The sequence below is a fragment of the Microbispora sp. NPDC046933 genome (assembly GCF_040644635.1).
Classification (GTDB): Bacteria; Actinomycetota; Actinomycetes; order Streptosporangiales; family Streptosporangiaceae; genus Microbispora.
Genome location: NZ_JBEYWW010000010.1, coordinates 1 through 115343, shown reverse-complemented (window position 1 = coordinate 115343; position 115343 = coordinate 1). Strand labels below are relative to the sequence as shown.

Sequence of the window (115343 nt, the reverse complement as noted above, 5' to 3'; positions counted from 1 at the left end):
TTCAGGGACGGTTACCGTGAGCGCGACTCAATTCGGCGGGCGGCCCGTGCGTTGACCTCCGTTCAGTGGGGAGAATCGGCCCAAGGAAACAGTCGCGGAGGAAGAGAGGGCGAGACGATGGCGGTATTGACGAGCCGCTTCGCCGACGGTCTCGCCGTGGGCGCCAACCTGGTGGAAGCGGCCGAGACGGCCGTACGCCAGGCGTTGGCCGGTCTGTCGGGTCCGCCAGACTTGGTGTGTTTCTTCATCTGCGGGGACGATCCCGACGACGTGGCCAGGGCGGGACGGCGGGCGATGTCCGTCGCGTCCGGAGCCGACGTGATCGGCTGCAGCGCGACCGGCGTGATCGGTCACGGCCAGGGCGTGGAGCTGACCCCGGCCGTGAGCGCGTGGGCGGCGTCCCTCGGCGGCGCCAGGATCGACACCTTCGCCCTGGAGACGCTCCGGACGGAGGACAGGTTCGTGGTCGTGGGGCTGCCCGAGCGGGTCCCCGACGACCGGGTGGCGATCCTGCTCGCCGACCCCTACAGCTTCCCCACCGACGCGTTCATCGAGCACTCGCACGAGGTGCTGGGCAGCCTGCCGATCGTCGGCGGCCTGGCCAACGGGCTCCAGGGCCGTGGTTCCGTACGGCTGTTCGCCAACGGGGAGGTCCACGACTCCGGCGCGATCGGAGTGATCATCGGTGGCCCCGTGAACGTCGGCACCGTCGTGAGCCAGGGCTGCCGGCCGATCGGGCCGTCCATGGTCGTCACCCGGGCCGAGGACAACGTGCTGCTGGAGCTCGCCGGCCAGCCGGCCCTGGCGCGCCTGGAGGACATCGTCAGCGCCCTTGACGAGGAGGACCGCGACCTGGTCGCCGCCGGCTTACAGATCGGCCTCGCCATGGACGAGTACGCCGAGCGCCACGAGCGCGGCGACTTCCTGATCCGGGGGGTCATCGGCATCGACCCCGAACGCGAGGCGGTGGCCGTCGGCGACGTGATCGAGATCGGCAGGACGGTGCGGTTCCAGGTCAGGGATGCCGAGGCCGCCGACGAGGACCTCTACGAACTGCTCGACGCCCACCTGCGGCAGCACTCCGGCCGGGTCGAGGGGGCCCTGCTGTTCTCCTGCAACGGCCGGGGCTCGGGCATGTTCGGCTCGGCCGACCACGACGCGCTCGCCGTACGCGAGACGCTGGGGCCGATCGGGGTGGCGGGGTTCTTCGCCGCGGGCGAGGTCGGGCCGGTGAGCGGGCACAACCACGTCCACGGCTTCACCGCGTCGCTGCTCGTCTTCTCCTCTGGTCCCGTCTCGGGGACGGACGTGTGAGCGACCTGACTTTGGCCGTGGACATCGGCGGCACGAAGTTCGCGGCCGGCCTGGTGGAGCCGGACGGGCAGGTGGTGGCCGCCGAGCGGGTCGCCACCCCGCAGGGCGCCGACGCCGAGACGCTGTGGCGGACGCTGACCGCCCTGCTCGACCGGCTGGACGTGCCCGCCGCCCTCGCCGGCGTGGGCATCGGCTGCGGCGGCCCGATGACCTGGCCGGAGGGGGAGGTCTCGCCGCTCAACATGGGCGGCTGGCGCGGCTTCCCGCTGCGCGGGAGGCTGGCCGCGCGTTTCCCCGGCGTCCCCGTCCGCATCCACAACGACGCGATCTGCCTGGCCGTCGCCGAGCACTGGCGCGGCGCCGGGCGGGGGAGCGCGGCCATGCTGGGGATGGTCGTGTCGACCGGGGTCGGCGGCGGGCTGATCCTCGGCGGCAGGCTCATCGACGGAGGGACGGGCAACGCGGGTCACATCGGCCATGTGGTGGTCGACCCCGAGGGCCCGCCGTGCGGCTGCGGCGGCAACGGCTGCCTGGAGGCGATCGCCCGCGGCCCCGGCCTCGCCGCCTGGGCGCTCGCCCAGGGCTGGTCCCCGGGCGCTGCGGTCGCTTCAGGGGAGCTCTATCGGGAGGAGGGCACGGCCACCGCGCGCCGGCTGGCCGCCGACGCGGCGGCGGGAGACCCGATCGCGCTGGCGGCGATGGCCCGGGCCGGGCGCGCCCTGGGCATCGCGATCGCCTCGGCCGTCAACCTGTGCGACCTCGACCTCGTGACCGTCGGCGGCGGGCTCAGCCAGGCGGGCGGCCTGCTGTTCGGGCCCCTGGAGGAGGCGTTGCGGGAGCACACCCGGATGGGGTTCGCCGGGCGGGTGCGGGTCGTGCCCGCCGCGCTCGGCCAGGACGCCGGTCTCGTCGGCGCCGCCGCCCTCGTGATCGCCGGAGACAGGTACTGGTCGCCCGGGCTCTGAAGGCGTGTCGCTCCCCGGAACCTGTGATGATTGGCACATGGCTGTCCCACAGGTGACGTACGAGGATGTCGTCGCCGCACGCGAGTCGCTGTCGGAAGTGGCGGCGCTGACGCCCGTCCTGCACTCACGGGTGCTGTCCGAGATCGTCGGCGGCCCGGTGTACCTGAAATGCGAGAACCTCCAGCGGGCCGGGTCGTTCAAGGTCCGCGGGGCGTACGTGCGGATCGCGCGCCTCAGCGAGGAGGAGCGGGCCAGGGGCGTCGTCGCGGCCAGCGCGGGCAACCACGCGCAGGGCGTGGCGCTGGGCTCGTCGCTGGTCGGGGCCAAGTCGACCGTCTACATGCCCGAGGGTGCGCCGCTGCCGAAGGTGGAGGCCACCCGGGCGTACGGGGCGGACGTGATCTTCGCGGGCCACACGGTCGACGAGGCCCTGCGGGCGGCCAGGGAGCACGCGGACCGGACCGGCGCGGTGTTCATCCACCCGTTCGACCACCCCGACGTGATCGCCGGGCAGGGCACGGTCGGCCTGGAGATCCTGGAGCAGCTTCCCGGCACGGCCACGATCGTGCTGCCCATCGGTGGCGGCGGTCTCGCGGCGGGGGTCGCGCTCGCGGTGAAGTCCCAGCGTCCGGGGATCAAGGTGGTGGGGGTGCAGGCCGAGCGGGCCGCGGCCTATCCCGACTCGCTGGCCGCGGGCCGTCCGGTCATGGTCGAGCCCACGTCCACGATGGCGGACGGCATCGCGGTCGGGCGGCCGGGCGACCTGCCGTTCGAGCTGATCCACTACCTGGTGGACAGCGTCGTGACGGTCTCGGAGGAGTCGCTGTCGCGGGCCCTGCTGCTGTGCCTCGAACGCTCGAAGCTGCTGGTGGAGCCGGCCGGGGTGGCGGGGGTGGCGGCGCTGCTCGACCAGCCGCACGCGTTCGAGCCGCCGGTGGTCGTCGTGCTGTCGGGCGGCAACATCGACCCGCTGCTGCTGGCCAGGGTGCTGCGGCACGGCCTGGCGGCGGCGGGCCGCTACCTCGCCTTCCGCATCCGGCTGACCGACCGTCCCGGGGCGCTGGCCGCGCTGCTGGCCCGGCTGGCCGACCTCGGGGCCAACGTGCTCGACGTGGTGCACGAGCGGTTCGGCTCGCGGCTGCACCTGGAGGAGGCCGAGGTGCTGCTGCAACTGGAGACCCGCGGCCCCGCGCACTGTGATGAGGTGCTGAGCGCGCTGCGGCGGGACGGCTACAAGCTGCTGTTCTCCTGAGCCTCTCCTGAGCTGATCGGCCTCGGTCAGGTGACCGGAGCGGGACGCTTGGGCTGGAACAGCCAGGCGTCGAACAGCCCCTTGAGGTTCTTGCCCGAGACGCGCTCGGCCAGCGCCATGAACTCCTGCGTCGTGACGTTGCCGTACCTGTGGGCGTCGGTCCACGCCCTGATCAGCGGGAAGAACTTGTCGTCGCCGATCTCCCGGCGCAGCGCGTGCAGCGCCATCGCGCCGCGGGTGTAGACGGCGTCGCTGAACAGGTCGTCGGCGCGGGCCGCGCCCGGAGGGTAGGCCCACATCGCGTCCCCCGCGTTCGCGTAGTAGCGGCGGAACGCCGAGTCGGCCGTGTACTGGCCGGTGTGCTCCGCCCACAGCCATTCGGCGTACGTCGCGAAGCCCTCGTTCAGCCACAGGTCCCGCCAGCGCCCGACGCTCAGGCTGTCGCCGAACCACTGGTGCGCGAGCTCGTGCGCGATGATCGCGGGCTCGGGGGAGAAGCCGCCGTAGATGGGTTTGGTCTGGTTCTCCAGCGCGTACCCGGCCGCGTAGTCGTCGATCACGCCGCCCGTCGAGGAGAAGGGGTACGGCCCGAACACGGTCGACCAGTAGTCGGTGATCTTCCCCGTCTGCGTGAGGAGCTGGTCGAGCGAGCCGCGGAAGGAGTCGGCGACGGCGACGTAGATCGGCAGGCCCTTGTCGCTCGTGCCGGTGCGGACCTGGAACTTCCCGGTCGTCATCGTGGCGAGGTAGCTCGCCATCGGGTGCTTCTCCCGCCAGACGAAGGTCGTCATGCCCCCCTTGGTCTGCGGCGTCCCGGCCATCTCGCCGTTGGCGATCGCGGTCAGCCCCTCGGGAACGGTGAGCTGGAAGTCGTAGGTCGCCTTGTCCGCCGGGTGGTCGTTCGACGGGAACCAGGTCTTCGCGCCGTTCGGCTCACAGGTGACGAACGCGCCGTCGGCTGTGGGGATGAAGCCGTACTGGCCGAGGTTGGCGGAGTCGCGCATCGGTTCGGGCACGCCCGAGTAGTCGACCGTGACCGCGAACCGGTCGCCGTCCGAGATCCGCCGGGCCGGCTCGATCACGAGCTCGTCCTGGCTGCGGCTGAACGAGGCCGCCGCGCCGTCCACCGTCACCCGGCTCACCGTGAGCCCGTGCAGGTCCAGGTCGAACGACGTGAGGTCCTGTACGGCCTTCGCCTGGATCGTGGCGCTGCCCGCGAGCTTCCTGGACGACGGGTCGTACGACAGGCGCAGGTCGTAGTGCTGGACGTCGTAGCCGCCGTTGCCGTCGCCGGGGAAGTCCGGGTCGCCGATCCCCGGGGCGCCCGTGGTGCCCCTCGACGCGCCCGCACCCGGCGACGCCGGGGCGACCGCCGCCCGGGACGGCACGACCGCGCCCTGGGACGGCGCGCAGGCCGTGGTGGCCCCGACGGCCCCGACGGCCAGGGCACAGATCAGGGCGGAGACCGATCTGCCGGCCCGCACGCCGGTCGGCGTCGTGGGCGGCACTGGGGACGAAGGAAGACGGTGCGTGGACATATGTTTGGCAACTCTACGCGAGGCGGGGGTGTGGTCCGGGTAGTGACTCCGGACGTTTTCCCTGCTAGCCGGGGTCGCCGTGCCTCCGCCGGTGCCCGCGAGCGGGTGCTCGCCGGGTGTCCGCGAAGCGTGCGGGGTGCGTGCCGCCGGGTGTCGGCGAAGCGTGCGGGGTGCGTGCCGCCGGGCGGCCGCGATCTCGCGGGCCTCAGGCGTCCACCACGAGCGTCCGGGCCGCCTTGTCGTGCAGGGCCTGCTTCCTGCGGTCGAACAGGATCCACGCGAGGTTCACCAGTCCGAGGCAGAACAGCCAGCCCAGCACGATCTCCACCGCCTGCCGCACCGCGATCGGCCCGGGACCGGCCGGCTCCCCGGTCTCCCGCACGACGCGCATGCCGAAGAGCCTCTTGCCCACCGTCTGGCCGTTCCAGAACGACTGGAGCAGCCAGTAGTAGAGGAATCCGATCACCCCGACGAGGAGGCCGTTGCCGACCGGGATCCGTGCCACCGCCCCCGTCGTGCCGTCGTACACGACCCTCCAGTTGTCCCAGGTGAGCGGCGAGGTGATGAGCCCGACGAGCACGGCGTCCAGGATCCCGGCGAACAGGCGGCGCCAGCGGCCGGCGAGCCGCGGCGCCGTCTGCCCGAAGGGCGGGGGCGTCCAGGGAATCCTCGGTTCCTCGTACGGGCTTCCCGGAGGCGGCGGTGTTCCCATGGCTGAATGGTCACCCCGCCGCCCTTCGGTCAAAGCCGGGCGCGCGCAAAGGCTGGGGAGTGTCTGGCAAATGCTGCCCGTCCCGAGCGTGGATCCGGGTGGACGCGTCGCAAGGCGGTGCTACGGGCGACGAGGCTCCACCGCGGCGAGGCGCCGGCTGGGCCGCGCGCAGCAGGGCTGAGGTCAGAGGGTGCCGCGGCGCGCCTGCTCGCGCTCGATGGCCTCGAAGAGCGCCTTGAAGTTGCCCTTGCCGAAGCCGAGGGACCCGTGACGCTCGATGAGCTCGAAGAAGACGGTCGGGCGGTCCACCACCGGCTTGGTGAAGATCTGCAGAAGGTAGCCGTCCTCGTCGCGGTCCACGAGGATGCGGCGCTTCTTCAGCTCCTCGACCGGCACGCGGACCTCGCCGATGCGGGCGCGCAGCTGCGGGTCGTCGTAGTAGGAGTCGGGCGTGTCGAGGAACTCGACCCCCGCCTCGCGCATCGCGTCGACCGTCGTGACGATGTCGTTGGTGGCCAGCGCGATGTGCTGCACGCCCGGGCCGCCGTAGAACTCCAGGAACTCCTCGATCTGGGACTTCTTCTTGCCCTCGGCGGGCTCGTTCAGCGGGAACTTGACCTTGCGGGTGCCGTCCGCGACGACCTTGGACATGAGCGCCGAGTATTCGGTGGCGATGTCGTCGCCGATGAACTCCGCCATCTTGGTGAAGCCCATGACCTTCTCGTAGAACTCCACCCACTCCTCCATGCGCTCGACGTTGCCGACGCAGTGGTCGATCGCCTGGAAGAGCCGGCCGTTCTTCACCGCGGGCGGCGCGACGATGGGCTCGGCCGCGACGTATCCCGGCAGGTAGGGGCCGGTGTAGTTGGATCTGTCGATCAGCGTGTGCCGGGTCTCGCCGTAGGTCGCGATGGCCGCGACCACGACCTTGCCGTGGTCGTCCTCGACCACGTGCGGCTCCTCCAGCCCCCGGGCACCCTGCTCCAGCGCGTGGCGGTAGGCCGTCTCCACGTCCGGCACGTCCAGCGCGAGGTCGACGACGCCGTCGCCGTGCTCGGCCACGTGGCGCGCGAGCGGCGTGCCCGCCCGTACGGCGCCGCGCAGCTCGAACCGGGCCGAGCCCGACACGAGGACGTACGCCACCTCGTCGCGGCTGCCCGTCTCCGGCCCCCGGTAGGCCACCAGGCGCATCCCGAAGGCGGTCGAGTAGTAGTGGGCGGCCTGCTTCGCGTTGCCGACCGCGAAGACCACCGCGTCCATGCCGTGAACCGGAAAGACATCGCTCATACGCCAACTGTCCGTTGGCGTAGCCAATTTGTGCAACAGTAAGTTGATTCGGTGGACAATATGCTTAATCATCGACGCATACAAGGGGAAATCGTTATGACGATTGACCACCTCGACGCCCGGCTCGTCGCCCTGCTGGCCGCCGAGCCCAGGATCGGCGTGCTCGAGTGCTCCCGCAGGTTGAACGTCGCCCGGGGGACGGTGCAGGCCCGGCTCGACCGGATGGCCGCGAAGGGGGTGATCACCGGCTACGGGCCGGACATCGATCCGGCCGCGCTCGGCTTCGACGTGACGGCGTTCGTGACGTTGCACATCAGGCAGGTCGCGGGGCACGTGCCGGTGGCCGACCAGCTCGCGCTCATCCCCGAGGTCCTGGAGGTCCACACGATCACCGGCGGGGGAGACATGCTCTGCCGCGTGGTCGCCCGCAGCAACGCCGACCTCCAGCGCGTCATCGACCTGATCGTGGACGTGCAGGGCGTCGTGCGGACCGAATCGGTGATCGCGCTCGACACGCCGGTTCCGTACCGGACCCTCCCACTCGTCCGTGCGGCGGGGGCCTGACGCGTTTTCCACAGCCTCCTTCCGAGGGGCAGGCTTTTCCACAGACGTCGCGGGAAGTGCCGGACCATCGATGGCCATCGTTTACCGTGGTTCCATCCGCCCAGCTCAGGGGGCACAAATGGGCGTAGCGGGGGTATCGGACTTATCGGGGGTCGCAGCGTGGACAGCGCCGAGGAGGGCCCGATCGAGGAGGGCGCCGTGGATCCACGGGCGTCACTCGGCGGGCCGGACGGGGGAGGAGGCGGCGGGGACGGCGGCGTGCCGGAGCCTCGCCGGCGAAGACTCCCGCGTGTCCTGCTCGTGAGCCTGGCCACCGGGATCCTCGGGCTCGTCGTGTTCCTCGCCGTGGTGTGGGCGCTGACCCCGATCCCGGACAGCACTCAGGAGCTGGCGACCGCCCAGGGCTCGGTGATCTACTACCGGGACGGCAGGACGGTCCTCGCCACCGAGGGCGTCAACCGCAAGAACGTGCCGCTCACCCAGGTCCCCCAGGTCGTCAGAAGTGCGGTCATCGCGGCGGAGAACCGGACGTTCTATCAGGATCAGGGCGTCTCCCTGTCCGGTACGGCCCGCGCCGTCTGGTCCACCATCACCGGTCGTCAACTCCAGGGCGGCTCGACGATCACCCAGCAGATGGTCCGCAACTACTACAGCGGTCTCGGTCAGGAACGCTCCATCGGGCGCAAGCTCAAGGAGATCATGATCGCGCTGAAAGTAGATCGTTCCAAGCCGAAAGACTGGGTGCTCGAGCGCTATCTCAACACCATCTACTTCGGGCGGGGGGCGTACGGCATCCAGGCCGCCGCGCGGGCCTATTTCGACAAGGACGTGCAGAACCTGACGCCGGCCGAGGGCGCCTACCTCGCCGCCGTGATCCAGCAGCCCACCCGTTTCGCCAACCCGACCGGGGCCGCGCTCGACGCGGTGAAGGCCAGATGGGGTTCGGTGATCCGAGGCATGCGCGAGATCGGCGCGCTCACCCGTGAAGAGGCCGACGCCCAGGTGTTCCCCACACTCGCGCAGCAGCGGGCGCCGCTGTCCCTCGGCGGTCAGAACGGCTACATGCTGGCGCAGGTGCGCGCCGAGCTGAACCGGCTCGGCTACACCGACGAGGACATCAACCACGGTGGCCTGAAGGTCACCACGACGTTCGACAAGAAGCTGATGGCGCAGGCCCAGCAGGCGGTCAAGTCGGTTCTGCCGGACGACACCCCCAAGAAGGTCCGCACCGGTCTGGCGGCCGTCGATCCCGCGACCGGCGAGGTCGTCGCCTTCTACGGCGGTCGTTACGAGACCAACCAGTACGACAACGCCTTCTCCGCCAAGGTCCAGGCCGGCTCGACCTTCAAGCCCTACACGCTGGCCGCCGCGCTCGAAGCCGGATACGGGCTCGACGCGCTGGTCTACGGCAACTCGCCCATCCGCGTCGGCTCCGCCGACATCCCCAACTCCGGCGGCAAGTCGTACGGGCAGGCGATCACGCTGCTCCAGGCGACGCAGTACTCGGTCAACACCGCCTTCGTGGACCTCGGGCAGCGGATCGGCCTCGACAAGGTCGTCGCGGCGGCGCGGGCCGCCGGGATCCCCGCGGCGCAACTCGCCCCACACCAGAGCGCCGCCACGTTGCCCCTCGGCGTGGCGTCGGTGAGCGCCGTGCAGCAGGCCGCCGGGTTCGCCACGTTCGCCGCCGGAGGCATCCACCACGAGCCTCACGTGATCCGGGCGGTCACCGACGGCACCGGGCTCGCCCGCAGATTCGCCCCACCCGGCACCCGGGCCTTCAGCGAGAACACCGCCGCCGACACGACGTACGCGCTGGAGCAGGTGGTGCGCAGCGGCACCGGCACGGCCGCGCGGCTGTGGGACCGCCCGGTGGCGGGCAAGACCGGCACCACCGACGAGTCGGCGGCCGTCTGGTTCTCCGGCTACGTCCCCCAGCTGGCCGTCGCGGTCGACATGTTCCGCGACGACAACAAGCCGGTGACCGTCCCCGGCTACGGCGAGCTGTACGGCGGCACGCTGCCCGCCGAGATCTGGAAGACGTTCATGAGCACCGCCATGGAGGGCAAGCCGGTCAGGGAGTTCCCCGACCCGGTCACGTGGAACCCCTACTACTGGGACACCTACGGCATGGCGATGCCCCAGCAGGGCGGGGCTGCCACGGCCTATCCGTCGGGGCCTCCCGGGTCGCCCATGCCGTACGGGCCGGGTGACGGGGCGACGGTGCCCGGCCAGGACGTGCCCGGCGCGCCCACGGGCGCGGCCGAGGAGCAGCAGGGCGAGCCCGGCCAGGACGGCGAGGCCGACCCGAGAGGCGGAGCGAACGGCACCGGCGTGACAGGCGCCGGCGCGACCGGTCCGACCGGCACCGGCGGCGCGACCGGTCCGAACGGCACGCGCCGTGCCCGTGACGCGGGCGCCGCCGGCGCCGCGGACGCCGCCACCCGGGGCGCCGCCACCCGCGGCGCCACCACCGAGACGGGGACCGCCAGATCCGACGCGGGCGCCACCGGCACGGGCGCCAGGCGAACGGGCCAGGCCGACGCGGGCGCCAGACGGACCGGCCAGACCGGCCAGACCGGCCAGACCGGGCAGACCGGCCAGAACAGTCAGAACGGTCAGAACGGTCAGGCGGGCCCGGTGGCGCAGATCCCCGGCCCTCAGCTCCCGGTCGCCCAGGTTCCCGCCCGCTGAGGGCCCCGGCCGGGCGTTCCCGAGCAGGGACGGCGTGACGTTCAGGCGAGGACGGCGATCTGGTCGGCGGCCACGCCTGACCACGCCCTGCCGCTTCTGCCCTGCCGCTTCTGCCGTGCCGCTTCTATTGGGCCAGTTCGGCCCGCAGCTCGGCGGGGGTGGTGACCGGCGCCCGGCAGGTGAACCGCCGGCACACGTAGGCCGCAGGCGAGCCGTCGACCATGCCCCGCCCCTCAAGCAGCGGCACGTCCACCGGCACGGTGCCTGCTTGTCCTGTGCCTGCTTGTCCTGTGCCTGCTTGTCCCGTGCCTGCTTGTCCTGTGCCCAGCGCGACGACCAGCCCCGGCGTGCCGGACATGAGGGCCGCCCGGTGCAGGGCGCGGGTGCGGGCGTCGTCGGCCGGGCCGACGATCGCCACCTCGGCGGGGCCGCGCAGCGCCGCCTCCGCCACCGCGAGACCCCATCCGGCGAACCGGGCGTACCGCCCCGCCAGCGCGGAGACCGTGCCCAGCGCCGCCTCGGCCGCCTCCCGATGCCGGGCAGACCCGGTGAGCGCGGCGTACGACAGCAGCGCCCCCGCCGCCGCGAACTGGCCCGACGGCGCCGCGTTGTCGGTCGGGTCCTGGGGCCGCTGGAACAGCCGCTCGCCGTCGTCGGGGGCGTCGTAGAACCCCCCGGACCCGTCGGGGAACCGCGTCAGCACGGTCTCCAGCAGGTCTCCGGCGCGGTGGAACCACCGGCTCTCGCCGGTGACGCCGTAGAGGGCGAGGAAGCCCTCGGCCACGTCGGCGTAGTCCTCCAGCATGCCGGCGTTGGCCCCCACCCGGCCGTCGCGGGAAGTGCGCAGCAGCCGGGCCGGGCCGTGGCTCACCGTGTGCAGGTCGTCGAGCAGCACGGCCGCCTCACGTGCGGCGTCGACCAGGTCCGGCCGGTCGAAGAGCGCGCCCGCCTCGGCCAGGGCGGCGATCGCGAGCCCGTTCCAGGAGGCCACCACCTTGTCGTCCCGGCCGGGTCGTGGCCGCCGCTCCCGCGCGGCGCGCAGGGCCGTACGGACCCGGTCGAACCGGGCCGGGTCGTCGGGGTCGGCGAGAAGCTGGAGCACCGACGTGCCGTGCTCGAACGTGCCGGTCACCTCGAACACCGAGGCCGCCCAGGCGGCATCGTCATCACCGAGGACCTCGCGGAGCTGTTCGGGACTCCAGACGTAGAACAGTCCCTCGCCGTGGGTGCCGTCCGGCCCCTCGCTGTCGGCGTCGAGGGCCGAGGCGAACGCGCCCTCGGGCGTGCGCATCTCCCGCAGCAGCCATTCGGCGGTCTCCAGGACCACCCGCCTGGCCAGGACCGAGCCGGTCGCGCGCCACCAGTGGGCGTAGACCCGCAGCAGCAGCGCGTTGTCGTAGAGCATCTTCTCGAAGTGCGGCACGACCCAGCCGGCGTCGACCGAGTAGCGGGCGAAGCCCCCGCCGAGTTGGTCGTACATGCCGCCCCTGGCCATCGCCTCCATGGTCGTCTCCGCCATGGCCACGGCCTCCCGGGTGCCGTGCCGCAGCAGGAACTCCAGGACCATGGACGGCGGGAACTTGGGCGCCCCGCCGAACCCGCCCCGCTGCTCGTCGAAGCTCTCCGCGAGGTTCCGTACGGCGAGGTCGAGGGTCTCGGCGGTGGGCAGCGGGCCCGACGGCGCCCCGGCACGCTCGGCGAGCGCCTCGACCACCTTCTCCCCCTGGGTCAGGACGCCCTCCCGATCCTGCCGCCACGCCTGCGAGACGGCGTGCAGCAGCCGCTGGAAGTGCGACCGGGGGAAGTAGGTGCCGGCGTAGAACGGGTGTCCGCCGGGGGTGGCGAAGACGGTCATGGGCCAGCCGCCCTGCCCGGTCATCGCCTGGACCGCGCCCATGTAGACGGCGTCCACGTCGGGCCGCTCCTCGCGGTCCACCTTGACGTTGACGAACAACTCGTTCATCAGCCGCGCGGTGGCCTCGTCCTCGAACGACTCGTGCGCCATGACGTGGCACCAGTGGCAGGCCGAATAGCCGACGCTGACCAGCAGGGGGACGTCGCGCCTGCGCGCCTCCGCGAACGCCTCCTCGCCCCAGGGGAACCAGTCCACCGGGTTGTCCGCGTGTTGCAGGAGGTAGGGAGAGGTCTCGCCGCCCAGCCGATTCATAGAGCCAGCCTCTCACACCGTCAAAAGAGGACGATTCGGGTGAGGATGACGTGCTGGTCCTGAGGGCTGACGCGGTACTCGGCGATGCCCAACCCCTTGGGGATCAGAATCTCCCGCCAGTCCGGATCCGTACCGACCTGGTCGCTGCCCGACAGCCAGGGATCCTCGCAGATCGCAACGGTCAGCGCGGCCACTGCGGAGAAGACCTCAGCGGGCACGGCGGGATCGGCGAGAGCATCGGCAACGATCTCAGAGGGAAGAACAGGCCATAGATCCTCGTCATCACTGCTCACGAGGTGCCGCGCTCCTGTCTGCGGCGGGCGATGTCGTCCATCGTGGTGCTGGGCAGGGTGCCCGCCTCGGCGGCCGCGCGGACGCGGTCACGATGGGGATCGGTGTCGAGCATCGCTCGCCCCCACCAGGTCGTGAGCACGCCGTCGAGTTCTGGCCCCTGCTGAGCTTCCAGCAACTCCGCGAAGAACTGTGCCCGACGGGCGCCCCGGAGCGCGTTTGAGATACCACCGATGGTCCGAGGCACGCGCGGCTCCTCGTCCGAACGCCGGTGGACCGGCTGAGCACTCATCGACATCGCCTTTCGTCGCTGCCGACCAGGGTACGGGGCAGCGGACAGGCGCCGGGGTCGCTCGCGTGATTCATCGGCACCAGTGGCAGGCCGAACAGCCGACGCTGACCAGCAGGGGGACGTCGCGCCTGCGCGCCTCCGCGAACGCCTCCTCGCCCCAGGGGAACCAGTCCACCGGGTTGTCCGCGTGTTGCAGAAGGTAGGGAGAGGTCTCGCCGCCCAGCCGATTCAAAGGGCCCAGCCTCTCACACCGTCGGAAAAGGACGATCCTTCCGGCTGACGCGGTAGTCGGCGATGCCCAGTAGCCAGGGCCCGCACAGATCGCGACGGTCAGCGCGGCCACCGCGGAGAAGACATCGGGCATGATCTTTTTTCCGGATCTGGCCGCTTGCCGCCCCCGGGAGGAACGCGCGGGAGACCGCGGGGATGTGTTCCGGCGCGACCCGGCGTAGGCTCACAGGACGTGGGCTTGGATCTGGACTTCGCTATCAGGCACTCGGGACGCCCGGCGGCCGCCATGACGCGGCGCGACGTCGCACGGGTGCTGCTGGCCGTGCCGTCCGGACAGGCCCTGGTCGCCCTTCCCGACCTGCGGCGGCAGTTGTTCGCCGCGGGCAACCCGCTGTCGCCCAAGTTCTGGGAGTCGGCCAAGGCCGTGCTGATGAGCATCGAGTCCGGCGTGGCGACGGTCGGCGACGTGCAGCGCTGGCTGGAGTCCAGTGGGACCGAGCCGATCATGCTCACCCGCAGCTACTTCCTGTGGCCCGAGGAGAGCGAGCGCGGCCCGGTGGCCACCGAGATGTACGAGCGGCTGGTCGAGTTCCTGGAGGAGCGGCTGGCGGCCGGGGAGATCGACGCTGACGCGCTGGCCGCCGGGGATCCCGACGCCCGGCACGCCTACGAGGAGCTCCAGGAGCGCTGGCTCGGCACCCCGCTGCCGGACGGCCGGGTGCCCAACGTCGTGGTCAACGACGAGCAGGACCAGGAGCTGTACGCCGCCTGGGACGAGGAGGAGGCGTTCGCGCTGGGCGAGCTGCGGCGGGTGCTCGACGACCTGCCGGAGCCGCCCTTCCCCGAGGCCGATCTCCGGTCGGCCGCCCGGCGGCTGCGCGTGACGCTGACCCGGCCCGGCTACCCGGGCAACGTGCTGCGCGCCTGCGCCGGGCTGGAGGACGGCGAGCTGCCCGAACGGGACGAGGACCTGTGGCTCACCGTCGCCGCCGGGATCGCCGCGCCGATCTCCGACCTTCCGGACGAGGAGGACGCCGCCCGGTTCTTCGACATGGAGGGCGAGCTCAGCCACGAGGACTCGATACTGGCCTCGTTGTGCGCCATCCACCACGCCGACTGGCTCGCGTCCGTGATCGCCCTGGTCCGGTACGGCCCGGGGGTGCTCGCCTCGCCCGAGCGGATCGCCCGGTTCATCGCCGACTCCGAGGACATCGACATGGACCCTGACGAGCCGGAGGACCTGGAGGCGACGGAGATGCTGTTCACGGCGGTGACGCCGCTGTGGGCGCACCTCGGCATCGTTGACCGGGCCGAGGTGCTGACCCCGCTGGGCTGGTGGGGCCTGCCCAAGGCGCTGGAGCGCGCCTGGTCCTCAGGCCCCGCGCTGCCCGACTGAGCACGTCACCCGGGCGCGTCGACCAGGTCCCGGTAGCCGTCGTCCACCAGATCCCGGTATTCCGGATGCTTCTGGATGTACCAGGCCACGAACGAGCACAGCGGCACGACCCGCAGGCCGGCCGCCCGCGCTCCGTCGAGGGCCCGGCCCACCAGCATGCTGCCCAGCCCGCGGCCCTCGAACTCGTCGCGTATCTCGGTGTGCGGGAAGACCATCGAGCCGCCCCGCAGCCGATACTGCGCGAACCCCGCGACAGCGCCGTCCAGAAGGATCTCGTAACGCGACGCGGCGGCGTTGTCGATGACCCTGGGGGCCTCGCTCACGCCTCGGGCCCGTTCCCGTGCCGTTCGTCCTCGCGGTCGTCGTGCGGCACCTGGATCTTCCTCATCTGTTTGTTCATGTTCTTCAGCAGGAAGAACAGGGCCAAACCGATCCCGGCGACGACGAGGAAGCCCAGGAGACCAGGCCCGTAGCTGCTTGCATCCACGCCTTCAGCTTACGAGCAGGCAGGGGTGACCTCCGCGTGGATCCCCGCGAACAGGTCGTCCTCCGGCAGCGTGATGTCCACGAGCGACCGCGCGAGGTGGTAGTCCTCGGTCGGCCAGATCTCCTGCTGGAGCTCGCGCGGGCAGACGAACCAGAACCCGTCGGGGTCCACCTGGGTGGCGTGTGCGAGCAGGGCGAGGTCGCGGACCTCGAAGTACTCCGCGCACGGGACCTTGGTGGTGACCTCCCACTTCTGCGGCCGGTCCTCCCACCGCGCGATCCAGTCGGCGTACGGCGAGCCCATGCCGCGCTCGGTCATCGCGGTGTGCAGCGCCTCGAACCGTTCCCGCGTGAAGCCCATGTGGTAGTAGAGCTTCAGCGGCTGCCACGGCTCGCCGGTGCCGGGGTAGCGGTCGGGGTCGCCCGCCGCCTCGAACGCCTCGACCGACACCCGGTTGGTCATGATGTGGTCCGGGTGCGGGTAGCCGCCGTTGTCGTCGTACGTGAGGATCACGTGCGGGCGGAACTCCCGGACGGCGGCGACGAGCGGCGCCGAGGCCACCTCCAGCGGCTGCAGCGCGAAGCACCCCTCGGGCAGCGGCTCGTTCTCGTCCTCCGGCAGCCCGGAGTCGACGAAACCGAGGAAACGCTGCTGGACGCCGAGGATGTCGCGCGCCTTCTCCATCTCCTGGCGGCGCACCTCGCCGATGTTCTCCAGGATGTCGGGCCGGTCCATCTTGGGATTCAGGATCGAGCCGCGTTCACCGCCCGTACACGTGACGACGAGGACCTCCACGCCCTCCGCGACGTAGCGGGCCATCGTTGCGGCGCCCTTGCTCGACTCGTCGTCTGGGTGCGCGTGCACGGCCATCAGCCTCAACGGTGCACTCACGGCTCTCCTCATGGTGTCCTCTGGCTACGAAAAGAGGTTAGCTTCTAAGTGACCGTGTGTTCCGGACCCGGTATGGCCCGCGTCGCGGACACGGTCGACTTGTGCGGACGATCGTCTCGCACAACACCGACAATCCTCAGGGAGATTCCGCGATGCCCACCGATGAGGTCGGCGGCCAGGGGACACGCCCGGTGCTCGGCACGCCGGACGACTTCGCGCCCCGCCCGGCGCGGCCCGCCAGGCTGGTGCCGTACGTCGTGATGGCGCTGATCGTGGCGATCGTCGCGGGCGGATGGGGCTACGTCATGCTCCGCGCCAACGGAAATCCGTCCATGAGCGCGGAGGTGATCACCTTCGACGCGAGCGCTCCGGACTCCGCCGCAATAACCTTCACCGTGCACAAGCCCGCCGACCGGGCGGCGATGTGCCGGATCCAGGCACTCGACACCAAGCACCTGGAGGTCGGCAGCCGCGAGGTCGACATCCCCAAGGGGCGGTCGGACCTCGAGTTCACCGAACGGCTGAGGACAAGCGCCCAGGCCACGGCAGTACATGTCGACTACTGCGATCTCGTATAGTGGAATCTTTGGGGAAGCGTTCGAAGGCGTTAACTTGACAGCCTTTCGAGTCACTTACGGAAACAAGGAGAGCCCGTGGCCGTCTCCCAGAACGACAACGTCACCTGGCTGACGCAAGAGGCGTACGACCGCCTCAAGGAGGAGTACGAGTACCTTTCGGGCCCGGGTCGCACGGACATCGCCAAGAAGATCGAAGCCGCCCGGGAAGAGGGTGACCTCAGGGAGAACGGTGGCTACCACGCCGCCAAGGACGAGCAGGGCAAGATGGAGGCCCGCATCTTCCACCTCCGGCAGATCCTGGACAACGCCAGGGTCGGTGAGGCTCCCCGAGCCGAGGGCGTCGTGGGTCCCGGCATGACCGTGACGGTCCGTTTCGACGGCGACGACGAGGAGGTCACCTTCCTGCTGGCCTCCCGCGAGGAGAGCGGCGCGCCCATCGACGTCTACTCGCCGAACTCCCCCCTCGGATCCGCGATCAACGGCAAGAAGATCGGGGAAAAGGCGACGTACACGCTGCCGAACGGCAGGCAGAACACGGTCGAGATCCTCGAAGCCGTTCCGTACATCGGCAACTAGTCCCACCCTTTTCGCCCCGGCCGGGAATTCCGCATTCGTTTGCGGTATTCCCGGCCGTGCGGCAGTCTCGTCGTGGACCGGACCATTCGCCGCGGGAGGGGTGAGATCGTGCTCGAACGCCGAGCGCGTCCGTCCACCCGTTTCGGCAGGAAGCTCGTGAGAGCCGTGTCCGAGGCTCGTCAGGACCTCGCCTACCGCCCCCGTCTGCCCCGCCCGGGGCGTCTGCGCAGGACGGTTCCCCTCATCGCCGTGGCGCTCGTCACCGTGCTGACGGCCGACGTGCTCGTGCTCGGCGAACTCAGGTCGGAATCCGCGAGTTCGGACGTGACCACGGCCCTCTCCGAGCGGCGCACGGGCAACGGCTACGTGGCGGCGGCGCGGCAGGCCCGCGACGCGTCGGCCCCGACGCCGGGGCGCCAGGCCCCGGCCGCCCAGACGGTGACGCAGCAGCCGGTGGCTCCGCTGGGGCGGCTGATCCGCCCGCACCTGTTCGTGGTGGCCAACCGGCCACTCGCGCCCGACGTGGTGGAGAAGGTGCGCAAGGAGAAGGGCGTGACCGCGGCGGAGGTGACCGGCGCGGCCGACGTGGTCGTGGACGGCAAGCGGGTGCCGACGATGGGGGTCGACCCGTCCACCTTCCGTTCGTACACGCCGAAGGTCACGGCCTCCTCCGACGAGTTGTGGCGCAACATCGCCGCCGGCGACATGGCGGTCTCCTTCGAACTCGGCAACGACGGCGGCGTGCAGCTCGGCTCGCAGGTCCACAGCGGCACCAGGCGCCTGCGCATCGGCGCGTACGCCACCGTGGGCATGGGCTCGATCGCGGCGATCGTCTCGAAGGGAACGGCGGCGGCGCTCGGCATCCCGGACGGCAACGCCCTGGTCGTGAGCGCGCCGAAGGTCGACTCCCGCAGGCTCCGCCTCAGGCTGCTGAAGATCCTGCCCAAGGGCAGCCAGGTCGCCACGATCAACCCGGTCGTGGTGACGCCCAAGGGACGCACGGTGTGGCCGCAGACCGCGTTCATGTCCGTGGAGCAGCTCAAGGTCGCGCTCACGGCGGCCGTCAGCAAGCTCGGCCGGCCGTACGTGTGGGGCGCCGAGGGGCCGGACAGCTTCGACTGCTCGGGGCTCGTGCAGTGGGCGTACGCGCAGGCGGGCGTGCGCATGCCCCGCGTGACGTACCAGCAGTGGGTCACCGGGCCGCAGGTGCCGCTGTCCCAGGCGCAGCCGGGCGACCTGCTGTTCTGGCGCAACGACCCGACCAACCCCGGCTACATCTCGCACGTCGCCATCTACTGGGGCAACGGGAAGATGCTGCACGCCCCGCACACCGGCGACGTCGTGAAGATCGCCAACGTCTACACCAAGAACCTCGCCGGGGTCGTCCGGGTCAGCCCGCAGATCTCCGCCCGCGTCCGCTGACCGCGCCGGCGGCCAGGCCGTCCAGCACGAGCGAGAACAGGTGCTCGCGGCGCTCGGCTTCCGTCTTCCCGCTCGCCGAGGCCGCGAAGGCCCATGAGCGGGCCGAGCGCGGGCACATCCAGGGGAAGATCGTCCTTCGGGTGACGCCCGATCAGATCGGCAGTCCGGCCTCCAGGTAACCGAGGGCCTCGTCGAGCAGCACGGGCAGCGGCGTCCTGCCGTCCTGCTCCACCCACGTGAACAGCGCCGGGAGCATGACCCCCATGACCGCGCCGACGAGCGTCCGTACGGCGGCGCTGCGGGGGTCGCGGCCCGCCCGCTCGGCCACCGCGCCCGCGAGCATGTCGATCGTCGCGAACAGTCCCTCCACGGTCCGCGCCCGCAGGGCGGGCACGGAGGTGGACAGCTTGGTCCGGGCGAGGACCTGGTCGAGCTCCTCGGCCCCCATCGACTCGAACGCGGAGCGAAAGGCGGCGCGCAGCGCGGTCAGCGGGGGCAGGTCGGGCGGCTGGGCCTTGATCGCCTCCATGAGGATCGGGTCGTAGTCGTCCTGGGTGACCACGTCTTCCTTTGTCGGGAAGTAGCGGAAGAACGTGCTCGGGGAGACCTCCGCCGCCTCCGCGATCTGCTCGACCGTCGTGGCCTCGTACCCCTGCTCGGCGAACAGCCGCAGGGCCTCCTCCTGGATGGTCCGGCGGGTCTTGGCCTTCTTGCGCTCGCGCAGGCTCGTGACAACGCGATCGGAGGGGTGCGGGGTCCGGTCAGCGCGCTGTGGTGAGCTCATGCCCTGATTCTGCCGTCTTTCCGCCCCCGGCCGTACTCCCCGGTAGGAAGGCGGCGACCAGGACGGCGGCCAGCGCCGACGCGATTCCGCACACCAGCAGGACGAGGTCCATGCCGCTCACGAACACCGCCAGCAGCACCGCGCCGGCACCGAGACCGGCCAGCACGCGGGGATCGCCCCAACCGCGCGCCGGGAGCCATATTTTGAAAGTAGCTCTTAAAAAGTAGCTTATGTCAATAAGGCCGGTCGCTTCGCAGCGATGTAATGTTGATTACATGAATGCAGAAGAACAGTTGGTCGCCTGGTTCGCCGGCCGGTTGCCGGACGACTGGTTCGCCGAGGCCCCCAAGGTCGTCGTGGACCGCGAGGAGATCACCGTGCTCGGCACGCTTCCGCCGCTGTCGGTGGCCGAAGGGCTCCCCGGCCTGGAGCGCGCGGCGGCGGTCGAGGGGTACGTCGAGCGGTTCCGCGAGGAGACGCGCGAGCGCAGGATCGACATCGCGAGGGAGGCCGAGCACCGCTTCCGCCGCAAGGTCTCCTGGGGCGTCGTCGTGGACGGCCGGGCAGTGATGTTCACCACACTCTCGGTGCCGGTCATGACCCGGCTGCGTCAGCCGGAACGACAGGTCCTCGACACCCTGGTCGCCGCGGGTGTCGCGCGCAGCCGCAGCGACGCGCTGGCCTGGTGCGTCCGGCTCGTCGGCAAACACACCGACAGTTGGCTCGCTGACCTGCGCGATGCCCTCCAGCACGTGGACCGGATCAGGGCGGAAGGACCCGGCGGATTGGACTGAACCAATTTGCGAAGAGGTCTGGACCATTCGAATTGGCCTATACCAATGTGTAACCCCGCTGAGGCGGGTAAGGGGGAGAAGGACGTTTTTTCCGACAGGGCCAAAGTGGGTAAGGTCCCACAACATCACGTCCACTGCCTGCGCTGATGCTGCCGGAGGCCGTGAAGCCGAGAATGGCGCCGATTTAACGGAGTGGAAACATGGTGGTCTACTCCAATTGGATTCGGAGGCCATTCATCGCTGATGATGCTCTGGCCCTGAGAGATTAAGGAGCCGCCCCCGTGTCCATTTCAGTACAGGTACCGACGCCCACCACTCACAGCGATCTGGCGGCCTGGGTGAGCCAGATCGCGGAGCTGACCCAGCCGGACCGGATCGAATGGTGCGACGGCTCCGAGGCCGAATGGACGCGCCTGACCAACCTTCTGGTCGAGCAGGGCACCTTCAAGCGGCTGGTCAAGCGGCCCAACAGCTTCTACGCGGCCTCGGATCCGAGCGACGTCGCCCGGGTGGAGGACCGCACGTTCATCTGCTCGGAGCGTGAGGAGGACGCCGGGCCCACCAACAACTGGATCGCGCCCGGCGAGATGCGCCGTACGTTCGCCACGCTGTTCAAGGGCTGCATGCGGGGCCGGACGATGTACGTCGTGCCGTTCTGCATGGGCCCCCTGGGCGGGACCATCTCGCAGCTCGGCGTCGAGATCACCGACTCGCCGTACGTCGTGGTGTCGATGCGGATCATGACCAGGATGGGGGAGGAGGCGCTGCGCCTCATCGAGGAGCGCGGAGCGGCGCGAAAGGCCCGAGAGAGCGAGGCACGAGCGGACGAGGGCCGCGGCAAGCGCGACCATGAGCACGGCGACTTCGTCAAGGCCGTCCACTCGGTGGGCGCGCCGCTGGAGCCCGGCCAGGCCGACGTGCCGTGGCCGTGCAGCCAGACCAAGTACATCAGCCACTTCCCGGAGACCCGCGAGATCTGGTCGTACGGCTCGGGCTACGGCGGCAACGCGTTGCTGGGCAAGAAGTGCTACGCGCTGCGGATCGCCAGCGCGATGGCCCGCGACGAGGGCTGGCTGGCCGAGCACATGCTGATCCTCAAGCTCACGCCGCCGCAGGGCGAGGCGCGCTACGTCGCGGCGGCCTTCCCGTCGGCGTGCGGCAAGACGAACCTCGCCATGCTCCAGCCCACGATCCCGGGCTGGAAGGTCGAGACGATCGGCGACGACATCGCCTGGATGCGCTTCGGCGCCGACGGCCGGCTGTACGCGATCAACCCGGAGGCCGGCTTCTTCGGTGTCGCGCCGGGGACCGGGCAGTCCACCAACGCCAACGCGATCGAGACGCTGTGGGGCAACAGCATCTTCACGAACGTCGCCCTGACCGACGACGGGGACGTCTGGTGGGAGGGCCTCACGGACGAGCCGCCCGCGCACCTCACCGACTGGAAGGGCCGCGACTGGACGCCGGAGTCCGGTGAGCCCGCCGCCCACCCGAACGCCCGGTTCACCACGCCGGCCGAGCAGTGCCCGACGATCGCCCGCGAGTGGCAGGACCCGGCCGGGGTGCCGATCTCGGCCATCCTGTTCGGCGGCCGCAGGGCGACCGCGGTGCCGCTGGTGACCGAGTCGCTGAGCTGGCAGCACGGCGTCTTCCTGGGCGCCAACGTGGCCTCGGAGAAGACCGCGGCGGCCGAGGGCAAGGTCGGCGAGCTGCGCCGCGACCCGTTCGCGATGCTGCCGTTCTGCGGCTACAACATGGGCGACTACTTCGGGCACTGGCTCGAGATCGGCACGATGACCGACCCGGAGAAGCTGCCCAAGATCTACTACGTGAACTGGTTCCGCAAGGACGCGAACGGCCGCTTCCTGTGGCCGGGCTTCGGCGAGAACAGCCGGGTGCTCAAGTGGATCGTCGACCGGCTGAACGGCGTGGCCGACGCGGTGCCCACGCCGATCGGCAACCTGCCGGCCTCGCTCGACACCGAGGGCCTCGACATCGCGCCCGAGGACATGGAGCTCCTGCTCAGCGTCGATCCCGAGGTGTGGCGCGAGGAGGCCGCGCTGATCCCGCCCCACTTCGAGACCTTCGGCGACCACATGCCGAAGGAGCTGTGGGACGAGTACCGCGCTCTCGTCCAGCGACTCGGCTGACCCTGCGTACGGCCCGCGCACCCGCCCGTCTCGGACGGAACTCTCCCCGTGAGGGGTTCGTCTGACGGATAGATGGGGCACGGGCCGTCCGGGCCCGGTTCGGGGGCCCTTCCTTGTGGTCGCCGGAGTCCGTCAGTTCCACCACGCCAAGCTGGCCATGTTCGAGGGCTACGCCGGCACCTCGGCGTCCGGTCCTCACGCTGCGAAATACGGATTGACTCACTCCTCCATGGAGAGGGCCTGGCTAGGGCACACGTGCACCGCTTCGCGGGCCTTCTCGACCAGCTCGCCCTCCGGTTTCTCGTTCAGCACGATGACTGTGGCGTCGTCCTCACTCTGGTCGAACAGCGCGGGCTCAGTGAGCACGCACTGTCCGGCACCGACGCACCTACCGGTGTCCGCGATGATTTTCATGGCGATCTCCTCCTGAGATGGGGATGGCAGCTCGTCCGCTACCAGGTCACCGGGAGCTGGTACAGGCCATAGATGTTCGCGTCGTCCTTGAACGGCAGCTCGTCGACATCCACCGCGAGCTCCAGTGTGGGGACGCGGCGGAACAGCGTGTCGAACACGATCTGTAGCTCTATCCGAGCCAAGTTCTGGCCCAGACACTGGTGCGGCCCGAAACCGAACGCGACGTGGTGGCGCGCGCCGCGTTCGATGTCGAGCTCGTCCGGGTTCTCGAACGCCCGCGGGTCCCGGTTGGCCGAATACCCGAGCGCCAGCACTCCTTCGCCGGCGCGGATCAGCTGCCCGCCGACCTCGATGTCCTCGACGCACAGCCGGGACGCCGCCGCGTCGATGATCGTGAAGTAGCGCAGCATCTCCTCGACCGCGTTGAGCGTTCTGCCCGGGTCGGCCTTGATCAACGCGAGCTGTTCCGGGTTGCGCAGGAACGCCATGGTCGACAGCGAGATCATGTTCGCCGTCGTCTCGTGGCCGGCCACGAGCAACAGGAAGCCCATGCCGGCCAGTGCCGTCCGCCGGTAGGCGCCGGCCGCGCGCAGCTTGACGATCTGCCGCCCGAGCAGGTCGTCCGGCGGGTTCTTTTCCTTCTCCGCGATGAGGTCGGCCATGTAGCCCTGGATGGCCACGATGGCCGCCCCCCGCTCCGCGGGCGGCGTCGACTGGCCGATCATCTTTGCCGTGTGCTCCTGGAAGAACTCGTGATCGGAGTACGGCACGCCCAGCATCTCGCAGATCACCAGTGACGGGACCGGCAGCGACAGCGAGCCCACCAGGTCACCGGGCCGCGGCCCGGCCAGCAGCGCGTCGATCCGCCCGTCGACGATCTCCTGGATCCGCGGGCGCAGCGCCTCCAGCCTGCGCACCGTGAACTCGCCGAGTACGGCCTTGCGCGCCGGCCCGTGCTCGGGCGCGTCCATCTCGATCAGGGTGCGCTCCTCCTCCCGCCGCCGGGCCGCCGCCCCGCCCTTGACCAGCTGCGGGAAGTCCGGATGCTGCCGGTCGGCGCTGAACCGCCGGTCGTTCAGCACGGTCCGCACGTCCTCGTGGCGGGTGACCACCCAGGCCCAGCCGTTGTCGGGCAGGCGAACCCGCGAGACCGGCTCTTGTTCGCGGATCTCTTCGTACGCCGGCGGCGGCGCGAACGGGCACGTACGGGCCATGGGGAACTCGTGTTTCTCGGCGGTAGTCATGACTTTTCCTTCCACGACGTCACGGACAGGTGTTAGAGGCTGGACAGCGAAAGCCGTGTGTGAACGGCAGTTGGACGACCGCCGCGACCGGGTTCGGCTCTGGGATGCGGTGGACCAAGGAGCGGCAACGGACCACCGGGACCGACGACGTCGGTCGAATTCAGACTCGACTCGTCCCCTCACGGGCGAAGTGCGGTTCCGCCGCTTCCAGTCGCGGTACCGAGATGCCCAGCCGTCGTGCTTCGGCCAGGGTGTCCCGGCAGACCTCACGCGGCTCCTCGGCGTCGGGGTCGCAGTGCGCCGTGAGGCTCACGCGCGCGGGCGCGACATGAGCGGTCAGCCAGGCGAGCACGGGTGCCGTCAGCCAGGGCGCCCGGAACGGCAGCACACCGCCCCGGTGCCGTCGCAGGTCGAGGCCGCGCGCCTGGAGGAGCGGCAGCAGTTCGCGGCCGGCCAGCAGCGCCTCGCGCAGGTCGCCCGTTGCCCCGGCCAGTTGAGACAGGGATCCCAGCCGCAGGCCCTGCGAGAACATGCCGGCATCCGACGCGAAATGGACCCACAGCCAGCCGCGGAAGTCAGGCCGCTCCTTGATCCGGAGCCCGGCCTCGCGAAACGCCTGGCGCACGGCCCGTTCCCGGTCGGTCGGGGGCCGGTCGAGTGTGCCGAAGATGACCGACGGCAGCAGTGCCCCGTGGAGTACGCCGTCCGCGCCGAAACCGCCACCGGCCTGGGGAAAGCCCCAGGCGATCTGGTCGGCGGGGAGTGCGCCGATGGCGGCGAGCGGCTCGGTCCAGAGGTTGCCGAAGATCAGCACCGTGGCCTGGCCGACACGCGGGGCCAGGAAGGCCGTCGCGCCCGCGAGACGGTGGTGGGGCACGCTGAGCATGATCAGGTCGAAGTCGTGGTCCGGTTCCAGCGCCTCGCGGTAGCGCACCGGCCACTTCTCGGCGACGCGCCGCCCCCACACTCGGCGCCGCATGTCGAACAGGTCGAGGTCCACCGCGTCCCCGTACGTCGCCGCGCGACCCGGTCGGACGTAGAACTCGACGTCATGTCCCGCCTGTTGCAGAACCCAGCCGTAGATGGTGGCGATCACGCCTCGGCCGAACATCAGGATCTTCACGCTGCACCTCGTGGGGTACGATCGATTTGGAGGCAATCTCCACTTTCCAAAATATGGAGGTCATCTCCACTTGTCAACAGGGGATAGCGCATGACCGCCGACAAGCCGCTGCGGGCCGACGCCCGGCGCAAGCGTGACGCCCTGCTCGCCACGGCCCGGGAGGTCTTCGACGCCGGCGACTTCTTCGACCTACGCTTCGATGACTTCGCCCGCCTGGCCGGGGTGGGCACCGGCACGCTGTACCGCCACTTCCCCACCCGGGAGGCACTGGCCGAGGCGGTCTACCACGGGGAAGTCGCCGCGCTGTGCGACCGCGCCCGCGAGCTACAGGCCACGCTGCCCGCAGCGGAGGCGTTGGCGACCTTCCTGCGCGGCATGGTCGACCACATAGCTGCCCACAAGGGCCTGGCCCGGACGCTGGCCACGCTCATGGCCGATCACTCGGGTGCCCTCGCCGAGGGCAGCCGGGCGCTGGAGCAGGCTGTCACCGACCTGGTGGCCGCCGCCGTGCGGGACGGCGCCGTTCGCGACGACGTGGATGCCGGTGCTGTGATGATGGCGCTGCACGGCATCAGTGCGGCCCATGACCGCCCCGATTGGCGGGCCGAGGCCGACGATGTCATCACCCTCGTGCTGGACGGGCTACGCCGCCCGCTATGACAAGGTGCGACACGAGATCGCCTGCCGCGCCTGGCTGCGTGCGCGTGGGCACCTCTGACCGCGCGACGCGGGTTACTCCGGCCGTGCTCAGGAAAGCCTGAGGAGGGCAGGGCATGCCGGTTCGCCCGCGATAATTGGTGATCGAGCCCCACCGTCGCGAGGAAGAGGGTCGCATGAGCATGCGCGATCTCGTGTACAAACTGTACGAGCGCAGGCTCGAACGGAAGCTGTCCTCCGACCAGATCCCCCGCCACGTCGGCGTCATCGTGGACGGCAACCGCAGGTGGGCGCGGGCCATGGGCCTGCGGGACGTCAGCCGGGGCCACCAGAAGGGCGCCGACAAGATCTCGGAGCTGCTGGTGTGGTGCCGCGAGGCCGGGGTCGAGTACGTGACGCTGTGGCTGCTTTCCACCGACAACCTGGCCAGGGACAAGGGCGAGCTGGAGCCCCTGCTCCAGGTGATCGAGAACCTTGTGCAGGATCTCGTGGACCAGGGATGGCACCTCAACCCCATGGGCTCGCTCGACCTTCTGCCCGATCACACGGCTCGTGTCCTCAAACACGCAAAAGAAACCACATCGCATCGTCCAGGCCTGATTGTGAACGTTGCCGTTGGGTATGGAGGAAGGCGTGAGATCGCTGATGCGGTGCGCTCCCTCCTCCAGGAGCATGCCAGCAAGGGCGCGAGCATCGAGGACCTCGTCGAGGTCCTCGACGTCGAGCACATCGCGGAGCATCTCTACACGCGCGGCCTGCCCGATCCGGATCTCGTCATCCGGACATCGGGAGAGCAGCGACTCTCCGGATTCCTGCTCTGGCAGAGCGCCCACTCCGAGTTCTACTTCTGCGAGGCCTACTGGCCCGACTTCCGCAGAGTCGACTTCCTGCGGGCGCTCCGCTCGTACGCCGCTCGGCACCGTCGGTACGGCTCCTGAGACGCTACGTGACCAGCATCTTTTAGCCAGCGTAAACCTATTGGGCTGGGGAGATTCGTTACGTAACGTGGTAGCTGAGCGGCCGTCGAGGGGATCGGCGGCCACCACCTCGGGAGAGGGCCCGTCCTTGCGCGACCACCATGCGAGGAGGGCCGGAGCCCCGGTCTGCCTTCGCAGGTCACGGGCCCGGTCCGTTCACCACCAGTCAAGGCAGGGCGCCCACCTCAGGCGCCCGGGGGAGAACGCGTGGCAGTGTCCTCGAGCAACCCGTCCACATCCCGCACCTACGTTCTGGACACGTCCGTCCTGCTCGCCGACCCGGCGGCGATGAGCCGCTTCGCCGAGCACGAGGTCGTCGTCCCGATCGTCGTCATCACGGAACTGGAGGCCAAGCGCCACCACCCCGAGCTCGGCTACTTCGCCCGGGAGGCACTGCGCTTCCTCGATGACCTCAGAGTGCGGTACGGACGGCTGGATGAGCCCATGCCGATCGGCGACGGGAACATCCGGGTCGAGTTGAACCATAGTGATCCGTCCTGCCTCCCGGCGGGCTTCCGCCTGGGCGACAACGACACCCGCATCCTCACCGTCGCGCAGAACCTCGCCGCGGAGGGCAAGGACGTCGTGCTGGTGTCGAAGGACCTGCCGATGCGGGTCAAGGCGGCGTCCATCGGCCTCAGCGCGGAGGAGTACCGCGCCGGCATGGTGGTCGAGTCCGGCTGGACCGGCATGGCGGAGCTCCAGGTCACCACGGAGGAGATGGACGCCCTCTTCGAGTCCGGCACGGCCGACATCGACGAGGCGCGCGACCTGCCGTGCCACACCGGCCTGCGGTTGCTGTCGAGCCGCGGCTCCGCGCTCGGCCGCGTCCTGCCGGACAAGTCGGTACGGCTGGTCAGGGGCGACCGGGAGGTCTTCGGGCTGCACGGCCGGTCCGCCGAGCAGCGGATCGCGCTCGACCTGCTGATGGACCCCGACGTGGGCATCGTCTCGATGGGTGGCCGCGCCGGCACCGGCAAGTCCGCGCTGGCGCTGTGCGCGGGCCTGGAGGCGGTGCTGGAGCGCCGCCAGCACCGCAAGATCATCGTGTTCCGGCCCCTGTACGCCGTGGGCGGCCAGGAGCTGGGCTACCTGCCCGGCACGGAGAACGACAAGATGGGCCCGTGGGCCCAGGCGGTCTACGACACGCTGGGCGCGGTGACGTCCCCCGAGGTCATCGAGGAGGTCATCGACCGGGGCATGCTGGAGGTCCTGCCGCTGACCCACATCCGCGGCCGTTCCCTCCACGACGCCTTCGTGATCGTGGACGAGGCGCAGTCGCTGGAGCGCGGCGTGCTGCTGACCGTGCTGTCCCGCATCGGGGCCAACTCGCGGGTCGTGCTCACCCACGACATCGCCCAGCGCGACAACCTGCGGGTGGGCCGGCACGACGGCGTCGTCGCCGTGGTGGAGAAGCTCAAGGGCCACCCGCTGTTCGCCCACATCACGCTGACCAGGTCCGAGCGGTCGCCGATCGCCGCCCTGGTGACCGAGATGCTGGAGAACATCACGCTCTGACCCGTCACGTCACGGGGGGAGATGGCCGTCCTTGGGGGCCAGATCCCAGAACTCCCGGCAGGTGTGGACCTTCAGGGGGCCGTTCCTGCCGGGAGTCGCGTGAGCGATCTCCACGGCCCAGATCTCCGGGCGCAGCCGCGCCGTACAGGTGATCTGGGCCATGGCGGTCCTGCTGATCTTCCAGCCGCTCACGAACAGCCGTACGCGCAGGCTGAGGGTGTTGTCGGGGTCGTTGCGGCTGCCGGGGTCCGGGGCGTACCTGACGAGCTGCACCTGGGCCAGCGTGAGCCCGGTCAGCGCGGTGGACAGCCGGTTCGACGGCCGCCCGCTGGCCGCGAACAGGGCCTCCAGCACGTCGTTCACGTGCGGCGAGCGCGCCGCGACCCGGGTGGGCCGCAGCCGGCCGTCCCGCAGCAGGTAGATCGTGGCGAGGGTGGGGGTGCCGCTGATGACCGGTGCGGGGCCGGCGTCGATCACCCCGGTCGGCGCGACCCCGCAGGCCGCAGGCGTCACGAGCAGCCCCGCGAGCAGGACCGCGACCGCGCGCCTGATCCATCCCCTGCTCATGGTTTCGGGATCCAGACGCGGAAGAGGGTGCCGGGCTCGCACCGCTCGGCCGTGATCGAGCCGCCGTGCAGCTCGGCGTTGGCCTTGGCGATGGACAGGCCGAGACCGCTGCCCACGCTCCTGGTCCGGTCGGAGCCCGCCTTGTAGAAACGGTCGAAGACGTGGGCGAGGGCCTGCTCCGGGATGCCGATCCCGTGGTCGCGCACGGTCACCTCCAGCCCTCCGTGCCTCTCGCCGCCGACCACGACCCGCGCGCTCACCACGACGGGAGGCGCGCCGTGGTTGAGCGCGTTGCCGACGAGGTTGGCCACGATCACGTCGAACCTCCGGGCGTCCAGCGAGAACGTGAGCCCGACGGGCACGGTGAGCTTCACCCGGTCGGCCCAGCCTCGCACCTCCAGGCAGTCGGCCAGGGTGTCGCCCACGTCGACGGTCTCCCGGCGGAGCGTGGCGGCGCCCGCGTCGAACCTGCTGATCTCGATGAGGTGCTCGACCAGCACCCGGAGCCTGTCGATCTCGCGAACGACGATCCGCACGGCCTCCCCGGCGTCGTCCGGCAGGTCCTCGGCGTCCTCCGACAGCATGTCCGTCACCGCGGTCATCGCGGTCAGCGGCGTGCGCAGCTCGTGGGAGACGTCCGCGACGAACCGCCGCGACGTCGACTCCAGCGTCCGCAGCTCGGAGACCGTGTCCTCCAGCGCCGCCGCCGTCTCGTTGAACGTCGCGGTCAGCTCCGCCAGCTCGTCCCTGCCCCGTACGGGGAGGCGGACCTGCAGCTCGCCGGCGCCGAGCGCGCGGGCGGCCGCGCCCAGCCGCCGTACGGGCAGCAGCACCCGGCGGGCCGACAGCAGGGCCAGGGTCAGCGCCAGGACGAGCGTGATGCCTCCGGCCTGCGCGAGGGCGGCCTTGAGGCGGGACAGCACGGCTTCCTCGTCCGACAGCGGCACGAAGACGTAGGCCGTCAGGCCCGTCGGGCGCAGCACGCCGTCGCGGGTGGCCCGCTGGATCTGCGTGGCGACGATCAGCCAGGGATGGTCCCTGAGCAGCACCCTCTGGTAGACCAGCCGCCGGGCCGCCTGCCAGCGGAGCTGGTCGGGCACGTCGCTCATGGTGAACCTGGCGCCGGTGTTGGAGCGCCGGTGGTCTCCGTACGTCACGATGACGGTCCGCTGCGGGGCCTCCAGCGCCTGCACCACCCCGCCGAGGTCCTCCTCGGTGACGGTGGTGTCGCTCGGCCAGACCACGTCGCCCGCGCCGATTGGCAGCGTGGTCGTGGACAGCGTCTCGCGCACGTCGGCGACCGCGCCCCGCTCCGCGCGATCCAGGAGCCCCCGGCGGACGATCTGGTATCCCAGGCCCGCCACCATGGCGGACGCGGTGACCGCCACCAGCAGGAAGGTGATCACCAGCCGGGCCCGCAACCCGGTGGGCACCCAGCTCATGTCGGGGTCATGGCGGGCTGAAGCGGTACCCGAAGCCGCGCACGGTGTGGATGTAGACGGGGTCGGCGGGAACCGGCTCGACCTTGGCCCGGATGCGCTGCACGCACGCGTCGACCAGCCGGGAGTCCGCGACGTGCGTGTGGTCCCAGACGGCGCGCAGGAGGTAGCGGCGGTTGAGCACCTGGCCGGGGTGGCGGACCAGTTCGAGCAGCAGGCGCAGCTCGGTCGGGGTGAGGTGGATCTCCTTGCCCGCGAGGCTCACCTTGAGGGCACCGCGGTCGATCACGAGGTCGCCGAAGGTGAGGCGGTCGGGGGAGGCCGATTCCAGGCGGCGCAGGACGGCGCGGATGCGGGCGTCCAGCACCCGCGGCTCGACCGGCTTGACGACGTAGTCGTCCGCGCCGGCCTCCAGTCCCACCACCACGTCGAGGTCGTCGCCCCTGGCCGTGAGCAGGATGATCGGCAGCGGGTCGAGCCTGCGGATGCGGCGGCAGACCTCGACTCCGTCGATGCCGGGCAGCATGACGTCCAGGATCGCGATCTCGGGACGCCGGGACCGTACGTGGTCGAGGGCCTCCTCACCCGTCGCGTACGCGGTCACCGAGTGGCCCTGCCGGGTGAGCGCGAGCTCGAGTCCGGCACGGACCGAGGGGTCGTCTTCGACCAGGAGGATGCCTGCCACTCGGTCATTATGGTGCGGACCTCACCAATTCCCCTATTTGTCATGACCCTGTGACCTCGTCCGGACGCCATTGTCAAGAAGCGGGAGCAGGCTGGTGCCGGGCACCCATGCCTCTCCCTGTGGCGCAAAGTGTGACCAAAATCACATTATGGGGGAAAGTCCATGTGATCAGCGGTCGGGTCAAGACGTCACCAAACAGGTACCACGATTCGGTTGCGGAGCACCCCCCACCACAGGGCAAGCTCATAAGCCGTGAGCTCTGGTCAGCAGTTGAAGGATCGCCCCCGCGCCTCCCGATCCCGGCGGGGAGGAGGCGAACGCTCCGGCCCCGGCTGGCTCACCCTCAAGCGCGTCGCCATCCTCGGTGTCAGCGTGGCCGTGCTCGCGGGCGGGACGACCTGGGTGGTCCGCACCTCGATCGAGCACAACAACGCGCCCAAGCAGGTGCTGGGCCCGGACAGCTTCCTCGCCCTCGACCCGAACGCGCCCGACCCCGAGTCCGACATCCTCAAGGAACAGGCGGTCCAGGCGCTGCGCAAGGACAGGCTGGAGAACGCCCGCGCCGACCGGAAGAAGGGTCTCGACCCGGTCGAGATCGTCCAGAAGGCTCCCGGCGGCGGCGGCTTCAACCCGGCCGACTTCCCGCCCGGCTCCTCCCCGGACCCCGGCAGCAACAAGGCGCTCGGCAAGCAGATGGCCGAGGCGCGCGGCTGGGGCGGCGAGTGGGGCTGCCTGGAGAAGCTGTGGGACAAGGAGAGCCACTGGAATGAGCGGGCCATGAACCGCTACAGCGGCGCCTACGGAATCCCCCAGGCGCTGCCGGGAAGCAAGATGGCGAGCGCGGGCTCCGACTGGCAGACGAACCCCGCCACCCAGATCAAGTGGGGTCTCGGCTACATCGCGGGCCGCTACAAGACGCCCTGCGGCGCCTGGGGACACTCCCAGTCCACCGGCTGGTATTAGTCGCGGCGCCCGATCCGCGAAACTCTGGTCAGGGTTTCTCGACCTTTCGGCAAGCCCGCGCGTACGGCGGGGGTCGCACTGCACCCTTGGCCTCATGGGTGTGAAGGTCAGCGTGGTTATGCCCGTGTCCAACCCCGGGCTGTCGAACGACGCCTTCGGCGCGTGTGTGCGTTCGGTGCTGGAGCAGTCGCTGCCGCCGGAAGAGTACGAGGTCGTCTTCGCGGACGACGGGTCGACGGACGGGACCCGCAGGCGGCTCGACGCGATCGCCGAGCAGCGCGACAACGTGCGGGTCCTGCACCTCGACCACAGCGGCTCGCCCGCACGCGGGCGCAACGTCGGCCTGTCGGTGGCGCGCGGCGAGTACGTCTACCTGCTCGGCCAGTACGACAGGCTTGAGCCGCACGCCCTGGAGCGGATGTACGACAGGGCCGTGGAGACCGACGCCGACGTGCTGATCGGCAGGCTCGCCGACCAGGGGCCGCCGGCGGCCGCCTTCGCCCGCGACCGGGACCGGGCGGACGTGCTGCGCGACCACCTCCTCGCGCTGCCGACGGCGCACAAGCTGTTCAGCCGCGACTTCCTGGAGACCTGCCAGCTCCGCTTCGCCGACCGGCCGCTGTCCGAGCAGGCCTTCGTGACCAGGGCGTACCTCGCCGCGAAGGTGATCGCCGTGCTCACCGACGAGATCTGCTGCCACCTGGGCCCGGCTTCCCCGGGAACGGCGGAGGAGGAGGGGCCGGACGCCGAGGCGCTCTTCGACGGCCTCAACGCGATCTTCGACGTGGTGGACGCCTACACCGAGCCGGGCTCACAGCGGGAGCGCATCCACGCCCACTGGTATCGGACGCTCGGGCTGCGCCGTCTTGCGGGCGCGCGGTTCCTCGGCGCCGAGCCCGACGAGCGGATGGTCCTGTTCTCCTTCCTGCGCCGCTTCACCCTCGACCGCTTCCCCGCCGCGCTCGACGTCCACCTGCCCGCGCACCTGCGCGCCCGTACGGCGCTGCTGCGCCAGGACCGCCTCGACGCGCTGGTCGCCCTCGCCGAGGCGTCCCGGGGCGCCAGGCTCAGCGCGGAGCTGCGGGATCTGCGCTGGGACCAGGGCACGCTGCTGCTCGACCTGAGCGTGGAGATCCTGCGTGCCGGGGGCGCGCCGCTGTGGCTGCGGCAGCGGGGCGACCGGCTGCTGTGGACCCCGCCCCCCGGGGTGGAGGGCCTGCTCGACGGCCTGCTCGACGACGACGCCGCCGACATGACCGACGCGGTCCGCAGGGCCCGCATGGAGGTCTGCGTCCGCCACGCGGAGACCGGGGTGGTGCATTCCCTGCCGGTCACCTGCTCGGTGGGCCGCGCGGGCGTGGGGGACCAGACGCGCGGCGGCCAGATGCGCGTGTGGGTGAGCGGTCAGGCACGGCTCGACGCCGGCGCGGCGGCCCTCGGACGGCCGCTGCCCGCCGGGCTGTGGGAGGTCCACGTGCGCATGCGGGGCGTGCAGGCGGGCCGCGCCCGGGTGGTGCGCCCCGCCCTGCCGATGAGCTGCGCGGGCGCGCTCGCCGGCGAGCCCAGGCGGCTGGTGGTGCCGTGCTGGTCCGAGCGCGGCGAGCTGGGCGTCTGCGTGGAGCCGAAGTCGTTCCCCGAGTCGATCGCGCTGGTCTCGTCCCGGGCCACCGTGGCCAGGCAGGAGGGGCACGTCTTCGTCGTCGTGCCCGTGCCGTACGTGCCGCCGAGCGGCGGGCCGCCGGCCGAGCTGGTGCTGCGTGAGCAGGACGGGCGGGGGCGCAGCATGGTCGTGCCCGCGCTGGTCGAGCCGGGGATACCCGGCCGGGTGGCCGGTCAGCTCGTCGCGCGGGTGCCGCTGAGCCGGATCGGCGGGGACGACTGCCTCGGCCCCGGCTCCTGGCGGCCCGCGCTCCGGGTCGACCAGAAGGACGTGGACCTGCTGTTCGGGCTGACGGTGCGCCGCGGCGGGCAGGTGTCCGTCCTGCCCGCCGGGGCTTCGCCGCAGGCTCCCTCACTGCTGCGGCGCATCGCCGTCCGCGTCCTGCGCGACCGCCGCTGACCTCAAATCGCTCAGGACTCTCCGCGCAGGTGCGCGAGCAGCGCCGCGCGGAACTCCGCCGGCCTGTCGAGGTGCGGGCCGTGGCCGGCCCCCTCGACGACCACCTCCCGGTAGGCGCCGTAGCGGTCCAGCGCGGCCCGCGTCTGGGTCACCATGGGCTGGGCCGGCGTGCCGTCCCAGCCGGGCACCGCGCCGATCGCCCCCAGGTGCGCGAGGTCGAACAGCGACGTGTCCGAGACGATCACGTCCTGGTCGCCCCTGATCCACAGGATGGGCGGCTTCGGGTCGATCTCGTGCAGGTCGTCGATCCGGAAGTTGGTCGGCGCGATCGTGTTCAGCACGCCCCGCTTGCCGGGGGCCAGGCCCGGCCAGGCGTCCGAGGGCAGGGAGTCGCCCGGGTAGTGGTCCTCGCCGATCCGGGTGGACAGCATCGACTCCACGAACGCGTCCTCCTCCTCACCCAGGTCCGTCCCCGCGGCGACGTACGCGGTGCGCAGCACGGTGCGGGGCGAGACGGGGGAGTCGGCCGACCGGTCGCCCGCCTGGAGCGCCGCCACGAACTCGGGGTTGGCCGCGCCGCCGCCGGAGCCCACGCCGTCGGGGCTGGTGAGCACGCCGTCCGGGCCCGTGGTGCCGCCGAAGCCGTACGGCGAGACGGGGTTGACCAGCGTGGCGCTCAGCACCGCCGCGGGCCGGTCGCGCATGGCCTGCATGACGACCCCGCCGCCGAGGCTCCAGCCCACCAGGTGCGCGGGCCCCAGATGATCGAGCAGCGCGAGCACGTCGTCGGAGTAGTCGCGCACGCCCCGGCTCGCGTCCACCGGCTCGGGGTCGGAGTCGCCGAAGCCACGCAGGTCCAGCGCGTACGGACGGAACCCCTCCGCCGCGATCGCGGTCATCGTCGAGCGCCAGAACGCGCTGGAGGAGACGTTGCCGTGCACGAACACCACCGGGTCGCCCGCAGAGTCCGGCACGGACAGGACGTTGAGGGTCAGACGGGGCGTTCTGACGCGCTCGGCGGATATGGGCAGGGTCATGATGGTGCTCCCAGTGTGCAGGTGTTCTCGAGGTCGCCCGTGGCCGGGCGAGGCAGGGTGGCGCTCGGAGGCGGCGGTGTGCCCGTGCCGATCCACGCCTCCAGCGCGGTGAACGCGCTGCGGAAGCAGGGCAGCAGGGGCCGCAGGCGGTCGGGGAAGGCCGGGTAGAGGCTGTCGACGTGGGTGCCGTCCTCGACGCGGTAGTAGCGCAGCAGCCGGTCGCGGTGCCGGTCGGCGATCATCTTGGCGTAGACATCCGAATCCTCGCGGATCGGCAGCAGCGCGTCCAGAGTGCCGTGGACGACGATCAGCGGCCGCTTGATCTTCCCGGTGACGCTCACCCGCGCGACCGCCTGCTTCACGGCCGCGGGCCTGGAGGCGTAGTCGTAGTCCGTGTCGCAGGCGGGCGTGCCGGAGGCGCAGAACGGCGTGCCCGCCTCGGCGTCGCCGTCATAGGCAGGGTCGAACTCCTCACGGAAGACGCGCTGGGTGAAGTCCCAGTAGTACTGGTAGTGGAACGGCCACAGGAAGTCGGACTCCGGCGCGAAGCCCGCCGCCGCGACCCCGGCCGTGTCGCCCTTCGCGTACGCGCGCAGCGCGGGCGGCAGGAACGTCAGCAGGTTGGGCCCGTCGGGGGTGAAGAGCGTGCCCTCCCAGTCGACGCCGCCGTCGAACAGGTCGGGGCGGTTCTCGATCTGCCAGCGGACCAGGTAGCCGCCGTTGGACTGACCGGCCGCGATCGTCGTGCGGGCCGGCCTGCCGTACCGCTGCCGGACGACGGCCTTGGCGGCGACCGCCAGCTCGCTGACCCGGCGGTTCCACTCGGCCACCGCGTCTCCGGGCCGTACGCCGTCGCGGTAGAAGTAGACGCCGGTGTTGCCCTTGTCGGTCGCGGCGTACGCGTAGCCCTTGGCCAGCGCCCAGTCGGAGATCGTGAAGTCGTTGGCGTACGTCTCCCGGTTGCCGGGCGACCCGGCGACGACCAGGCCGCCGTTCCACCGCTCGGGCAGCCGGATCACGAACTGCGCGTCGTGGTTCCAGCCGTGGTTGGTGTTCCCGGTGGAGGTGTCGGGGAAGTAGCCGTCGATCTGCACGCCGGGCACGCCGCTGGGGTTCACCGCGCCGGTGGAGTTGAGGCCCGACCAGTCCGACTGGTCGGTGTGGCCGGAGACCAGCGTGCCCTTCGTGGTGAGGTCGTCGAGACAGGCGACCACCTGCTTCTGCGCGCCCGGCACGATCACGTTCGGGCAGGCGGCGGCCTCGGACGGGATGGCGGCGGCCAGGGGGAGGGCCAGCGCCAGGGCGGCCAGCATGACGGAACCGGGGCGCATCAGGCCTCCTTCACGATCGCGGCGGCCTGGGCGGCGCCCGAGGTCGGCTCGATGGCGGACAGGTCGCGGTCGCGGGTCTCCCTGGAGGCGATCACCGCGATGATCGTGAGGACCGCCGCCGCCACCACGTACACGGAGACCGGCACGCTCGACCCGTACGCGTCGAGCAGGGCGACCGCGATCAGCGGGGCGACGCCGCCGGCCGCGATCGAAGCGAGCTGGTAGCCGATCGACACGCCCGAGTAACGCATCCGGGTGGCGAACAGCTCGGAGAAGAACGCCGCCTGCGGGCCGTACATCGCGCCGTGCAGCAGCAGACCGACCGTCACGGCCACGGTGACAAGGGCGAAGTTCTTGGTGTCGATCAGCGGGAAGAACGCGAAGGCCCACAGGCCGACGCCGACGGCGCCGAGAAGATAGACCGGGCGGCGGCCGAGCCGGTCCGACAGCGCGCCCCACAGCGGGATCGTCACGAAGTGGAACGCCGAGCCGATCAGCACCGCGTTGAGCACGGTGCCCTTGGGCAGGCCCGCCGCCGTGGTGCCGTACACGAGGACGAACGCGGTGATCACGTAGTAGGAGACGTTCTCGGCCATCCGGGCGCCCATCGCCACCAGCACGTCGCGCCAGTGGTGCCGCAGCACGCCGAGGATCGGGGCCTTCGGAGCGGGCTCCTGCCGCTCGAGCGCCTCCTGGAACACCGGCGACTCGGTGACCGTCAGCCTGATCCACAGGCCGATCAGCACGAGCACGCCGGACAGCAGGAACGCGATCCGCCAGCCCCAGGCGAGGAAGGCGTCGTCGGGCTGCACCGCGGCCAGCAGCGCCAGCACTCCGGTGGCTATCAGGTTGCCGCCGGGAGCGCCGGCCTGCGGCCAGGACGCCCAGAAGCCGCGGTTGCGGGGGTCGCCGTGCTCGGAGACCAGCAGCACCGCGCCGCCCCACTCGCCGCCGAGGGCGAAGCCCTGCACCAGGCGGAGCGCGGTCAGCAGCAGGGGCGCGCCGGCGCCGAGGGCGGCGTACGTCGGCAGGCAGCCGATCAGGAACGTCGAGCCGCCCATCATGAGCAGGCTGATGACGAGCAGTCGCTTGCGGCCGAGCCGGTCGCCGTAGTGGCCGAAGACCAGCCCGCCGAGGGGCCGGGCGACGAAGCCGACGGCGTAGGTGAGGAACGCCAGCAGGGTGCCGGTCAGCTCGTCCTCGGTGGGGAAGAACAGCTTGTTGAAGACCAGGGCGGCGGCCGAGCCGTACAGGAAGAAGTCGTACCACTCGATGGTGGTGCCGATCAGGCTGGCCCCGACGACCTTTCCGATACGGGCAGGTGGGGTATTTGCCATGGGAACTCCTCCGATGGGGGGGTTCCGCCACGGTATGCAGTGACCGAGGTCACTCCTATGGGGCGCCGCCACACACCTCAGGCGTCCGGCATGTGGGTGCGCAGCCGGTGCAGCCGCAGGGCGAGCTGGATCTCCAGGGCGCGCTCGGGCTCCTGCCAGTCCGCGCCGAGCAACTGCCCCACCCGGTCGAGCCGCTGGGTCACCGTGTTGACGTGGATGTGCAGGGCCTCGGCCGTACGCGACAGGGAGCCGCCCGCGCCGAAGTAGGCGTTCAGCGTCTTGACCAGGGCGGTTCCCCGGCGCGCGTCGTAGTCGAGCACCGGCCCGAGCGCGCCGGACAGGAAGCCCGACACCTCGCGCCGCTCGCCCACCAGCAGGCCGACGAAGCCCAGCTCCTCGGCGCTCGCGCCGTCACCCGTACGGCCCAGCGCCACCAGCGCCCCGGCGCAGCGCCTGGCCTCGGAGTAGGCGGTGGCGACCGCCGTCACCGGCCCGGAGGCCGGCGCGGCCCCCGCCGTCGCCGGGCGGCCGAGCGAGGCGCTCAGCTCGGCCGCGACGCGCCGGGCCAGCGCGCCGGGCTGGTCGCCGGGCAGCAGCAGCACGACCTCGTCGCCCCGGGTGGTGGCCAGGCCGTGCGCCAGCGTCGCCTGGGACGACGCCCAGAACGCGCCGCGCTCCCGCTGCCCGTCGTGCCGTGCCACGACCAGCACGTGCGGCGCGTCGAGGTCGACGCCGAGCCGCCGCGCCCGGTCGTGCAGCCCGCGCAGCTCCGGGCGGGAGACCAGGTCGTCGAGCAGTTCGCCGCGCACCCGCCCCTCCGCCTCGGCCACGCTGCGGCGGAACAGCAGCAACAGCGCGGTGACGATCGCGGCGCGCTCCAGGATCCGCTGGTCGGTGTCGGACACCGGGCGGTCGGTCCGCAGGACCAGCGTGCACAGCGGCGCCGCCCCCACGTCCACCGACGCGACGTACGCGTCGCCGCGCTTGACCGTGCGGCCGAGGGCGCGCGAGGACTGGGCGGCGTCGAACACGCCCGTGTCCAGGTCGCCGGACTCGCCCACGAGGGGGCGGCCCTCGTCGTCCAGCACGGTCAGGCGGCCGCCCAGGACCTCGGTGACGACCGCGGCGACGTCCTCGACCCCGCCGCCGCGCAGCACGAGGCCGGTCATCCGGTCGTGCGCGTCGGCGGCCCGCTCGATCGACTCGCTGTGCGCCCTGATCAGCGTGTTCGCCTCGCTCAGCTCGCCCAGCGCGGCCCGGGTCTCCTGCAGCAGCCGGGCGGTGTCAATGGCCACGGCGGCGTGCGCCGCCAGCGAGCACAGCAGCGCCACCTCCTCCTGGGCGAACGGCCTGGCGCTGCGGTTGGCCGCGAACAGCACGCCGATGACCTGCGTGCCGAGCCGCAGCGGCACCCCGAGGATCGCCACCAGGCCCTCCTCGTGGACGGCCACGTCGATCGCGTTCATGTGCCGGAACCTGGGGTCGGCGAAGTAGTCCGCCGTGTTGTACGGCGTGCCGCTCTGCGCCACCAGCCCGCCCAGCCCGGCGCCCATGGGCAGCCGCAGCCGCCGGAAGCTGGCCGAGATCGACCCGTCGGTCACCCGCATGTAGGTGTCGCCGCGCTCGGGGTCGTTCAGCGTCATGTACGCGATGTCGGTGCCGAGCAGCTGCCTGGCCCGGTGCACGATGGCCTCCAGTACGGCGTCCAGGTCGCGCAGCCCGGCCAGGTCGCTGGCGGTGTCGAACAGCGCCGACAGCTCCGCCTCCCGCTTGGCCCGCCGGCGCAGCACGGCCCGCACCTGCAGCGCCGCGACCTTGGCCCGCTCCAGCTCCTCCAGCGTCGCGGAGTCGGCCCCGGCCGCCCTGGCCTGCAGGATCGGGCCCTCGAACTCGACCGCCGACGCCTCCCGCGCGAGCAGGTCGAGATAGGCGTACGCGCTGTTTTTGGGGGCCGGAGCGTTTTTGGGGGCCGGAGTGGTCAGCGTGCGCTCCATCCTCCGTCGATGGGGATCGAGACGCCGGTGACGAACGATCCCTGCGGGCCGCACAGGTAGGCGACCATCTCGGCCACCTCGTCCGGCTCGATCAGCCGCTTGATCGCCGCGGGGGCGAGCATGATCTGCTCCACCACCTCGTCCTCGCTGATCCCGTGAGTGTGCGCCTGGTCGGCGATCTGGTTCTCCACGAGCGGAGTGCGGACGTAGGCGGGGTTGACGCAGTTGGAGGTCACGCCGTGCGGCGCCCCTTCGAGGGCGATCACCTTCGACAGACCCTCAATCGCGTGCTTGGCCGTCACGTACGCCGCCTTGAACGGCGAGGCGCGCAGGCCGTGCACCGAGGAGATGTTGACGATCCGGCCCCAGCCGCGCTCGTACATGCCGGGCAGCACGTCCCGCACAAGCAGGAACGGCGCCTGGACCATCACCCGCATGATCTTTCCGAAGATCTCGGGCGGGAACTCCTCGATCGGAGCCACGTGCTGGAACCCCGCGTTGTTCACCACGATGTCGGCACGGAGGCGGGTGTCCGGCGAGGGCGGGAGCTGGCCGCGCCAGGCCACCAGGAACTCCGGATCGGACAGGTCGACGGCCACCGGCGTGCCGCCGATCTCCGCGGCCACCTTGGCCGCGGCCTCGGCGTTGATGTCGGCGGCGATGACGTGCGCGCCCTCGGCGGCCAGGCGCCGGGCACACGCCCGTCCGATGCCGCTCCCCGCGCCGGTGACGAGGGCCGTACGCCCTTCAAGGCTCATGCTGCCTCACGATAGGAACCAGGTTCCGCCCGGCACATGGCGGCCGGCGACATAGATGCCTGCCTTCCTATGTGGGGCGGGTCATGGAGAGCACGTCCAGTGCCTGGTCGAGTTGCTCCTCGGTCAGCGCGCCGCTCGCCACGTGGCCGCGCTCGATGACGACCTCCCGGATCGTCTTGCGCTCCTTCAGCGCCTGCTTGGCGATCCTGGCGGCCTCCTCGTACCCCACGTACCGGTTGAGCGGGGTGACGACCGAGGGCGACGACTCGGCGTACTCGCGCAGGCGCTCCACGTTCGCGGTGATCCCGCTGACGCACCGGTCGGCGAGCAGCCGCGACACGTTGGCCAGCAGCCGGATCGACTCCAGCACGTTGCGGGCCATCACCGGCAGCATCACGTTGAGCTCGAACGACCCCGAGGCCCCGGCCATCGTGATCGCGGCGTCGTTGCCCACGACCTGCGCGGCCACCATCGTGACGGCTTCAGGGATGACCGGGTTGACCTTCCCCGGCATGATCGACGAGCCCGGCTGCAGGTCGGGCAGGTTGATCTCGGCCAGGCCCGCGCGCGGGCCGGACCCCATCCAGCGCAGGTCGTTGGCGATCTTGTTGAGCGAGACGGCGATCACCTTGAGCATGCCCGACAGCTCGACCAGGCCGTCACGCGCGCCCTGCGCCTCGAAGTGGTCCCTGGCCTCGGTGAACGGCAGGCCGGTCGTCCGGCTCAGCTCGGCGATCACGGCCTGAGCCCAGCCGGGGCCCGGCACGTTCACGCCGGTGCCCACGGCCGTGCCGCCCAGCGGCAGCTCGGCCAGGCGCGGCAGCGCCGCCTGGAGCCGTTCGAGCGCCAGCTCGACCTGGGTGGAGTAGCCGCCGAACTCCTGGCCGAGCGTGACCGGCGTCGCGTCCATGAGATGGGTGCGGCCCGACTTCACCACGTCGGCGAACTCTGTCGCCTTCTCCTCCAGCGTGGTCGCCAGGTGCTCCAGCGCGGGCGTCAGCTCGTGCACCACGGCGTACGTCGCCGCGACGTGGATGGAGGACGGGAAGACGTCGTTGGACGACTGGGCGGCGTTGACGTGGTCGTTGGGATGGACGGGCCGGCCGAGCCGCTCCTGCGCCAGCGTGGCGACCACCTCGTTCATGTTCATGTTGGACGAGGTGCCTGAGCCGGTCTGGAAGACGTCCACCGGGAACTGGTCGTCCCAGCGTCCCCCGGCGACCTCCTCGGCCGCCTCCTGGATCGCTTGCGCCATGTCCTTGTCGATCACGCCGTACTCGGCGTTGACCTTCGCGCAGGCGGCCTTGATGCGGGCGAGCGCCGCGATGTGCGCGGGCTCCAGGCCCCGCCCCGACACCGGGAAGTTCTCCACCGCCCGCTGCGTCTGGGCCCGCCACTTGGCATGGGCGGGCACCCGGACCTCGCCCATGGAGTCGTGCTCGATGCGGAATTCGTCCATGCCTCAGTCCTTCAGCCTCTCCCCGTCGCATCGTTCCTGCCCGGATCCACGCCCTCTGAACGGTCAGTAACCGGCCACCGCGTCGGGCAGCTCCAATCCCGTGATATCCCGGAAGACATTCGCGACTGCTCCGGGATCCCTCTGATACTCCTCACGCAGACCCGCCTCGATCGCCTCGATCGTCCTGTGCATTCCCCCGGCGAGTTGCCATGCCTCGGTCAGGCGCACGACGGTCTCCTCGTTGTGGCCGAAGATGTCGGCCGTGAAGCGGAGGTCCGCGGCCATGATCGGCGGCTCGGCGGCCTCGGCCAGGCTGTCCGTCAGAGGGCTGCCGAGGAAATGCGCCACGTCGAGCGTCCGAGGGCTCGGCACAGGCCACCTCCGTTCCACCGTCGTCCACCTCGGGCTCCCGCCACCGCCCCATTGGTACTCCGTGTCGCCGGCGTAACGGACGATCAAATCGGAGACGTCGTCCCGCGTTACCCACTCGATCTCGAACAGCAGGGACATCGCGGTGAAGACTTCGACGCTCAACCGTGAGTGCCACAGGGTTGCCAGGCGCCACCAGGCTTCGGCCGGAGGCTCGCTGTCGGGAAAAAGCTCGCCGGCCGCTATGCCGTCGGCGGTGAGGGCGGCGAGGATCACGAGGTTGGCCGTGTAGTGGGCGTATCGGGTGATGAAGGTCGACTTCTCCGGCCGGTAGTCGGCGTAGCTCTGGTCGGTGCGGCTCTCGGCGGTGTGCAGCAGCCGGACGAGCAGGTCCGTTGTCGGCTCGCGGTCGAGGGCGAGCAGCAGGTAGCGGAGGAACTCCACGATCGGCTGTCGCTCGGTCAGCACCGAGAACGACAGCAGCGCGTGGAGGAGCCCGTCGTCCGGCTGCGGGCGGCCGAAGAACGGGTCGGCGGGGGCAGTCTCGCGGGCGACCATGCCACGCAACACGTCGCGCGTCATCCGCGCGACGAGGTACTCGCCGAAGGTGGCGTGCAGGAACTCGTACGTCTGCAGCGAGGCGTGGTCACGGACGGCGGACGCCTGGTGGACGAAGAAGAACTTCCCGATCACCTGGTCGGCTCGGGACAAGGGTGCCTGGAAGCTCGTGGTCTGAGCCGCCGGAGCCGGGAGCAGCGCGGCCAGGTCGTTGTTGAGATCGCCGGTCGTGACCCACTGCCTGCCCCGGTTGAACATCGCGAACGCCCCGACGGCCAGGGTGCGCAACTCCGTCTCGACTGCCTGGGCCGCCGCCGTCTCCGGCAGTCCCGGCTGGTGCTTGTCCACCTCGCGGCGGGCGAAGCGGGTCAGCAGCCGCTCGTACAGCTCGGCCTGGCTGAGCCCGGTCTCGCCGCGCTGCAGGGCGTTGGCGTCGGCGTCGTAGAGGGCGAGCATCAGCAGCAGCAGCGGTTGCGACGCCAGGTCGCCATGCGCCAAAGCCGTCTCGGGTGGCAGGGGTTTCAGGCCGTGCGCGGTGAAGTACTCGTTGTTCGCGGCGTTCCACACTGCCAGCCAGCGGCGGACCTGCTCCTCCTTGAAGGGCTCGAGCCGGATCGTCAGGCATCCGGGTGGGAAGCGCATCCGGTCGGCGACAGCCGTACGCGTGGTGACGAGCACGGCCGCCGGGCGGCCGAGGTCCGCCTCCCGGCGCTGGAAGTCGGCCACCCGGCTCAGGTAGTCGGACCGGTGGACGCCGGTCGCCTGCAGCAGCTCGTCCAGCCCGTCCAGCATGACGACCGGCAGCGCGCCGTCCGCCGACCGCGTCAGCTCCGGCCAGCCGACGTGCTCCCCGGTGGCCTCCCGGACCGCAGCCTCGATCTGCTCCTGGATCGTCCCGTCGGCCGGCACCTCCCGCAGCGGCACCCGCACCGGGAGGAAGTCGCCGTCCGGGAGACGCCCGGCGAGGATCTTGGTGAGCACGGACTTGCCCGCGCCGGGCTGGCCGAGCACGACCAGAGGCGTCCTGTGGCCTCGGGCGAAGTGAAGTAGCGGGCCAGGAATGCGGCGATGTCGTCCCTCGGCTCCGCCTTGTCCCACCACCACTCCGCACTCGGATCGGCCTGCTCGCCGTACTCGGCCAGCCGGAAGTCCGGGTTCACGTACGCCTCGACGAGGCTGGGCATGCGCATGCCCGAGGGGACCTCGCCCGACTGAGCAATGGGCCGATCCAAGGCTGCCCGGTGCGCCAGGGACAGTGCGTGCGGATGATCGGGTGCGCTGGTATGGGCGGCGACCTGAGTGAGCAGCGCCTCCAACTCGGCCAGGCCGGTGTCGACTCGTTGCCGGGAGATCATGTCCTGCCACAGCGCGAACTCGGGGACGTCCAGAGCCAGCCGCCGGTGGAGTTCCTCGTACTTCCGGCGGGCGGCCTCGGGCAGCTCCTCCTCGATCGCCGTCTTCGCGCGTTCCCATTCGGTCGCGTTCAGGCGGTCACGGACCGCCAGCCCGGAGACGAACCCGGTCAGCCCCGCCGCGAGCTTTCGGTAGTACGCGTCGATCGAGTCGAGCATGTCCGCGTAGGAGTGATCGGCACGCAGACCGGCCGGCTCGATCGTCATCAGCGTGTGGACGAACGAGCCCCGCTCGGCGTCCGACCCGGCGAGTTCCGCCTGCTCGTCCCGATCGAGGCGGAGCTCCTTCGGATCGAACGGCAGGGGCAGCTCGCCGAGGGCCTCGAAGAACGCCGCCACCACGAGGACGGCCTGGGCCGCCTCCAGCCGGGCCGTACGGTCGTACCGGTTCAGGCCCGTCACCCGGTCACGGAGCTTGCCGGTCGCCTCGCCCGCCAGCCGTACGGCCTCGTCCTTGATGTCGAACAAGGACAATCCCGGCACGGCCCCGACGAGCGTGCCGGTGAGGGCCTTCGCGACCTTGCTCTCCCGTTCGAGCAGGCGGACGGCATCGGCGTAGCTGATCCCTTTGCGCACCGGTCACTCCAGGGGGACACCGACGGTATTTGTGACCTTGCTAGCAGTGTCCGGACGTCCGGCGCAACACTCGCCAGTCCGCCCTCCACCCTTCACGGGGGCGAGGGAGCGGAGCGGAAGGGAGCGAGGACCGCAGCGAAGGCCCAGCGGAGCGGGCTTCGCGAGGACCGGAGGTTCCTTCCGGCGCAGTGACCGACCCGGACAGAGCTCGGGTCACCCGGTCGGCGGCGTCCGGACGTCCGGCGCAGTGACCGACCCGGCGCAGTGACCGACCCGGCGCAGTGACGGATCGGCGCAGTGACCGACCCGGTCAGAGCTCGAGGACACTTCGCCAGTGGTACCCGGAGGTCCGATGCACCATCACTTCGCGAAGAAGAAGAACACGCCCAGGAGGATCAGCGCGAGGACGACGACGAGCACGATTCCCATCGTCACGAGCACCCGGACCTGCGTCTTGGCGTCCGGGCCGGCGGGACTCTGCATCGCGAACAGGTCCGTGCCCAGGCTTGGCGGCCTTCCCGGGACGCCGTCCCCGGGCTGGGGGGTCCCGGGGTGCGGGGCGGCCGGAGGCCCTGCCATGGGTGCCGGGCCGTTCCCGGCGAAGGCGGGGCCGGGCGGCGGGGGCGTCGCCGGTCCCCGGCCGGGGAGCCTCCCGGGAACCGTGGTGCTGTGCCTGTCCGCGGGGTCGGACACGGGCTCGCCCGCGGCACCGTTCTGTCGCCCGCCCGGAGGCGGTGAAGGGAGGCGGGGGCCGCCTGCGGGGCGGGGGACGACCATGGTGCGGTTCGCGTCGTCCTCGTCGTCTCCGGTCATGTTCCCTCCGGGGGATCGGGTGGCGGCCGCCGAGGCGGCCGGGGTGCTGCCGCGAGACTCCGCGGCGTGGGACCGGCCGGCCGAGCCGTTCCCGTCGGGGCGCGCCTTCGCGTCACCCCTGGGAGCCGGAGCAGGCGCGGGGGGCGGGGGTGGTGCGGGGGGCACCGCGGGAATGGAGCCCGTGGGGGTGTCGGCGATCACACGCAGTATCGCGGCGGCGCGCTCGGGTGTGAGGCGCGCGGTGTGGTCCTTCTCCAGCAGCCCGTCCAGGACCGGCCGCAGCGGCCCTGCCTGGGTGGGCGGGTCGGCCTTCTCCGTCATCAACGCGGCCAGCGTCTCGCGCACCGTCGAGCGCTCATAGGCCGGCCGTCCCTCCACGGCGAAGTACAGCGTCGCGCCGAGCGACCACAGGTCGGACTCGGGGCCGGTGTGGTCGCCCCGGGCCCGCTCCGGGGCGGTGTAGCCCGGCGAGCCGATCACCATGCCGGTCTGGGTGAGCGCGTGGTCGCCCAGCGCCTTGGCGATGCCGAAGTCGGTCAGCACCACTCTGCCCGTCTCGGTCAGCAGGACGTTCGCCGGCTTGACGTCACGGTGCAGGATGTCCTGGGCGTGGGCCGCGCGCAGCGCGCCGAGCAGGTCGTAGCCGATCTCCGCCACCAGACGCGGCGGCAGCGGCCCCTCCTCGTCGATCACCTGTTCGAGTGAGCGCCCCTCGACGAGCTCCATGATGATCCACGGGATGCCGTCGGACACGATCACGTCGTGGATGGTGGCGACGGACGGATGGCTGACGCGCGCCGCCATGCGGCCCTCGCGCATCATGCGTTCGCGCAGCTCCTGTCGTTGTCGGGGGCTGAGCGAGGGGTCCTGGCGAATCTCCTTGACCGCGATCTCCCGGCCCAGCGACCGGTCGTACGCCCGCCAGACGGTGCCCATGGTTCCCCGGCCGATGCGGTTGCGCAGCTCGTAGCGGTCGGCGAGCAGCCGCGGATGCTGTTCCGGCATATCTAGAAAGATAGCGATTCCGTCTTGTAAATCGCTTTCCGGTTACTTGATGAAGATTCTCGGCCAATACCGCCGCGGGAGTAGTATCTTGATCATCTTCGCCACGTGCCGCATCATGGGAATGCGGACGACGTGGTGGAGGGCGGGCTCCGGCGGCTTCCGGTGCAGGCCCTCGCTCGGCCGCCGGCGCTGGGACGGCACGGCCGGCATCTCCCGGTGGTGGTGCCCGGACCGCCCGGACTGGCCATACTGCGGGTGCGGGCCGGTCTGCGGGCCGCTGTACGGGCCGTATGAGCCACCGTGCGAGCTACCGTGCGAGCCGCCATATGGGCCGCCATACGAGCCGCTGTGCCGCAGCTGACCGGTCTGGCCGAACTGTCCATAGTGTCCGGGCTGCCCGGGCGGGCCGTACAGGTCGTACCGCCCCGAGGTGTACGGGTCGTGCGCCTGGGGCTGGCCGTATTCCACTGGCCGGTACGGCTGGCCGTACGGCCCCGGCTGCCGGTGGGGCCCGGAGTCGCGGTCGCGCGGGGTCACCTTGGGCGTGGGCCGCGACTCGGCCCGGTGCTGTCCCCGCTGGCTGCGCTGGGGCGGCTTGCGGGTGTCGGGCGCCGTTGGCTGCGGGGCGGTGGGCGGCGGCGTGGGCCGCCCGGCCCGGAACGGGGAGGCGAACGGGTCCTCGGCCGTGATTCCGGCGGCGATCCTGGACAGCGCGTGGGCCGCGCGGACGCTGTCGAGCCTGGCCGCGGGGTCGATCTGGAGCAGGCCGCGCAGGACCGGGGCGAGCGGCCCGGCCTTCTCCATGGGGATCGGAGCGCCGCTGGTCAGCGCCGCGAGCGCGGCCGCCGCCGTACGGCGCCCGTGCAGGCCGCGGCCCTCGACGGCGGTGTAGAGGGTCGCGCCCAGCGACCACAGGTCGGCGGCCGGGCTCGCCTTGTCACCGAGGACGCGTTCCGGGGCGATGTATCCGGCGGAGCCGAGGACGATTCCGGCCTGGGTGATGGAGGCGTCGCCCTCAAGGGCGGCCAGCCCGAAGTCGGTCAGCACCGCCCGGTCGTCGTCGGTCACCAGCACGTTGCTGGGCTTCACGTCCCTGTGCAGGATGCCCTTGGCGTGGACGGCCCGCAGCGCGCCGAGCACCTGCCGCCCGATGTCGGCCACCCGGCGCGGCGGCAGCGGGCCCTCCTGCCTGATCAGCTCTTCCAGGGAGCGCGCCTTCAGCAGCTCCATCACGATCCAGGGACGGTCGTCCTCGGTGATGACGTCGAAGACCGTGATGACCGAGGGGTGGGCGACCATCGCGGTCGCCCTGCCCTCGCGTTCGGTGCGCGCGCACAACTCCGCCCGCAGGTCCTCGTCCAGGACCAGGGGGAGCCGCACCTCCTTGACAGCCACCTCGCGGTCGAGCAGCTCGTCACGCGCGCGCCACACAGTGCCCATCCCGCCGCGCCCGACCGGCTCGATCAGCCGATAGCGCGCGGCTAGCAGGTATCCGGACGGCGCACGCATGGGTGGCAGCTTACCGATTTGTGCAGTGCGACCTGTAGAGACCATGCCGGGAAATTGTTGAGATCTTCTGTCAAAGATCCTGACAACCTCCCCGCAGGGTCGGCGCCTTCCGATGGTAAGGAGAACGGATGGAGCGGTCAGCCCGCGCAGATGGCGTAGATGTACATGTCGTGCCCTCCGGGGGGCACGTCATCGAACATGAGCTGCCGGCCGTTCAGGGAAGTGGACTCGCTGACCTGCAGATGCCCCACGTAGGTGTGCTCGGCCTTCTGGAGGTGTCCACCCCCGCCGACGACCTTGGTGTCCCCCGGGCAGGTGATGACATCGCCGATGCGGTTCTTGATCGTCTTGTTGACCTGCGTGAACTTCACATTCCTGGCCGGGCGGGCCCTGCTCACCCTTGGGGCCGCGCGCGCCGGCGTCGCCCTTGGGCCCCTTCGGCCCCTGCGGCCCCTGCAGAGCCGCCGATCACCACCCGGCTCTCGGTGGTCCGGCAGGTCGCCGACGCGTTGACGAGGCGGGCGTACCGAGGCGGAAACGCGTCGGCCGTGCCGGACCTCGAAGGACCGGCACGGCCGACGCCCGATGTCAGGACGGCATGCCCAGGAAGGTCCCCTTGCCGTCGCCGAGGGGCTGCCGCGGGTCGAAGAAGTCGTTGCCCTTGTCGTCGACGACGATGAAGGCCGGGAAGTCCACGACCTCGATCTTCCAGACCGCCTCCATGCCCAGCTCCGGATATTCCAGGACCTCGACCTTCTTGATGCAGTCCTGGGCCAGCCGGGCGGCCGGGCCGCCGATCGAGCCGAGGTAGAAGCCGCCGTGCTTCTGGCACGCCTCGGTGACCTGCTTGGACCGGTTGCCCTTGGCCAGCATCACCATCGAGCCGCCCGCCGCCTGGAAGCGCTCGACGTACGAGTCCATCCGCCCGGCCGTGGTGGGGCCGAAGGAGCCGGACGCGTAGCCCTCGGGGGTCTTGGCCGGCCCGGCGTAGTAGACGGCGTGGTCCTTCATGTACTGCGGCATGTCCTCGCCGGCGTCGAGCCGTTCGGCGATCTTCGCGTGGGCGATGTCGCGGGCCACGACGAGGGGGCCGGTGAGCGACAGCCGGGTCTTGACCGGATACTTGCTCAGCTCGGCGAGGATCTCCGGCATCGGGCGGTTGAGGTCGACGCTGACCACGTCGCCGCCGAGGTGCTCGTCGGTGGTGTCGGGCAGGAAGCGGGCGGGGTCGGTCTCCAACTGTTCGAGGAAGACGCCCTCCGGGGTGATCTTCGCCAGCGCCTGCCGGTCCGCGCTGCAGCTCACCGCGATGGCGACCGGGCAGGACGCGCCGTGCCTGGGCAGCCGGATGACCCGCACGTCGTGGCAGAAGTACTTGCCGCCGAACTGCGCGCCGATGCCCAGCTTCTGGGTCAGCTCGAAGACCTTCTTCTCCATCTCCAGGTCGCGGAAGCCGTGCCCGCTCGGCGAGCCCTCCGTGGGGATGGAGTCGAGGTAGCGGGCCGAGGCGTACTTCGCGGTCTTCAGGGCGTACTCCGCGCTGGTGCCGCCCACGACGATCGCCAGGTGGTACGGCGGGCAGGCGGCGGTGCCGAGCGAGCGGATCTTCTCCTCCAGGAAGGCGAGCATCCGCTTCTCGTTGAGCACCGCCTTGGTCTCCTGGTAGAGGAACGACTTGTTGGCCGAGCCGCCGCCCTTGGCCATGAACAGGAACTTGTACTCGTCCGGGTGGCCGTTCGGGTCCTCGGCGTACAGCTCGATCTGCGCCGGCAGGTTGGAGCCGGTGTTCTTCTCGTCCCACATCGTCAGCGGCGCCATCTGCGAGTAGCGCAGGTTGAGCCTGGTGTAGGCGTCGTACACGCCCCGGCTGAGGTGCTCGGCGTCGCGGCCGTCCGTCAGCACGTGCCGGCCGCGCTTGCCCATGACGATCGCGGTGCCGGTGTCCTGGCACATCGGCAGCACCCCGCCGGCCGAGATGCTCGCGTTCTTGAGCAGGTCGAGGGCGACGAAGCGGTCGTTCCCGCTCGACTCGGGGTCATCGACGATCTTGCGGAGCTGGGCCAGGTGGGACGCCCGCAGGTAGTGCGAGATGTCGTGGATCGCGGTCTCGGTGAGCAGCCGCAGGGCCTCCGGCTCGACCTCCAGGAACCTGCGCCCGGCCGCCTCGGTGACCCGCACCCCCTCGGTGGTGATCAGGCGGTACTCCGTCTCGTCCGGTCCAAGCGGGAGCAGGTCGGTGTAGTCGAACTCCGGCATCGTCCTCGGTTCCTCGTGGTCTGCCTGGTCGGGCGCGCCCGCCGCGCGGACCGCCCATGGTCTTTGCACAGCGTACGGCGCGCGGGCCGTGGTCATCATGCCCGGGCTATGAGTAGCTTTTGCATAAGTTCATACTGAATATTCGGCAATAAAGCGGGATAATTGAGACATAGAGCACAGGGGGGAGGGGTCATGAACGCCGAAGTATGGGTCATGGTCATCTTCGCGATCGGCATTCTCGTGGCCCTGGCGGTGTCGCTGCTCACGCTCGTGCTGCGGCAGGTCAAGGACGGCGACATCACGTGGTGGTCCCCTCGGACGCGAGTGGTGTCGCGCGACGAGCCGCGAAGGACCGAGCAGGCCGGCGAGGAGAAGGCGAGCGGAGCCCGAGGGCGATCCCGCTGATCACGAGGGCCGCCCCCGCCAGGTCGGCCGCGGAGGGGACGCCGATCCCCAGCAGGGCGGCCGTGGCGATCGCGCCGACGGGGATCATCCCGGCGAACAGCCCGGCCCGGTCCGCGCCGAGGCGGGGCAGCGATCGATACCACAGGAAGAACGCCACCGTCGTCACCACCAGGGCGAGGTAGGCGAGGCCGGCCGCCTCCGCGGCGGTCGGCGCGCGCAGCACGTGACGGCCGTCCAGGGCGACGCCGGCGACCAGCAGGAACGGCACCGCCAGCGCGGACGTCCAGGCCGACAGCCTGACAGGACCGATCAGCGGCAGCAGCGGCAGGGCCAGCAGCGAGAAGCAGAGCTCGCAGACCAGGGCGCCCAGGGACCACAGCAGTCCGGGCAGGTTCCCGCTGCCCGCGCCGGTCGCCAGCGAGGCTCCGGCGACCACCACCAGACCCGCGGCCACGACGCGCGGGGACGGCCGGGCGCCCGTGAAGATCGGGCCCACGAGGGCGAGCGCCAGCGGCACGGTGCCGAGGACGATGCCGGGCAGCGCGGGCCCGGCCGCACGGGTCGCCTCGACCACGCAGACGTTGAACAGCACGAGCCCCGTCAGCGACAGCGCGGCGAGCAGCCCCCACTGACGCGGCCCGAGCCGCACGAGTCCGTGGCCGCGCGCCCGGGCGACGGCGAGCAGGATTACGGCGGCCAGGGCGTAGCGGAGCGCCTGCCCCCCGTAGACCGGATAGTCCGCGATAACGCCGGAGACCGCCGCCAACGTCCCCACGAGGAACATCGCACCCGCCGCTCCGGCCACATGAGTGTTCATGTCAGGTGATGCTAGGAACGGATTGGTCCTGGTTCATGGTCCAATCGAGGGCCGTTAGAGTGGACCAATGGCCGATCTTCACCTCGTGGTCGACAGAGCCGCGGGCGGGCTCGCCGCGCAGATCGCTCGCGAGGTGCGCGAGGCCGTCCGGTCCGGGCGGCTCGTTCCCGGCGCCCGCCTGCCCGCCACCCGTGACCTCGCCCGCGATCTCGGCCTGTCGCGCGGCGTCGTGGTCGAGGCGTACGAGCAACTGGTGGCCGAGGGACTCCTCGAATCGAGAACGGGCGCGGGCACCAGGATCGCCGCGGGGGCCGGGCGGGGCGCCGCCCCCGGGCATCCCGCTGACGAGCGGGAGGGCCGGCCCCACTACGGCCATCGGCCCACGTCGCCCGACCTCGGCCTCTTTCCCCGGCAGGCATGGCTCGCCGCCGTCCGCCACGTGCTGGCCACGCTGCCCAACGACGCGCTCGACTACGGCGACCCCGGCGGTGTGCCGGCCCTGTGCCGCGAAGTCGCCGCGTACCTCGGCAGAGTGCGCGCGGCCGACGCGTCACCGGACGACGTCGTGGTCGTGACCGGGGTGGCCCAGGGGCTCAGCCTCGTCGTCCAGGCTCTGGTGCGGGACCGGGGGCGCGGGATCGTCCTGGCCGTCGAGGACCCGACGAGCGAGCGTCAGATACCGCTGCTCCGGCGGGCCGGGGCGCACACCGTCCCCGTGCCCGTCGACCGGGAGGGGATCGTCGTCGAGGCGCTGCCCGGCGACGCCGACGCCGTGCTGGTGACCCCTGCGCACCAGTACCCGACCGGCGTCGTCCTGTCCCCGGCCCGCCGAGCCGCGCTGATCGGCTGGGCGGCCCGCACGGGCGCGCTCGTGCTTGAGGACGACTACGACGCCGAGGTCCGCTTCGACCGCGACCCCGTCGGGTGCCTGCAGGGTCTCGCGCCCGACCGGGTCGTGCTCGCGGGGAGCGTGAGCAAGGCCCTCGCCCCGGGGCTGCGGCTCGGCTGGATCGCGGCGCCCCCGCGCGTCGCCCGTGCCGTACGGCTCGCGCGCGGGGAGCTGGATCTCGGCTCGCCGGTCATCGACCAGTACGCGCTCGCCCACCTCATCGCCGGTGGCGCGTACGACCGGCACCTGCGCCGGATGCGCCGGGAGTACCGGCGGCGCAGGGACGCCCTCGTCCGCGCCCTGGCCGAGCACCTGCCCTGGATCACCGTGCACGGCATCTCGGCGGGGCTGCACCTGTACGCCCAGCTGGACGGCGGGGCGGACGGCGGGGGCGACCTGTCCGGCCTGGCCGAGGCCGCCCGCGCCGCCGGCCTGTCCGCCGAGGTCGTGACACCGGCCCACGGTCCGCCGGGACTGGTGATCGGCTTCGCCCGCCTGCCCGCCCACCGCGTCACCGACGCCGTACGCGCCCTGGCGGGGAACGTCAGCAGGGATGTCAGGGGGTGACCGCGGTGGTCGTGGGGGCCGGCTCGGCCGTACGCGGCTGGAAACCGCGCGCGAGCAGGATGATGGCGGCGGCCAGGACGAGCGGCGCGGCGAAGGCGACGCGGAAGCCGGAGGCGTCGGCGAGGCCGCCGACGAGCGCGGCCCCGACGATGAATCCCACGTAGTTGAACATGTTGACCCGGGCGATCGCCACGCCTGTGCCCGCCGGGTCGAGGCGGCCGGCCGCGGAGAACGACTGCGGGGCGACGACGGACAGGCCGATCCCGGTGAGCGCGAAGCCCGCGATCGCCAGCGGCGCCGTCGGCGCCGCCACGATCGCGACGAAGCCCAGCGTCGCGACGGAGCCCCCGGCGCGCACGATGGCCGCCGGGCCCCACCTGCGCACCGCGAGGTCGCCGCCGACGCGCACCAGGAACGTGGTGAGCTGGTAGGCCCCCAGGGCCAGCGGGATCACGCTCGCGGAGGCGTGCATGACCTTGCCCATGAAGAGGGTGCCGAAGTTGGAGATCGACGAGTCGCCGACGTAGAGGAACGCCATCGCCAGGCAGAGGGGGATGATCGGGCGCCACGCGAGCCCGGCCGGCCTGGCGGCAGGCGTGTTCTCGTCACCCGTGTTCTCGTCAGCCGCGTTCTCGTCCCGGCCCGCGGAGGCGTGGTGCTCCTCCTCCGGCAGACAGAGCCAGAACGAGGAGAGGACGGCGAGGGCGGCGGCAGGGACGAGGGCGATCGCGAACGTGACGGGCAGGCTCAGGTGGAGCGTGGCCGACGCCGAGGCCCACAGCGCCCCGACGACCGCCGCCACGCTCCACAGCGCGTGGAACCCGGTGAGCACCGCCCGGCCGTACCGCCGTTCGACCGCGACGCCCTGCATGTTCATGCCCGCGTCCACCCCGCCGAGGCCGAGGCCGAACAGGACGTTGGCCGCCACCAGCATGGGGACGTTCGGGGCGAGGCCCGCGAGCACGACGGCGGCGCAGGCGAGCGGCTGCACCAGGCGCAGGATCGGGCGGCTGCCGAACCGGGACGCGGCGGCCCCCGCGAGCACGCTCCCGGCCCCGGCGATCAGCGGGACGACCAGGAGCAGGATGGTCAGCTCGCCGTCCGACAGGCCGTGCTTCTTCTGCAGTGCGTCCACATGGGTGAGCAGCGTGGCGAAGGTGAGGCCCTGGACGAAGAACACCGCGAACGTGGCGAGCCGCGCCTGCCGGTCGCGAGGAGTGGGCACAGAGTCCTGCGCCGGCACCGGGTCCCCTACTGGCATCGGGGCCTCCAGGAACATGAGGGGGGTTCAAGTTTTCGGCCAGCGTAGGAGCCGTCACCCGCCCGGTCAATGGGGTGCGCCGGTCAGGGCCGGCCGCCTGCCTCGCGTGCGGCCATCCAGGCGGCGATCTGGGCCCGGGAGGCGAAGCCGAGCTTGTCCAGGATGTGCTCGACGTGGCCCTCCACGGTGCGCTGCGAGATGACGAGGGCGGCGGCGATCTCCTTGTTGCTCCGTCCCTGGGCGATCAGCTCGGCGATCTCCCGCTCCCGCCGGGTGAGCGGGGACGGCTCGGCCCCGCAGGCCGCCGCCGCGCGGCGTCCGGGCCGCGTGGGCTCGCCCTCCGCCACCGCCTCGTCCGGCCCTGTACGCCCGCCCCCGGCCCGGTCGCCGAGCGCCTCCTCGATCGCCTCGTCCAGCGTCAGCCGGCTCCCCCTGCGGAGCTCGCGCTTCAAGGCCCTGTCGCCCATCCTGCTCTTGAGCGTGGCGACGCAGCGCTCGTGGACCTCGGTGTAGAACTTGACCCTGGACGGGGCCAGGCCCATCATGCGCCCGACCTCCTCGACGGCTCCGAACAGCCGGGCAGCCTCCGGGTCGCGCCCCTCGCCGACGAGGAGCCAGCCGAGCGTCTCCAGATTCGTGGCGATCTTCAGCCGGTCGCCGAAGTCGCGTCCGAGCATCAGACCCTCACGCGCGTGCGTGAACGCTCGCTCCGTGTCGCCGCACTGCCACAGGTGGATGGCGAAGGTCGTCAGGGCCCAGGCCTGGCCGGCGCTCTCCTCGTGGCTTCTGGTCAGCGCGACGCTCCGCTCGAACAGCTCTGTCGCTCGCTGCTTGTCGCCGAGGTTGCTCACCGCCGCCGCCAGCGTGAGCAGGGACATCAACGTACCGCTCACGTTCCCGGCGGCCTCGTGCCCGGCGACGGCGCGTTCCAGGAGCTCGACGGCGCTCCGGTAGTCGCCCCTGAACTGCGCCGCCATCCCGGAGACCAGGGAGGCGAGCCCCAGGACCTCCGCCTCGCCCAGCTCTTCGGCGAGCGCCCGGCCCTTGTCGAGAAGGGCCAGACTCGGCTCGGTGTCCCCCTGGATGAGCGCCATCAGGGCGTCGGCGAGCAGCGCACGTGCGCGCAGCGTGGTCGGTTCCGGGGCCGCCTCCAGCATCCGGTCGAGCCAGTGGCGTCCCTCGTTGTAGAAGGCGCCGGTTATCCAGTAGGGCTCGGTGAGCAGGGTCGCCATCCGCAGCCCGGCCTCCGCCTCGCACGGCTCCTGCAGGCAGAAGTCCATCGCCGCGCGCATGTTGGCCTGCTCCAGGCGCAGCCGGGACGACCACGAGATCTGGCACGGGCCGAACCAGTCGGCCGCGGCCTGCTCGGCCAGCCGTAGAAAGCGGTTCCGGTGCCGCCGCCGGAGCGACCGGCGTTCTGCCCCGCCGAGCCGCTTGCGGCCGAACTCACGCAGGGTGTCGAGCATGCGGTAGCGGACCGTGCCGGCGTGCTCCTCGCGCAGCAGCAGCGACTTGTCCAGCAGCGCGTCGAGCAGGTCGAGCACGTCGTCCCGTTCGATGCCGTCGCCGGTGCACACCGCCTCGACGGCGTCCAGGTCGAAGTGCGAGGGAAAGATCGACAACCGGGTCCACAGCCTGCGCTCGGCGTCGGGCAGCAACTGGAAGCTCCAGTCGACCAGCGCGTGCAGGGTCTGCTGCCGCGGCACCGCCGTACTGCTGCCCGCGGTGAGCAGCCGGTAGCGGTCGCGCAGGCGCTCGACGAGCGCGTTCACCGACAGGGCCCGCAGCCGCACCGCCGCGAGCTCGATGGCCAGGGGAATGCCGTCGAGCTGGCGGCACAGCTCGGCGACGGCCGCCTGGTTGTCCTCGGTGAGGGTGAAACCGGGCAGGACCGCCGCCGCGCGTTCCGTCAGCAGGTTGATCCCGTCGTACAACCCCAGGGACCTGCGGTCGAGCGGCCGGTCCGGCTCAGGGACGGGCAGCGGCGAGATCTTCATCTGGTGCTCGCCGGTGATGCCGAGCGACTGGCGGCTCGTCGCGAGGATGCGCAGCTCGGGGGCCGCGCGCAGGAGCCGGTCGGCGAGCACGGCGCAGGCATCACGCAGGTGCTCGCAGTTGTCCAGCACGAGCAGGGTCCGCTGCGAGGACAGCACCTGCTCCAGCGCGTCCACCGGGCAGGTCGCCGGCTCGTCCCGGACGCCCATGGTCGCCGCCACCGTGTCCGCCACGAGCGCCGGGTCGGTGACGGTGCTGAGGTCCACCAGCCAGACGCAGTCGAACGCGCGGCGCTGCTCCGCGGCCGCCCGCAGGGCCAGCCGGGTCTTGCCGACGCCGCCCACTCCCGTGAGGGTCACCAGACGCGACGCCGAAAGCAGCCGCCTGATCTCGGCCAGCTCACGCCTCCGGCCGACGAAACTCGTCAGGTCGGCCGGAAGGTTGCCGACCTGCCGTGCCACCGCCCCCGCGACCACCTCATCACGCTAAGCGGCCACGAAGTCCCCGGTCAATCTCGGGGTTGACCTCGGGCGCCGCGTCGCATGGTGACCGCCGCGCGGGAACCGCTTACTCTCGAAGGTGTGAGCAGCAGCGAGTCCTCAGCCGTGAAGTGGATCTCCGCCTTCCTCTCGCCCCGCACCCCGGACACGCCGGACCCCTCCCTGCTGCGGGCCTCCGACGCCGATCGGGAGCGGATCGTCGCGGTGCTCACGGACGCGGTCACCGACGGGCGGCTCACGCCGCTGGAGCACGAGGAACGGGTGGAGCGCGTCTGGGCCGCGCGTACTCTCGGCGAGCTGGCCGAGCTGACCGTGGACCTGCTGCCGCCGGAGAGCCAGCCGTTCCGGGTGGACAGCCGTCCCGTCACCGCCTTCTTCCGTACGGAGACCCGCGGCGGCCGGTGGGTCGTGCCCTCCCAGGTGCCGGTGACGTCCCTGGGCGGCACGGTAACGATGGACCTGTGCGAGGCGCTGCTCCAGTCGCGGCACGTGGTGGTGCAGCTCGCCGTCATGGCCGGCACGGTCAACTTGACGGTCCCCGAGGGCGTGCGGATCGTGACCGCCCCGGACGCCCGCGTCCGGTCGCTCAGGAACGAGGTGCGGCTCCCGCCGGGCGCGACCGGCTTCGCGCCGGACGCGCCCGTGATCGAGCTCGCAGGGTTCGTCTTCGGCGGCAGGGTCGTCGCCCGTTCGCCGAAGCGCCCGCGCCGCCGCCTGTTCGGACGCTAGACTGCCGTGTCGAAGTTGATGGCGCTGTAGGCGCCGAGCTTCCAGAGCTGGTGCTCGCTCTCGATCTTGCGGATCGTGCCCGACCGTCCCCGCATGACGAGGGAGTGCGTCACCGCCGCGCCGCCCTGGAACCGCACGCCGTGCATCAGCTCACCGTCGGTGATCCCGGTCGCGGCGAAGAACACGTCGTCGGAGCGTACGAGGTCGTCGGTGGTGAGCACCTGACCGAGGTCGAGCCCGGCGTCGAGGGCCCTGCGGCGCTCCTCCTCGTCGCGCGGCCACAGCTTGCCCTGGATGACGCCGCCCATGCACTTGAGCGCGCAGGCGGCGACGATGCCCTCGGGCGTGCCGCCGATGCCGAGCATCAGGTCGACACCGGTGCCGTTGCGCGCCGCCATGATCGCGCCGGCCACGTCGCCGTCGGTGATGAAACGGATCCGGGCGCCGGTCTCGCGGATCTCCTTGACGATCCGCTCGTGCCGGGGCCGGTCCAGGATCACCACGGTGACGTCGGACGGCTTGGCGCCCTTGGCCCGCGCCACGGCGCGGATGTTGTCGGCCACCGGGGCGTCGATGTCCACGTGCTCGGCCGCCTGCGGGCCGGTGACGAGCTTCTCCATGTAGAAGACCGCGGACGGGTCGTACATCGAGCCGCGCTCGCTGACCGCGATCACGGAGATCGCGTTGTTCATGCCGAGCGCGCACAGCCGGGTGCCGTCGATCGGGTCCACGGCGACGTCGCACTCGGGGCCCGTCCCGTCGCCGACCTCCTCGCCGTTGTACAGCATCGGGGCGTTGTCCTTCTCGCCCTCGCCGATCACCACGGCGCCCTTCATCGAGACCGTGTTGATCAGTTGGCGCATGGCGTTCACGGCGGCGCCGTCCGCCCCGTTCTTGTCGCCGCGGCCCACCCAGCGCGCGGCCGCCATCGCCGCCGCCTCGGTCACCCTGACCAGTTCCAGAGCCAGGTTGCGGTCGGGTGCGCGTTCCCCCGTCGCCAGAGCGGCCGGTACGTGATCAGCCATTGATCCCCTTATAGGTAGGTGCCGTTCCAGCGATCGTAGTTCGCGTAGCCGTCCTTGTCCGATTGGTCTGAACCTGTTGGGCCAGGTAGGAGGCCATTTGCGGTCGCCGACCCCCGGAACGGACGGGTCGGAGATATCGTCGCCGCATGAGCGGCGACACCGAACGACCAGTGACGATGCGCACGTCGGAGCGCGGCGCGGCGACCCGGGGAGCACTCCTGGACGCCGCGAAGGAGACGTTCATCACGAGCGGCTTCGCCGAGGCGGGCGTCACCGACGTAGTGGCCAGGGCCGGCGCCAGCGTCGGCAGCCTGTACCACCACTTCTCCGGCAAGGCGGACCTCTACCTGACGCTGTTCGAGGAGTTCCAGAAGCGGCAGACCCAGCGCACCCGGCAGGCCGTGCAGGAGGCCCGGGCGGCCGGGGAGACCGACCCGATGCCCCAGTTCCTCGCCGCCGCGCGGGCCTACCTGGAGGGCTGCCTCGCCGAACGCGACCTCGCCGCGCTCTTCCTGCGCGGCGACGCCCCGCCCGGGTTCGAGGTCATCATGCGCGACCGCCTCCGGCAGTGGGCCAGGCGTACCGCGGCGCTGTTCGAGCACGAAGACGCCCTGGTCGTCGTCGTCACCGGCGCCCTGGCGGCCGTCGTGCAGGAGGTGACGCTGTCCGACGACCCGGAGACGGCCCGGAGGATGGCCGAGGACGCTCTTCGCATCATCGGCGATATTCGGCACCCGTGACGGCCGGTACGGCCACCGCCGACTCCACCGACTAATCTCGCATTACGTGGGACGATTCACCCAGGGACTGTACGGCTACGCGTTCGCGCTCTTGGTCTGCCTCGCCGGCATCGGAGTGTTCCTGCTCATCACGCCGCAGAGCCGCACCGAGCACATCCCGCGGGTGGACTTCTCGATCGACCGGGCCAACGCGGCGCGCACGGCGCAGTACGAGATCGTCGCCCCGAGCGAGGTGCTGCCCAACTGGGTGCCGAACAGTTCCTCTGTGACCCAGAAGAACGGCGCCGTGACGTGGCGGCTGGGATTCGCCACCGCCAAGCGGCAGCACGCCATGCTCGCCCAGAGCGACGAGAGGCCGGTCACGGACTTCGTCAACCGCATGGCCAACACCGACAAGCCCGGTGGGAGCCGCCAGATCGACGGCGTGACCTGGGAGGAGCGGTTCCGCCAGGACAAGAACCAGCGGACGCTGGTCCGCGTCTTCCCCGATCACGCGGTGGTCGTCACCGGAACGGCCGACTGGGACGAGCTGACCGCCCTCGTCCGGACCCTCGCCCCTCAGGCCAAGCCCTCTCCGGTGCCGTCAGCGGGCTGAACCCGGATCCCGGCTCACCGTCGCCGGGGGAACGCAGCCGTGCACGATGACCTCGACCGTGTTCCGTACGACGTCCCTGCTGACGTGCTCCGGTGGCGCGCTGACCAAGGTGAACAGCGCACCCCCGTAGAGCGCGATCATGGCGGGAACCTTCTCGCGTGGAATGCCGAGGCCGAGTTCGTCGTGGTGCGCGGCGGTGACCAGCGATGCCGTGTCCTGCAGGCCCGAGAGAGCCGAGGCGAGCGCCGGCCGGCGCGCGGCCTCCAGTTGCAGTTCGAAGATCGCCAGATAGCGGTTACGCAGCGTGGTCGCCGCTGTGAGCAACGATTCCGTCAGCAGGTCGACCAGCGTCGCGGGCTGCTTGACGGCCCGGTCGGTGTCCGCGTGATGCAACTCGGCGATGCGCTCCGCGGCGGCCATCAGCAGCGCTTCCCGGGTGCGGAAGTAGTTGGAAGCCGTTCCCGGCGGGAGGTCCGCCGCTTTCTCCACCGCCCGGTGGGTCAGGCCGTGCACCCCCGACGACGCCAGCAGTTCGATGGCGGCATCGGCCAGAGCTTGGCGACGGGCCGGATTAGTGCGCGGCATGGACAGATGCTACCAATAGCCGTACTAGTACGACCGTAGTGAATGAGCGGGAGGTCTCATGCGGATCGTGGTGGTCGGCGCCGGGCTGGGAGGAGTGGCGGCGGCGGTGGGGCTGCATCGCACGGGCCACGAGGTGACACTCTTCGAACGGGCCGTCGAGCTGCGGGAAGCGGGCACCGGGATCGTGGTCATGCCCAACGGGCTGCGCGCGCTGGACGCGCTGGGGCTGGCCGAAGACGTCCGGGGGCACGTCATCCACGCGGCCCGCGGGGGATTGCGGGACTGGCGCGGACGGCCGCTGCTGGTCACCGACCTGGCCCAGGCCCAGCAGGTGGTCCTGACCCCCGCCATGATCGACCGAGCGGAACTGCACCGGGCGCTGCGCGCCCCGCTGCCTCCCGGCCTGGTGCGGACCAGGACCCCGGTCGAGCGTCTGCAGCCCGACTCCACTGGGGTCACCGTGATCAGCGAAGGCGAGCCCGTCGCGAGAGCGGACGCCGTGATCGCGGCCGACGGCATCGGCAGCAAGCTGCGCGCACAGCTCTTCCCCGGTCACCCCGGGCTGCGGCGAACCGGCCGGATGGACCTGCGCGGCATGCTGCCCCGCCCTCCCGGCATGGCGCCGGACCTGCTCACCAGCCAGTTGGTCGACCGCCGCAGCGGGGCGATGTTCGGCCTGTTCCCGGTCGGGGAGGACCGCCTGTACTGGTTCACCGACTCCCTCCTGCACGGCACGCCGCCAGGCGCGGACGAGGCGCGCCGGCAGATGCTCTCCCTGATGGCCGACTGGCACCCCCTCGTCACGGCACTGATCGAGGCCACCTCGCCCGACGCCATCTACGTCGACCCGATCGCCCGCCTGGCCGAGCCCCTGCCCTCGTTCGCGACCGGCAGGATCGCGCTCCTCGGTGACGCCGCGCACGCCATGCCACCCGACCTCGGTCAGGGCGCCAGCCAGGCATTCGAAGACGCCGCCGCGCTGACCCGCCACCTGGCCGACGCGGAGCCGGCTGACGTCGCCCAGCGGCTCCTGCGCTACGACGCCGAGCGCAGGCCCAGAGCCAACCGCATGATGCTGGCGGCGGCCCGGCAGTCGCGGCTGACCTCCCAGACCGGCGTCGCCGCGTGGCTACGCGACACGTTGCTGCGCGCCATGCCGTCCCGGCTGGCGACCCGGCAGCTCGCCGCCCTCTGGCAAGCCTAAGAGAGCAGGCTGCCTTCAAGCGCCTCGATCGACTTCCTGCGCAACGCGCTCCACCCGGTCGCGATGGCTCTCCCACCACGCCGGGTCCACAAGCGGTGTGTCGGCGTCTCCGTCCCGCAGGCCCACGGTGCCATCGATGAGCTCCCGGACGATGTCGGCATGCCCCGCGTGCCGGGTGGTCTCGATGCGCTCGCGTCCTGCTGCCGCCCGGGGACGTCACCCCCGTGCCTGCGCGAGTCACAGAGGCGGATCAGGCGTCACCGTCCGCTGTTCCCTTGGCCATGACGTACTTGCGCAGGCCCGGGTCACGCGGATGGAGTTCGTATTCGCCCGTGTCGTGGAATCCGAGCCGCCGGTACACGCGTTCGGCTGGATTGTTGCCGGAGATGACCCATAGCTCCACCCGGGAGCGTCCTGTTTCCCGCGCCCAGGCCAGCACTTCCAGCGCGAGGCGCTCGGCGATCCGCCCGCCTCTGACGTCGGGACGCACCCACATGCCGAAGAGTTCCACGACTCTGGCTCGGTCTGCCGGGACACGCCCAGCGGCTACACCGACCGGCACGTCCGCGTCGAACGCGGCCACCTTGACACCGTCCTCGGTCCACGCGCGCCACCGCGCTTCGTCGTAAGCGCGTTCCTCTTCCAGGTCCCCGTGGAAGATGTCGGGCGCGTCGGCGAGTGCCGCGAGTCGGAGATGGCACCAGGTACGCCAGTCCGCGCCGCTGAGCCGGCGTATGACAACCGAATTCATGCGTACGATCCTTACTTTTTGGCTGATCCTCCTTCTGCCATGGTCAAGATCCGGGCCGGCCTGGACAACGGGTCCGGGCGTGATCGATGGTCAGCTCTCCGCGACGGTTATCGGTGACCCCCGCGCCCTGGTCAAGGCTCGCCCTGGGGGCTGTCCAGTGGGTGGTGGCGGCTTGTACAGTCCCGTCCACGACGAGCTTGCCGCTTCCGGCGGTGGCGTCCATGACCACCCGGGTGACGCGCAGGCAGCGGAGACGACCGCTCATGGTCAACAGCGCGCGTCATGGTCGAAGTAGGTCGTGACCTCTTGCATCCGCTTGCCGGCCCTGCTCTCGCTGGGAACGCGCACGCAGGCCACCAGCTCGGCCTTGCCGATGTCGAGCGCGGCGATCCTGGGGATGAGTTGTTCTTCGTCGGCGGGTGGCCACACCGGTGTCAGAAGGGCGCCTCCTCGGGGCCGTTCGGCTGGGGCTCCTGGCGCTGGGCCATCGCGGCGGCCAGCTTCGCGCGGGCGCCCTGGAGCCATTCCTCGCAGATCGCCGCCAGCCGCTCTCCCCGCTCCCACAGCTCTATCGACTGCTCCAGAGTGAGCCCGCCGGTCTCCAGACGGCGCACCACCTCGGTCAGCTCCTCGCGGGCCTGCTCGTACGACGGGGTCTGCTTGTCCGACGGGGTCTGCTTGTCCTCAGCCACGTCCCCACCCTAGAGGCCGGGACCGACACTCCGCGGCCACTTAGGCGTGTCCGGTTTGGGCATAAATCGGATAGTTTGTCCGTTACTTAGATGTACTAACCATCTTCGGGGGCGATGATCGGGGGGTCATCCTTATGTGTGGAATCAGCGGCTGGGTGGACTACGGACGCGACCTTCGTCGCGAACGGGAGACCGTGCAGGCCATGACGGACACGATGGCGTGCCGGGGGCCCGACGCCGAGGGGATGTGGCTCGCTCCGCACGTCGCGTTCGGCCACCGGCGGCTGGCCATCATCGACATCGAGGGCGGGCGCCAGCCCATGACCGCCGGAGCCGGCGAAGAGGTCGTGGCCGCGCTCACCTACAGCGGCGAGGTCTACAACTTCAGGGAACTGCGTGCCGAGCTCACCCAGCGCGGGCACCGGTTCCGGACCCAGAGCGACACCGAGGTCGTCCTGGAGGCGTACCTCGAATGGGGCGAGGACTTCGTCTCCCGCCTCAACGGCATGTACGCCTTCGCCATCTGGGACGCCCGCCGCGAGGAGTTGCTACTCGTGCGCGACCGTATGGGCATCAAGCCGCTGTACTACTACCCGACGCCCGGCGGGGTGCTGTTCGGCTCCGAGCCCAAGGCCATCCTGGCCAACCCGCTCGCCGAGCGGGTGATCGACGCCGACGGCCTGCGCGAGATCCTGGCCTTCGTCAAGACGCCGGAGAGCGCCGTCTTCCGCGGGATGCACGAGGTGCGGCCCGGCCAGGTGGTGAAGGTGCGGCGCGAGGGCCTGAGCAAGCGCCGCTACTGGCGGCTGGAGGCCCGCGAGCACACCGACGACCTGCGGACCACCATCCGGACCGTGCGGGAACTGCTCGACGACATCATCGAGCGGCAGCTCATCTCCGACGTGCCGCTGTGCACGCTGCTGTCGGGCGGTCTCGACTCCAGCGCGGTCACCGCGCTCGCGGCCCGCGCGCTCGCCGGCCAGGGCGGGGTGCGGTCGTTCTCCGTCGACTTCGCCGGCTACAGCGAGAACTTCCAGGCCGACGACATGCGCGACACCCCGGACACGCCGTACGTCCATGACGTCGTGCGGCACGTCGGCTCCGACCACACGGACATCGTGCTGGACTCGGCCGACCTCATGGACCCCGCCGTACGCGCGGCCGTCCTGCGGGCGAGGGACCTCCCGCTCGGCATCGGCGACATGGACACCTCGCTCTACCTGCTCTTCAAGGCGATCAGGGGGCACTCGACGGTGGCGCTTTCCGGGGAGTCCGCCGACGAGGTGTTCGGCGGCTACCGGTGGTTCCACGACCCCGAGGCGGTCAACTCCGGCACCTTCCCGTGGCTCGCCACCCACACCCAGACGGGCCTGTCCAGCCGGGGCGAGTTCCTGAACGAGGAACTGCTGCGGAAGCTCGACATCTCCGCCTACCGCGCGGACAGCTACCAGCGGGCGCTGGCCGAGGTGCCCCGGGTGCCGGGGGAGACCGGGCTGCAGAAGCGGATGCGGGAGGTCAGCTACCTGCACCTGACCCGGTTCGTGCAGATCCTGCTCGACCGCAAGGACCGCATGAGCATGGCCGTGGGCCTGGAGGTCCGGGTGCCGTTCTGCGACCACCGCCTGGTCGAATACGTCTTCAACGCCCCCTGGGCGATGAAGACCTTCGACGGGCACGAGAAGAGCCTGCTGCGCGCGGCGACGGCCGACGTGCTGCCGCGGTCGGTGGTCGAGCGCCGCAAGGTGCCGTACCCCTCGACGCAGGATCCGGCGTACGAGCGCGCGCTGCGCGCCGAGGTGACCCGCGTGCTCGACGGGGACCCGGCCATCGGCTGCCTCCTGGACGCGGGCAAGGTGCGGACGATGCTCGACCAGCCCATGGGCACCGTCAGCCTGCAGGGCGCACGGACCTCGCTGGAGGGCATCCTGCAGATGAACGCCTGGCTCGGCGCCTACGACGTGCGCCTCGCGATCTGACCCGCCGCGGCCGGTGATCCGGTCATGGGCGGTCACTGTTCTTGGGCCGTCACCGTCACGCGGTCGTCGGAGAAGCGGATCGTGAGCTCGTCACCCGGCTTGACGTCCCCGGCGAGGCGGACGACCTCTCCGGAGGGACGCTGGGCGATGGCGTAACCGCGCTCCAGCGTGGCGGCGGGGGACAGGGCCACGAGCCTGGCCCTGAGATGTTCCAGCGAGTCGGCCGAGCGGTCCAGGGACGCCGACAGGCAGCGCCTGGACCGCTCGCGCAGCGCGTCGATCTGCTCGGCCCGCCGGTCGAGCTCCCGGACGGGATCGGCCAGCGACGGCCGGGAGCGTACGGATTCGAGCCACGACATCTCGCGGTCGACCCAGCCCCGCAGCACCCGGCGGCCCCGATCCCTGAGCTGGTGGACGAGCGTGAGCTGCTCGCCCACGTCGGGCACGACCTTCTTGGCGGCGTCCGTCGGGGTCGAGGCGCGCACGTCGGCCACGAGGTCGAGCAGCGGACTGTCCTGCTCATGGCCGATCGCGCTCACCACCGGCGTACGGCAGGCCGCGACGGCCCGCACCAGCGACTCGTCGGAGAACGGCAGCAGGTCCTCGAGGGAGCCGCCGCCCCTGGCGATGATGATCACGTCGACCTCGCGGTCGGCGTCGAGCTTCCGCAGCGCCTCGGTCACCTCGCCCACCGCGTACGACCCCTGGACGGCGACCTGCTCCACCTTGAAGCGGACGGCGGGCCAGCGGCGGCGAGAGTTCTCCAGCACGTCACGCTCCGCGGCCGAGTCACGCCCGCAGATGAGCCCGACGGTGCCCGGCAGGAACGGCAGCCGTCTCTTCCTGTCGACGTTGAACAGGCCCTCGCCCGCCAGCACCTGACGGAGCCGTTCGAGCCGGGCCAGTAGTTCGCCGATGCCGACCGGGCGGATCTCCAGGGCCGTGAACGCGAAGGAGCCCTTGTTGACCCAGAAGTCCGGCTTGACGTGCATCACCACGCGCGCGCCGTCGACGGGACGGGGCACGCTCGCCTCGTACACCGCCCGCGCGCAGGTGATCCGCGCCGAGACGTTGGCCACGGGATCGCGCAGCGTCAGGAAGACGGTGCCGCCCCTGGCGGTCAGCTCGGTGATCTGCCCTTCGACCCAGACGGTGCCCAGCTTGCCGATCCACTGGGCGACCATCTGCAGCACCGACCTGATCGGCAGGGGCGCCTCCGGGGACGTCTTCGCGCTCAAATGCCCTCCTCGCCTGGCCCGGCTGCTCGCACCTGCAGGCTAGCCGCACCGTCCGACAATCCACAGGCGACCGGTACGGCCGGGCGGGCGCGGCGCGGGATCAGGACTCGGACTGGAGCTTCGACAGCCGGTTCTGGAACATCCGGACCACCTCGGGGCGGTTCAGATGCGCCTGCTCGTAGTCCAGCAGCGCGTGCACCTGCTCGGCCGACTTGCCCCGCATCCGCGCCCGCAGCGACGCCACGGAGAGGTTCGCGTAGCCCGGCATCGGCTCCGCGGCCTCGGTGGTCGTCTCCTCCGCCGCCGGCTGCTCCACGGGCTGCTCCGCCGTCGCCTCGGCGGGGCTCTCCGGCGCCTCCTGCGCGGTGGCGGTGGTCTTCCTGCGGGTCCTGGTGGCCTTCGGCGCGGCGGTGGCCGTGCTCTCGGCACCGCTCGCGGCCTCGGCGGTTTCGGGCGTCTCGGCGGTTTCGGCGGTGGCCTTGCGGCGGGTGCGCGGCTTCTTGGGCGCTTCGGCGGCCTCGGTGGCTTCGGCCGCCTTGCGGCGGGCACGCGGCTTCCTGGCCTCGGCGGGTGCTGCCTCTTCCGTGGTTTCCGCAGTCGCTGTGGTTTCGGCGGTCGCTGTGGGTTCTGCGGTTTCCGTGGTGGCCTTGCGGCGGGTGCGCGGCTTCTTGGGCGCGGCGGTCCGGTCCAGGACCTCGGCGACGGCCGGGGGCTCGGCCTCGACGGGCACGGCGGGCAGGTCGAGCTTGGCCGCCTCGGCGGCCGGGGCGGCCTCGGGCTCCGGAGCGCCCGCGGCCTCCACGGCCGCCGGCTCGGCGACGACCGGAGGCTCGGTGGGCGCCGCCTCGGCCGGGGCCATTTCCGCTGCCGGCGTCTCGGCCACCGGCGTCTCGGCCACCGGAGCCTCGGCTGTCGCCTGGGTTGTCACCGCGTCGGCCTGCTCGGCCTTGCTCGGGCGGGGGGCGAAGATGACGGGCTCCCGGCGCGCAGGGCGCTCCCCGGCTGCCTGCTCTGTGGCCTGCTCTGTGGCCTGCTCTGTGGCCTGCTCTGGGGCCTGCTCTGTGGCCTGCTCGGGCCGCGGTGCCTCGGCGGTCCCGGGGCGTTCGCCGTCCTGTGCCTCGCCACCGGCGAAGCGCTGCTTGATGGTGGTCTTGATCTTGTCGCCGACCAGCAGCGCCTGTCCGACCCCGTTCAGAGTGCTTTGGAGCACGAAGACCGGCAAATCGCGTAGAGGTTTCGTTATGGCTCTAAGGACGGACATTTCGGCTCCCGGGGAGATGCGTATCTGGTACACCCAGTCTTGCAAGACCAGGGTCAAGAGGCGGCTCGCGTTCCACATAGCATAGGAACATGGACGTGCAGACCTCAGCGACCCGCCGTGTCCTGGTCGCCAAGCCCCGCGGCTACTGCGCGGGGGTCGACCGCGCGGTGCAGGCGGTCGAGCGGGCGCTTGAGCAGTATGGCGCGCCTATCTATGTGCGCAAGCAGATCGTGCACAACACCCACGTCGTGAAGACGCTGGAGGAGCGCGGCGCCGTCTTCGTGGAGGAGACCGAGGAGGTTCCCGAGGGCGCCATCGTCGTCTTCTCCGCTCACGGGGTCTCGCCGGCCGTGCACGAGGAGGCCGCGAGCCGCAGTCTCCGTACGATCGACGCGACGTGCCCGCTGGTGACCAAGGTGCACAACGAGGCCAAGAGGTTCGCGGCCAAGGACTACGACATCCTGCTCATCGGGCACGAGGGGCACGAGGAGGTCGAGGGCACCGCCGGTGAGGCGCCCGAGCACATCCAGCTCGTGGACGGGCTCGACGGTGTCGACGGCGTGTCCGTACGGGACCCGGAGAAGGTCGTCTGGCTCTCCCAGACGACCCTGTCGGTGGACGAGACGACCGAGACGGTCACACGGCTGCGATCGCGGTTCCCCAACCTCATCGACCCTCCAAGCGACGACATCTGCTACGCCACCTCCAACAGGCAGACCGCCGTCAAGCGGATCGCCGCAGAGTCGGACCTGGTCATCGTCGTCGGCTCGGCCAACTCCTCCAACTCCAAGCGGCTGGTCGAGGTCGCCAAGGACTACGGCGCCGCGGCGTCCTACCTGGTGGACGACGCCTCGTTCGTCCGGGACGAGTGGCTGGAGGGCGTGCGCACGGTCGGCCTGACGAGCGGCGCCTCCGTCCCTGAGGAACTGGTGCGGGGAGTGCTCGCCAAGCTGGCCGACCACGGCTTCACCGACGTCGAGGAGGTCGAGTCGGTGCAGGAGAGCATGCGGTTCGCCCTGCCCCACGAGCTCCGCAAGGACCTCCGCACGGTCTAGGCGCGGTCTAGCCGCGGCCCCGGGTCACTCGTCGGCGGCCTTGCCGTACACGCGGGGCTCGAAGTAGCCCTCGGGCTCCGGGTCGAACGCGCGGCCGCGGCCACGGCGCGCACGGGAGCGGGAGGCCGGCGTCGGTGTGGACGCCGGCGCGCCGCGCAGCTCCCTCAGGTTGGCGGGCAGGCCGCGCACCCACGCGATCCCCAGCGCCAGCGCGGACCCGAGGAACAGCCACGGCGCGCCGGACGACAGCGCGGTGAACATGCCGAGCCCGAACGTCTGGAGCATCGAAGCGGAGCTGAGCGCCCGTACGAGTTCCACCAGCAGCGCCGCGGCGAAGAAGACCAGCGGGGGCGTCACCACCAGCGGCAGCAGGTCCCGGGGACGCACCAGCAGGGCCGCCGCCAGGCAACCGGCCACGAACGCGGGCCCGGGCAGGAACGGCATGCCCACCAGAGTGATCACGAAGAGCATGACGATCGCCCCCCGAGCGGTCAGCCGCAGCCCCGCTCGACCGGTGCCTGTCATCGGGCCCCCCTTACGACAAGTCTCGCGTCAATTTACCGTTCTGACGATGCGGGGGAGGGGGGCTTACCCGCTCTTCACCTTCGAGTTCGGGGATGGCGACCGGCCGCGGGACCTCCTCGACCGCCGACGGGGCGTCGAGCGAGTAGTCCACCAGACCGAGGTCGTTCATCCTCCGCGCGCTGACCAGGACCCGGCTCTCCAGCGAGCCGACCGTCTGGTTGTACGCGGTGACCGCTCTCGTGAGCGCCTTGCCCAGGCCGTCCACGTGCCGTCCGAGGCCGCCGAGCCGCTCGTACAGTTCCTTGCCCAGATCGAAGACGGCCTTGGCGTTCTCGCTGACCGCGGTCTGCTGCCAGGCGTACTGCGCGGTGCGGAGCATCGTGACGAGCGTCGTGGGAGTGGCGATGTGGACGCGCCTGCGCATCGCGTACTCCAGCAGCCCCGGATCGCGCTCCAGGGCGGGCGCGAGGAACGCCTCGCCGGGGATGAACAGGACCACGAACTCGGGCGACGGATTGAACGCCTGCCAGTAGGACTTGGCGGCTAACCGGTCCACGTGCTCGCGCACGTGCCGTGCGTGGGCGTCCAGCCGGGCCGAGGCGAACTCGGGATCGGTGGCCTCGGCCGCCTCCAGGTAGGCCGCGAGCGAGACCTTCGCGTCCACGACGACGTTCTTGCCGCCGCTGAGCCGTACGACCATGTCGGGCCGGACCACGCCGTCACGCGTGACGGCGCTCACCTGCTCGTCGAAGTCGCAGAAGCGGGCCATTCCGGCGATCTCCGCCACCCGGCGCAGCTGCAGCTCTCCCCAGCGTCCCCGGGCCTCCGGCCGCTGGAGCGCCCGCACCAGCGCGTCCGTCTGGGCCTTGAGCCGGTCGGAGCTCTCCCGTACGAACTCCATCTGCTTGCTCAGCTCGGCGCGGGCGGCGCGGGCGCCCGACTCGCTCTCCCTGAGCTGGCCCTCCACCTTGGCGAGCGTCTCCCGCAGCGGCGCGACCAGGTTCTCGACCGCCTGCCTGCGCTGGTCGAGGTCCCCGGCCGCCTCGGCCCTCGTCGTGTTGAGCCGGTTCTCCGCGAGTTCGAGGAAGCGCAGGTTGGCCACGTCGAGGGCGTGTGCGGAGATGGCCTGGAACCGCTCGGTGAGCTGGTTCTCCATGTAGGCCACCTTGTCCTCGGCCGCCCGCGTCCTCGCCTCTGCCTCGGCCACCCTGGCCGCCGCCTGGGCGGTACGGCCGGCGGCCCGCATCCCGGCGAGCGCCGCGCCGACCACCACGCCGATCAGCAGTCCCAGTGCGAGAGCCACGACATCCACGGTCTGGATGATTTCAGGCATTGGCGTGCCAAACAGGGAGGCGCGCCTGGGAGCGGGCCGAGGCCGTCGATGTCCGGCGCACCCACCGAGACCCCTAAACTCGGGGTACGTGAGCCTGAGCATCGGCATCGTCGGCCTGCCCAACGTCGGCAAGTCCACGCTTTTCAACGCCCTGACCAAGAGCGGGAACGCCCTGGCGGCCAACTACCCGTTCGCCACGATCGAGCCGAACGTGGGCATCGTCGGCGTGCCGGACTCCCGTCTGGACAAGCTGGCGGAGATCTACAACTCCGCGCGCGTCCTCCCGGCCAAGGTCGAGTTCGTCGACATCGCGGGCCTGGTGAAGGGCGCGTCGGAAGGCCAGGGCAGGGGCAACCAGTTCCTCGCCAACATCCGCGAGACCGACGCGATCTGCCAGGTCATCCGGGTCTTCTCCGACCCCGACGTCACCCACGTGGACGGTGAGGTGGCGCCGGAGCGTGACATCGAGACGATCAACACCGAGCTGATCCTCGCCGACCTGCAGACGATCGAGAAGGCGCTGCCCCGCCTGCAGAAGGAGGCGCGCAACAACAAGGACCGGAAGGTCCTCCTGGAGGCCGCCGAGGCCGCGGCGAAGCTGCTCGACACCGGCACGACCCTGTACGCCGGAGGCAAGGAGGCCGGGATCGACCTCGCCGACCTGCGCGAGCTCCACCTCCTCACGGCCAAGCCGTTCCTGTACGTCTTCAACCTCGACGCCGACGAGCTGACCGATGCCGACCTGCGGGCCAAGCTCTCGGCGATCGTGGCGCCGGCGGAGGCCGTGTTCCTCGACGCCAAGATCGAATCCGAGCTGGTGGAGCTGCCCGACGACGAGGCGCTGGAACTGCTGCAGTCGGTCGGCCAGGAGGAGTCGGGCCTCTCCCAGCTCGCCCGGGTCGGCTTCGAGACCCTGGGCCTGCAGACGTACCTCACGGCCGGGCCGAAGGAGGCCCGGGCCTGGACGATCCGCAAGGGCGCGACCGCCCCCGAGGCCGCCGGGGTCATCCACACCGATTTCCAGCGCGGTTTCATCAAGGCCGAGGTCATCTCGTTCGACGACCTGGTGGAGGCGGGCTCGATGACCGCCGCCAGGGCCGCGGGCAAGGCCCGGATCGAGGGCAAGGACTACGTGATGCGCGACGGCGACGTCGTGGAGTTCCGCTTCAACGTCTGAACGTTCTCAGACGAGGTCGCGATAGTAGTAGAACATCGGCTCGGTCGCCCCGGGCTCGGTGTTGGCGAAGCCGTGCGCCTCGTAGAAACGGCGGGTGTCGGTGTCCTCACCGTCGACGTTGATTTCGAGCGTCTCCGCGCCGCGTTCCCGCGCGAGGCGGCACGCCGCTTCCAGCAGGGCGTGCCCGAACCGCTGTCCGCGCATGCCGGGCCGCACGTACAGCTCGTCGAGGAGCGCGGCCGGACCCTCATGCCAGACGCCGGGCCGGAAGGACAGAACCGCGACGCCGACGGCCGGTTCGCCGGTGAGAAGGGCGACGAGCTGGTCCCCCGTGATCAGTCGGCGGAGGCGTGCCGTGAGCACCTCCGTTCCCGGTGACGGCGTGTCGAACTCACGGTTGAAGGCGTCCAGCAACCCGGCGACGACAGCGGCGTCGGACTCCGTCGCCCGCCGCACCAGGTGCTCTCGCTGAGGTATGGCCACCTCCGCAACCTTCCTGCTCTGCCCGCCGGACTGCAAGATATTTTCGGGCATCCGGGGCCGGGACAACGCCACGCGCGTGCCAGGTAGCCCGCCTCCTCCGCGAGCCCGGCTGGGTGCGACATAGCCGTGTGACCATTCCTGCCCGGATCGCGTCTGCTCTGTTGTGACAATCACAAGAGCGCGGAGGGCATCATCATCGAGGAGCTGTACCGCGAGCACTGGGCGCTCGTGTGCGGGTTCCTTTTACGCCGCACCCGCGATCCCCACCTCGCCGAGGACCTGGCCCAGGAGACCTTCGTCAAGGCGACCAGGGCGCTGCTCGGCTGGCGTGGCGAGAACCCGGCCGCCTGGCTGCTCACCATCGCCCGCAACGTCCTGGTCGACCACGTCCGGCGCCACCGCCGCGAACTGGACCTGCCCCGCCCCGACGAGCTCGGCGTGCCCCCGCTGCACATCGAGTCGCTGGCCGTGCGCGACGTCCTGGACCGGCTGCCCGAGGACCACCGCAGGCTGCTCACCCTGGTCTACTTCGAGGGCTTCTCGCTGGTCGAGGTGGCCGCGATGACCGGCAAGAAGCACACCACTGTCAAGACGGCCGTGTGGCGGGCCAGAGCGGCCTTCGCCGATCTCTACGGAGCTCCTCATGACTGACGACGATCTGCTGCCGCCCATGCCCGACTTCGATCCCAAGGCGACCCGCCGCGCCGTCCGGCGGGGTGTCGCCCGCACCGCGACCACGGTGCTGGCGGCACTGGTCGTCCTCGTGCTGGCGGCGACGGTGGGCTCCGGCGTGATCCAGCGGCGCGGCGACCGGGAACAGCGCATGACCGACGTGCTGGGCACCGCCTTCAAGATCTACAACCCCGCCTACGACATCGAGGTCCGGAGCCGGGGTGCCACCACACCGCTGTCGATGTCGTTCACCGTGGCCGCCAGGCCCATGCGAGCCTTCGGAGGCTTCACCGAAGGGTACGGCGGCGTCGAGCACGTCGTCACCCAGGACTTCTTCGGCCACGTGGGCAGGCTGCCGCTCGGCAACTTCGCCGGCACCACGCTGAGCAGGGCGTTGATGAACGTGGGGACGACCCTCCAGCGCAAGGAGGACAGCCGCAAGGTGCTGGCCAGGATCCCGGAGGGGCTCAGCGCGCTGGCGGTGGTCGAGTTCGCCAGGCCGCTCACCACCGATGAGCTGGTCGCCTTCACCGCCAAATACAAGTCGTATGCCGACAAGGTGGTTTTCGAGCGGCGTCCGGGGTCGATCCCCATCACGTGGGGAGGGATGACGACGTGGGACCGAGCCCCGATGCCCGGAGATGCGGGAGAGCCCGACGTGGTCGAGCCTGGTGGGGGAATCAAGCTGGATCTCAGGAACTTCCGCCGCTGGGTCGGCATCCTCAAGGACTACGACGACGACAACCTGCACGACTTCGATCTGAGCCTGGCCCGGCTGCGCAAGGCCGCGAACGACGGCCTGGCCTACGCCTACGTGGACTCGTGGGCCACGATCGGGGAGCTGCGGAAGATCATCGAGGATCCGCTGGTCCGGACGGTCCGCCTGGCGGACGTGACCTACGACCTCGAACGCCCCTAGACAATTTGCCGCAAAGCTGCATGAATTCCCCCTTTTTGTGACAAAACCCATCGCTGTCCTAATCCGGCATGGCGGAAGGGGAGACGCCCGAATTCGGGCGCCGGGAAAGGCCCAGGTGGCCTGACCTGCCAAGGCCCGGCACGGCCCAGGACGGTGCCGATCGGCGTGCCGGTAAGGGCGCAGGCACGTTCGCGACCCGGCGGCCCCGCTCGCGCGGGACCGTCGGCCGTCCGGGGGCAGGGACGGTGCGGGGACGGGGCGGGTGCGTACGGTCGGTTTCGTTACGCCTGCGAGCTGCGAAGACAGCAATAGGTGGCGGTTAGGTAATCGATGCCGCCGCTGGCCAGGCGTAACGTGCTTTTCCGCGGAGTGGATAGGCGTGGGGCGTCTCTACGGGATGTAGACCCGGTTTGCTCGGTCGCGGCGATGCTTGCACCATGGGCGTGGCTTACCTGGAAGAATTGGCGAGACCGCTAGGGTGAATACTTCAATGCGGTTAACCGGATCGAGAGCAAGAGGAAACCGCGCCAGCCGGAGGGATCGGCGCGAGCGGAGGCGTGATGGCTCGCAGGTCAGACGTCCAGCAGGATCCGCGGATCGCTGGCGACCCTGACCCGTACCCACTGGAAGGCTTCGAGCCGGCGAGCGCGGCGCACGGCACGGCCCCCCGTCGCAGAGGCTGGAGCGGCGGTGGCGGCCGCTGGCTCGTCTGGACCGGGAGGGTCGTCCTCTGGGCGCTGATCGTCGTCATCCTGGTCAACGGCATACGGGCCCCCTTGGAACGGCTGGCGGGGGGCGACCAACCCGCCGCGACGCCCACCGGCACGGCCACGTCCGGGTTCCCCGAGACGCAGGCGGCGGCCTTCGCCAACCAGTTCGCGGCGGTCTACCTCAACTACGACGCGGCCAATCCCCAGCAGCGCGCGGAACGGCTGAAGTCGTTCCTGCCGGAGGGCGCCGACGAGCAGTTCGGCTGGAACGGATACGGACGCATGTCGGCCGGGGCCTTCCAGTTCGCCGGGATCGACGTGGTCGACGACCACAATGCCCGAGTGACCGTGACGTACCAGTCCGGGGGCAGCCGTGGTCTGCTGTCCGTGCCGGTCTACTACGACAACGGCAGGTTCGTGGTCTCGGCCCAGCCGGCTCTGCTGCCCGCGCCGGGACCGGCGGGCCTGCCGCAGCTCCCTGACCCCGACCGCGACTCCGCCACGGAGGCCGAACTGCGTCCCCAGCTCGAAGGCTTCTTCAAGGCGTACGCCGCGGGCAACCAGGGCGACCTCCAGCTCCACGTCGCGAGTGGGGCGACCGTCAACGGGTTCAACGGCGAGTTCACCCTCGCCGAGCTGAAGGACGTCGTGGTCCCGCCTGGTGGCGCCGAGAGCAGGAAGGTCACGGCGGTGGTCGTGTGGGCGGTGGCGTCCGGGGCGTCGGCGGCGGAGGCGAGCCCGTCGCAGGACCCGGCGGCGCAGCCGGCCGGTCTCGAGCAGGCCTATCAGTTGACGATCGAAAAGCAGGGCGGCAAGTGGTTCGTCAGGGACATCCAGGGTGCGAACCGGTCCGTGGGGTAGCGCATGCCCGGCAAAGACATCGCTGATCCATACCCCCGGGAGGGCGAGAGTTGATACTGAAGACCATCGCGGACCACGTCCTTGATCTGGCCGCGCCGTCACCGGCGCCGACGACGGGCATCAACACCGAAGGTCTCGCCGACTTCCTCCGGAGGTTCTTCGCTCCGCTCTTCCTCGCGGTCGTCTCCGTCGTCGCGCTCTTCTTCCTCTTCACCCGAGAGATCACCAGGTTCGTCCAGTTCATCATCCTGGCGATCGCGATCGGTGTGATCTTCTACGTTCCCAACATCATCGAGGTGACGGCGAAGGCGATCGCGGGCGCACTTGGCATCAAGTGATCGGGCGGAGAGGAGGTTCGGGGTGGATCTGCCCACATATACCAATATCTGGCGCATTGAGAAGCGGCTGTACAAGCTGTACGACCTACGGCTGCCAATGCCGCTTCCGGTCGTCTGGATCGGTGTGTTCGTGGGTGTCTCCGTGCCGTGGTGGGTCTTCCTCTACCTGATCGGGCTGCCGTTCGCGGCACCGTGGCACGTCATCTATCTGGTTCCCCCGGGCGTGCTCACCTGGCTGTCCACCCGCCCCGTCATCGAGAGCAAGCGCCTCACCGAGCTGCTCCAGTCGCAGCTCCGCTACATGAGCGAGCCCCGGACATGGTGCCGCATGGCCCCCTTCGACGAGCCGGACGAGATCGCCTTCACGGCGCGCGTCTGGCGGACCACGCCGCCGGCCGCGGCGGCGCACGGCAGGGCGGCCCGCAAGGCGCGCCGCGCGGTCTCGGTCAAGGTGCCCGTCCCGAAGGTCTCCAGGACCGGCGTACGTCGGGCCTCGGGGACTGCCGCCCGAGTGGGCGCGCACCAGGTGGATCCCTCACGTGTCGTACGCCCGGCCGTGGCCGCCGCGGCGGCCGCCGCCGCGCCGGTCACCGACACCCCCGCCACCCCCTCCCGCAGCAGTGCCGCCGCCCGGGCCGGCGCCGCCGGTGAGCGCGTCTTCTACCTTACGGAACCGTCCGTGCCCCCCGTGCCCCCCGTGCCCCCCGCGCCCCCGCAGGTCGGCCACGTCACCGGCCCGGATCGCGAGCGCGACCCGCATGAGGGACACAGCCACGAGGAACACAGCCACGAGGAACACGGCCCACACGAGGCCCCGGCGGGCTACGAAAGCCATGAGGGCCATGAGGGCCATGAGCTGGGCTCTGTGCAGCCGGCGCCCCCCGCCGAGGCCGAGGAGGAGGCGCCCGCCGTCCCGCCCATCGGCACCGAGACGCTGCGCCGCCTGCGGCGGCTCGCCGCCTCGGCCGAACCCCGCGCCGTACGGCCGTCGGGTGTGACTTCCTTCATGGTGCCGGGCGAGCCGGCCGCGGGAGAGCCCGCGCACGAGGAACGTCCTCACGACGAGCGTGCTCACGACGCCGAGGCCGGCGGGGAGGGCACAGGGGAGGACCCCGGGGAGGGTACGGGCGACCGGAGTGTCCCCGATCCGGTTCTTCCCGCCGACACCGCGGGGGCGCCGCAGCGGCCCGAGGCCGCTCGCCCGGATGCCCACGAGAACGTCGACGAGAACGCCGACGAGAACGCCGGGGCTCAGCCCGGCACGGCCGAGTACGAGCAGGCTCCCGGCGAACTGCCCGAGGCGCCGTCCGCGCCTCAGGAGCCCGCCGACAGCTCCGATGGCCTGGGCCACCCCGCACAGGGAAACACGGCGAAGGGAAACACAGCGAAGGGATACCCGGCGCAGCGGGACGCCGAGGCCCTTGAGCAGCATCGCAAGGGCCGTCCGCCGCGGCTCGTGCGCCCCCGCGTGCCGGGAGGCGCATGGGGAGAGGCGGCGAGCGAGGTGCCCGCGGCCACGGGGGACACGCGGACGGACGAGAGCGTGACGGCCGGGCGGGCCGCGATGGAGGCCGCCTCCGCGGCGGCTCCTTCGGCGGGCGCAGAGACTTCTCCGGCGGACGCGGTGGCTCCTCGGGCGGTCGCAGAGGCTCCTTGGGCGGGTGCAGAGGCTCCTTCGGCGGACGCCGCGACAGAGCACCCACCGGCGGCCGACGCTTCCGCAGAGGGAGCGGAGGGAGCGGAGGGAGCGGCCGTCCCGGGCGCGCCCACCTGGATCGGCGCGCACGCCGCGCGGACGGGGACGCACGCGCCGGGGTCCCGGCCGTACGAGAGCGCCGGTGCCCGCGTCCCGGGCGCGTCGACCGCACCGGCCGGGCCCGGCATGCCCGCGGAGCCGAGCGTGCCCACGGGCAAGGGGGACGTGACGCCGCCTCCCGCTGGTCCGGCCGGGGTGTCGATCCGGGCCGTGCCCGCGGGGCCCCGTGCGGTCGGCCCTGCCGGTCCGGCCGGGCCCGCCCGGCCGCCGCTGCCCGCCACGGGAAGGACCGCCCCCGGCAGGCCGGCGCACGAGGAGCCGCCGCGGCTGCGCCGCGTCGAGGCCGTCGTCGGGCGTGACACCTCGGGCGGCTGGCGGCGGCTGGCACAGGTCGTCGTGGGCGGCAGCCGTACGGACGGCATGGAGATCGACGAGGCCCGGACCCGCATCCCGCTCTCCACGAGCAAGCGGATCATGGTGCTCGGCTGCACGGGCGGCGCCGGACAGACGACCACGGCGTTAATGCTGGGCCACACACTGGCCCGCTACCGCGAGGACCGCGTGCTCGCGCTCGACGCGAACACCGGAGAGGACACGCTCACGACGAGGATCGCCGCCGAGTCCCCCGAGACGCTGAGCTCGCTCATCGAGAGCTCGGAAGAGGTGACCGGCTACCTCGGGATGCGGGCGTACACGACGCGCTGCGAATCGGGACTGGAGGTCGTCGGGGCGGACACCGACGACCGGGTGACGCAGCGCCTGGCGGAACGCGCGTTCCTGGCCGACTGGCGCAGGACGCTCGCCGCGCTCGACCGGCACTACCGGCTCACCGTGATCGACCCCGCGGCCGCGCTGGCGGCCCGGCTCCTGCCGTACGCCGACCAGCTCGTGCTGGTCGCCCCCGCGAGCGAGGACGCCTCCGAGGCGGTGGCGATGACCTACGAGTGGCTCGACGGGCACGGCTGCTCCGACCTGCGGCGCCGCGCCGTGATGGTGATCAACGGCGTGAGCCGCCGCAGCCTGCCCGACGTGGAGCAGGCCGAGGCGGTGGCCAGCGGCCGCTGCCGGGCGATCGTCCGGGTGCCCTGGGAGGACGAGCTGGCTCCCGGGCGGCCGGGGCCGGTCGACGTCAATCATCTCCGAATGGGCGGCCGCAGGGCGTACGTTGCGCTTGCGGGTGTGATCGTGAGCGGCCTGGCGGCTGTCCAGGCCAAGCAGGAGGTGGCCAGATGAGGGGCGAGCGAGGAAGCTGGTGAGAGGTCGATGAGCAGGGCGCGCAGTCGCCTCGCGGTGCGTTACTTCGACGATCGCGTTCTCCTCACCGACTCGGCGGCCTGGGCCTACTTCCGGCTGCCGACGGTGAGCTACGAGTTCCTCACCCCCGAGGAGCGCGAGGCGCTGGCCACCAACATCACGATCGCGCTGGCCGCGATCAGGATGCCCGACGCCGAGGTGCACCTGCGGATCGCGCACCGGGCCTACCCGGCCGCGGAGTGGGCGATGGCGCTCAACTCGACCTCCGACGAGGGCCCGGGCTGGCGGGAGTATCTGGAGGAGATGTACCGCCACGTCTGGGCCAAGGACTTCTGGAGCAAGGAGGTCTACCTCGGCGTACGGCTCGGGCCGCGCGGCGCGCAGCTCGGCACCGGCGTGCTGGCCCAGCTCTTCGGCTTCTACCAGCGCAGCGAGAAGGCGCTCGGCATCGAGGACGACCACGTGCCGGACAAGGAGATCGCCCGGTGGACCGAGGCCGCCGAGCGGCTCGGCCGGGCCCTGGCCTCCAGCGCCCTGTACGCCCGCCACGCCACCTCCACGGAGATCGCCTGGCTGTTCCAGCACGCGGCGGCGGGTGGCCTCGGCGAGCCGCTGCCCTCGGCCACGCCGCGCCGCAGGTGGGGCAAGGGCGAGATCGAGGCGCTGGTCGAGGGGCAGATCCACAACGGCAGGTCGCTGCTGCGTATCGTGCAGCCGGCCGGAGACTCCTACACCGCGCACCTGTCGTTCGCCCGGTTCCCTGACCTCATGCCGTTCCCCGACGGCGAGCCGTGGCTGCACTTCGCCGACCAGTTGCCGTTCCCGGTGGAGGTCTCCAGCCGGATGCGGCTGATCCCCCCGGTCAGGGCGAGCAAGGACGTCGCGCGCAAGCTGGCCCACGCCCGCGACATGGACATTCACATCCGCGAGGCGGGCGCGGAGGCGCCGCTCGCGCTGGCCGAGCAGATCGACGCCGCCCGCATGCTGGAGCACGGCATCACCAAGGAGCGGCTGCCGTTCGTGTACGGCTGGCACCGGCTGAGCGTGAGCGCGCCGACCGAGGAGATGTGCGTCCAGCGGGTCGAGGCCGTCGTGGAGCACTATCGAGACCTCGGCATCGACGTCGTCAACTCCACCGGCGACCAGTTCTCGCTGTTCTGCGAGGCCCTGCCGGGGGAGCGGCTGCGGGTCAACGCGTACGCCCAGCGGCAGCCGCTGCGCACGATCGCGGGCGGCATGGCCACCGCGACCGTCGAACTCGGCGATCGGGTGGACGAGTCGAACGCCGGGTGGATCGGGCCGTACGTCGGGGAGACCCTGGGGCGCGCGCGCAGCATCGTGCACTTCGACCCGCTCGTCGCGGCGGCGCGCAACCGCCCGACGGCCATCGCGATCACCGGTGAGCCGGGCGGCGGCAAGACCACGCTCGCGCTGCTGTTGATCTACCAGATGGCGTTGCGCGGCGTCACGATCGCGGTCATCGACCCCAAGGGCGACGCCGAGTCGCTCGTACGGCTGCTGCGCAACCGGGGCCGCAAGGCGCGGGTCATCCCGCTGGGGTCGGCCGCGCCGGGCCTGCTCGACCCGTTCTCGTTCGGCGACGACATCGCGACGAAGAAGACCATGGCGACCGAGACTCTGCGGCTGCTGCTGCCGAGGATGTCGGAGGAGCGCGAGTCCGCCATGATCCAGGCGGTCGCCGCGGTCTCCAACGAGCCCGACCCCTCGCTGGGCAAGGTGGTCGACCACCTGGAGCAGTCCACCGACCCGGCGTCCAAGAACCTCGGCGCCGTGCTGCGGTCGATGTCGGAGATGCACCTGGCCCGGCTGTGCTTCGACGCCTCGGGCGGCGAGCAGATCGACACCGAGGGCTGGACGACCGTGTTCACGCTGGGCGGCCTCACGCTGCCCGACGTGATGACGGTCAGGGACGACTACTCCTACGAGCAGCGCCTGTCGGTCGCGCTGCTCTACCTGGTGTCGCAGTTCGCGCGCCGCCTGATGAACGGGCTCGACCGGCGCACACCGAAGGCGATCTTCCTCGACGAGGCGTGGGCGATCACGTCCACGCCCGAGGGCGCCAAGCTCGTGCCGGAGGTCTCCAGGATGGGCCGCTCGCGCAACACGGCGCTCGTCCTGGTCTCGCAGAACGCCGGTGACCTGCTCAACGAGCAGGTGACCAACTGTCTGTCGTCGGTATTCGCGTTCCGTTCGACGGAACGCGTGGAGGTCGAGCACGTGATGGAGCTCCTCGGCGTGGACCCGTCGGAGGAGCACAAGGGGGTGCTGCGCTCCCTGGGCAACGGTGAGTGCGTCTTCCGGGATCTGGACGGCCGGGCCGGCCGTATCGGGGTGGACCTTATTTCGGAGGAACTGCTGCGCTGGCTTGACACCAATCCGACACACGACAAACCCAACGAGAACGTGCATGATCTTCTTGACGGGGGCTCCGGTCGGTCGGGGGTCGCGCAGGAGGTGCGATCGTGAGCGTGCGCAGGAACGGTCCGAAGGGTCGCACAAGGGAGGGTGCCAGACGCGGCAGGCGGCTTCGCCGGAGTCTGGCGCTGCTGTTCGTCGCGTTCGCGGCGTTCGTGACGCTGCCGCTGGTCTTCCCCACCGGCACGGCGAGCGCGGTCGGGCCCTGTGACCTGTCGCCGGCCCTGGCCCCCGAGATCGTGGGCGGCGGCGTCGACGGGCTGGTCCAGCCCCCGGCGACCGGGGACGAGGCGGCGGCCACCACCAAGAGTTCGGCGCAGGGGCAGGCACAGGGGCAGGCACAGGCGGACACCGCGCCGAAGGAGCCGGCGACCAACTACGAGCGGTACGGCATGGCCGGCCAGTTCTGGCACACCTACGACCTCGGGTGCTCCGACGTCACGGCCGTGCTCGGCAACGCGTGGGCCAACACGGTCTTCTCGTGGGCCAAGGCCGTCGACCGGCTGACGATCAGCACCTACCAGGCGGCGGCCACCGAGGGCCCGCTGCAGCCCATCAAGGAAGTCGCCGACGAGATCGTCACCAACCTCGCCAACGCGATGTACTGGCCCTACCTGCGGCCGATCGTCATCCTCGGCGCGATCTGGCTGGCGTGGTACGGCCTGATCCGCAAGCGGGCGACGACGACCACCGAGGGCGTCATCTGGATGGTCCTCGCGGTCACGGTCGCGATCTGGTTCTTCAGCCGCCCCGGTGACTTCACCAGCCTCGGCAAGACCGTGACCGACAAGACCGGCGAGATCGTGAACTCGGCGTTCTCCGGACTGCCGGGGGCGGGCGGCGCGTCCTGCCTGCCGATGGCGGAGACCGCGCCGGGCGAGGTGCCGAGCGCGCCCACGGCGGGCGGCTACGGCCGCCAGGGCACGCCAGGCGTCGCGCAGAACGCCGACGCGCTGTGGTCGATCCTGGTCTGCAAGCCGTGGCTGATGGGCGAGTTCGGCACGGCCGACCCCAACTCCGGTCTCGTGAAGGGCCTGGGCCCGAAGACCCTGAACCTCCAGGCGATCGACGCCAAGGAACAGGCGGCTGGTCAGGTCCCGAGCACCGACGAGCACCAGAAGCGGTGGGAGGAGGAGGTCGCCAAGCCGATGCAGAGCACCCCGGCGTACTTCCTGTTCCAGGGCAAGGACTGGACCAGCCGCCTGGGCATCGCGATCGGCGCGTTCATCGCGGCGATGGTCGCCGGTCTGCTCATCTTCCTCGTCGCGGTGTCGCTGCTCGTCCTGAAGGTCGGGTTCCTGCTGCTGCTGATGCTCGGGCCGATCTTCCTGCTGATCGGCGTGCATCCGGGCTCCGGCCGCATCATCGCCATGCGCTGGGTGGAGATGCTGGTCGGCACCCTGTTGCGCCAGGCGGTGCTGGCCCTGGTGCTGGGCGTGCTCGTGTACGGCTACGCGCTGATCATTTCGACCAACCTGCCCTGGGGCATGCAGATCCTGTTCATGGCGCTGCTGACGATCGCGGTCTTCTTCTACAGACGGCCGTTCCAGCACCTGTTCGCCTCGATGGACGGGCACACGATCACCACCCGGATGCTCGGCGAGGCCGCCACCGCGCCGACCCTCTCGCGGGCGGCCAACGCGCTGCCGCCGGTCGCGGCGGCCCGGGCGGCCCGGTGGGGCCTGCGCAAGGCCGAGCCGGTCATCAGCGCGGCCGCCATGGCGACCGGCGCGGGCACGGCGGCGGCCGCCGCGGCGGGTGTGGCGCAGGGCCGGGTGCGCGGCGAGGAGGGCGCGGGCAACGTTCCCGCCCAGGCCGGAGCGCGAGCGGGGGCGCAACCCGCGCCGCTCGACGCCGATGCGCAGGGGGCCGGTCGCCGCAAGGCCGGGGTCGCGGCCTCACGTCCGGGAACGGCCCCGCCGCTCAACCTGTCGGGGGTGCGGCCCGCCGGGTCCGTACGGGCGTCCATGCCGTCCGGCCCGGGCATGTCCTCCGCCGTCCAGGCCGCGTCCGCCGCGGCGTCGTCCGGCGGAAGCCCGGCGGCCCCGCCGCAGCGGGTCACCGGCGCCTCCGCCGTGCCCGCGCCGTCCGCCGCCGCACAGCCCGCACCGTCCCGCGGCCGTCAGAGCAGTGGATCGAGCAGTGGTTCCAGCAGTGGTTCCAGCGGTGGTTCCAGCGGTGGTTCCGGTGGCGGCTGGTTCGGCGGCAGGTCCGGTGGTGGCTGGGCCTCCCGGCCATCCTCCAGCAGGTCGTCCAGCAGGTCGTCCGGCGGGAGCTCGGGCGGGCTCTTCGGCGGTTCGCGCGGCTCGTCGGGCGGGTCGAGCAGGTCGGGCGGCTCGGGTGGCCTGTTCGGCGGCTCCGGCGGGTCGTCCAACAGGTCGTCCGGCGGTTCGTCTGGTGGTCTGTTCGGCGGTTCGTCCCGGCGGGGCGACGGCGGCCGTTCCCGGCCCGCCCCGCCGCGTGACTCCGGTTCGTCCGCCGGCTCGTCCTCCAGCCGTCCCCGTTCGGCCGAGCCGCCCCCGCTCTGGCTGCCGAGCAGGGGAGAGAGCACGCGCCGCGACGGCGACGCGCCCACCCCCTTCTGGGCCAGGCCCGCCGACGGCGACTCGGGCGACTGACAGGATCATGAGAAGCCGGAACAGCGATCGGGGGAAGGGCCTCGCCTTCGCGGCGGCCGTCGTGGTGCTCGCCGCCGTCGGCGTCTACCTCACGATGAGCCCGCCGTCGGGTTCCTCCACCGGGGGCGACGAGCAGACGAGGGAGCAGTCCGTCGTGGCCACCTCGCGGGCGACGGCCGCGGCCCGGGAGCCCAGCCCGGTGGCCACGACTCCCGGCGCCTTCGACGTGTACGCGTACCTGCCGCTGTCGCGGGAGGAGATCGGCGCGGCGGCCGACCTGGCACGCCGCTTCACCGAGGCGTACGGCACCTTCTCTCCCGGTGAGAAGCCGGAGGCGCGCGCCGGTCGGCTGACGCGGTTCGCGACCGACGAGTTCGCCGGCCAGCTCACCAGGACCGTCACCGACCCCGCGGTGGTGGACCAGAACGAGGCCGACCAGGTGACGTCCAAGGGGTCGGCGAAGGTGGCGACGATCCGCGACATGACGGCCAGCCAGGTGGTGTTCGTCGTCGACTCGGTCCGCCACGTGACGGACAAGAACGGCCAGAAGGACGTGCCCGAGCAGTTCGCCGTGACCGTGGTCAAGGCGGGGACCGACTGGCGGGTGTACGACCTGCAACTGGCCGACGCCGGTCAGGACGGGGACACCTCGCCGTGACCGCCCCGCCGCGCATCACTCCGCCCGGCGCCTCGGCGCGCGTCGCGCGCAGGCTCGCGTCGGCGGGACGGGACTGGCGGACGATCGCCGTGGCCCTCGTCGTGATCGTCCCGGCCACGCTGCTCGGCTCGATCATCCTGATGACCCCCAGCCCGTCGATCCTGTTCGGCGGCGGCGCGGCCGAGAACTGCGCCGAGGCGGCCACGGGGACCGCCGCCGGGGACGCCGCCGACGTCTCGCAGACGGCCCAGGGCGACATCCCGGCCGACTACCTGGAGCTCTACAAGAAGTTCGGCAAGCAGATCGGTGTGCAGTGGAACGTCCTCGCCGCCATCGGCAAGCGGGAGACGAACCACGGCCGCTCGACGCTGCCGGGGGTGCGCGGCGGCACCAACTACGCGGGGGCCGCCGGGCCGATGCAGTTCCTCATCAGCACCTGGGGCGGCCAGGCCAAGATGAAGATCGAGCCGGGCATCAACGGCTACGCCTCCGACGGCGACGGGGACGGCTACGGCGACGTCTACAACCCGGCGGACGCCATCCTCGGCGCGGCCAAGATGCTCAAGCGCAACGGCGCGCCCGACGACCTCAGAAGGGCGATCTTCGTCTACAACCGGGCCACCTGGTACGTCGACCAGGTGCTGGAGATCGCCAAGCGCTACGCGGCGACGGGGGACATCGGCGTGCCGCCCGAGGCCGACCCGGCCTGCGACTCCGGCTACGTCGACAGCGCCCCCGACGACGTCGTACGGAAGATCCTCGAGTACGCTCTGGCGCAGCGGGGCAAGCCGTACCGGTGGGGCGGCACGGGCCCGGACGCCTTCGACTGCTCGGGGATCATCTACATGGCCTACCGGAACGCGGGTCTGACCATTCCCCGCACGACCTTCGGCCAGTGGCCCTTCGGCGTCAAGATCGAGGAGGGCCGGGAGCAGCCCGGCGACCTCGTCTTCTTCAACGCCGGTCCGGGCACATCAAAGGACAATCCGGGGCATGTCGGCATGATCGTGTCACCCGGCAAGATGATCGAGGCGCGGTGCACGCTGTGCGGGCCCATCAAGGTCACGACGTACCGCGACCGGCCGAACATCGTGGGCTTCACCCGGCCGCTGGAGAACGAGACCGTCATCGCGCAACTGAAGCGGGCGCAGACGTGACGGGAACACGGCTCGTCGTCGGAGCCGCGATCGTCGAGGGCGGCCGCCTCCTGGCCGCCCAGCGGTCCGGACCGCCGGAGATGCGCGGCGGCTGGGAGTTCCCCGGCGGGAAGGTCGAGCCGGGAGAGGACGAGCGCGCGGCGCTGGTGCGCGAGTGCGCGGAAGAGCTCGGCGTCCAGGTCGTCCTCGGACAGCGCGTCGGCGGGGACTGGCCCCTGCACAGTGCTTCCCCCGGTGGCTACGTGATGCGTGTGTGGCTCGCCACCGTCGTCGCGGGCGTGCCCCGCCCGCTGGAGCACCTCGCGCTGCGCTGGCTGGAGCCGCACGAGTTGTACGACGTCTCCTGGCTTCCCGCGGACCTGCCGATCGTCGCCGAGATCGAGAAGCTGTTGCCGAGCGGGGACGGATAGTCGCCGAATCGTTCGCAAGATCGGGCTTTGCTCCCGCTTGTACCAAACTACAATCAGTTCTGACCTCAAAGCCGGGCCGACGGGAGGCGAACGGTGATCGGACGCGCATACATGAGAGCCGCGTCCTCGGCTGTCGCGTCCGTGGCCATCGCCACGCTGGCGATCCTGGCCGTGGGCCCGGTGATCGGCGCCAGCGCCGACCCGGTGGAGCCGTGTGACCCCGTTCAGGACCCCCAGTGCGCCGTCGTCACGGTTACGGTGACTCAGACGCCACCGGCCTCCACCTCCACCGCGAATGCGAGCCCCAGCGCCGAGCCCGTGGTGACCAAGACCGTCACCATCACACCGACGCCGAAGCAGACCAAGACCAGGACGCCCAAGCCGGCCACGACGACGACCGCTCCCCCCGCGTCCACGACGGAGCAGGACCCGCCGGCGCAGTCCACGCAGACGTTTCCCCCGCTGACCGACACCACCGTCACGGATCCCAGTCCGACTCCTGAAGACAACGGGCAGGTGGTCCTGCCTCCCGCGTCGTCGCCGACGCCGGACGTGGCGCAGCAGACCCCCAGCACGGGCGTTTCGTTCGAGCAGCCCGATCCCGAGACGGTGCCGATCGAGATCCGCAACGCGTCCCCCGAGTATGACAAGCCGACGCTGGCCCACCGGCTCGCGATCCCCGCGGCGGTGCTCGTGGGCGTCGCGCTGATCGCCTGGCTGGTCTTCGAGGGCCGGCTGCGGAGGATGGCGCACGCCGCCGCCGTACGGCGGGGAGGCCCGGCCGCGGCGCGTACGCCGGCTCCCGAGGCGGCGGCCTACCCGGCGGCCACCCCCGGCTACGCTCCGATGGTCGGCTTCGTGCCCGTCCAGACCTACACCGTGGGCTATCCGCAGCAGCAGCCCTACGGCTACCCGGCACCGTACGGCTACGCCCAGCCGTACGGGTACCCGGTGGCCGACCCCGCCCAGATGCAGGCTCAGCAGGCGCAGGCTCAGCAGGCTCAGCAGGCTCAGCAGCAGCAGGCGCAGCAGCAGGGCGGGGCCGACCCCTGGAGCCAGGCGGTCGGCGAGGACCCCGGCGCCCAGCGCTGACGAACAGTGCTGAGGAACAGCGCTGACAAACAGCGCTGACAAACAGGAAGGCGCCGATCGGACGGACCGATCGGCGCCTCTTCCGGGGGCTCAGCGCTGGCGCTTGAAGATCTTCGAGCCCAGCCAGACCAGCGGGTCGTACTTCCGGTCGACCACGCGCTCCTTCATCGGGATGATCGCGTTGTCGGTGATCTTGATGTGCTCCGGGCAGACCTCGGTGCAGCACTTGGTGATGTTGCAGTAGCCGAGGCCGTGCTCCTCCTGCGCCGGTTCCTTGCGCTCCGCCACGTCGTACGGGTGCATGTCGAGCTCGGCGATCCGGATGAAGTATCGCGGGCCGGAGAAGGCCGGCTTGTTCTCGTCATGGTCGCGGATCACGTGGCAGACGTTCTGGCACATGAAGCACTCGATGCACTTGCGGAACTCCTGCGAGCGCTCGACGTCGACCTGCTGCATGCGGTACTCGCCCGGCTTCACGTCGGCGGGCGGCGTGAACGACGGGACCTCGCGGGCCTTCTGGTAGTTGAACGACACGTCCGTCACCAGGTCCTTGATGACCGGGAACGTCCGCAGCGGCGTGACCGTGATGGTCTCGCTCTCCTCGAAGGTGGACATCCGGGTCATGCAGCCGAGCCGGGGCTTGCCGTTGATCTCCATCGAGCAGGAGCCGCACTTGCCGGCCTTGCAGTTCCAGCGCACCGCGAGGTCGGGGGCCTGCGTGGCCTGGAGCCGGTGGATGACGTCGAGGACGACCTCGCCCTCGTTCACCTCGACGGTGAAGTCCTCCAGGCGGCCCTCGCCGCCCTCACCGCGCCAGACGCGGAACTTCGCCTTGTATCCCATCACGACTCCTTGACCGCGGCGTCGTATTCCGCCAGCTCTTCCTCGGTGAGGTACTTCTCCAGCTCGGAGCGCTCGAACAGGCTGATGAGGTCGCCCCGCATGGACGGCTGGGCCCTCTCCTCGACCGTGATGGACGTGCCGTCCGGCTCGGCGGAGCAGACCAGCAGCTTGCGCCGCCACTGCGCCGACATGCCGGGGAAGTCGTCGCGGGTGTGGCCGCCACGGCTCTCCTCCCGCATGAGCGCGGCCTTCGCCACGCACTCGCTGACCAGCAGCATGTTGCGCAGGTCGAGCGCGAGGTGCCAGCCGGGGTTGTAGATCCGGCTGCCCGAGGAGGCGGTGTTCTTGGCCCGCTCCTTGAGCTTCTCGATGCCCTCGAGGGCCTCGCTGATCTCCTCGGACTTGCGGATGATGCCGACCAGGTCGTTCATCGTGCGCTGCAGCTCGTGGTGGACCTCGTACGGGTTCTCCCCGCCGGTCCGCTCCAGCGGGGCCAGGGCCTCGGCCTTGGCCTCCTCGACGCCGGTCACGGTGGGCCGCTTGGGCAGCCCGTCCACGTACGCCGCGGCTCCGGCGCCGGCCCGGCGGCCGAACACCAGCAGGTCGGACAGCGAGTTGCCGCCGAGGCGGTTCGAGCCGTGCATGCCGCCGGAGACCTCGCCGGCCGCGAACAGGCCGGGGACCGACGCCGCGCCGGTGTCGGCGTCCACCTCGACGCCGCCCATGATGTAGTGGCAGGTCGGGCCGACCTGCATGGGCTCCTTGGTGATGTCGACGTCCGCCAGCTCCTTGAACTGGTGGTGCATCGACGGCAGCCGCCTGGTGATCTCGGCGGCGGGCAGGCGGGTGGACACGTCGAGGAACACGCCGCCCTGCGGTGAGCCGCGCCCGGCCTTCACCTCGGCGTTGATCGCCCTGGCCACCTCGTCACGGGGCAGCAGCTCCGGCGGACGGCGGTTGTTGGCCTGGTCGTCGTACCAGCGGTCCGCCTCCTCCTCGGTCGTGGCGTACTTGTCCTTGAACACGTCCGGGATGTAGTCGAACATGAAGCGGCGGCCCTCGGAGTTGCGCAGGACGCCGCCGTCGCCGCGCACCGACTCCGTCACCAGGATGCCGCGCACCGACGGGGGCCAGACCATGCCCGTCGGGTGGAACTGGATGAACTCCATGTTGATGAGCTTCGCGCCGGCGAGCAGGGCCAGCGCGTGCCCGTCACCGGTGTACTCCCAGGAGTTCGACGTGACGACGTACGACTTTCCGATGCCGCCGGTGGCCAGCACCACGGCGGGGGCGTCGAAGACGATGAAGTCGCCCGTCTCGCGCCAGTAGCCGAAGGCCCCGGAGATCGCGTCCCCATCCTTCAGCAGCCGGGTGATCGTGCACTCGGCGAAGACCTTGATGTACGCCTCGGGGTCGCCGTGCAGCTTCTCGTCCTCCTGCTGGAGGGCGACGACACGCTGCTGGAGGGTGCGGATCAGCTCCAGGCCGGTACGGTCGCCGACGTGCGCGAGGCGCGGGTACTCGTGGCCGCCGAAGTTGCGCTGGCTGATCTTGCCGTCCTTGGTGCGGTCGAACAGCGCGCCCCAGGCCTCCAGTTCCCAGACGCGGTCCGGGGCCTCCTTGGCGTGCAGCTCCGCCATGCGCCAGTTGTTGAGGAACTTGCCCCCGCGCATGGTGTCGCGGAAGTGCACCATCCAGTTGTCGTTCGGGTTGACGTTGCCCATCGCGGCGGCGGCGCCGCCCTCGGCCATGACCGTGTGGGCCTTGCCGAACAGCGACTTGCAGACGATGGCCGTCCGCTTGCCCTGCTGCCGCGCCTCGATCGCCGCGCGGAGCCCCGCTCCACCGGCTCCGATGACGACGACGTCGTATTCGTGACGCTCCACTTGAAATCCTTATGCGAACGGGAAGTTGATGACGCCCTTGGCGACGAGCCGGACGTACAGGTCGGCGATCACGATCGAGACCATCGACGCCCAGGCGAACTGCTGGTGCCTGGCGTTGAGCTTCGAGACCAGGGTCCACGCCTTGTAGCGCAGCGGGTGCCTGGAGAAGTGGTTCAGGCGCCCGGCGGTGATGTGGCGGCAGGAATGGCAGCCGAACGTGTAGCAGAGGACCAGGATCGCGTTCACCACGAGGATGATCGTGCCGAGGCCGATGTGCCCCCAGTTGCCGTTCGCGTCGCGGAAGGACAACACCGCGTCGTACGTCAGGATCAGACCGATGATCGCGGCGAAGTAGAAGAAGTAGCGGTGGACGTTCTGCAGGATCAGCGGCAGGCGCGTCTCGCCGGTGTACTTGCCGTGCGGTTCGGCCACGGCGCACGCCGGCGGCGAGAGCCACCACGAGCGGTAGTACGACTTGCGGTAGTAGTAGCAGGTGAGCCGGAATCCACCGGGGAAGGCGAGGATCAGCAGCCCCGGCGGCAGGGTGTACCAGTCGCCGAACGGAGCGAACCCGAACAGACGGGCCCCTTCCGGACAGGACGTCGCCGCCAAGCAGGGCGACGAGAAGGGGGCGATGTACGATCCGGCGAGCACGCTTCTGTCGAACATCGCCCAGAAGCCGTAAATCAAGAACAAGAAGAGTCCGGCGAACGTGAGCGCCGGAGCCAGCCACCATCGATCGGTTCGAAGCGTGCGCACCCGGATCTGCGCGCGTTGTTTCCTTGCCGCGCTCTCGGCCGTTGTCTGGGTCATCGGAGACCTTCCACCCTCACTGACTCCGCGCACGCCGGAGCGACCGCGCCGTACTGCTCAGGCCGTGCGCGTTATTGGTGGGGCACACATTACGACGAGCACATCACGAAGTGTGAGGAGGGTCACTCCTCCTCGATGTGATCTCGGTCACTTCCCCGGCAGTTTGACGACGGTCACGAAGAATTCGTCGATCTGCCGTACTACCCGGGTGAACTGGTCGAAATCCACGGGTTTGGTGATGTAGGCGTTCGCGTGCAGGTTATATCCCCGCAGGATATCCTGCTCGGCCTCCGATGTGGTGAGGATCACAACGGGGATGGTCCGCAGCGAGGGGTCCTTCTTGACCTCCTCCAGCACCTCGAAACCGTTGACGCGGGGCAGGTTGAGGTCGAGCAGCACCAGGTCGGGCCGGGGCGCCGAGGCGTACTGCCCCTCGCCGCGCAGGAAGGCCAGCGCCTGCTCGCCGTCGTTGACCACCCGGAGGTTGTTGCCGACCTTGTTGTAGGAGAACGCCTCCTGGCAGAGCAGCACGTCGCCCGGGTCGTCCTCGACCAGGAGGACCTCGATCGGGCGGAACTCACTCATCTGCGCTCACTCATCTGGGTCTCCCAGGGCCGGCAGGGTCCAGCGGAACGTGGCTCCGGCGTCCTCGTTCGTGTCGAGCCAGATCCGGCCGCCATGATATTCGACGATTTTGCGGCACAGGGCCAGTCCGATGCCCGTCCCCGGATAGACGTCCCTCGGGTGCAGGCGCTGGAAGATGAGGAAGATGCGGTCGGCGTACTTCGGCTCGACGCCGATCCCGTTGTCCGAGCAGCTGAACTCCCACATGTCGCCGTCCCGCCGTACGCCGATGTGGACGCGGGGAGGCTCCTCGGAGCGGAACTTGAGCGCGTTGCTGACGAGGTTCTGGAAGAGCTGGGTCAGCAGCGTGCGGTTGCCGACGACCTTGGGCAGGTCGTCGTGGGTGACCGTCGCGCCGGTCTCCGACAGCCGGGCGTCGAGGTTGCGCAGGGCGCCGGCCAGCGCGTCGCCCGTGTCCATCTCCTCCGGTTCACCGCCGACCCGGCCCACCCGCGAGAAGTCGAGCAGGTCGTTGATGAGCAACTGCATGCGGCGGGCGCCGTCGACCGCGAAGCCGATGTACTGCCGGGCGCGGTCGTCGAGCCGGTCGGCGTAGCGCTGCTCCAGCATCTGGGTGAAGCTCGCCACCTTGCGCAGCGGCTCCTGCAGGTCGTGGCTGGCCACGTAGGCGAACTGCTCCAGCTCCCGGTTGGAGCGCTTGAGCTCCTCGGTCTGCTCGGCGAGCTGCTGGCGGGCCTCGACGGACGACTGCCACTCGGTCATGATCCGGCGGCGCATCCCGTCGACGTGGCCCGACAGCTCCCACAGCTCGGCCGGCCGCTCGACCCCGAGCTCGTGGTCGAAGTCGCCCGCGGCCACCGCCCGGACCTGCCGGGTCAGCTCCGCGATCGGGCCCACGACCGCGCGGCGCACGATCAGCGCGCAGAACACGATCGCCAGCACCATCGCGCCGGCCAGCGCCGCGACCGCCACATAGATGGTGTTCCAGCCGGAGTAGAGCCGGTCCCTGGCGACGTCGTGCAACCGGCCGAGCAGGGCCTGCTGCGTGTCGAGCGCGCTCCGGACCGCCGAGAACCGCTGGAGGTTGCTCTTGGCCAGGTCGGTGAGCGGGCCCGGGCCGCTCTTGAGGGTCCGCGTGACCACGGGCTCGGCGTAGTCGCGCCGCCACGCGGCCGTGGCGTCGGTGATCGCGCGGATCTGGCCGGGGACGCCGTACCCCTGCGGCAACCGGGGGACGAGCCTGGCGATCGCGTCCGTCGCCGACCGCTCCTCGGCGACCCCCTGGCGGTAGGTGTCGAGATACTGCTGCTCGCCGGTGAGCCCGTATCCGCGGATCGCGCCCTCCTGCGCCTGCACCGCGCGGGCTACCCGCAGCGTCTCCAGGGCGGCGGGGTCGACCGCGTCGACGAGGGTCTGCCGGGCCTCGTGCGTCGAGGAGAGCGCGAGCAGGATGGCGCTGACCGCGATCACGAAGATGAGCAGGACACCGGCCCCGGCGAGCACGAACCACCGGCTGACCGGCAGGCGGGAGCCCCGCTCGGGCGGCGCCAGCGGGGGCAGCGGGGCCGGGGAGCTCATTTGTCGTCACCACGGGACACGCGGGACACGAGCACGGCCGCGACGTCGTCGTGCATGGCGCCGTCGAGACTGGCGATGATGCGGTCGAGGTCGATCCCCGCCTGGGCGCGGATCAGGTTCGCGAGACCCTCGGTGCCCAGCAGGTCACGGTTCTCGCCGACGGTGGCCTCGATCAGCCCGTCGGTGTAGAGCAGCAGCGACCACCGCTCGCCCAGGGTGACGTCGATGGGCGTCCACTCGATGTCCGGGAAGATCCCGAGCGGCGGTCCTGACGGCGTCTCGGTGACCACGCCGAGCACGCCGTCGCGCAGCAGCAGCGGCGGCGGGTGGCCGATCACGTGCAGGCGGGCGGTGGTCAGGTCGGGGGCGATGGTCGCGGTGCACATCGTGGTGAAGATCTCCGGCGACTTGCGCTCGTGCCGCAGCAGCATGTCGAGCGTGCGCAGCACGTCGTTGCCGGTCTGCCCGGCCAGCACCAGCGTGCGCCAGGCGATGCGCAGCGCCGTGCCGAGGGCGGCCTCGTCGGGCCCGTGCCCGCACACGTCGCCGATCAGCACGTGCACCGCTCCGTCCGGCGTCTGCACGGTGTCCCAGAAGTCGCCGGCCAGCAGTCCGCCCGAACGTCCCGGAAGGTAGCGGGCCTGGTGGTGGAGGAGCGTGGGGTCGAGCAGGGGGACGGGCAGCAGGCCGCGTTCGAGCCGGGAGTTCTCCTTGCTGACGATGCGTTCCTGCAGCAGTTCGCGCATGGCGAGATCGGCGCGCTTGCGCTCGATGGCGTACCGGATGGCGCGGATCAGCAGCCGGGCGTCGACGTCCTGCTTGACCAGGAAGTCCTGCGCTCCGGCGGCGACCGCCTCGATGCCGACGTGCGCGTCTCCGAGCCCGGTGAGGACGAGCACCGCCGTGTCCGTGGCCATGGCGAGGACCTGCTGCAGCGCCTCCAGCCCGGAGGCGTCGGGAAGGGAGAGGTCGACGAGCACGCACTGCACGTCGTCGGTGAGCCGCGCGCGTCCCTCGGCGAGCGTCCGCGCCCAGGTGATCTTCGGTGGCCTCTCGGCGCCCGCCAGCAACTCCTCGACGAGAAACGCGTCGCCGGCGTCGTCCTCGATCAGCAGGAGGGTGAGCGGATCGGGCAGATCAGGGGAGACCGGGGTCACGAACGCCTCTCGTCAGCGTCGGCATCATCGTCGTGCAGCATCGTGTGCACAAACCTATCGTCTGGGAACCGCTCGGTTAGGGCTCACACGTCAACGAGCGCCTCTATTCCCGGGGGAAGCGTCCCGTCACGTGCGGCCTCGCCGAGGAACGACAACAGCGTCCCACGGAAGGCCTGCGCCGCCCGAGTCGGCTCCACGTCTTTGCGGTGGGCGAGGGCGACCGTACGGCGCAGCCCGGGCAGCAGAGGCGTGCCCGTCAGCCTCGGCCGGTTCTCCAGCACCATCGAGGGCACCACCGCGATGCCCAGCCCCGCCTCGACGAACCGCAGCACCGCGTCCATCTCCCCGCCCTCCACCGCGAAGCGCGGCTCGAACCCCGCCTGCCGGCAGGCCGCCAGCGTCGCCTCGCGCACGTCGTAGCCCCTGCGGAACATGACCATGGGCCGTCCGCGCAGGTCCTCGATCCGCATGTACGACCTGCGCCCGGGGGCCGACGCGGAGGCCACGACGAGGTTCTCGCGCAGGATCTCCTGGGTCACCAGGGACGGGTCGCTGCTCTGCAGCGGCAGGATGATCAGGGCCAGGTCGAGCTGGCCCCGGGCGAGATCGCGGACGAGGTCGCGGGACCCGCCCTCCTCGACCCGCAGCTCCACCCCCGGGTAGGCATGGTGGAAGCGGGCCAGCGCGTCGGCCAGCAGCCCGGCGCACAGCGACGGGGTCGCGCCGAGGCGCACCCGCCCCCGCCGCAGCCCCGCCAGCTCGGCGACCTCGCGCCGGGCGGTCTCGGCGTCGGCGAGCATGCGGCGGGCGAGCGGGAGCAGCGCCTCACCCGCGGGGGTGAGCGTGACGTTGCCCCGGGCCCGGCTGAACAGGGGAGCTCCCAGCTCGGTTTCCAGGCTCTTGATCTGCTTGCTCAGCGACGGCTGCGCGACCCGCATCCGCTCGGCGGCCTGGGTGAAGTGCCGCGTCTCGGCCACGGCCATGAAGTAGGCCAGTTGCTGGAGCTGCACAGCTCAATAGCCTAGGGCTATCGCCGAAACCGGCTCGATGCGCCCCCCGGGTGTGAAGGCGGTGTGAGTTTCGTCGCACACCCTCGGGACCTTCGACCCTTGGAAACCGTACGGGACAGAGCGCATAGCCGGGGGCTATCGAAACCAGAACTGTCATGACTTGGACGTCTGAAAAACACCAACCTAGCGTGTGCATTCGTGACTGCCACTGTTGACCACTCTGTGGACTCTGCTTCCGTGGACAGAGGTTCGGCGACCGCGCCGGTTCCCACACATAACGCACCTCGCACCCCCGCGCCGCGTACGCCTGCCCGCCGCGGCCTGCTCGGCACCTCGGCCGGCAGGAAGGCCGTCATGGCCGTCACGGGCGCCGTTCTCGTGCTCTTCCTGATCGCTCACATGCTGGGCAACCTCAAGATCTTCCTGGGTGCCGACTCCTTCAACCACTATGCCGACTGGTTGCGCACCGTGGGCTCGCCCGCGCTGCCGAACCGGACCGTGTTGACGATCACCGAGATCGTGCTCGCGCTCTGCGTCGTGCTGCACATGTGGGCGGCCGTGTCGCTCGCCCGCCGGGCGGCCAAGGCGCGGCCCGTCAAGTACGCGGCCAAGCGGAAGTCGCAGGCCAACGGGTACGCCACGCACACCATGCGGTACGGCGGCGTGATCATCCTGCTGTTCGTGATCTGGCACCTGCTGGACATGACCTTCGGCACGGTGAACCCCGAGGGCGGCGACGCCACGCCGTTCGCCCGGATGGTCGCCGGCTTCCAGCCCGACCGCTGGTGGGTGACGCTGTTCTACCTGGTCGCCATGGTGATGGTCGGCCTGCACCTGCGCCACGGCCTGTGGAGCGCGTTCCAGTCGCTCGGCCTGACCCGCCGCCCCCGCGTCCGCCGCGCGCTGCAGACGGGCGCCGTCGCGGTCTCCGCGGTGCTGGTGCTCGGATTCGTCGCCGCGCCCATCTGCGTCATGATCGGAGTGGTCAAGTGAAGTTCCGCCGCCGCGCCCAGCAGGAGAACGTTCAGCAGGAGAACGTCCAGCAGGAGAGCCAGGGCGCAGAACCGGCCGTCGTCGGGCATTACCGGGTGGGCGAGCCCATCCAGGACGCCAAGGCGCCGGCGGGCCCGATCGAGGACCGCTGGGACAAGCGTCGTTTCCAGGCCAAGCTGGTCAACCCGGTCAACAAGCGCAAGCTGACCGTCATCGTCGTCGGCACCGGCCTGGCCGGTGGCTCCGCCGCGGCCACGCTGGGCGAGCTGGGCTACAAGGTCAAGTCGTTCTGCTACCAGGACTCGCCCCGCCGTGCCCACTCCATCGCCGCGCAGGGCGGCATCAACGCCGCCAAGAACTACCGCGGCGACGGCGACAGCATCTACCGGCTGTTCTACGACACCGTGAAGGGCGGCGACTACCGCGCCCGCGAGTCGAACGTCTACCGCCTCGCCCAGGTCAGCGTGAACATCATCGACCAGGCCGTGGCGCAGGGCGTGCCGTTCGCCCGCGAGTACGGCGGCCTGCTCGACACCCGGTCCTTCGGCGGCACCCAGGTGTCGCGCACCTTCTACGCCCGCGGCCAGACGGGCCAGCAGCTCCTGCTCGGCGCGTACCAGGCCCTGGAGCGGCAGGTCGCGGCGGGCAACGTGGAGGTCCACACCCGCCACGAGATGCTCGAACTCATCGTGAGCGGCGGCCGGGCCCGGGGCATCGTGGTGCGCGACATGGTCACCGGTGAGATCGAGACGCATCTCGCGGACGCCGTCGTGCTCGCCAGCGGCGGCTACGGCAACGTGTTCTACCTGTCCACCAACGCCAAGGGCTGCAACACCACGGCGATCTGGCGGGCACACAAGAAGGGCGCGTACTTCGGCAACCCCTGTTACACGCAGATCCACCCGACCTGCATCCCGCAGAGCGGTGACCACCAGTCGAAGCTGACGCTGATGTCGGAGTCGCTGCGCAACGACGGCCGGGTGTGGGTGCCGAAGCGCAAGGGCGACGACCGGGCGCCCGGCGACATCCCCGAGGACGAGCGCGACTACTACCTGGAGCGCATCTACCCGGCGTTCGGCAACCTCGTGCCGCGTGACATCGCCAGCCGCGCCGCCAAGAACGTCTGCGACGAGGGCCGCGGCGTCGGGCCGGGCGGGCTCGGCGTCTATCTCGACTTCGCCGACGCCATCCGGCGAATGGGCCGGGAGGCCGTCGAGAAGAAGTACGGCAACCTCTTCGAGATGTACGAGCGCATCACCGGCGAGAACCCGTACGAGGTGCCGATGCGCATCTACCCGGCCGTCCACTACACGATGGGCGGGCTGTGGGTGGACTACGACCTGCAGTCCACCATCCCGGGGCTGTTCGTGATCGGCGAGGCCAACTTCTCCGACCACGGCGCGAACCGTCTGGGCGCCTCCGCCCTCATGCAGGGCCTGGCGGACGGCTACTTCGTGCTGCCGACGACGATCGGCGACTACCTCGCCGGGGCCGGTTCGTTCGGCCCGGTCGAGGAGGGCGACATCACGGAGGCCAGGAAGTCCGTCCAGGACAAGATCGACAAGCTCCTGTCCGTGAACGGCGACCGCACCGCCGACTCCTTCCACCGGGAGCTCGGCCGGATCATGTGGGACTACTGCGGCATGGAGCGCACCGAGGAGTCGCTGCGCAAGGCGCTGGAGCGCATCCCCGAGCTGCGCGAGGAGTTCTGGAACAACGTCAAGGTGCCGGGCGACGCCGAGGGGCTCAACCAGGCGCTCGAACGCGCCGGCCGGGTGGCCGACTTCTTCGAGCTCGCCGAGCTGATGTGCATCGACGCGCTGCACCGTACGGAGTCGTGCGGCGGCCACTTCCGGGCCGAGTCGCAGGACGCGGACGGCGAGGCGCTGCGCGACGACGAGAACTTCGCCTACGTCGCCGCCTGGGAGTGGACTCCGGACGGCCCGGTGCTGCACAAGGAAGAGCTGAACTACGAGTACGTCAAGATGACCCAGCGGAGCTACAAGTGAACCTGACCCTCAAGATCTGGCGGCAGAACGGCTCGTCGGACAAGGGACGGATGGTGACCTACCGGGTCGAAGACGTCTCGCCGGACATGTCGTTCCTGGAAATGCTCGACGTCCTGAACGAGCGGCTGATCCTGGAGGGCGACGACCCGGTCGCCTTCGACCACGACTGCCGCGAGGGCATCTGCGGCATGTGCGGCATGGTCATCAACGGCGTCGCGCACGGCGAGCAGAAGCTCACCACGACCTGCCAGCTGCACATGCGGCACTTCAAGGACGGCGACGTCATCACCATCGAGCCGTGGCGGGCCGCGGCGTTCCCGGTGATCAAGGACCTCGTGGTGGACCGGTCGGCGTTCGACCGGATCATCCAGGCGGGCGGCTTCATCTCCGTCCCCGCCGGGTCCGCCCCGGAGGCGCACTCCGTCCCGGTGCCGAAGGCCGACGCCGACGCCGCCTTCGACGCCGCGACCTGCATCGGCTGCGGCGCGTGCGTCGCGGCCTGCCCCAACGGGTCGGCCTCGCTGTTCACCGCGGCGAAGATCACTCACCTGGGCCTGATGCCGCAGGGCCAGCCGGAGCGCGAGTCCCGCGCCAGGGCGATGGTCGAGCAGATGGACGCCGAGGGCTTCGGCGGCTGCACCAACACGGGCGAGTGCACGGCGGTGTGCCCGAAGGGCATCCCGTTCGACACCATCGCCCGGATGAACGCCGACTACCTCAAGGCCGCCTCCAAGTAGCGCCACCGCGTTCCCAGGAGGCGTGGGCCGCACGGCTCACGCCTCCTCGGCGGGCCGCCTGCTCCACCGGGTCGGGGACGGGAGAAGCCGCCACCAGGCGGCGGGTGTACTCGTGGGCGGGCCTGGTCAGCACCTGACTCCGGTCCCCTTCCTCGACGAGGGTCCCCTGGTAGAGGACGCCGACCCGGTGCGCGAGCGCGTTGACGACGGCGAGGTCGTGGCTGATGAAGAGCATGGCGAAGCCGAGTTCGCGCTGAAGCCGCAGGAACAGTTCCAGCACGCGTTCCTGCACCGAGACGTCCAGGGCGCTGGTCGGCTCGTCGGCGATCAGCAGCCGGGGCCGGAGGGCGAGGGCGCGGGCCAGACCGGCGCGCTGGCGCTGCCCGCCGGACAACTCGTGCGGATACCGGTCCGCGTAGCCGGAGCCGAGGTGGACGGCGTCGAGCAACTCGCCCACGCGCCGCCGGACCTCCGCCTGCTCCAGCCCTGCTCGATGGGTGAGCAACGGTTCGGCGATGCCGTCGCCGACGGTCCGCTTCGGGTTGAACGAGGCCGACGGATCCTGGAAGACGAAGCCGAGGTGCGGGCGGACGGGCCGTACGGCCCGCTCACGCGCCCCGGCCAGCTCGGTGCCCAGCACGCGCAGGCTCCCCGCCGTGACGGGCACCAGGCCGGCGATGGCGCGGGCGATGGTGCTCTTCCCCGAACCCGACTCGCCGACCAGCCCCAGCACCTCGCCGGGCGCGATGCGCAGGTCCACGCGGTCGACCGCGCGGAACGGCGGCTGCCCGAGCCGTCCCGGGTAGTCGACGACCAGGCCCGCCGCCTCGACGACCGCCTCGACGACCGCTTCTCCGGCCGGCTCGCCGGCTGTTCCGGATTCGCCCGGCGAGGGCAGGCGGGGGACGGCCCGCAGCAACCGCCGGGTGTACTCCTCGCGCGGCTCCCGGAACAGCGTGCGGACGTCGGCCTCCTCGACCAGCCGCCCGTCACGCAGCACGGCGACACGATCGGCGAGGTCCGCGACCACCCCCATGTTGTGGGTGATCAGCACGATGGCGGTGCCCCGGGTGTCGCGCAGGTCGCGCAGCAGGTCCAGGATCCCGGCCTGGACGGTGACGTCGAGGGCGGTGGTGGGCTCGTCGGCGACGAGCAGCGGCGCGCCGAGGGCGAGCGCGGCGGCGATCACGACGCGCTGCCGCTGGCCGCCGGAGAACTGGTGCGGATAGTGGTCGACCCGGCGCTCGGCGTCGGGGATGCCGACCATGTCGAGCAGTTCGATCGCCCGCTGCCGCGCCTGCCGCCGGCCCGTGCGCTCGTGCGCGCGGATGCCCTCGGCGATCTGCCAGCCGACCGGGTAGACCGGGTTGAGCGCGGCGGACGGCTCCTGGAAGATCATCGCGATGTCGCGTCCGCGCAGCCGCCGCAGATGCCGCAGGCCGGCGCGCAGCACGTCCTGGCCCGCCACCCGCACCTGTCCGGTGGTGATCGCCGTGTCCGGCAGCAGCCGCAGCGCGGTGCGCGCGGTGACGGTCTTGCCGGAACCGGACTCGCCGACGATCGCGAGGATCTCCCCGGGCCGCACCGTGAGCGTCAGGTCTTCGACGGCCGGCACGACACCGGTGTCCGTGACGAAGGAGACCGACAGGTGCTCGACGCTCAACGGCACCGCCTCCGTCTCGCGGCCGCGGGCGCCCGGAGAGCCGGCCCCGGTCGTCCGGCGCGTACGGCGGGCACGCAGCCGGGGGTCGCGGATGTCGTCGAGTCCCTCGCCCAGCAGTGTCACGCCGAGGACCGTGAGGACGATCGCGAGACCGGGGAAGACGGCGGTCCACCAGATGCCCGCGGCGATATCCGACTGGGCCCGGTTGAGGTCGTAGCCCCATTCCGCGGCGGAGGTCGGCTCGATGCCGAAGCCCACGAACCCCAGCCCGGCCAGGGTGCCGACCGCGCCCGCGGCGTTCAGGGTGACGACCAGCGGCAGCGTGCGGGTGGCGTTGACCAGCACGTGCCGGGTGAGGACGCGGATCCGGGGCACGCCGATCACCCGCGCGGACTCCACGAACGGCTCGTGCTTGAGCCGCAGCGTCTCGGCCCGTACGACCCGGAAGTACTGCGGGGTGAACAGGACCGTCGTGGTGGCCGCCGTGGACAGGATGCCCGACCAGTGCCCGGAGGTCCCCCCACTGATCACTATGGACATCACCAGCGCCAGCAGCAGCGACGGGAACGCGTAGGTCGCGTCCGCCACGACTACGGCGATCCCGTCCAGCCGGCCGCCCAGGTAGCCGGCGGCCAGGCCGAGGATCACGCCCAGCAGCAGAGCGGCGACGGTGCCTGCGACGATCACCTCGAGGGCGGTCCGCGCACCCCAGATCACCCGGGACAGCACGTCGTACCCGCCGACGGTGGTGCCCAGCCAGTGCGCGGCCGACGGCGGCAGCTGGGCGCCGAAGTAACCGTGCCCGTCGCGAAGCTGCGCGTAGCCGTACGGGGCGATCAACGGTGCGAGCACCGCGGCGACGGCGACCAGCGCGGTGAGGGCGCCGCCGACCAGCACCATGCCGCGCTGGTAGCCGCGGCTGCGGGCCACCAGCCGCAGCAGCGGAGTCCGGGAGGAGGGCAGGGCCATGGTCAGTACCGGATCCTGGGGTCGATGAGGGCGGCGACGACGTCGACGAGGAAGTTGACGACCGCGACGATCACCGCGAGCGCCATGACGATCCCCTGGACGGCGACGTAGTCGCGGGCCTGGAGGTACTGCGTCAGCTGGAGACCCAGCCCCTTCCACTCGAAGGTCGTCTCGGTGAGGACGGCCCCCGACAGGAGTGAGGCGATCTGCAGTCCCATCACGGTGATGATGGGCACGAGCGCCGGGCGCAGGGCGTGCCGGGTGGTCAGCCGCAGCTCGCTCACCCCGCGCGACCGGCCGGCCAGCACGTAGTCGCTTCCGAGCGTGCCGATCAGCCCCGTGCGGAACAGGCGCAGGAAGATCCCCGTGCTCAGCAGGCCGAGCGCCACCGCGGGCAGCACCGCGTGCCGCAGCACGTCGGCGGCCAGGGAGCCGCTGCCGGCCCGGATCGCGTCGAGCAGGTAGATCCCGGACCCGGGACCCAGCCGCCGCAACTCGATCTCGCCTGCCGTGGTGAGCCTGCCGTTCACCGGCAGCCAGCCGAGCCGGATCGCGAAGACGAGCTTGAGAAGCAGACCCACGAAGAACACCGGAGCGGCGTACCCGAGGATGGCGAACACGCGCAGACCGGCGTCGACGCCCCGGTCGCGCAGCCGGGCGGCGAGGATCCCCAGCACGGGGCTCAGGACCAGCGCCACCACCAGCGAGTAGGCGACCAGCTCCAGGGTGGCCGTGCCGTAGGTGCGCAATATCGCGCTGATCGGCTGGTGATCGGTGAGAGTCGTGCCGAAGTCGCCGCGGGCGACCCGGCCGAGGTAGTCGGCGTATTGGGCGACGATGCCCCGGTCGTACCCCGCGGCGTGGATGCGGCGGCTCAGCTCCGCGGCGTCGAGCCGGCCGCCGAAGGCGGCGGTGATCGGGTCGCCGATCACCCGCATGAGGAAGAACACCAGTGTGGTCAGCACGAGCACGGTCGGGATGATCAACAGGAACCTGACCAGCACGTAGCGGACCAGCGGCGTCACCGGGCCTTCAGAGCGCCGAAGGGAAGGCCACCGGTCGCCAGCGCCTCCTGCACGCCGCCGACCTTGCCGTTGGCGACCACGCTGGACGAGCTCTGCAGCAGCGGCACGATCGGCAGTGCCGCGGCCAGCTTCTGCTGGATCCGGGCCGCCAGGCCGAGGCGGGCGTCGTCGCCCGGGGTGGTGGCCTGCTTGTCGATCAGGGCGATCAGGTCCGGGTCGTCGTAGTGGTTGGCGACGAAGCCGTTCTTGCCGTACAGCGGCTGGAAGAAGTCCTGCGCGTCCAGGTAGTCGGCGTACCAGCCGAGCTGGAACTCGGGATAGGCGTCGGCGACCCGCTGCTTCGCGTACTGGGTCCACTCGGTGGACTGCAGGTCGACCTTGAACAGGCCGGTCGCCTCCAGCTGGTTCTTGATCAGCGCGAACGAGTCCGCGCTGGAGGCGCCGTAGTGATCGGTGTTGTACTGGAGCCGCAGGGTCACCGGGGTGGTCACCCCGGCGGCGCGCAGCCTTCCGGCCGCCTTGGCCGGGTCGGGGCCGCCGTCGCCGTCGCCGTAGAGGGACTTGAGCACCGGGACGCCACCCGGCACCGCCTCCGGCAGGAACGTGTGCAGCGGTTGGTAGGTGCCCTTGTACACCTGCGTGGCGATGGCCTGCCGGTCGAGCGAGTCCGCGACCGCCTGGCGCACCGCCAGCGCCTTCTTCGGGTCGGCGTCGGGGGTGCCGGTCCCGTACGGCTGGGTCGTGAAGTTGAACACGATGTACTGCATGCCGGTCGCCGCGCCGTGGTAGACCTTCAGCCCCTGCTGCTTGCCGAGCGACTCCAGAGCGGTGATCGACAGGGTGCGGCTGGCCAGGTCGAGATCGCCCTGCTGGAGGTCGAGCTTGAGGTTGTCCTCGGACGCGTAGTACTTCAGGTGCACCGTCGGGAACGACGGCGTGCCCAGCACGCCCTGGTAGTTCGGGTTGGCCTGGAACTCGACCAGCTGGTTGGGGGCGTAGGCGGCGATGCTGTACGGCCCGGAGAACGGCTTCTTCGCGACGATCGCCGCGTCCGGCGTCACCTCGGCCGGCGAGAACACCGTGTGGTCCACGATCTCGCCCGCGCCGCTGGCAAGGATCTGCGGGAACACCTGGTCGTTGGCGCTCTTGAGCCGGAAGATCACTGTGGTCTCGTCGGAAACCTCGACCTCGGCCAGGTTGTACAGCAGGGACGACGGGCCGTTCGGTGAGGCGATCTTGAGCTGGCGGTCGAAGCTGAACTTGACGTCGGTGGCGGTCAGGGGGTTGCCGTTGGCGAACTTCAGGCCCGGCTTGAGCACCACCGTGTATTCCTTCGGTGAGGTGAACTCCGCCGACTTCGCCAGGTTCGGCCGCAGCAGCGCGCTCCCCGCGGGGTGATCCAGCAGGGTCGCGAACGTCTGCCCGATCACCGTCCCGGAGCCGGCGTCGAACGACCCCGCCGGGTCCAGGGCGTACACCTTGTCCGTGGTGCCGATGATCACGGTGTCGCCGCCGGACGGACCGCGCGCCGCGGCCGCGTCCACGGGTACGCCGGACCCCGCGCATCCGGTCAGGACCAGGCCCGCGGACAGTACGGCGAATAAGCTGCCAACCCGACGCATGCGCCACCCTCTCCGGATTCCCCATAAAACAAGTTGGTATTGCAGGTTATACGCCAAGGGGATGTTCATCGGCAAGACCCGAGGACAGGAGAGGGGCGGGGTCAGGCGCTCGGCGACATAATCCCCCCTCCTCCCGGGTAACGTGTGATTTGTGTTGGCGTAACGCGCCTGCCGTGTCCCCGCAGGCGAGGGAGTGAGCATGCCCGTGACCGGTCCACGTTCCACCTTGAAGGTCGCGTCCGCAGTCCATGGCGCGGCCGTCGTCGTCCGCGTGGAAGGCGATCTCGACGCCGGCACCGTTCACGTGCTCCACGACGAGTTGCACCGGGTCTGGGAGTCCCCCGGGACGTCCGTCCTCGTGATCGACGCTGCCGAGCTCATGTTCTGCGACTCGCGCGGGCTGAGCGAGCTGATCTCCGCGTTGCAGCGGGGCCAGGCCCTGAACGTCCGGCTGATACTGAGCGGCGTGCAGGGCGTGCTGCGCCGGGTGCTGACGATCACCGGCCTGCGCAACGTGTTCGAACAGCACCCCACGGTCGCGGAGGCGCTCAGCCACGCGGCCGACGCCGGTCCGCGCCGGCCTCCGACCGACGGCGCGCCGGACTCGGACGCCGACTCAGGCGGGTTGTACGAGATCGCCGGCGATCGCTGAGTCCCGCCGATGCCTGTCCGTCCTTGCCTCCCCTCGCCTGCCGGGGTAAGCAGAGGTGTAACTTCTCTGTAGATCTTTCACGGTGAAGATCTTTCGGGATGAGGACAAGGCGATGACGACGAGATTTGGCGTCACGGTGAGCCACGAGGCGGCGCACACTCTCGTCACCCTGGCCGGCGAGCTGGACGTCATCTCCGGCGAGCGCCTGCGCACCGTGTTCGGCAAGTTGGCGGAGGAGGGCGCCACCCGGCTGGTCGTGGACGCCTCCGAGCTGACCTTCTGCGACTCCATGGGCCTGCGGCTCCTGCTGGAGGCGCACGATCGCGCCGTCGAGGCGGGCGGGTTCATGAAGCTCGCCGGCGTTCGGGGCGTCTTCCGGAGGATCCTCACGGTGACCGGGCTGCACGCCGCGTTCCCCATCTACGAGACTCTCGCGGACGCCCTGGCGGCCCTGGACGACTGACCCGGCCGGTCAGAGGCCGCTTTTGACCTCCGCCCGGAGCTCGGACAGGTCGATCCCGGCGTCGGCCAGGATGCGGACGCCCAGCCCCTCGCCCTCCCGGATGACGCCGAGGAGGATGTGCCCTTCGCGGATCTCCCTGCTCTTGAGCGCGATGGCCTCGCGCAGCGCGAGTTCGAGCGTCTTCTTGGCGCGGGGGCTGAACGGGGCCCGGCGCCCGCTGAGGAGGACCCCTCGGCGGTCGCGGCGAGGCTCCCGGTCGAGGGCCCCGACGCCGAAGACCTCCTCGACCCTCTCCCGGACGGCCGACAGGTCGATGCCGATAGTCTCCAGGGCTTCCGCGTCGATGTCCCCGCCCGTGGCGTCGCCGAGGATCCGGACGACCTCCGCCCGCACCCGCTCATGGGTGATCCCGTGGGCGGCGAGGAGCCGGGCGGACAGCGTCTCCGGGCGGCTCAGCAGGCCGAGCAGGATGTGCTCGGTGCCCGCCTGTCCGTGCCGGAGCTCGCGCGCCTGCTCCACCGCGTGCTTGACGACCTGCCGGGCGTCTTCGGTGAACCGTTCGAACATCTACTTCTCCCGTCTCAGCAGTCCTCGCCCGCCCGCGTACTTCTTGTGCACCGCCTGCCGGGACACCCCCAGCAGGAGCGCGATGTCCTGCCAGGACCATCCCGCGTCGCGTGCGTTCTCCACCTGCAGCGCTTCGAGCCGTTCCACCAGGAGCCGCAGGGCCCGTACGGCCCGCAGACCGACGGCCGGATCGCGGCTGCCGGCGTCGCTCGCCAGCTGTGCCGTATCGCTCATGTCGTCAACATAGGTTGACACTCGTCCTTCTGTCAACCTTGGTTGACGGAGAAAACGATTTGCCCGGCGACCTGCGTTTTTGCGAGCCTGGAACGACCATGCGCTCTCTTCCTGTGGCCGATCCCGGCATTCCCGACGCCCGCGGGCCGCTGCGCTACCTGTGGTGGGTGGCGCGTGGTCAGGCCGTCCCGCTGCTGGCCGGAGTCGGCCTGGCGGTGCTGTGGTGGCTGGGACAGGCGCTCGTGCCGGCGGCCCTGGGCAAGGCGATCGACGCGATGGCCGCGGCGGACGCCGGCACGTTGATCAAGTGGTCGCTGGTGGTGCTCGGTCTCGGCGTGGTCCAGGCGGTCGCCGGGGTCACGCGGCACCGCTTCGCGACCTTCGCCTGGCTGTCGGCGGCCTACCGCACCGTGCAGGTCACCGTACGGCAGGCGGCCAGGCTCGGGGCGACGCTGCCGAAACGCCTCTCGACGGGCGAGGTCGTCAGCGTGGGCAACTCGGACATCGCGCACATCGGCAACGCCATGGACATTCTCCTGCGGGGCGCCGGCGCGGTCGTCGCGATCGTCGCGGTGACCGTGATCCTCATCGCCACCTCGGTTCCGCTGGGTCTTGTCGTGCTGATCGGGGTGCCGCTGATGGCGGCCGCGGTGGGGCCTTTGCTGAAGCCGTTGCACCGGCGCCAGCACGCGCAGCGCGACCTGCAGGGCGACCTGGCCACCCGGGCCGCCGACATCGTGGCCGGCCTGCGGGTGCTGCGCGGCGTCGGCGGCGAGCAGGTCTTCGCCGCGCGCTACCGCGAGGAGTCGCAGCGCGTACGGCAGGCGGGCGTGCGGGTGGCCTCGGTGGAGTCCCTGCTGGAGGGCGCCCAGATCCTGCTGCCCGGCGTGCTGATCGCCTGCGTGACCTGGCTCGGGGCGCACTTCGCGCTCGACGGCCGCATCACTCCCGGCCAGCTCGTCGCGTTCTACGGCTACGCGGTCTTCCTGATCGCGCCCCTGCGCACACTGACGGAGGCCGCCGACAAGCTGACCAAGGGGCACGTGGCGGCGCGCCGCGTGTGCCGCATCCTGTCCCTGCAGCCCGAGATCACCGGCGGCGACGGCCGCTTGTCCGCCGGACCGAACACGCTGCCGGGCACGCTCCGCGACGGCGAGTCGGGTGTCGAGGTCCGGCCCGGCCGGCTCACGGCGCTCGCGGCGGCCGCGCCGGAGGACGCCATCGCCGTCGCCGACCGCCTGGGCAGGTTCGCCCCCGGTGACGTCACGCTCGGCGGCGCGCCGCTGGCGGAGCTGCCGCTCGCCGAGGTCAGGCGGCACATCCTGGTGGCCGACAACGGCGCGCGGCTGTTCACCGGACGGTTGCGCGACGAGCTCGACGTGCGGGGCACGGCCACCGACGAGGACGTCCGCCAGGCGCTGTACGCCTCGTGCGCCGAGGACATCGTGGCGGCGCTGCCCGAGGGCCTGGACGCGCACGTGGCCGAGTCGGGCCGCGAGTTCTCCGGCGGCCAGCAGCAGCGCCTGCGGCTGGCCCGGGCGCTGCTCGCCGACGCGCAGATCCTGATCCTGGTCGAGCCCACCAGCGCCGTCGACGCGCACACGGAGGCGCGCGTCGCCGAACGGCTGGGCAAGGCGCGGGCGGGCCGCGCGACCCTGGTCTGCACGACCAGCCCGCTCGTGCTCGACCGGGCCGACCACGTGCTGTACGTCGAGGACGGCGTGGTGCGCGCCGAGGGCACCCACCGGGAGCTGCTCGGCAGGGTGCCCGCATACCGCGCCACGGTGACGCGAGGGGAAGGCTGAGCATGGCCCGCGAGATCCTGCCGGTCGCCGACCGGGCGCAGGTGCGCGCCTACGCCCGCCGGCTGACGCTGAAGTATCCGCGCGAGCTCGGCCTCGCGCTGGCCCTGCACGCCCTGGCGGCGGTCGCCGGGCTGGTCGCGCCCCGCATGCTCGGCGACCTGGTGGAGGGCCTGGCCGAGGGCCGGGCCGACCTGCGCGTGGACGCCGTCGCCCTGGCCATCGCCGCCTTCGTGGCCGCGCAGGCCGTGCTGGTCAGGTTCGCGGTGTACGCCTCGTCCCGGCTGGGCGAGAAGGTGCTGGCCGAGCTGCGGGAGGACTTCGTGGGCCGGGTGCTCGCGCTGCCGCTCTCGATGGTCGAGCGGGCCGGTTCCGGCGACCTCATCACCCGTACGTCCAGGGACGTGGACGCGCTGTCGCGATCGGTGCGGCACGCCGTGCCCGAGACGCTGATCGCGGTCGTGACCGGCGCGTTCGTGGTCGGCGCGGGCATCCTCGTCGGCCCGGTGATGGCGGTGCCGTCGCTGGTCGCCGTGCCGCTGCTGTGGGGCGCCACCCGGTGGTACCTCAACCGCGCCAGGGACGGCTACCTGCGGGAGAACGCGGCGTACGCCGACATGACCGAGGGCCTGGCCGAGACCGTCGAGGGCGCGCGCACGATCGAGGCGCTGGGGCTGGAGAGCCGCCGCGCGAACCGTACGGACCGGGACATCGCCCGGTCGTTCGCCGCCGAGCGGTACACCCTGGGCCTGCGCATGGTGTGGTTCCCGGCCGTCGAGTTCGGCTACGTGGTCCCGGTCGTGGCGACCCTGCTCATCGGCGGGCTGTTCTCCATCGAGGGCTGGGTGACGGTGGCCCAGGTGACGACCGCCACGCTCTATGTCCAGCAGCTCATCGACCCGCTCGACCGGCTGCTGTCGTGGGTGGACGAGCTCCAGGTCGGCGGGGCCTCGATGGCCCGGCTGCTGGGCGTGGGAGGTGTGCCCGACGACCGGACGGTGGGCGACGCCCGGCCGGTGGGGGAGGAGCTGAAGGTCAGCGGCGTGCGGTACGCCTACCGCGAGGGCCACGACGTGCTGCACGGCATCGACCTCGACGTACGCCCGGGGGAGCGGCTGGCCATGGTCGGGCCCTCCGGGGCGGGCAAGTCGACGCTGGGCCGCCTCATCGCCGGGGTGCACGCGCCGGGGCGCGGGTCGGTCACGGTCGGCGGGGTGCCGCTGGTCGAGCTGCCGCTCGACGAGCTGCGCGGGCACGTCGCCCTGGTGACGCAGGAGCACCACGTGTTCCGGGGGACGCTGCGCGACAACCTTCTGATCGCCAGGCCCGACGCCTCCGACGTGGACGTACGCCGCGCGCTGGAGGCCGTGGACGCCTGGGAGTGGGTGGCGGCTCTGGGTAACGGATCCGGCGAGGAGTTGAACACCGCTGTGGGCTCGGGCGGGACGGCGATCTCCCCGGCCCAGGCGCAGCAGCTCGCGCTCGCCCGGCTGGTGCTGGCCGACCCGCACACGCTCGTCCTGGACGAGGCGACCTCGCTGATCGACCCGCGGGCCGCCCGCCACCTGGAGCGGTCGCTCGCCGCCGTGCTGGAGGGCCGTACGGTGATCGCCATCGCGCACCGGCTGTACACGGCGCACGACGCCGACCGCGTGGCGGTGGTGGAGGACGGCCGGATCAGCGAGCTGGGCTCGCACGACGACCTGGTGGCGGCGGGCGGCGCCTACGCCGCGCTGTGGGACAGCTGGCACGGCACCGCCCGCTGAGCGTCAGCTCATGTTCAGCGACTTCTTGAGGAAGTCGAGCTGCAGGAGCAGCAGGTTCTCCGCGACGACCTCCTGCGGCGTCATGTGGGTGACGCCCGACAGCGGGAGCACGGTGTGCGGGCGGCCGGCCGCGAGCAGGGCCGACGACAGCCGCAGCGTGTGCGCGGCGACCACGTTGTCGTCGGCCAGGCCGTGGATCAGCAGCAGCGGTCGCTCCAGCTTTTCTGCGTCTCCCTTCTCCGCGTCGCCGAGGAGCGACGACCTCTCGTAGTGCCCCTCGTCGGGGTGGCCGAGGTAGCGCTCGGTGTAGCAGGTGTCGTACAGCCGCCAGTCGGTGACCGGCGCCCCGGCGACGGCGGCGTGGAACACGTCGGGGCGGCGCAGCACCGCGAGTGCGGCGAGATAGCCGCCGAACGACCAGCCCCGGATCGCCACCCGCGACAGGTCGAGGTCGCCCGGGTGCAGGGCCGCCACGCCCTGCAGGGCGTCCACCTGGTCCTGCAGCGAGATCGTGAAGTCGTGCAGCATCTCGCGTTCGAAGGCCGGGCCGCGCCCCGGCGTGCCCCGCCCGTCGGCCACGATCACCGCGAAGCCCTGCTCGGCCCACCACTGGGACTCCAGGAACATCCGCCGGGCCGACAGCACCCGCTGGGCGTGCGGCCCGCCGTACGGGTCCAACAGGACGGGCAGCGGGCCCGAGCCGGGCACGTGCCACGAGGGCAGCAGGACGGCCGTGGACAGCTCGCGCGAGCCCGCCCGGACGAGCGACACGCGCGGCTCCAGTCCGGGCCGTTCGGCGAGGGACTTGATCGACACTGCCCCGACGGAAACCGTCGTGCCCTCGGTGTCGAGGCTCTGCCGGGCGACGAGCGTCACGCCGCCCGCCCGGCGGCCGGAGTGGACGCCCGGTTCGGTGGTGACGGCGCTGATGGTGCCCGCCGCGTACGTCCACAGGTGGATCTCGGTGGGCTCGCCGCTCGCGGAGAAGAGCACGGTGTCGCCGTCGACGTCGAGCACCGCGCGGACCTGCAGCGACGGCGGCGTGACGGGCTCGTCACCGACCACGAGGCGGCGGCCGCCGTCGGCGTCGGCCACCCACACGAGCGTGCCGTCGGCCAGGCGGGCCGGGACACCGGTGGCGATGTCCACCCAGGCCGGGTCGGTGTCCTCACGCAGGAGCGTCGTCTCGCCCGTGCCCGGGTCGGCCGTCAGCAGGCGCATGGTCCGCTGGTCGCGGGAGAGCGTGACGATCGCGAGGCCGTGGGCGTCCCAGGCCGCCGTCACCAGGTACTCCTGCTCGAACGGCACCGCCGTACGCGCGCCGTCCAGGCCGATGACGTGCAGCGTGACCTCGGCGTTGGCCGTGCCGGCGGCGGGGTAGCGCTGCGAAACGGGCGGACGATCGGGGTTGGCCGGATCGGCGATGTGCCACAGGGCCACCGGCGACTCGTCCACGCGGGCCACGAGCAGGCGGTCGCCGGAGGGCGACCACCAGTAGCCGCGCATCCGCTCCATCTCCTCGGCCGCGATGAACTCCGCGAGGCCGTAGGTGACCAGGTCGCCTTCCGGCTCGGCCAGCACGGTGTCAGCTCCGGTGTCCGCGCCGGTGGCGATCTCCAGCACGTGCAGGGCGCCGCCGGTGACGTACGCGACCCGCGTGCCGGTGGGGTCGAGCCGGGGGTCGATGACCGGCCCGGCCGCCGGGAGCCGTCGCACCTCGCCCGAGGCGAGGTCGGTCAGGTAGAGGTCGCCCGACAGCGCGAAGACGGCCTGCCGCACCTCCCGGTCGGTGGCGTAGGCCACCACGCCGCCCGCGGACTCCCGCGACCGCTCGCGGCGGGCGCGCTCCTCCGGCGGCAGGTCCTCGTCGGCGGCGCCCAGGGCGAGGGGATCGACCACGAGCCGCTCGGCTCCGGACGCGACGTCCAGCTCCCACAGGCAGGTCACCGGATCGGTGCCCGATCGCGTCCTGAGGAAGGTCACCCGACCGCCGTCAGGGGAGATCGTGAAGTTGCGCGGCACCCCGAGGGTGAACCGCCGGGTCCTGGCATGCAACCGCGGGAAGCTCTCCGTCATAGCTCCTCATACTGCCAGGAGGAGGGCACTACCCTCAGAGGCATGACTGACCGTCGCTTGCTGCTCGTGCACGCCCACCCCGACGACGAGACGATCGGCACCGGGGCGACCATGGCCAGGTACGCCGCCGAGGGCGCGCACGTGACGCTCGTGACCTGCACGCTGGGAGAGGAAGGCGAGGTCATCCCCCCGGAGCTCGCCCACCACGCGGCCGACAGGGACGACACGCTCGGGCAGTACCGCATCGGCGAGCTGGCCTCCGCGTGCAAGGCGCTCGGCGTCACCGATCACCGGTTCCTCGGCGGGGCCGGCCGCTGGCGCGACTCGGGCATGATGGGCGCGGCGACCAACGACCGCCCCGGCTGCTTCTGGCAGGCCGACCTCGACGAGGCCGCGGGCGAGCTGGTCAAGGTGATCCGCGAGGTCAGGCCCCAGGTCCTCGTCACCTACGACGAGAACGGCTTCTACGGCCATCCCGACCACATCCAGGCGCACCGCGTCTCCTGGCGGGCCTTCGAACTGGCCGCCGACCCCGCGTTCCCCGGCGGGGAGCCGTGGCGGATCGCCAAGTTCTACCTCACCGCCATGCCCAAGTCGGTGCTGCGGCGGACCATCGAGACCATGCGCGAGGCGGACGTCGACTTCTGGGTGCCGGAGTCGATCGACGACATGCCGGGATGCGCCGACGAGGACGTGACGACGGAGATCGACGCCCGGCCCTACGTGGAGGCCAAGCTCGACGCGATGCGGGCGCACGCGACGCAGATCGCCGTGGACGCGCCGTGGTTCGCGCTGTCGAACAACGTCGGCCAGCAGGCCCTCGGGGTCGAGCACTTCATCCTGCGCGCGGGGGTCCCCGGCCGGCCCGGCATCGGCGCTCCGCCCGAGGTCGGCGGCCTGGGCGAGCCGTACAACCGCGAGACCGACCTGTTCGCCGGCGTCGGATAAGTTGAGTGGCATGACCCAGGAGACGCAGGTCGCCGTCGAGGCCGAGGACACTCCCGGCCCGCTGGCCGGGGCGGTGACCGGCGCGGCGTACGGCGTGCTCTTCCTGCTGGGCGCGGTGCTCGGCGTCGTCGGGGGCTTCCAGCACGCGTGGTACGCCGGGCAGGTGCCGGTCGCCGCGATCGCCTGGCTGGCGGCCCTGTTCGCCGTTCCGTACGCGATGGGCAGGCTGATGGGCGGCAAGCTGGGCGCGCTCGTCCCCGCCGCCGGCTGGCTCCTCGTGTCTTTCCTGCTGGCCACGCCGCAGCGGGCCGGAGACCTCGCCATCGCGGGGAACTCGGCCGGCTACTGGTACCTGTACGGCGGCGCCGTCGCCGTCGCGGCGGCCGTGGTCGTCACACGGTCCAGCGGTTCGTGGCTGCTGGGGTCGTCCAGCCGGGTCTGAGCCCGCCCGTGCTTGTATAGGCGGGGGCCCTCGCCGATCCTGGGGACATGCGGCGGTCGCACCGGGTCCGGCAGGTCATCAACTACGTCAACCTCTCCACGCCCCTCGGGCTGCTGATCGCGCGGATCGGCGGAGCGCGCACCCGCAGAGGGGAGCGGGGCCTCGTCTACGCCCACGGCTACCGCATCCCGTTCCCCGTCGCCGGGGCGTTCACCGTGGGCAACGTCATCCTGACCAAGCACCGGGAGGGCTATCTCACCGGCTGCCTGCTCGATCACGAGTCCCGCCACGCCACGCAGTACGCGTTCTGCGTCGGCCTGCCCATGCTCGTGCTGTACGTGCTCGCCTCGGCCGTCTCGTACGCCGTCTGCGGTCATCCGGCCTCGTGGAACCTCTTCGAGCGGATGGCCGGCCTGGACGACGGCGGTTATCCCCGGGTGCATCCTTGGTGGAGGAGAAGGTGGAGGAGGTCGAGTTCCACCTGAGGGCTGAGGAAAGCTGAACGGAATCGACCGGTCGTAGGAGGAATACTTTCGGCTCTGCGGGGATCATGGACAGCGGAAGGGAGTTCCCCATGTCGCAGACGATCCAACCGGAAAGCCCTGAGGCCCCAGAAATCCCCGTTTCTCCCGTTCCGAACGCGCCGATTGTTCGGCCGGTCACACCTCGCCGGTGGCCGTCCAGCTTCGCCGACCGGCTGACCGCCCCTCTTCCGGACTTCCGCGAGGTCACCAGTGTCATGTGGCACGGGCAACTGCGGCCCGACATCGGCGACAGCGACCAGATTCCCGTTCACCGTGTCGGCCTGCCCCGCGCCGCCGCGACCGAGACCGTGGTGACCTGGGTCGGCCACGCGACGTTCGTTCTCCAGATCGGCGGGCTGACCGTGCTGACCGATCCGGTGTGGTCCCGCAAGATCCCCGGCGTGCGCCAGCGGCTGACCCCTCCCGGCGTCGCCTGGTCCGACCTGCCCAAGGTCGACGCGATCGTGATCAGTCACAACCACTACGACCACCTGGACGCGCCGACGATCCGACGCCTGCCGAGGGACACGGCCGTCTTCGCCCCGGCCAAGCTCGGGGGGTGGTTCCGGCGGCGCGGCTTCCGCGACGTGACGGAACTGGACTGGTGGGAGTCGGCCCGCCTCGGCGACGTGACGTTCGACTTCGTCCCGGCCCATCACTGGAGCCGCCGCACGCTCTGGGACACCTGCCGCACCCTGTGGGGCGGATGGGTGCTCACCTCCCCCGAGCACCGGGTCTACTTCGCCGGTGACACGGCCTATGGGGAGCGGTTCGCCCAGATCGGCGAGCGTTACCCGGGCATCGACCTCGCTCTCATGCCGGTCGGCGCCTACGAGCCGCGCTGGTTCATGAAGGTCTCGCACGTCGACCCCGCCCAAGCCGTGCAGGGCTGCCTCGACGTGGGCGCGCGGAGGATGGCCACCATGCACTGGGGCACGTTCGTGCTGTCGGGCGAACCGCTGCTGGAGCCCGTGCGCGAGGCCCGCGCCGTATGGGAGTCACGCGGCCTCGACCCCGCCGACCTGTGGGACCTCGCCGTCGGCGAGAGCCGTACGCTGCCCTGACGCGGTCTCGCGGTGAGGGCGGACGTTCCTGGCACAATGCGGTCATGAGCTTCGCGACCGCTGATCTCTACGACGCCCACGGCGACGCGCTGCGTAGTTGTGTCACCCAGTTCCGCTCGTACGGCTCACGTACGCGATTTTCCGGCCGGATCTCGACCACCCGCTGCCTGGAAGACAACGCGCTCGTCAAGCAGGTGCTCGCCACACCGGGCGAGGGCCGGGTGCTGGTGGTCGACGGCGGCGGATCGCTGCGTACGGCGCTGCTCGGCGACATGATCGCCGCCTCGGCGGTGGAGAACGGCTGGGCGGGCGTAGTGATCAACGGTGCCGTCCGGGACACGGCGGCGTTGGCCGGCCTCGATCTCGGCGTCAAGGCGCTCGGCGCCAACCCTCGCAAGAGCGCCAAAACCGGCCTGGGGGAGGTTGACGTCCCGGTGACCTTCGGGGACGTGACCTTCAGTCCGGGAGAGTGGCTCTACAGCGACGAGGACGGCATCCTCGTCAGCGGCCACCGCCTCCACATCTGAACCGCCATGACATCTGAACCGCCATGACATCTGAACCCCATGACATCTGAGCTCCCACGGCACCTGATCTCCCGCCTCGTATCTGCCCGCGCGAGTGCGCGATGCCCGGCCAGCGGCTGTCCGTGGCACCCGTGGCCCGCTAAACCCGCAGTCGTCTGGCTCCTGGGAGTCGGTGGTAGGTGAAGGCCCAGCGGTCGGTGCCTTCCTTGCGGCGGGTGTAGCGGCCGGGGTGGCGGTAGCGGTCGCGGTTGTGGAACTG

The 115343-nt window shown here is 71.1% G+C and carries 102 protein-coding genes; 47 read left to right on the top strand and 55 right to left on the bottom strand.

Annotation, left to right across the window (positions count from 1 at the left end; genetic code table 11):
- The first annotated feature begins 117 nt into the window (after window positions 1-117).
- The 3 genes from ABZ857_RS15715 to ilvA are packed head-to-tail and all read left to right on the top strand — an operon-like array spanning window position 118 to window position 3531.
- A complete protein-coding gene (locus ABZ857_RS15715; RefSeq protein WP_357043348.1) occupies window positions 118-1314 on the top strand; it encodes an FIST N-terminal domain-containing protein in 1197 nt (398 codons plus the stop codon).
- Window positions 1311-2279, top strand: coding sequence for an ROK family protein (locus tag ABZ857_RS15710; RefSeq protein ID WP_357043346.1), 969 nt, complete (start codon window positions 1311-1313; stop codon window positions 2277-2279). Before ABZ857_RS15715 ends, ABZ857_RS15710 begins: the two co-directional genes overlap by 4 nt.
- Window positions 2280-2316: 37 nt before the next feature.
- Entirely contained in the window at window positions 2317-3531 is a 1215-nt protein-coding gene (gene ilvA / locus ABZ857_RS15705; RefSeq protein ID WP_357043344.1) for a threonine ammonia-lyase, read from the top strand.
- Window positions 3532-3557: 26 nt separating this feature from the next.
- On the opposite strand, the gene ABZ857_RS15700 is transcribed toward ilvA, so the two are convergent.
- The 3 genes from ABZ857_RS15700 to hppD all read right to left on the bottom strand — a co-directional run bounded on the left by ABZ857_RS15700 (window position 3558) and on the right by hppD (window position 7068).
- Entirely contained in the window at window positions 3558-5069 is a 1512-nt protein-coding gene (locus ABZ857_RS15700; RefSeq protein ID WP_357043342.1) for a M1 family metallopeptidase, read from the bottom strand.
- A 205-nt stretch (window positions 5070-5274) separates the two neighbouring features.
- Window positions 5275-5781, bottom strand: a complete 507-nt coding sequence (locus ABZ857_RS15695; protein WP_357043340.1) for an RDD family protein — start codon at window positions 5779-5781, stop codon at window positions 5275-5277.
- Between the two features lie 183 nt (window positions 5782-5964).
- Window positions 5965-7068 (bottom strand): 4-hydroxyphenylpyruvate dioxygenase, encoded by a 1104-nt coding sequence (gene hppD / locus ABZ857_RS15690; protein ID WP_357043338.1) that lies wholly within the window; start codon window positions 7066-7068, stop codon window positions 5965-5967.
- A 96-nt stretch (window positions 7069-7164) separates the two neighbouring features.
- Here hppD and ABZ857_RS15685 point away from each other — a divergent pair, with 96 nt between their 5' ends.
- Window positions 7165-7632: an Lrp/AsnC family transcriptional regulator gene (locus ABZ857_RS15685; RefSeq protein WP_357043336.1), complete on the top strand. Its 468-nt coding sequence runs from the start codon at window positions 7165-7167 to the stop codon at window positions 7630-7632.
- Between the two features lie 159 nt (window positions 7633-7791).
- Window positions 7792-10326, top strand: coding sequence for a transglycosylase domain-containing protein (locus tag ABZ857_RS15680; protein ID WP_357043334.1), 2535 nt, complete (start codon window positions 7792-7794; stop codon window positions 10324-10326).
- A 124-nt stretch (window positions 10327-10450) separates the two neighbouring features.
- Here ABZ857_RS15680 and ABZ857_RS15675 read toward each other — a convergent pair whose 3' ends face one another.
- From ABZ857_RS15675 to ABZ857_RS15660, 4 genes are all read right to left on the bottom strand, one after another.
- Window positions 10451-12493 (bottom strand): thioredoxin domain-containing protein, encoded by a 2043-nt coding sequence (locus ABZ857_RS15675; RefSeq protein ID WP_357043332.1) that lies wholly within the window; start codon window positions 12491-12493, stop codon window positions 10451-10453.
- Between the two features lie 20 nt (window positions 12494-12513).
- Entirely contained in the window at window positions 12514-12786 is a 273-nt protein-coding gene (locus ABZ857_RS15670) for a hypothetical protein (RefSeq protein WP_357043330.1), read from the bottom strand.
- Window positions 12783-13031, bottom strand: a complete 249-nt coding sequence (locus ABZ857_RS15665) for a hypothetical protein (RefSeq protein ID WP_357043328.1) — start codon at window positions 13029-13031, stop codon at window positions 12783-12785. Before ABZ857_RS15665 ends, ABZ857_RS15670 begins: the two co-directional genes overlap by 4 nt.
- A 115-nt stretch (window positions 13032-13146) precedes the next feature.
- Window positions 13147-13308: a DUF255 domain-containing protein gene (locus tag ABZ857_RS15660; RefSeq protein ID WP_357043327.1), complete on the bottom strand. Its 162-nt coding sequence runs from the start codon at window positions 13306-13308 to the stop codon at window positions 13147-13149.
- A gap of 231 nt (window positions 13309-13539) precedes the next feature.
- On the opposite strand from ABZ857_RS15660, the gene ABZ857_RS15655 reads away from it, so the two are divergent.
- The gene (locus ABZ857_RS15655; RefSeq protein WP_357043325.1) at window positions 13540-14703 is read left to right on the top strand and encodes a hypothetical protein; all 1164 of its coding nucleotides are present in this window, start codon (window positions 13540-13542) and stop codon (window positions 14701-14703) included.
- Between the two features lie 5 nt (window positions 14704-14708).
- Here ABZ857_RS15655 and ABZ857_RS15650 read toward each other — a convergent pair whose 3' ends face one another.
- From ABZ857_RS15650 to mca, 3 genes are read right to left on the bottom strand one after another with little or no spacing between them, the layout of a single operon-like run.
- The gene (locus ABZ857_RS15650; RefSeq protein WP_357043323.1) at window positions 14709-15026 is read right to left on the bottom strand and encodes a GNAT family N-acetyltransferase; all 318 of its coding nucleotides are present in this window, start codon (window positions 15024-15026) and stop codon (window positions 14709-14711) included.
- Entirely contained in the window at window positions 15023-15190 is a 168-nt protein-coding gene (locus tag ABZ857_RS15645) for a hypothetical protein (RefSeq protein WP_357043321.1), read from the bottom strand. The genes ABZ857_RS15650 and ABZ857_RS15645 overlap by 4 nt, the downstream gene beginning before the upstream one ends.
- Window positions 15191-15199: 9 nt before the next feature.
- Window positions 15200-16081 (bottom strand): mycothiol conjugate amidase Mca, encoded by an 882-nt coding sequence (gene mca / locus ABZ857_RS15640; RefSeq protein ID WP_357043320.1) that lies wholly within the window; start codon window positions 16079-16081, stop codon window positions 15200-15202.
- 152 nt (window positions 16082-16233) lie between these two features.
- Here mca and ABZ857_RS15635 point away from each other — a divergent pair, with 152 nt between their 5' ends.
- From ABZ857_RS15635 to ABZ857_RS15625, 3 genes are all read left to right on the top strand, one after another.
- Window positions 16234-16659, top strand: coding sequence for a DUF4307 domain-containing protein (locus tag ABZ857_RS15635; RefSeq protein ID WP_357043317.1), 426 nt, complete (start codon window positions 16234-16236; stop codon window positions 16657-16659).
- Window positions 16660-16734: 75 nt separating this feature from the next.
- On the top strand, window positions 16735-17235 hold the full coding sequence (gene greA / locus ABZ857_RS15630; RefSeq protein WP_079315666.1) for a transcription elongation factor GreA: 501 nt from the start codon (window positions 16735-16737) through the stop codon (window positions 17233-17235).
- 165 nt (window positions 17236-17400) lie between these two features.
- Entirely contained in the window at window positions 17401-18657 is a 1257-nt protein-coding gene (locus tag ABZ857_RS15625) for an NlpC/P60 family protein (RefSeq protein ID WP_357043315.1), read from the top strand.
- Window positions 18658-18808: 151 nt separating this feature from the next.
- Here ABZ857_RS15625 and ABZ857_RS15620 read toward each other — a convergent pair whose 3' ends face one another.
- Both ABZ857_RS15620 and ABZ857_RS15615 read right to left on the bottom strand, forming a co-directional pair.
- Window positions 18809-19441 carry a TetR family transcriptional regulator gene (locus ABZ857_RS15620; protein ID WP_357043313.1) on the bottom strand — a complete coding sequence of 211 codons (633 nt, stop codon included), beginning with the start codon at window positions 19439-19441 and terminating at the stop codon, window positions 18809-18811.
- Window positions 19419-19607, bottom strand: coding sequence for a hypothetical protein (locus ABZ857_RS15615; protein ID WP_357043311.1), 189 nt, complete (start codon window positions 19605-19607; stop codon window positions 19419-19421). The genes ABZ857_RS15620 and ABZ857_RS15615 overlap by 23 nt, the downstream gene beginning before the upstream one ends.
- Before the next feature lie 109 nt (window positions 19608-19716).
- Between ABZ857_RS15615 and ABZ857_RS15610 the strand changes: the two genes are divergently transcribed.
- On the top strand, window positions 19717-20235 hold the full coding sequence (locus ABZ857_RS15610; protein WP_357043309.1) for a hypothetical protein: 519 nt from the start codon (window positions 19717-19719) through the stop codon (window positions 20233-20235).
- Between the two features lie 281 nt (window positions 20236-20516).
- Complete coding sequence (locus ABZ857_RS15605; protein ID WP_357043307.1) at window positions 20517-22385, top strand: phosphoenolpyruvate carboxykinase (GTP); 1869 nt, start codon at window positions 20517-20519, stop codon at window positions 22383-22385.
- Between the two features lie 219 nt (window positions 22386-22604).
- On the opposite strand, the gene ABZ857_RS15600 is transcribed toward ABZ857_RS15605, so the two are convergent.
- From ABZ857_RS15600 to ABZ857_RS15590, 3 genes are all read right to left on the bottom strand, one after another.
- Entirely contained in the window at window positions 22605-22799 is a 195-nt protein-coding gene (locus tag ABZ857_RS15600; protein ID WP_357043305.1) for a ferredoxin, read from the bottom strand.
- Window positions 22800-22837: 38 nt separating this feature from the next.
- Entirely contained in the window at window positions 22838-24043 is a 1206-nt protein-coding gene (locus ABZ857_RS15595) for a cytochrome P450 (RefSeq protein WP_357043303.1), read from the bottom strand.
- Between the two features lie 160 nt (window positions 24044-24203).
- Window positions 24204-25166, bottom strand: coding sequence for a 2-dehydropantoate 2-reductase N-terminal domain-containing protein (locus ABZ857_RS15590; protein ID WP_357043301.1), 963 nt, complete (start codon window positions 25164-25166; stop codon window positions 24204-24206).
- Window positions 25167-25256: 90 nt separating this feature from the next.
- On the opposite strand from ABZ857_RS15590, the gene ABZ857_RS15585 reads away from it, so the two are divergent.
- The 3 genes from ABZ857_RS15585 to ABZ857_RS15575 all read left to right on the top strand — a co-directional run bounded on the left by ABZ857_RS15585 (window position 25257) and on the right by ABZ857_RS15575 (window position 28318).
- Complete coding sequence (locus ABZ857_RS15585) at window positions 25257-25826, top strand: TetR/AcrR family transcriptional regulator (protein WP_357043299.1); 570 nt, start codon at window positions 25257-25259, stop codon at window positions 25824-25826.
- A 173-nt stretch (window positions 25827-25999) separates the two neighbouring features.
- Entirely contained in the window at window positions 26000-26761 is a 762-nt protein-coding gene (locus ABZ857_RS15580) for an isoprenyl transferase (protein WP_357043297.1), read from the top strand.
- Window positions 26762-27007: 246 nt separating this feature from the next.
- Entirely contained in the window at window positions 27008-28318 is a 1311-nt protein-coding gene (locus ABZ857_RS15575; protein WP_357043296.1) for a PhoH family protein, read from the top strand.
- A 9-nt stretch (window positions 28319-28327) separates the two neighbouring features.
- Here ABZ857_RS15575 and ABZ857_RS15570 read toward each other — a convergent pair whose 3' ends face one another.
- From ABZ857_RS15570 to ABZ857_RS15560, 3 genes are read right to left on the bottom strand one after another with little or no spacing between them, the layout of a single operon-like run.
- A complete protein-coding gene (locus ABZ857_RS15570; protein WP_357043294.1) occupies window positions 28328-28885 on the bottom strand; it encodes a hypothetical protein in 558 nt (185 codons plus the stop codon).
- On the bottom strand, window positions 28882-30327 hold the full coding sequence (locus tag ABZ857_RS15565) for a HAMP domain-containing sensor histidine kinase (RefSeq protein ID WP_357043292.1): 1446 nt from the start codon (window positions 30325-30327) through the stop codon (window positions 28882-28884). Before ABZ857_RS15565 ends, ABZ857_RS15570 begins: the two co-directional genes overlap by 4 nt.
- 7 nt (window positions 30328-30334) lie before the next feature.
- The gene (locus ABZ857_RS15560) at window positions 30335-31009 is read right to left on the bottom strand and encodes a response regulator transcription factor (protein ID WP_357043290.1); all 675 of its coding nucleotides are present in this window, start codon (window positions 31007-31009) and stop codon (window positions 30335-30337) included.
- A gap of 270 nt (window positions 31010-31279) precedes the next feature.
- Between ABZ857_RS15560 and ABZ857_RS15555 the strand changes: the two genes are divergently transcribed.
- A complete protein-coding gene (locus tag ABZ857_RS15555) occupies window positions 31280-31972 on the top strand; it encodes a transglycosylase SLT domain-containing protein (protein ID WP_357043288.1) in 693 nt (230 codons plus the stop codon).
- Between the two features lie 94 nt (window positions 31973-32066).
- A complete protein-coding gene (locus ABZ857_RS15550) occupies window positions 32067-34031 on the top strand; it encodes a glycosyltransferase family 2 protein (protein WP_357043286.1) in 1965 nt (654 codons plus the stop codon).
- 11 nt (window positions 34032-34042) lie between these two features.
- On the opposite strand, the gene ABZ857_RS15545 is transcribed toward ABZ857_RS15550, so the two are convergent.
- The 12 genes from ABZ857_RS15545 to ABZ857_RS15490 all read right to left on the bottom strand — a co-directional run bounded on the left by ABZ857_RS15545 (window position 34043) and on the right by ABZ857_RS15490 (window position 51667).
- Entirely contained in the window at window positions 34043-35068 is a 1026-nt protein-coding gene (locus tag ABZ857_RS15545) for an alpha/beta hydrolase (RefSeq protein WP_357043284.1), read from the bottom strand.
- Window positions 35065-36399, bottom strand: coding sequence for a 3-hydroxybutyrate oligomer hydrolase family protein (locus ABZ857_RS15540; RefSeq protein WP_357043282.1), 1335 nt, complete (start codon window positions 36397-36399; stop codon window positions 35065-35067). The genes ABZ857_RS15545 and ABZ857_RS15540 overlap by 4 nt, the downstream gene beginning before the upstream one ends.
- Complete coding sequence (locus ABZ857_RS15535; protein ID WP_357043281.1) at window positions 36399-37736, bottom strand: MFS transporter; 1338 nt, start codon at window positions 37734-37736, stop codon at window positions 36399-36401. The genes ABZ857_RS15540 and ABZ857_RS15535 overlap by 1 nt, the downstream gene beginning before the upstream one ends.
- Window positions 37737-37813: 77 nt before the next feature.
- Window positions 37814-39730: a helix-turn-helix domain-containing protein gene (locus tag ABZ857_RS15530; protein ID WP_357043279.1), complete on the bottom strand. Its 1917-nt coding sequence runs from the start codon at window positions 39728-39730 to the stop codon at window positions 37814-37816.
- The gene (locus ABZ857_RS15525) at window positions 39715-40488 is read right to left on the bottom strand and encodes a 3-hydroxybutyrate dehydrogenase (RefSeq protein ID WP_357043277.1); all 774 of its coding nucleotides are present in this window, start codon (window positions 40486-40488) and stop codon (window positions 39715-39717) included. Before ABZ857_RS15525 ends, ABZ857_RS15530 begins: the two co-directional genes overlap by 16 nt.
- Window positions 40489-40555: 67 nt before the next feature.
- Window positions 40556-41947: a class II fumarate hydratase gene (locus ABZ857_RS15520; protein ID WP_357043275.1), complete on the bottom strand. Its 1392-nt coding sequence runs from the start codon at window positions 41945-41947 to the stop codon at window positions 40556-40558.
- 63 nt (window positions 41948-42010) lie between these two features.
- Window positions 42011-43885 (bottom strand): hypothetical protein, encoded by a 1875-nt coding sequence (locus tag ABZ857_RS15515; protein ID WP_357043273.1) that lies wholly within the window; start codon window positions 43883-43885, stop codon window positions 42011-42013.
- A 1337-nt stretch (window positions 43886-45222) separates the two neighbouring features.
- Complete coding sequence (locus ABZ857_RS15510; RefSeq protein WP_357043271.1) at window positions 45223-46680, bottom strand: serine/threonine-protein kinase; 1458 nt, start codon at window positions 46678-46680, stop codon at window positions 45223-45225.
- Window positions 46681-46722: 42 nt separating this feature from the next.
- Entirely contained in the window at window positions 46723-48189 is a 1467-nt protein-coding gene (locus tag ABZ857_RS15505; protein ID WP_357043269.1) for a serine/threonine-protein kinase, read from the bottom strand.
- A gap of 137 nt (window positions 48190-48326) precedes the next feature.
- Window positions 48327-48560: a hypothetical protein gene (locus ABZ857_RS15500; RefSeq protein WP_357043267.1), complete on the bottom strand. Its 234-nt coding sequence runs from the start codon at window positions 48558-48560 to the stop codon at window positions 48327-48329.
- A gap of 217 nt (window positions 48561-48777) precedes the next feature.
- On the bottom strand, window positions 48778-50445 hold the full coding sequence (locus ABZ857_RS15495; protein WP_357043607.1) for a fumarate hydratase: 1668 nt from the start codon (window positions 50443-50445) through the stop codon (window positions 48778-48780).
- A gap of 298 nt (window positions 50446-50743) precedes the next feature.
- Window positions 50744-51667: a DMT family transporter gene (locus ABZ857_RS15490; RefSeq protein ID WP_357043265.1), complete on the bottom strand. Its 924-nt coding sequence runs from the start codon at window positions 51665-51667 to the stop codon at window positions 50744-50746.
- A gap of 67 nt (window positions 51668-51734) precedes the next feature.
- Between ABZ857_RS15490 and ABZ857_RS15485 the strand changes: the two genes are divergently transcribed.
- Complete coding sequence (locus ABZ857_RS15485) at window positions 51735-53123, top strand: PLP-dependent aminotransferase family protein (protein ID WP_357043263.1); 1389 nt, start codon at window positions 51735-51737, stop codon at window positions 53121-53123.
- On the opposite strand, the gene ABZ857_RS15480 is transcribed toward ABZ857_RS15485, so the two are convergent.
- Together ABZ857_RS15480 and ABZ857_RS15475 are read right to left on the bottom strand one after the other, a co-directional pair.
- Window positions 53113-54384 (bottom strand): MFS transporter, encoded by a 1272-nt coding sequence (locus ABZ857_RS15480; RefSeq protein ID WP_357043261.1) that lies wholly within the window; start codon window positions 54382-54384, stop codon window positions 53113-53115. The genes ABZ857_RS15485 and ABZ857_RS15480 overlap by 11 nt on opposite strands.
- A gap of 83 nt (window positions 54385-54467) precedes the next feature.
- Window positions 54468-56855 carry a LuxR C-terminal-related transcriptional regulator gene (locus ABZ857_RS15475; protein ID WP_357043259.1) on the bottom strand — a complete coding sequence of 796 codons (2388 nt, stop codon included), beginning with the start codon at window positions 56853-56855 and terminating at the stop codon, window positions 54468-54470.
- 105 nt (window positions 56856-56960) lie between these two features.
- Here ABZ857_RS15475 and ABZ857_RS15470 point away from each other — a divergent pair, with 105 nt between their 5' ends.
- Entirely contained in the window at window positions 56961-57608 is a 648-nt protein-coding gene (locus tag ABZ857_RS15470) for a DUF1707 domain-containing protein (RefSeq protein WP_357043257.1), read from the top strand.
- On the opposite strand, the gene glpX is transcribed toward ABZ857_RS15470, so the two are convergent.
- Window positions 57605-58633: a class II fructose-bisphosphatase gene (gene glpX / locus ABZ857_RS15465; RefSeq protein ID WP_357043255.1), complete on the bottom strand. Its 1029-nt coding sequence runs from the start codon at window positions 58631-58633 to the stop codon at window positions 57605-57607. The two genes, ABZ857_RS15470 and glpX, sit on opposite strands and share 4 nt — an antisense overlap.
- A gap of 146 nt (window positions 58634-58779) precedes the next feature.
- Between glpX and ABZ857_RS15460 the strand changes: the two genes are divergently transcribed.
- Complete coding sequence (locus ABZ857_RS15460; protein WP_357043253.1) at window positions 58780-59373, top strand: TetR/AcrR family transcriptional regulator; 594 nt, start codon at window positions 58780-58782, stop codon at window positions 59371-59373.
- Window positions 59374-59419: 46 nt separating this feature from the next.
- Window positions 59420-59968 carry a DUF4245 domain-containing protein gene (locus tag ABZ857_RS15455; protein ID WP_357043251.1) on the top strand — a complete coding sequence of 183 codons (549 nt, stop codon included), beginning with the start codon at window positions 59420-59422 and terminating at the stop codon, window positions 59966-59968.
- On the opposite strand, the gene ABZ857_RS15450 is transcribed toward ABZ857_RS15455, so the two are convergent.
- A complete protein-coding gene (locus tag ABZ857_RS15450) occupies window positions 59957-60553 on the bottom strand; it encodes a TetR family transcriptional regulator (RefSeq protein ID WP_357043249.1) in 597 nt (198 codons plus the stop codon). The genes ABZ857_RS15455 and ABZ857_RS15450 overlap by 12 nt on opposite strands.
- Before the next feature lie 58 nt (window positions 60554-60611).
- Here ABZ857_RS15450 and ABZ857_RS15445 point away from each other — a divergent pair, with 58 nt between their 5' ends.
- Complete coding sequence (locus tag ABZ857_RS15445) at window positions 60612-61757, top strand: FAD-dependent monooxygenase (RefSeq protein WP_357043247.1); 1146 nt, start codon at window positions 60612-60614, stop codon at window positions 61755-61757.
- Window positions 61758-62007: 250 nt separating this feature from the next.
- On the opposite strand, the gene ABZ857_RS15440 is transcribed toward ABZ857_RS15445, so the two are convergent.
- The 3 genes from ABZ857_RS15440 to ABZ857_RS15430 all read right to left on the bottom strand — a co-directional run bounded on the left by ABZ857_RS15440 (window position 62008) and on the right by ABZ857_RS15430 (window position 63200).
- Window positions 62008-62508 carry a GNAT family N-acetyltransferase gene (locus tag ABZ857_RS15440; RefSeq protein ID WP_357043245.1) on the bottom strand — a complete coding sequence of 167 codons (501 nt, stop codon included), beginning with the start codon at window positions 62506-62508 and terminating at the stop codon, window positions 62008-62010.
- A gap of 267 nt (window positions 62509-62775) precedes the next feature.
- Window positions 62776-62937, bottom strand: coding sequence for a hypothetical protein (locus ABZ857_RS15435; protein WP_357043243.1), 162 nt, complete (start codon window positions 62935-62937; stop codon window positions 62776-62778).
- Window positions 62938-62942: 5 nt separating this feature from the next.
- The gene (locus ABZ857_RS15430; protein ID WP_079316691.1) at window positions 62943-63200 is read right to left on the bottom strand and encodes an exodeoxyribonuclease VII small subunit; all 258 of its coding nucleotides are present in this window, start codon (window positions 63198-63200) and stop codon (window positions 62943-62945) included.
- Between the two features lie 134 nt (window positions 63201-63334).
- Between ABZ857_RS15430 and asnB the strand changes: the two genes are divergently transcribed.
- Complete coding sequence (asnB, locus tag ABZ857_RS15425; RefSeq protein WP_357043240.1) at window positions 63335-65176, top strand: asparagine synthase (glutamine-hydrolyzing); 1842 nt, start codon at window positions 63335-63337, stop codon at window positions 65174-65176.
- Between the two features lie 32 nt (window positions 65177-65208).
- Here the strand turns inward: asnB and xseA are convergent, their stop codons facing one another.
- Window positions 65209-66414 (bottom strand): exodeoxyribonuclease VII large subunit, encoded by a 1206-nt coding sequence (gene xseA, locus ABZ857_RS15420; protein ID WP_357043238.1) that lies wholly within the window; start codon window positions 66412-66414, stop codon window positions 65209-65211.
- Window positions 66415-66514: 100 nt separating this feature from the next.
- Complete coding sequence (locus tag ABZ857_RS15415) at window positions 66515-67624, bottom strand: hypothetical protein (RefSeq protein WP_357043236.1); 1110 nt, start codon at window positions 67622-67624, stop codon at window positions 66515-66517.
- 140 nt (window positions 67625-67764) lie between these two features.
- On the opposite strand from ABZ857_RS15415, the gene ABZ857_RS15410 reads away from it, so the two are divergent.
- Window positions 67765-68730, top strand: coding sequence for a 4-hydroxy-3-methylbut-2-enyl diphosphate reductase (locus ABZ857_RS15410; protein WP_357043234.1), 966 nt, complete (start codon window positions 67765-67767; stop codon window positions 68728-68730).
- A gap of 24 nt (window positions 68731-68754) precedes the next feature.
- Here ABZ857_RS15410 and ABZ857_RS15405 read toward each other — a convergent pair whose 3' ends face one another.
- Together ABZ857_RS15405 and ABZ857_RS15400 are read right to left on the bottom strand one after the other, a co-directional pair.
- The gene (locus ABZ857_RS15405; RefSeq protein ID WP_357043232.1) at window positions 68755-69255 is read right to left on the bottom strand and encodes a DUF6542 domain-containing protein; all 501 of its coding nucleotides are present in this window, start codon (window positions 69253-69255) and stop codon (window positions 68755-68757) included.
- A 10-nt stretch (window positions 69256-69265) separates the two neighbouring features.
- Window positions 69266-70567, bottom strand: coding sequence for a DNA recombination protein RmuC (locus ABZ857_RS15400; protein WP_357043230.1), 1302 nt, complete (start codon window positions 70565-70567; stop codon window positions 69266-69268).
- Window positions 70568-70676: 109 nt separating this feature from the next.
- Between ABZ857_RS15400 and ychF the strand changes: the two genes are divergently transcribed.
- Entirely contained in the window at window positions 70677-71765 is a 1089-nt protein-coding gene (gene ychF, locus ABZ857_RS15395) for a redox-regulated ATPase YchF (RefSeq protein WP_357043228.1), read from the top strand.
- Between the two features lie 6 nt (window positions 71766-71771).
- On the opposite strand, the gene ABZ857_RS15390 is transcribed toward ychF, so the two are convergent.
- A complete protein-coding gene (locus tag ABZ857_RS15390; protein WP_357043226.1) occupies window positions 71772-72248 on the bottom strand; it encodes a GNAT family N-acetyltransferase in 477 nt (158 codons plus the stop codon).
- Window positions 72249-72386: 138 nt separating this feature from the next.
- Between ABZ857_RS15390 and ABZ857_RS15385 the strand changes: the two genes are divergently transcribed.
- From ABZ857_RS15385 to ABZ857_RS15335, 11 genes are all read left to right on the top strand, one after another.
- Complete coding sequence (locus ABZ857_RS15385; protein ID WP_357043606.1) at window positions 72387-72899, top strand: RNA polymerase sigma factor; 513 nt, start codon at window positions 72387-72389, stop codon at window positions 72897-72899.
- Window positions 72892-73839 (top strand): hypothetical protein, encoded by a 948-nt coding sequence (locus ABZ857_RS15380; RefSeq protein ID WP_357043224.1) that lies wholly within the window; start codon window positions 72892-72894, stop codon window positions 73837-73839. The genes ABZ857_RS15385 and ABZ857_RS15380 overlap by 8 nt, the downstream gene beginning before the upstream one ends.
- Before the next feature lie 560 nt (window positions 73840-74399).
- On the top strand, window positions 74400-75410 hold the full coding sequence (locus tag ABZ857_RS15375; RefSeq protein WP_357043222.1) for a conjugal transfer protein: 1011 nt from the start codon (window positions 74400-74402) through the stop codon (window positions 75408-75410).
- A gap of 50 nt (window positions 75411-75460) precedes the next feature.
- Window positions 75461-75748 (top strand): hypothetical protein, encoded by a 288-nt coding sequence (locus ABZ857_RS15370; protein ID WP_357043220.1) that lies wholly within the window; start codon window positions 75461-75463, stop codon window positions 75746-75748.
- 22 nt (window positions 75749-75770) lie between these two features.
- On the top strand, window positions 75771-78737 hold the full coding sequence (locus tag ABZ857_RS15365) for a TcpE family conjugal transfer membrane protein (protein WP_357043218.1): 2967 nt from the start codon (window positions 75771-75773) through the stop codon (window positions 78735-78737).
- Window positions 78738-78767: 30 nt separating this feature from the next.
- Entirely contained in the window at window positions 78768-81245 is a 2478-nt protein-coding gene (locus ABZ857_RS15360) for an ATP-binding protein (RefSeq protein WP_357043216.1), read from the top strand.
- On the top strand, window positions 81242-83812 hold the full coding sequence (locus ABZ857_RS15355) for a type IV secretion system protein (RefSeq protein WP_357043214.1): 2571 nt from the start codon (window positions 81242-81244) through the stop codon (window positions 83810-83812). The genes ABZ857_RS15360 and ABZ857_RS15355 overlap by 4 nt, the downstream gene beginning before the upstream one ends.
- Window positions 83813-83819: 7 nt before the next feature.
- Window positions 83820-84470, top strand: coding sequence for a hypothetical protein (locus ABZ857_RS15350; RefSeq protein WP_357043212.1), 651 nt, complete (start codon window positions 83820-83822; stop codon window positions 84468-84470).
- Window positions 84467-85627 (top strand): bifunctional lytic transglycosylase/C40 family peptidase, encoded by a 1161-nt coding sequence (locus ABZ857_RS15345; RefSeq protein WP_357043210.1) that lies wholly within the window; start codon window positions 84467-84469, stop codon window positions 85625-85627. The genes ABZ857_RS15350 and ABZ857_RS15345 overlap by 4 nt, the downstream gene beginning before the upstream one ends.
- Window positions 85624-86037, top strand: coding sequence for a (deoxy)nucleoside triphosphate pyrophosphohydrolase (locus ABZ857_RS15340; RefSeq protein ID WP_357043208.1), 414 nt, complete (start codon window positions 85624-85626; stop codon window positions 86035-86037). The genes ABZ857_RS15345 and ABZ857_RS15340 overlap by 4 nt, the downstream gene beginning before the upstream one ends.
- Before the next feature lie 93 nt (window positions 86038-86130).
- Window positions 86131-87129, top strand: a complete 999-nt coding sequence (locus ABZ857_RS15335; RefSeq protein ID WP_357043206.1) for a hypothetical protein — start codon at window positions 86131-86133, stop codon at window positions 87127-87129.
- A 90-nt stretch (window positions 87130-87219) separates the two neighbouring features.
- On the opposite strand, the gene ABZ857_RS15330 is transcribed toward ABZ857_RS15335, so the two are convergent.
- The 7 genes from ABZ857_RS15330 to ABZ857_RS15300 all read right to left on the bottom strand — a co-directional run bounded on the left by ABZ857_RS15330 (window position 87220) and on the right by ABZ857_RS15300 (window position 95001).
- Entirely contained in the window at window positions 87220-87972 is a 753-nt protein-coding gene (locus ABZ857_RS15330; RefSeq protein WP_357043204.1) for a succinate dehydrogenase/fumarate reductase iron-sulfur subunit, read from the bottom strand.
- Entirely contained in the window at window positions 87972-89858 is a 1887-nt protein-coding gene (locus ABZ857_RS15325) for a fumarate reductase/succinate dehydrogenase flavoprotein subunit (protein ID WP_357043202.1), read from the bottom strand. Before ABZ857_RS15325 ends, ABZ857_RS15330 begins: the two co-directional genes overlap by 1 nt.
- A gap of 9 nt (window positions 89859-89867) precedes the next feature.
- Window positions 89868-90671: a hypothetical protein gene (locus ABZ857_RS15320; protein ID WP_357043200.1), complete on the bottom strand. Its 804-nt coding sequence runs from the start codon at window positions 90669-90671 to the stop codon at window positions 89868-89870.
- A 147-nt stretch (window positions 90672-90818) separates the two neighbouring features.
- Window positions 90819-91256 carry a response regulator gene (locus ABZ857_RS15315; RefSeq protein ID WP_357043198.1) on the bottom strand — a complete coding sequence of 146 codons (438 nt, stop codon included), beginning with the start codon at window positions 91254-91256 and terminating at the stop codon, window positions 90819-90821.
- 6 nt (window positions 91257-91262) lie between these two features.
- Complete coding sequence (locus ABZ857_RS15310) at window positions 91263-92834, bottom strand: ATP-binding protein (protein WP_357043196.1); 1572 nt, start codon at window positions 92832-92834, stop codon at window positions 91263-91265.
- Window positions 92831-93991: a fused response regulator/phosphatase gene (locus tag ABZ857_RS15305; RefSeq protein ID WP_357043194.1), complete on the bottom strand. Its 1161-nt coding sequence runs from the start codon at window positions 93989-93991 to the stop codon at window positions 92831-92833. The genes ABZ857_RS15310 and ABZ857_RS15305 overlap by 4 nt, the downstream gene beginning before the upstream one ends.
- An 83-nt stretch (window positions 93992-94074) precedes the next feature.
- Window positions 94075-95001: a LysR family transcriptional regulator gene (locus ABZ857_RS15300; protein ID WP_357043192.1), complete on the bottom strand. Its 927-nt coding sequence runs from the start codon at window positions 94999-95001 to the stop codon at window positions 94075-94077.
- 237 nt (window positions 95002-95238) lie between these two features.
- Between ABZ857_RS15300 and ABZ857_RS15295 the strand changes: the two genes are divergently transcribed.
- The 3 genes from ABZ857_RS15295 (at window position 95239) to ABZ857_RS15285 (ending at window position 98740) form a co-directional block, all read left to right on the top strand.
- Window positions 95239-95994: a succinate dehydrogenase cytochrome b subunit gene (locus ABZ857_RS15295; RefSeq protein WP_357043190.1), complete on the top strand. Its 756-nt coding sequence runs from the start codon at window positions 95239-95241 to the stop codon at window positions 95992-95994.
- Between the two features lie 95 nt (window positions 95995-96089).
- Window positions 96090-98003, top strand: a complete 1914-nt coding sequence (locus tag ABZ857_RS15290) for a fumarate reductase/succinate dehydrogenase flavoprotein subunit (RefSeq protein ID WP_357043604.1) — start codon at window positions 96090-96092, stop codon at window positions 98001-98003.
- Window positions 98000-98740, top strand: a complete 741-nt coding sequence (locus ABZ857_RS15285; protein ID WP_357043188.1) for a succinate dehydrogenase/fumarate reductase iron-sulfur subunit — start codon at window positions 98000-98002, stop codon at window positions 98738-98740. The genes ABZ857_RS15290 and ABZ857_RS15285 overlap by 4 nt, the downstream gene beginning before the upstream one ends.
- Here the strand turns inward: ABZ857_RS15285 and ABZ857_RS15280 are convergent.
- Genes ABZ857_RS15280 through ABZ857_RS15270 form a run of 3 tightly spaced genes read right to left on the bottom strand, consistent with a single transcriptional unit; the run spans window position 98721 to window position 104019 of the window.
- Complete coding sequence (locus ABZ857_RS15280) at window positions 98721-101372, bottom strand: dipeptide ABC transporter ATP-binding protein (RefSeq protein WP_357043186.1); 2652 nt, start codon at window positions 101370-101372, stop codon at window positions 98721-98723. The genes ABZ857_RS15285 and ABZ857_RS15280 overlap by 20 nt on opposite strands.
- A 2-nt stretch (window positions 101373-101374) precedes the next feature.
- On the bottom strand, window positions 101375-102397 hold the full coding sequence (locus ABZ857_RS15275) for an ABC transporter permease (RefSeq protein ID WP_357043184.1): 1023 nt from the start codon (window positions 102395-102397) through the stop codon (window positions 101375-101377).
- Window positions 102394-104019 carry an ABC transporter substrate-binding protein gene (locus tag ABZ857_RS15270; RefSeq protein ID WP_357043182.1) on the bottom strand — a complete coding sequence of 542 codons (1626 nt, stop codon included), beginning with the start codon at window positions 104017-104019 and terminating at the stop codon, window positions 102394-102396. The genes ABZ857_RS15275 and ABZ857_RS15270 overlap by 4 nt, the downstream gene beginning before the upstream one ends.
- 199 nt (window positions 104020-104218) lie before the next feature.
- Here ABZ857_RS15270 and ABZ857_RS15265 point away from each other — a divergent pair, with 199 nt between their 5' ends.
- On the top strand, window positions 104219-104671 hold the full coding sequence (locus tag ABZ857_RS15265) for an STAS domain-containing protein (protein ID WP_357043180.1): 453 nt from the start codon (window positions 104219-104221) through the stop codon (window positions 104669-104671).
- A 112-nt stretch (window positions 104672-104783) separates the two neighbouring features.
- The gene (locus ABZ857_RS15260; RefSeq protein WP_357043178.1) at window positions 104784-105134 is read left to right on the top strand and encodes an STAS domain-containing protein; all 351 of its coding nucleotides are present in this window, start codon (window positions 104784-104786) and stop codon (window positions 105132-105134) included.
- 9 nt (window positions 105135-105143) lie between these two features.
- Here the strand turns inward: ABZ857_RS15260 and ABZ857_RS15255 are convergent, their stop codons facing one another.
- Window positions 105144-105701 (bottom strand): Clp protease N-terminal domain-containing protein, encoded by a 558-nt coding sequence (locus tag ABZ857_RS15255; RefSeq protein ID WP_357043176.1) that lies wholly within the window; start codon window positions 105699-105701, stop codon window positions 105144-105146.
- Window positions 105702-105935, bottom strand: coding sequence for an RNA polymerase subunit sigma-70 (locus ABZ857_RS15250; protein ID WP_357043174.1), 234 nt, complete (start codon window positions 105933-105935; stop codon window positions 105702-105704).
- A 98-nt stretch (window positions 105936-106033) separates the two neighbouring features.
- On the opposite strand from ABZ857_RS15250, the gene ABZ857_RS15245 reads away from it, so the two are divergent.
- Window positions 106034-107740 carry an ABC transporter ATP-binding protein gene (locus ABZ857_RS15245; RefSeq protein WP_357043172.1) on the top strand — a complete coding sequence of 569 codons (1707 nt, stop codon included), beginning with the start codon at window positions 106034-106036 and terminating at the stop codon, window positions 107738-107740.
- A 2-nt stretch (window positions 107741-107742) separates the two neighbouring features.
- Window positions 107743-109503 (top strand): ABC transporter ATP-binding protein, encoded by a 1761-nt coding sequence (locus ABZ857_RS15240; RefSeq protein WP_357043170.1) that lies wholly within the window; start codon window positions 107743-107745, stop codon window positions 109501-109503.
- Window positions 109504-109506: 3 nt separating this feature from the next.
- On the opposite strand, the gene ABZ857_RS15235 is transcribed toward ABZ857_RS15240, so the two are convergent.
- Window positions 109507-111579, bottom strand: coding sequence for a DPP IV N-terminal domain-containing protein (locus ABZ857_RS15235; RefSeq protein WP_357043168.1), 2073 nt, complete (start codon window positions 111577-111579; stop codon window positions 109507-109509).
- A gap of 42 nt (window positions 111580-111621) precedes the next feature.
- Between ABZ857_RS15235 and mshB the strand changes: the two genes are divergently transcribed.
- The 5 genes from mshB to rraA all read left to right on the top strand — a co-directional run bounded on the left by mshB (window position 111622) and on the right by rraA (window position 115084).
- Window positions 111622-112527 (top strand): N-acetyl-1-D-myo-inositol-2-amino-2-deoxy-alpha-D-glucopyranoside deacetylase, encoded by a 906-nt coding sequence (mshB, locus tag ABZ857_RS15230; protein ID WP_357043166.1) that lies wholly within the window; start codon window positions 111622-111624, stop codon window positions 112525-112527.
- A 10-nt stretch (window positions 112528-112537) separates the two neighbouring features.
- Complete coding sequence (locus ABZ857_RS15225; protein WP_357043164.1) at window positions 112538-112969, top strand: DUF6113 family protein; 432 nt, start codon at window positions 112538-112540, stop codon at window positions 112967-112969.
- A 47-nt stretch (window positions 112970-113016) separates the two neighbouring features.
- Window positions 113017-113454 carry a hypothetical protein gene (locus ABZ857_RS15220; protein WP_357043162.1) on the top strand — a complete coding sequence of 146 codons (438 nt, stop codon included), beginning with the start codon at window positions 113017-113019 and terminating at the stop codon, window positions 113452-113454.
- An 89-nt stretch (window positions 113455-113543) separates the two neighbouring features.
- Window positions 113544-114557 (top strand): MBL fold metallo-hydrolase, encoded by a 1014-nt coding sequence (locus ABZ857_RS15215; RefSeq protein WP_357043160.1) that lies wholly within the window; start codon window positions 113544-113546, stop codon window positions 114555-114557.
- 44 nt (window positions 114558-114601) lie between these two features.
- On the top strand, window positions 114602-115084 hold the full coding sequence (rraA, locus tag ABZ857_RS15210) for a ribonuclease E activity regulator RraA (protein WP_357043158.1): 483 nt from the start codon (window positions 114602-114604) through the stop codon (window positions 115082-115084).
- Window positions 115085-115343: the final 259 nt, after the last annotated feature.

Bases quoted from the DNA above. Each gene is read 5' to 3' on its own strand.
- ABZ857_RS15715 (WP_357043348.1), top strand. From the start codon at position 118: ATGGCGGTATTGACGAGCCGCTTCGCCGACGGTCTCGCCGTGGGCGCC.
- ilvA (WP_357043344.1), top strand. From the start codon at position 2,317: ATGGCTGTCCCACAGGTGACGTACGAGGATGTCGTCGCCGCACGCGAG.
- ABZ857_RS15700 (WP_357043342.1), bottom strand. From the start codon at position 5,069: ATGTCCACGCACCGTCTTCCTTCGTCCCCAGTGCCGCCCACGACGCCG.
- ABZ857_RS15695 (WP_357043340.1), bottom strand. From the start codon at position 5,781: ATGGGAACACCGCCGCCTCCGGGAAGCCCGTACGAGGAACCGAGGATT.
- hppD (WP_357043338.1), bottom strand. From the start codon at position 7,068: ATGAGCGATGTCTTTCCGGTTCACGGCATGGACGCGGTGGTCTTCGCG.
- ABZ857_RS15685 (WP_357043336.1), top strand. From the start codon at position 7,165: ATGACGATTGACCACCTCGACGCCCGGCTCGTCGCCCTGCTGGCCGCC.
- ABZ857_RS15675 (WP_357043332.1), bottom strand. From the start codon at position 12,493: ATGAATCGGCTGGGCGGCGAGACCTCTCCCTACCTCCTGCAACACGCG.
- ABZ857_RS15635 (WP_357043317.1), top strand. From the start codon at position 16,234: ATGCCCACCGATGAGGTCGGCGGCCAGGGGACACGCCCGGTGCTCGGC.
- ABZ857_RS15620 (WP_357043313.1), bottom strand. From the start codon at position 19,441: ATGAGCTCACCACAGCGCGCTGACCGGACCCCGCACCCCTCCGATCGC.
- ABZ857_RS15610 (WP_357043309.1), top strand. From the start codon at position 19,717: ATGAATGCAGAAGAACAGTTGGTCGCCTGGTTCGCCGGCCGGTTGCCG.
- ABZ857_RS15600 (WP_357043305.1), bottom strand. From the start codon at position 22,799: ATGAAAATCATCGCGGACACCGGTAGGTGCGTCGGTGCCGGACAGTGC.
- ABZ857_RS15595 (WP_357043303.1), bottom strand. From the start codon at position 24,043: ATGACTACCGCCGAGAAACACGAGTTCCCCATGGCCCGTACGTGCCCG.
- ABZ857_RS15585 (WP_357043299.1), top strand. From the start codon at position 25,257: ATGACCGCCGACAAGCCGCTGCGGGCCGACGCCCGGCGCAAGCGTGAC.
- ABZ857_RS15580 (WP_357043297.1), top strand. From the start codon at position 26,000: ATGAGCATGCGCGATCTCGTGTACAAACTGTACGAGCGCAGGCTCGAA.
- ABZ857_RS15570 (WP_357043294.1), bottom strand. From the start codon at position 28,885: ATGAGCAGGGGATGGATCAGGCGCGCGGTCGCGGTCCTGCTCGCGGGG.
- ABZ857_RS15565 (WP_357043292.1), bottom strand. From the start codon at position 30,327: ATGAGCTGGGTGCCCACCGGGTTGCGGGCCCGGCTGGTGATCACCTTC.
- ABZ857_RS15550 (WP_357043286.1), top strand. From the start codon at position 32,067: ATGGGTGTGAAGGTCAGCGTGGTTATGCCCGTGTCCAACCCCGGGCTG.
- ABZ857_RS15545 (WP_357043284.1), bottom strand. From the start codon at position 35,068: ATGACCCTGCCCATATCCGCCGAGCGCGTCAGAACGCCCCGTCTGACC.
- ABZ857_RS15540 (WP_357043282.1), bottom strand. From the start codon at position 36,399: ATGCGCCCCGGTTCCGTCATGCTGGCCGCCCTGGCGCTGGCCCTCCCC.
- ABZ857_RS15535 (WP_357043281.1), bottom strand. From the start codon at position 37,736: ATGGCAAATACCCCACCTGCCCGTATCGGAAAGGTCGTCGGGGCCAGC.
- ABZ857_RS15530 (WP_357043279.1), bottom strand. From the start codon at position 39,730: ATGGAGCGCACGCTGACCACTCCGGCCCCCAAAAACGCTCCGGCCCCC.
- ABZ857_RS15525 (WP_357043277.1), bottom strand. From the start codon at position 40,488: ATGAGCCTTGAAGGGCGTACGGCCCTCGTCACCGGCGCGGGGAGCGGC.
- ABZ857_RS15520 (WP_357043275.1), bottom strand. From the start codon at position 41,947: ATGGACGAATTCCGCATCGAGCACGACTCCATGGGCGAGGTCCGGGTG.
- ABZ857_RS15510 (WP_357043271.1), bottom strand. From the start codon at position 46,680: ATGCCGGAACAGCATCCGCGGCTGCTCGCCGACCGCTACGAGCTGCGC.
- ABZ857_RS15505 (WP_357043269.1), bottom strand. From the start codon at position 48,189: ATGCGTGCGCCGTCCGGATACCTGCTAGCCGCGCGCTATCGGCTGATC.
- ABZ857_RS15495 (WP_357043607.1), bottom strand. From the start codon at position 50,445: ATGCCGGAGTTCGACTACACCGACCTGCTCCCGCTTGGACCGGACGAG.
- ABZ857_RS15490 (WP_357043265.1), bottom strand. From the start codon at position 51,667: ATGAACACTCATGTGGCCGGAGCGGCGGGTGCGATGTTCCTCGTGGGG.
- ABZ857_RS15485 (WP_357043263.1), top strand. From the start codon at position 51,735: ATGGCCGATCTTCACCTCGTGGTCGACAGAGCCGCGGGCGGGCTCGCC.
- ABZ857_RS15480 (WP_357043261.1), bottom strand. From the start codon at position 54,384: ATGCCAGTAGGGGACCCGGTGCCGGCGCAGGACTCTGTGCCCACTCCT.
- glpX (WP_357043255.1), bottom strand. From the start codon at position 58,633: ATGGCTGATCACGTACCGGCCGCTCTGGCGACGGGGGAACGCGCACCC.
- ABZ857_RS15460 (WP_357043253.1), top strand. From the start codon at position 58,780: ATGAGCGGCGACACCGAACGACCAGTGACGATGCGCACGTCGGAGCGC.
- ABZ857_RS15450 (WP_357043249.1), bottom strand. From the start codon at position 60,553: ATGCCGCGCACTAATCCGGCCCGTCGCCAAGCTCTGGCCGATGCCGCC.
- ABZ857_RS15445 (WP_357043247.1), top strand. From the start codon at position 60,612: ATGCGGATCGTGGTGGTCGGCGCCGGGCTGGGAGGAGTGGCGGCGGCG.
- ABZ857_RS15440 (WP_357043245.1), bottom strand. From the start codon at position 62,508: ATGAATTCGGTTGTCATACGCCGGCTCAGCGGCGCGGACTGGCGTACC.
- asnB (WP_357043240.1), top strand. From the start codon at position 63,335: ATGTGTGGAATCAGCGGCTGGGTGGACTACGGACGCGACCTTCGTCGC.
- ABZ857_RS15410 (WP_357043234.1), top strand. From the start codon at position 67,765: ATGGACGTGCAGACCTCAGCGACCCGCCGTGTCCTGGTCGCCAAGCCC.
- ABZ857_RS15405 (WP_357043232.1), bottom strand. From the start codon at position 69,255: ATGACAGGCACCGGTCGAGCGGGGCTGCGGCTGACCGCTCGGGGGGCG.
- ABZ857_RS15380 (WP_357043224.1), top strand. From the start codon at position 72,892: ATGACTGACGACGATCTGCTGCCGCCCATGCCCGACTTCGATCCCAAG.
- ABZ857_RS15375 (WP_357043222.1), top strand. From the start codon at position 74,400: ATGGCTCGCAGGTCAGACGTCCAGCAGGATCCGCGGATCGCTGGCGAC.
- ABZ857_RS15360 (WP_357043216.1), top strand. From the start codon at position 78,768: ATGAGCAGGGCGCGCAGTCGCCTCGCGGTGCGTTACTTCGACGATCGC.
- ABZ857_RS15350 (WP_357043212.1), top strand. From the start codon at position 83,820: ATGAGAAGCCGGAACAGCGATCGGGGGAAGGGCCTCGCCTTCGCGGCG.
- ABZ857_RS15330 (WP_357043204.1), bottom strand. From the start codon at position 87,972: ATGGGATACAAGGCGAAGTTCCGCGTCTGGCGCGGTGAGGGCGGCGAG.
- ABZ857_RS15320 (WP_357043200.1), bottom strand. From the start codon at position 90,671: ATGACCCAGACAACGGCCGAGAGCGCGGCAAGGAAACAACGCGCGCAG.
- ABZ857_RS15315 (WP_357043198.1), bottom strand. From the start codon at position 91,256: ATGAGTGAGTTCCGCCCGATCGAGGTCCTCCTGGTCGAGGACGACCCG.
- ABZ857_RS15310 (WP_357043196.1), bottom strand. From the start codon at position 92,834: ATGAGCTCCCCGGCCCCGCTGCCCCCGCTGGCGCCGCCCGAGCGGGGC.
- ABZ857_RS15280 (WP_357043186.1), bottom strand. From the start codon at position 101,372: ATGGCCCTGCCCTCCTCCCGGACTCCGCTGCTGCGGCTGGTGGCCCGC.
- ABZ857_RS15270 (WP_357043182.1), bottom strand. From the start codon at position 104,019: ATGCGTCGGGTTGGCAGCTTATTCGCCGTACTGTCCGCGGGCCTGGTC.
- ABZ857_RS15265 (WP_357043180.1), top strand. From the start codon at position 104,219: ATGCCCGTGACCGGTCCACGTTCCACCTTGAAGGTCGCGTCCGCAGTC.
- ABZ857_RS15260 (WP_357043178.1), top strand. From the start codon at position 104,784: ATGACGACGAGATTTGGCGTCACGGTGAGCCACGAGGCGGCGCACACT.
- ABZ857_RS15255 (WP_357043176.1), bottom strand. From the start codon at position 105,701: ATGTTCGAACGGTTCACCGAAGACGCCCGGCAGGTCGTCAAGCACGCG.
- ABZ857_RS15250 (WP_357043174.1), bottom strand. From the start codon at position 105,935: ATGAGCGATACGGCACAGCTGGCGAGCGACGCCGGCAGCCGCGATCCG.
- ABZ857_RS15245 (WP_357043172.1), top strand. From the start codon at position 106,034: ATGCGCTCTCTTCCTGTGGCCGATCCCGGCATTCCCGACGCCCGCGGG.
- ABZ857_RS15240 (WP_357043170.1), top strand. From the start codon at position 107,743: ATGGCCCGCGAGATCCTGCCGGTCGCCGACCGGGCGCAGGTGCGCGCC.
- ABZ857_RS15235 (WP_357043168.1), bottom strand. From the start codon at position 111,579: ATGACGGAGAGCTTCCCGCGGTTGCATGCCAGGACCCGGCGGTTCACC.
- mshB (WP_357043166.1), top strand. From the start codon at position 111,622: ATGACTGACCGTCGCTTGCTGCTCGTGCACGCCCACCCCGACGACGAG.
- ABZ857_RS15225 (WP_357043164.1), top strand. From the start codon at position 112,538: ATGACCCAGGAGACGCAGGTCGCCGTCGAGGCCGAGGACACTCCCGGC.
- ABZ857_RS15220 (WP_357043162.1), top strand. From the start codon at position 113,017: ATGCGGCGGTCGCACCGGGTCCGGCAGGTCATCAACTACGTCAACCTC.
- ABZ857_RS15215 (WP_357043160.1), top strand. From the start codon at position 113,544: ATGTCGCAGACGATCCAACCGGAAAGCCCTGAGGCCCCAGAAATCCCC.
- rraA (WP_357043158.1), top strand. From the start codon at position 114,602: ATGAGCTTCGCGACCGCTGATCTCTACGACGCCCACGGCGACGCGCTG.